Origin of the sequence: Arthrobacter ulcerisalmonis (genome assembly GCF_900609065.1) — a bacterium.
Classification (GTDB): Bacteria; Actinomycetota; Actinomycetes; order Actinomycetales; family Micrococcaceae; genus Arthrobacter; species Arthrobacter ulcerisalmonis.
The window spans coordinates 1-86,072 of record NZ_UXAU01000018.1; the positions used below are offsets into that span (position 1 = coordinate 1).

The window sequence follows — 86,072 nt, forward strand, 5'->3', positions numbered from 1 at the left end:
CGCCCCGCCTCCCCCGCCAGCCAAGATTCCGAGCCCGCTGAGCGTCAGCAGGCCCGCAGCAACAGCCAGATAGATTCGCCCCAGCCGACGCTGGCTGGATACGTACCGCAGCCCGGCCAGCACACCAGCCAGCAGCACGTACCACTGCAGCACCCAGAACGGATCCGGCAGGTTCTCCATCCGGAGCCCGGTGGCTTCATCCACGCGAAAGATAGTAGCCCGCTGCAGCGCTGCCACGACCACGACCGCGCCGATTTCCAGTGCAATCCGGCGCGACGGTGCCGGCACCTCAAGGACGGCAACCACGACGGCGGCGGCCACCACAATCGCTGCCGTCCACGACGTGGCATCCCGCCACAGCCCCGCGCCAGCCACCATCGTCAGGCCTACCAGCGCACCGCCCGCTAGCGACCAGCGACGGATGGGATCGTCGCGATACGCTGACTCGCGCAGCCACCTGGCCGCGAGCAGTCCGGCCGCAGCCAGGCCAGGTCCGGCCAGCCACGGCGCGTAGCGATTCCAGTTACTCCCCATGACGGGACCGACGGCAGTGCTGCCGAACAGCACATTGGTCACCAGTAGCGCCCCAACGAGGGTGGCCAGGACAGCAACTGGGTAGAGGACAGGAATCCGTTCCACGTGCGAGACGGTAAACGACACCGTTGCCACAACCAGGACAGCGGTTCCCACCAACCAGTCGGCACCCCAGGGTGCGAGCACGAGCCCCACCAGGGAATAGGTTCCAGCGGCAGCCAGCCAGAGCCAACGTTCCGCACCCGCTACCTGCAGGTCCCCTGCGAAGTGCTGCCGGCCGGCAACCCGCGCGGCGCACGCCGCGAGCCCCAACAGCAGAAGCAGCACCACAGTGCCGGCGTGATCCAGGAATGGAGCTGGAGCCAGCCTGACCAGCGGGCTCAACGCCAGGACGGCTCCCAGGATGGCGCCGACCCCAAAGAACAACGCACCTCGCGCGGCGAAGAGCCGGCGAGCCACCACTGCGGACAGCAACAGCAGGAGCCACTCGACGAGCAGCACCCAGCGGCCAGCATCGGCCGCGTCGCCAGCGCCACCGTAGCGCCAGGCAAAGGCGACCGGCAGGACCGCCTGCCCCGCCAAGGTAATCCACACCGCTGCCTGTTGGAACGGCACCTCAACGAGGCGGCGACGCATCAACCAGCGGAGCACGTGCTGCGCAGCCAGGACGGAAGCGAAGGTGAGCGAAACGATCGCCGGCGAGGCCCCGGCGTCGTACGTGAAAACAAGGGCAAGGGCAGCGGCGGATATGCGCGCCACCACGAAATACCACCCTTTACGCAGGGCGTGCGGCGCTGCAACCACCATCACGGCCGCGAAGGCGCCAAACCCGCCCAACAGGATCTCGATCAGCGGCATACTACCCAGCGAAGCGGCACCCAAAGCAAGGAAAGCCACTGGTGCAAACCATTCGGTACCGCGCCGCTCCCGCAGCAGGTAGCCAGCAGCCATCGCCGAGGCTGCGGCCGCCAGCAGGACGGCGAGTGGCTCCCATGTGCCCACGCGCAGCGGGGCCAGCAGTGCACAGCCCACCAGCTGCAGGGCAATCAGGATGCCACCATCGACCACAACTGCCTGCGGCGCAGTCCCCCGGATGGCAGCGATGAGCGGGAACGGAAGCTGTAGGGCCAGCACCAACACCAGCGCGGTTTCCGGCGCCAGCAGGTCCGGGACGTACTCGGCGTGGGCCAACAACAGGAACAAGGTTCCACCAAGTCGGCCCAACCACCAGTAGCTCCAACGGTGCATGAGCCTGGGCATCCTGACCGCAGTCAGCAGGAGGTAGCAGGTGAGCAGCAGCAGTCCGAACAGACCGGCCTCGGGCGTGAGCGCCACCAACGCCACGGCAATCAGCAACCCCGCCACGACCAGCGGCAGCACTTCGGCAATGCTCGCCTGCCACTCTAGCGAGCCGGTGGGACGGACCACCAGGAGTAGGCCACAAGCCAAGACCACCACCAGTTGAACCAACATGCCCGCGGTGGCAACCCAGGCAGGACCTTCAGCGATCAACACCACGCAGGTCGCCACGCCAAGGCCGGTCAACCCAGCCAAGCTGGCGTTCGGTGCCAGCGCGGGGAGGCTTCGACGCAGCATCATGACCGTTAGCACCTGCTGAGCCACTGCGGCTGCCAACAAGCTCGACCACACGACTGCAGGCTGCGGGCTGCCTGTGATCATGGCTGCCGCAATGACGGGGACCGCAGCCGTCACCGCCAGCCGCGCACTGAGATCCATCATCAGTGCCATGCTTGGCGCTGTTCGTCGCCGCACCAGCCAGTAACCGGCTGCGGCTGCCAGCATTCCGGCGAGGGCCCACTCCCCCGCGGGTGCTACCAGCAGCCCTGCCAGCACCAACGCCACGTGCGGCGCGAACTCGGCTTCGTTCAGCAGCTTCGCTGCGAGGACCATCCCTGTCAGCAGGACGAGCACCAGGGCCACCCACAAGGGAACGCCGCCGAGGGCCAGCCCGTCGATGTGGCGAATGCCCGTCACGGCGCCGAGTGCCGCTACCGCCAGGAACTGGGCTGCATACGTGCCCAAGGCGTCGAAGCGCCAACGCGTGGATTCCCACTCCTTCGAGGCCGGTGTTGGGCTGGGCGCCTTCCCTTGCTCCGTGCGGGGAGCCGGAAGCGGAAACCACACGCTCAACCGTCCTGCGGTGAAGGCAACAGCCAGCGCCTGCAGGCCAAGAAGCACGGAAACGGCGAACAACCCGTCGGTAGCGCGCCCAGTGACCTCAGTGACGCCAACAGCGGCAGCAATGCTCAGCGCTGCCCTCGCCGCGAGGTAGTTGAGAACTCTGGCACGGCTCGCAGGGACCATCGCAGCCACACCGAAGTACACGCCACAAAGGCCCATCACCAGCGCATACTCCGCACCTGAGATGAAGAGTGGAAAGGCGTTGACGGCTACTGCGACTGCGGGCACCACAAACGGGTGCAGGTCCGCCAAGGGCTTGACGTAAAGCGGTGGCAGCCAGCTCGGACGCAGTAAGGACAGTGCCGTCAACAGCACAGAAACGCCAATCAGCGCCACGAAATACCACACCAGTGCGGCCCCCAAGACGGCCGCCCCAGACCAGGCGCTGGACACCACGAACGTCAATGACAGGTAGGCCAGCACCTTGCTGTCCAGCCTCAGTGCGGCCACTGCATAGGCGACCGTGCCCACCACTGACGTAAGCAGCCACACCGCGGGCCCGTCACTCCACGCGAAGTTGAAGAGAGCCAGCCCGGAGACCGGGATCAACGCCAAGCCCGTTCCGGCGAAAGCCACCGCAGCAGGTTTGAGGCGCGGCACCCGGGCGTGCAGGATGAGCCCCGTCGCGTAGAACAGGGCTGTCACGGCGCCAACCCCGGCGAAACGCAGGGTCGACGAAAGGCCAGTGCCAATAAAAAGGGCGGCCGCTGCCACCAGAAGAAGGCTGGCCACATACAGGGTGATGTTGATGTTCTGCCGGTCCCTGCGGGCGCGTCGTTCGCGCTGCTGTGCCGGTGTTTCCCGCGGGATTCCTTGACGCACGACGGCGGGGGGCGGCACGGACGGCCGGCCCGCCGACGGTGCCGGCTGCGCGAACTGCTGACCCGCCGTCGTCGAGGGCTGAACAAACTGCTGACCCGCCGACGTCGCCGGCTGCGCGAACTGCTGACCCGCCGTCGTCGCGGGCTGAACAAAATGCCCTTGTACCAGAAACGCGGGCTGGGACGGTTGGCTCGGGACTACCTGGTCTTGGGCAACCTTGGCCAGCGCATCACGCCAGCCTTGCAAATGCCCGGCCCGATAGCCTGCCTCGTACGATTCGTCCCTCATGTCCGTAGCCTTTCAGGCAGCGCGCGGCAAAGCAATAAATCAAATGAATGGATTAACTGTAGCAAAGGAATACCCCGCTGCAAGGCAACGGGGTATTCCTTCGCGATCAACCGGCCAAGCCGGCGGATCAAATAGTCAGAAGACTACTTGACGATCTTGGTGACACGTCCTGAACCAACGGTGCGGCCGCCTTCGCGGATAGCGAAGCCGAGGCCATCTTCCATAGCGATGGGCTGGATGAGCGCAACGGTCATCTCAGTGTTATCGCCAGGCATAACCATTTCCGTGCCCTCGGGCAAGGTGATAACGCCGGTTACGTCCGTGGTGCGGAAGTAGAACTGCGGGCGGTAGTTGGAGTAGAACGGGTTGTGACGCCCGCCTTCGTCCTTGGAGAGGATGTAGACGTTAGCCTCGAAGTCGGTGTGCGGGGTAATGGAACCCGGCTTCACGACAACCTGGCCACGCTCAACATCGTCACGCTTCAGACCGCGGAGCAGGAGGCCACAGTTCTCGCCAGCCCATGCTTCGTCGAGCTGCTTGTGGAACATCTCGATACCGGTAACCGTGGTCTTCTGGACCGGGCGGATGCCGACGATCTCGACCTCGGAGTTGATGGCGAGGGTGCCACGCTCGGCGCGGCCCGTTACAACGGTGCCACGGCCGGTGATGGTGAAGACGTCCTCGATAGGCATGAGGAACGGCTTGTCACGGTCACGGATGGGATCCGGAACGGACTCGTCCACAGCAGCCATCAGGTCCTCAACGGACTTGACCCACTCGGGATCGCCTTCCAGAGCCTTCAGGCCGGAAACGCGAACAACAGGAGCCTCATCGCCATCGAAGCCCTGCGAGCTGAGCAGCTCACGAACTTCCATTTCGACGAGGTCGAGGAGCTCTTCGTCATCAACCATGTCGGACTTGTTCAGCGCGACCAGCAGGTAGGGAACGCCAACCTGGCGGGCAAGCAGAACGTGCTCGCGGGTCTGAGCCATCGGGCCGTCGGTAGCAGCAACCACGAGGATTGCGCCGTCCATCTGTGCAGCACCGGTGATCATGTTCTTGATGTAGTCAGCGTGGCCGGGGGCGTCTACGTGTGCGTAGTGGCGCTTCTCGGTCTGGTACTCCACGTGGGAGATGTTGATGGTAATACCACGCTGGCGCTCTTCGGGAGCTGAGTCGATCGACGCGAAGTCGCGCTTCTCGTTGAGAGTCGGGTACTTGTCGTACAGCACCTTGGAAATGGCGGCCGTCAGCGTCGTCTTACCGTGGTCAACGTGACCAATGGTGCCGATGTTGACGTGCGGCTTAGTCCGCTCGAACTTTGCCTTTGCCACAGGTTCCTCCTAGAACGTTTTCAAATGACATACCCTTCAACCGCGCTGATCGCGGCAGAAACTCAGGTAAGTCTACTTGGGGGGCTTTGGATTGGTGAAATTGCAGATTCAGGAACTAATACTAGTCCCCAAAGCTTGTTCGCGCAGGTGGCCGATTGGGCCGAAACCGTTTCGGCCACCTGCACCGGCTGCATCTTCCTGACGGAAGCGCACCCGAGTTTTTGTTTGCTGCGAGCGTTGGTACTACTCGCCGCGGTTCTTCTGGATGATCTCGTCGGCAAACGCCTTGGGGACCTCCGCGTAGCTGTGGAACGTCATGGAGTACACAGCGCGACCCTGGGTCTTCGAGCGCAGGTCACCGATGTAGCCGAACATGCCGGACAACGGGACGTGTGCACGAATGACCTTGACGCCCTGAGCATCTTCCATGGACTGCATCTGGCCACGACGGGAGTTGAGGTCACCGATAACTTCACCCATGTATTCCTCAGGGGTGCGGACCTCGACATCCATCAGCGGTTCAAGCAGGACAGGGTTCGCCTTGCGGGCAGCTTCCTTGAAAGCCATCCGGCCAGCGATCTTGAACGCCATTTCCGAGGAGTCAACATCGTGGTATGCGCCGTCGATCAACGTTGCCTTGATGCCCACCACCGGGTAGCCAGCCAAGACGCCGTCGTTCAACGCATCCTGGATGCCGGCATCCACGGACGGGATGTACTCGCGGGGAATACGGCCACCAGTGACCTTATTCTCGAACTCGTACAGCTCGCCTTCGGACGTGTCCAGAGGGCCGATGGCGATCTGGATCTTTGCGAACTGACCTGAACCACCGGTCTGCTTCTTGTGCGTGTAGTCGTGCCGCGCAACAACGTTCTTGATGGTTTCGCGGTACGCAACCTGCGGCTTGCCAACGTTGGCCTCGACCTTGAATTCGCGGCGCATGCGGTCCACCAGAATGTCCAGGTGAAGCTCGCCCATGCCGGCGATGATGGTCTGGCCAGTGTCCTCGTTGAGGGACACCTGGAAGGTGGGGTCCTCAGCCGAGAGCTTCTGGATGGCCGTGGAGAGCTTCTCCTGGTCACCCTTGGTGTTGGGCTCGATAGCAACCGAGATCACGGGCTCCGGGAAGCTCATGGACTCAAGCACGATCTGGTTCTGTGAATCACACAGAGTGTCACCCGTGGTGGTGTCCTTGAGGCCGATCGCTGCGTAGATGTGGCCGGCGGTAGCGCCCTCAACGGGCATTTCCTTGTTGGCGTGCATCTGGAACAGCTTGCCGATGCGTTCCTTCTTGCCCTTGGTGGAGTTGACCACCTGTGCGCCTGCTTCCACGTGACCGGAGTACACGCGAACGAAGGTGAGCTGGCCGAAGAAGGGGTGTGCCGCAATCTTGAAGGCGAGGGCCGAGAACGGCTCGTCGGAAGAAGGCTTGCGGGTCAGTTCCTTCTCTTCGTCCCGAGGATCGTGACCGATCATCGGCGGGACGTCGAGCGGGTTCGGCAGGTAATCGATGACAGCATCGAGCATCGGCTGAACGCCACGGTTCTTGAACGCGGAACCACAGAACACCGGGTAAAGCTCGGAGTTGATGGTCATCTTGCGGATGCCGGCCTTGAGCTCGTCAATCGAGATCTCTTCGCCTTCGAGGTACTTCTCCATGAGTTCTTCGGAGGACTCTGCAACGGCTTCGATAAGCGCTGCGCGGTACTCTTCAGCCTTTGCCTGCAGGTCAGCCGGGATCTCCTGGACCTCGTACTTGGCACCCATGGTGACGTCACCCTTGGAGTCGCCAGGCCAGACCAGGGCACGCATGTGCAACAGGTCTACGACGCCGATGAAGTCGTTCTCGGCACCGATAGGCAGCTGCATCACGAGCGGCTTGGCGCCGAGTCGGTTGACGATGGTGTCTACGGTGAAGTAGAAGTCAGCGCCGAGCTTGTCCATCTTGTTGACGAAGCAGATGCGGGGGACGTTGTACTTGTCAGCCTGGCGCCAAACGGTCTCAGACTGGGGCTCAACGCCTTCCTTGCCATCGAAAACGGCGACAGCGCCGTCGAGGACGCGCAAGGAGCGCTCAACCTCAACGGTGAAGTCAACGTGGCCAGGGGTGTCGATGATGTTGATCTGGTTGTTATCCCAGAAGCAGGTCACGGCGGCAGACGTGATGGTGATGCCGCGTTCCTTTTCCTGTTCCATCCAGTCAGTGGTCGAAGCGCCGTCGTGCGTTTCGCCGATCTTGTGGTTCACACCCGTGTAGAAAAGGATGCGCTCGGTGGTGGTGGTCTTGCCGGCATCGATGTGGGCCATGATGCCGATGTTGCGGACCTTACTAAGGTCGGTAAGCACGTCCTGTGCCACGGTGTCTCCCTTTCGGATGGACTAAACGTTCGCCGCCGGCCCGGTAGAGCCGGCGGCGTCCGTCAAGGTATTACCAGCGGTAGTGTGCGAAGGCCTTGTTGGACTCGGCCATCTTGTGAGTGTCTTCGCGACGCTTCACAGCGGCACCGAGACCGTTGGAGGCATCCAGGATCTCGTTGCGCAGGCGCTCGGTCATGGTCTTCTCACGACGGGCCTTCGAGTAGCCAACGAGCCAGCGCAGGGCCAGCGCAGTTGCGCGGCCCGGCTTGACCTCAACCGGAACCTGGTAGGTGGCGCCACCAACACGGCGGGACTTCACCTCAAGGCTCGGCTTGATGTTGTCCATGGCCTTCTTCAGGGCAGCAACCGGGTCTCCACCCGACTTTTCCTGAGCACCGGCTAGGGCACCGTAAACGATGCGCTCTGCGGTGGACTTCTTGCCGTCAACGAGAACCTTGTTGATCAACTGGGTGACCAATGGGGAGCCGTAAACGGGATCAATAACTAGCGGCCGCTTCGGGGCCGGACCCTTGCGAGGCATATTACTTCTTCTCCATCTTTGCGCCGTAACGGCTGCGTGCCTGCTTACGGTTCTTCACACCCTGGGTATCGAGGGCGCCACGGACGATCTTGTAACGGACACCCGGAAGGTCCTTCACGCGACCACCGCGAACGAGCACAATGGAGTGCTCCTGCAGGTTGTGACCTACACCGGGGATGTAGGCGGTGACTTCAATGCCACCATTGAGGCGCACACGTGCCACCTTACGCAGAGCCGAGTTCGGCTTCTTCGGGGTGGTGGTGTAGACGCGGGTGCAAACGCCGCGGCGCATGGGGCTGCCGTTCAGCGCGGGGGCCTTGGTCTTCTTGACCTTAGGCGTGCGGCCCTTACGGACCAGCTGGTTAATCGTAGGCACTCTCGTGTTCTCCGTTGGTTTGATCTCTACCGTCACGCTCGGGCGCCAGCCCAAGCACAAAAGTTTTGGCGTTGCTCTTTGCACCTGCAGCGTCTAAAACGTGCGTAGGCGTGCAAAAGCGTGGCATTCGTTGCGCACTTTACCCGCAACCCGGAAACAAGCTCCACCCAGCATCATGAGAACAAAACCAAAATGATGCTGCGGCGGCTATCATCCACTGCCACACAGAACAATTACACACAGTCTAACACGGTTGATTCGTGGCCCTTAAACGGGGTTGGTCCCGCACCATACGGTGCGGGACCAACCCCGTACTCTGGTGGCTAGCGGAAGTCGCTGCCCAGATCGTAGTCATCCAAAGGGATGGCGTGGAACTCAGGAGCTCCGTCGCCACCCAAGGTGTCGTACGAGAAGTCACTGAATGCGCTGGGGCCGGTGAACAGGTTGGCCTTTGCTTCTTCAGTGGGCTCCACGTTGATCTCCGTGTAGCGCGGGAGGCCCGTGCCGGCGGGGATCAGCTTACCGATGATGACGTTCTCCTTGAGGCCGAGCAGCGGATCGCTCTTGCCTTCCATGGCCGCCTGCGTCAGGACGCGGGTGGTTTCCTGGAAGGAAGCTGCGGACAGCCAAGACTCGGTGGCCAAGGAGGCCTTGGTGATACCCATGAGCTCGGGACGCCCGGATGCCGGTGTCTTGCCCTCGGATACCACGCGACGGTTCGCATCCTCGAACCGGCTGCGCTCGGCGAGCTCACCGGGCAGCAGATCCGATTCACCGGACTCGATGACCGTCACACGACGGAGCATCTGGCGGACGATAACTTCGACGTGCTTGTCGTGGATGCCAATGCCCTGGCTGAGGTACACGCCCTGCACTTCGTCCACGAGGAACTTCTGTGCTGCACGCGGACCCATGATGCGCAGGACCTGCTTGGGGTCGACAGGCCCGTTGATCAGCTTCTGGCCGACGGTGACGTGATCGCCATCTTCGATCAGGAGCCGTGAACGGCGAAGTACCGGGTAAGCGATGTCTTCGGTGCCGTCGTCGGGCGTAATGACCAGGCGCATCTGGCGCTCGGACTCTTCGATGGTAATGCGGCCGGCTGCTTCAGCAATCGGGGCGACACCCTTGGGAGTACGGGCTTCGAAAAGCTCCTGGATACGTGGCAGACCCTGGGTGATGTCGTCGCCACCACCGGCGGAGACAGCACCACCGGTGTGGAACGTACGCATGGTCAGCTGGGTGCCGGGCTCACCGATGGACTGTGCGGCGATGATGCCGACAGCCTCGCCGATGTCCACCGTCTTGCCGGTGGCCAGCGAGCGGCCGTAGCACAAGGCGCAGGTGCCGACGCTGGACTCACAGGTGAGCACAGAGCGGACCTTGACTTCGGTGATGCCGGCAGCGAACAGCTCGGCAATGACCACGTCGCCGCAGTCCGTGCCAGCAGCAGCCAGCACAGTGCCCTTGGAATCGACGACGTCGACAGCCAGGGTACGTGCGTAGGCACTGTTCTCGACGTTCTCATCCAAGACCAGCTCGCCGTTGGCGTCAGCGACGGCGATGGCCGTCACCAGACCACGCTCGGTACCGCAGTCCTCTTCACGAACGATGACGTCCTGCGAAACGTCCACCAGACGACGGGTCAGGTAACCCGAGTTGGCGGTACGCAGCGCGGTATCGGCCAGACCCTTACGGGCACCGTGCGTAGCGATGAAGTATTCCAGCACCGACAGGCCCTCGCGGTACGAGGACTTGATGGGACGCGGGATGATCTCACCCTTAGGGTTGGCCACCAGGCCACGAATACCCGCGATCTGGCGAACCTGCATCCAGTTACCACGAGCACCAGATGAAACCATGCGGTTGATCGTATTCATCGGGGAAAGGTTGTCACGCATCACCTGGGCGATTTCGTTCGTGGCCTTGTTCCAGATTTCGATCAGTTCCTGGCGACGCTCATCATCGTCGATCAAGCCCTTGTCGTACTGGCCCTGGATCTTGGCAGCGCGCTCTTCGTAACCGGCCAGGATGACCGGCTTCTCCTTGGGCACCTCGATGTCCGAGATGGCCACGGTGACGCCAGAGCGGGTTGCCCAGTAGAAGCCAGCATCCTTCAAGTTATCCAGCGTTGCCGCTGTCACAACCTTCGGGTAACGCTCGGCAAGATCGTTGACGATCGTGGACAGTTCGCCCTTGTCAGCAACGTTCTCTACCCAGGGGTAGTCAGCAGGCAGGGTCTGGTTGAAGATGACCTGTCCGAGGGAGGTTTCCACCAGCGCAACCTGGCCCGGCTCCCAATCCTCGGGAGCTTCCCAGCCTGCGTAGGGCACGAAGCCCTCGAGGCGGATCCTGACCTTGGAGTTCAGGTGCAGTTCGCGCAGATCGTAGGCCATGATGGCTTCCGCTACGGAACCGAAGACCCTGCCTTCGCCAGCCGAACCAACACGCTTGGTGGTCAGGTGGTAAAGGCCAATGATCATATCCTGCGAAGGCAGGGTGACCGGACGGCCATCAGAAGGCTTCAGGATGTTGTTCGAGGACAACATCAGAATGCGGGCTTCAGCCTGGGCTTCGGGGCTCAGCGGCAGGTGGACTGCCATCTGGTCACCATCGAAGTCGGCGTTGAAGGCGCCACAAACCAGCGGGTGAAGCTGGATTGCCTTGCCTTCAACAAGCTGCGGCTCGAACGCCTGGATGCCGAGACGGTGCAGGGTGGGTGCACGGTTGAGCAGCACCGGGTGTTCGGTGATGATCTCTTCGAGCACGTCCCAAACCTGCGGGCGGTAACGCTCAACCATCCGCTTCGCGCTCTTGATGTTCTGGGCGTGGTTGAGGTCAACCAGGCGCTTCATCACAAACGGCTTGAAGAGCTCCAGCGCCATCTGCTTGGGCAGACCACACTGGTGCAGCTTCAGCTGCGGACCGACAACAATGACCGAACGGCCGGAGTAGTCGACGCGCTTGCCGAGGAGGTTCTGGCGGAAACGACCCTGCTTGCCCTTGAGCATGTCGGAGAGCGACTTCAGCGGGCGGTTACCCGGACCAGTGACGGGGCGGCCGCGGCGGCCGTTGTCGAAGAGGCTGTCAACAGCTTCCTGAAGCATGCGCTTCTCGTTGTTGACGATGATCTCCGGAGCACCCAGGTCAAGCAGTCGCTTGAGACGGTTGTTGCGGTTGATCACACGACGGTAGAGGTCGTTGAGGTCGGAGGTCGCAAAGCGGCCACCATCCAACTGCACCATGGGGCGCAGTTCCGGCGGAATCACCGGGACGGCGTCCAGAACCATGCCAAGCGGGCTGTTGTTGGTGGTCAGGAACGCGTTGACCACTTTCAGGCGCTTGAGGGCACGGGTCTTGCGCTGGCCCTTGCCGTTGGCAATGATGTCGCGGAGCAGGTCAGACTCGGCCTGCATGTCGAAGTTCTCAAGACGCTTCTTGATGGCCTCGGCACCCATGGAACCTTCGAAGTACATGCCGTAACGGTCACGCAGTTCGCGGTACAGGCCTTCGTCGCCCTCAAGGTCAGCGACCTTGAGGTTCTTGAAGCGGTCCCAGACCTGCTCGAGGCGCTCGATGTCGGCGTCGGCACGCTTACGAACGTTCGCCATCTGGCGGTCGGCAGAGTCGCGGGCCTTCTTCTTGTCGGCTGCCTTGGCGCCTTCGCCCTCAAGGCGAGCAATTTCGCCTTCAAGGTCACGGGCAATCGCGGCGATGTCCGAGTCTCGGTTGTCGATGAGCTGCTTCTTCTCGATGTCGTGCTCAACCTGCAGGTTGGGCAGTTCCTCGTGACGCGAGTCTTCGTCGACGCTGGTGATCATGTAGGCAGCGAAGTAGATAACCTTTTCAAGGTCCTTCGGTGCCAGGTCCAAAAGGTAGCCAAGGCGTGAGGGGACACCCTTGAAGTACCAGATGTGGGTGACCGGTGCAGCCAGTTCGATGTGGCCCATGCGCTCACGGCGGACCTTGGCGCGGGTCACCTCGACGCCGCAACGCTCACAGATGATGCCCTTGAAGCGGACGCGCTTGTACTTACCGCAGTAGCACTCCCAGTCCCGGGACGGGCCGAAGATCTTCTCGCAGAAGAGTCCGTCCTTCTCAGGCTTGAGCGTGCGGTAGTTGATGGTTTCCGGCTTCTTTACCTCGCCGTATGACCAACCACGGATGTCTTCCGCGGTGGCAAGGCCGATTTGCATGAGGCCGAAGGAGGATTCGCTGGACATATGGTCCCTGTTCTCTCTTGTTCTCTAAATTCTGAAGTCTTGGGTTACGTCGAAGCGGGAGGTGGGGCACCGGGAAAAGCAGCTCGCTTTCCCCGGCACCTCGCCTGCTAGACCTCTTCTACGGAACTGGGCTCTGCACGAGACAGATCGATGCCCAATTCTTCCGCAGCCGTGAAGACTGCGTCATCAGAGTCACGCATTTCAATTGTGGTTCCGTCGGTGGAAAGGACTTCCACGTTCAGGCACAGTGACTGCATTTCCTTGATCAAGACCTTGAACGACTCAGGAACGCCCGGCTCGGGGATGTTCTCGCCCTTGACGATGGCTTCGTAGACCTTCACGCGGCCATGGATGTCATCGGACTTGATGGTGAGGAGCTCCTGGAGCGTGTAGGCAGCGCCGTATGCTTCGAGCGCCCACACTTCCATCTCACCAAAGCGCTGGCCACCGAACTGTGCCTTACCACCCAGCGGCTGCTGCGTGATCATGGAGTACGGGCCGGTGGAGCGCGCGTGGATCTTGTCGTCCACCAAGTGGTGGAGCTTCAAGATGTACATGTAGCCCACGGAGATCGGATCCGGGAACGGCTCGCCGGAGCGGCCGTCGAACAACCGGGTCTTACCGGAGGAATCGATCAGGCGATCGCCGTCGCGGGTGACGTTGGTGGAATCGAGCAGGCCCGTGATTTCTTCTTCCCGGGCGCCGTCGAACACCGGCGTTGCAACAGTGGTCTGGCCACTCTCGCGCGGCAGGTTCGGCAACTGCTTGACCCACTCGGGCTCGCCCTCGATCTTCCAGCCGGTCTTGGCGACCCAACCGAGGTGCGTTTCGAGGACCTGGCCCACGTTCATACGGCCTGGAACGCCCAAGGGGTTCAGGACAATGTCAACGGGGGTACCGTCGGCAAGGAAGGGCATGTCTTCGATCGGCAGGATCTTGGAGATGACGCCCTTGTTACCGTGACGGCCGGCGAGCTTGTCGCCGTCGGTGATCTTACGCTTGGCAGCCACGTAGACGCGGACCAACTGGTTCACGCCCGGAGGCAGCTCGTCGTCGTTGTCACGATCGAAGACGCGGACACCGATGACGGTGCCGGACTCGCCGTGCGGAACCTTCAGGGACGTGTCACGCACTTCGCGGGACTTCTCGCCGAAGATGGCGCGCAGCAGGCGCTCTTCCGGGGTCAGTTCGGTTTCGCCCTTGGGCGTGACCTTACCTACCAGGATGTCGCCGGCTTCGACCTCTGCACCGATGTGGATGATGCCGCGCTCGTCCAGGCCGCCGAGGACTTCCTCGGAGACGTTGGGGATGTCACGGGTGATTTCCTCGGCACCAAGCTTGGTGTCGCGGGCATCAATCTCGTGCTCTTCGATGTGGATGGAAGAGAGGACATCCTCGGCAACAATGCGCTGCGAGAGGATGATGGCGTCCTCGAAGTTGTGGCCTTCCCATGACATGAATGCCACGAGCAGGTTCTTGCCGAGGGCAAGCTCACCCTGGTCAGTTGCGGGGCCGTCGGCAATGATGCCGCCAACCTCGAGGCGCTGACCTTCGTTGACCAGGACGCGGTTGTTGTAGCAGTTGCCCTGGTTGGAGCGCGCGAACTTGTTGATGCGGTAGTTGGTTTCCGTGCCGTCGTCGTTGAGCACAATGACGAGTTCGGCGGAAACCTCGGAGACCACACCGGCCTTCTTGGCGATGGTGACGTCGCCGGCGTCGACAGCTGCTGCACGCTCCATGCCGGTGCCCACGAAAGGAGCCTCGGAACGGACCAGCGGCACGGCCTGACGCTGCATGTTGGCACCCATGAGTGCACGGTTTGCATCGTCATGCTCCAGGAACGGAATCAGGGCCGTAGCCACTGACACCATCTGGCGCGGGGAAACGTCCATGAACTCGACCTCGTCGGCGGGAACGAGCACGGGCTCGCCTCCACCACCACGGGCGCGGACCAGGACGGTCTCTTCGGCGAACTTCTTGTTCTCGTCCAGCGGCGCGTTTGCCTGGGCGATCAGCACCTCAGCCTCGTCGTCTGCGGTCAGGTACTGGACGCTGTCAGAAACAACGCCGTCCTTCACCAGGCGGTACGGGGTTTCGATGAAACCGAACGGGTTGATCCGACCGTAGGAAGCCAACGAACCGATCAGACCAATGTTGGGGCCTTCAGGAGTTTCGATGGGGCACATACGTCCGTAGTGGGACGGGTGCACGTCACGAACTTCCATGCCGGCGCGGTCACGGGACAGACCACCCGGGCCAAGCGCGGACAGGCGGCGCTTGTGGGTCAAACCCGACAGCGGGTTGTTCTGGTCCATGAACTGCGAAAGCTGGGACGTTCCGAAGAACTCCTTGATCGCAGCAACCACGGGGCGGATGTTGATCAGGGTCTGTGGCGTGATCGCTTCGACGTCCTGGGTGGTCATCCGCTCGCGGACAACGCGCTCCATGCGGGACAGGCCGGTGCGGACCTGGTTCTCGATGAGCTCGCCCACGGCGCGGATGCGGCGGTTGCCGAAGTGGTCGATGTCATCGATCTCGACGCGGAGGTCGTGATCCTGGCCATCGCGCTTGCCGGTGAGGGTCTTCTCGCCAGCGTGCAGCGCCACGAGGAACTTGATCATGGCAACGATGTCTTCAACGTGCAGGACCGAAGCTTCCTTGTCGCCAAGGGAGCGGTCAATGCCAAGCTTGCGGTTGATCTTGTAGCGGCCAACCTTGGCCAGATCGTAGCGCTTGGAGTTGAAGTACAGGTTGTCCAGCAGGGACTGGGCAGCCTCGACTGTGGGCGGCTCGCCCGGTCGCAGCTTCCGGTAGATGTCCAGCAACGCGTCTTCGCGGGTTTCGGTGGCGTCCTTCTCCAGGGTTGCCCGCATGGAGTCGTACTGGCCGAATTCTTCGAGGATCTGGCCTTCGGTCCAGCCGAGTGCCTTCAGCAGCACCGTGACGGACTGCTTGCGCTTGCGGTCGAGGCGAACGCCGACCTGGTCGCGCTTGTCGATCTCCAGCTCAAACCATGCACCGCGGGACGGGATGATCTTGGCGGTGAAGATGTCCTTGTCACTGGTCTTGTCCGCGGCGCGCTCAAAGTAAGCGCCCGGGGAACGGACCAGCTGCGAGACAACGACACGCTCGGTGCCGTTGACGACGAAGGTGCCCTTCTCGGTCATCAGCGGGAAGTCACCCATGAACACGGTCTGCTGCTTGATTTCGCCCGTGTTGTTGTTCATGAATTCGGCCTTGACGTACAGCGGAGCCGAGTACGTAGCGTCCCGGTCCTTGCACTCAGCCATGGTGTACTTCGGGTCAGCGAACTCCGGATCGGAGAAGCTCAGGGACATGGTGCCCTGGAAATCCTCGATCGGGGAGATTTCTTCGAAGATGTCCGACAGGCCGGACGTCGTGGCGACGCTGAGGTCGTTTTCTTCGACAGCCTTTGCCACGCGTGCCTGCCAGCGCTCGTTGCCGACCAGCCAATCAAAGCTGTCCGTCTGCAAGGCAAGGAGATTCGGAACGTCAAGAGGTTCGTGAATCTTTGCGAATGAGAGCCGGCGAGTGGCACCATCAGTGCTGTCGGCGGTGTTAGCGGTTTCGTTATTAGAGGTGCTCGAGGCGACCAAGAGGGATCCTTCCACAGACCTTCAGGCGTTTTCAGATCTCCCCCGCTGGACGCTGCGGAATGAATCCGCAGTGCTACCAAGTCCGGTTCCGCTATATGACCCGGGGCCGGCACTGGACATCCTGTGACGTTGTCGACGGCACGTTGGAAGCCAGCTGCCAGGCAAAAGCCCACCGCTATATGAAGGCTGAAGGTAAACAGGGAAGACGCAAATATCTACATTACGGCAAAGCAGCCTACCTGTCTACCCCACTTCTGGCTGGATTGCAAGCACCGGTCCTGCCGACCAATTTCCCGCTGCCGCTCCCCTGCCGTACCCCCGTGCACGCCGAGACAAGGCTTCACTGTGCAGGGACAGTCCCTGCACAGTGAACTCTGCCGTCAGGGTGCAGAGCGGCCCGCGCTTGGGCGGCTGGGGACGGTCAGTGGATCAGAGCTGGAGCGTGACCCCTGCTTCGGTGCAGGTGCCAGCGTTCGCAAACACGGCGTCGCGCACGGCGTCTTTGGAGGCCTGCTCCGGCTGCCCACCCGAGCCCGCTGCGCTGGAGCGGTCGATGGCCAGCAGTCCCAGGGCAGCAAACAAGCCCTCCAGATCGCCAGCCTCGCTACTGCCAGCAACGGCCTCACGGGCGGTGCCGGCCGCGCGGTAGATTTCCTCGAACCCCTCTGCGTCTGTACCCTCCAACGCAGCGTATTCGGCATAAAGGGCGTTGAACTGCTCGCAGACCTCTTTGGCGTTCGACGACGGCGCTCCAGTCGTCAGCGCTCCCTGCGGGGCCGAAGGGGTAGGGTTCGGCGATTGAGCGGCAGCGCTGGAGCCCAAACCCTCCTCCGACGGTGCCGGGGTAGCCACCGAACACGCAGAAACTCCCAACACCCCTGCCAATGCGGCCAGAACCAGGATCTTCCTCAACGTACGCTCCCTTCGTGCGGCCAGCGGGCGGACGGTGCCCCCGCGAAACTTCCGCCCTCAACCCTACGCAGGGCGCCGCCGTCGTGCACGCCGTGACCATGGGCAGCTCTCCCCTACCGTGGACCGCAGGACTGCCCGGCCACGTCATTGGGGGCTGTGAATGGCTGCGTGACGGTGATCACGATAGCCTTAGGCACGTGAATCGGACCGGATCGGAAGGCATCACCATGGGTCAATCCCCAGACAACAGTGACGTTGTCATTTTGGCAGCAAAGCGCACTCCACAGGGCCGAATCAACGGCCAGTTGGCCAGCTTCACCGCCGTGGACCTTGGTGCCCGGGCCATCAAGGCAGCACTTGATGCCAGCGGGGTGAAAATCGGCGATGTAGGCGCCGTCATCATGGGTCAGGTCTTGCAGGCCGGCGCGGGCCAGAACCCCGCACGGCAAAGCAGCATCGCCGCTGATCTCGGCTGGAACGTGCCAGCCGTGACCGTCAACAAGGTCTGCCTCTCCGGGCTCAGCGCCATTATCGACGGTGCCCGGCTGATCCGCTCAGGCGAGGCGGAGGTTGTGGTGGCGGGCGGCCAAGAGTCCATGACCCGCGCGCCGCACCTGCTGCCCGGATCCCGGCAGGGTTGGACCTATGGCTCCATCCAGGCCCTCGACTCGGCGGCCCACGACGGCCTGACGGACGCCTTTGACGATGAGTCGATGGGCTTGTCCACCGAGACCCGAAACCTCACCCTTGGTATTGACCGGACCTCGCAAGACACGGTGGCTGCACTCTCGCACCAACGTGCCGCACTGGCCGCCAAGAACGGCGTGTTCGACGACGAACTCGTGCCGCTGAGCGTGAAGCAGCGCAAGGGCGATCCCCTGCCCGTGACCGCCGACGAAGGAATCCGGCCCAACACCAGCGTCGAATCGCTGGCTGGCCTGCGGGCCGCCTTTGCCACCGACGGCACCATCACGGCAGGGAATTCCTCCCCACTGTCCGACGGCGCTGCCGCCGTGGTCCTTGCCAGCAGGGGCTATGCCGAGGCGCATGGACTTGAGTACCTGGCGGTGGTGGGAAAGCCCGGCCAGGTAGCAGGACCGGACAATTCACTGCATTCGCAGCCCTCACATGCCATCGCGGCGGCTTTGGCACGTGCCGGCTGGACCACCGGCGACCTGGACTTCATCGAAATCAACGAAGCGTTCGGGTCGGTGGCCGTGCAGTCACTGAAGGATTTGGACTACCCCATGGAACAGTGCAACATCCACGGCGGCGCGATCGCGTTGGGGCATCCGATCGGCGCCTCGGGAGCCCGGCTGGCTGTCACGGCTGCGCACGAACTGAGCCGGCGCGGCAAGGGCAAGGCCGCCGTCGCGCTCTGCGGTGGTGGCGGTCAGGGCGAAGCGCTGCTGCTGTTCCGCGACTGATGGCGGGAGTACCGCTGGACGGACGCGGGCGGTTCCTGGCTGGTGCTGACCAGCTGGGGCTGCAGGTTGAGGTGGTGGCGCGTCCCGGCGCCCGCAGCCTCGAGGAAGCCGCCGCACTCCTGGGAATCCGGCCAGCCGACGTCGTCAAATCCCTGGTGGTCAAGCGCAAGGATGGGACGTTCCTATTTGCCCTGATCCCCGGTGACCGTCAAATTTCCTGGCCCAAGCTGCGGGTACTGGTAGGCGTCAACAAGCTGTCCCTGCCTGCCGCGGAGGTGGCGTTCGAGGCGACCGGCTACGAGCGGGGAACCATCACCCCGCTGGGCAGCAGCCATCCGTGGCCTGTCTATGCCGACGCGTCAGTGGCCGGCAAGCGGATCTCCATCGGCGCGGGGGCGCATGGGTTCAGCGCGTTCGTGGGCGCAGATGCGCTGGTGGCTGCATTGGGTGCGGTGGTAGCGGACATCTCTGACACCAGACGCAGAAAACCCCGCCCACAACCGTGGACGGGGTTTTCCGAGGAAAAGACGAACGTTACTTGACGGTAACGGTTGCGCCGGCAGCCTCGAGCTGCTCCTTTGCCTTCTCGGCAGCTTCCTTGGTGACGCCCTCGAGGACGGCCTTCGGAGCGCTGTCGACAACGTCCTTGGCTTCCTTCAGACCCAGGGAAGTGATGGCACGAACTTCCTTGATCACTGCGATCTTCTTTTCGCCAGCAGATTCGAGAACGACGTCGAATTCGGTCTTCTCTTCTGCTTCTTCAGCAGCTCCGCCACCGGCGGGGCCCGCAACTGCAACAGCAGCGGCGGTTACTTCGAAGGTCTCCTCGAAGAGCTTGACGAACTCGGAGAGCTCGATGATGGTCAGTTCCTTGAAAGCTTCAATGAGCTCTTCGTTGCTGAGCTTCGCCATGGTAGGCGTCCTTCCTGTTGTGGTGATCGCGGCACAAGGGCCTGATCACCGGAGTCTTATGGGGAGAAGAGTTAGTTCTCTTCGGCTGCGGGGGCTTCGGCGGGCGCTTCAGCTTCTGCGGCGGGGGCTTCTTCAGCGGCGGGAGCCTCGGCTTCTGCCGGTGCACCGTTCTCTTCTTCAAGCTTGAGGCGCAGTGCATCGATGATGCGTGCAGCAGCAGCAGCGGGTGCCTTGAGAATGCCAGCGACCTTGGCGAGCTGGAGCTCGCGGGACTCGAGGGCAGCCAGTGCGGCGACCTCGGTGGCGTTCAGTGCCTTGCCCTCGAAGTAGCCAGTCTTGATGACAAGCTGCTTGTTGGTCTTGGCAAAATCCGTCAGGCTCTTGGCAGCGGCAACTGCGTCACCCTTGATGAACGCGATTGCAGTGGGGCCGGCAAGCTGGCCGTCAAATGCTGCGACGCCTGCTTCCTTGGCTGCAATGGCGGTCAGGGTGTTCTTGACGACCGAGAACTTGGTGTCCTGGCCGAGAGAAACACGCAGCTGCTTGAGCTGTGCAACGGTGAGCCCACGGTATTCGGTCAGGACAGCGGCGTTCGATTCGTTGAAATCGTTAGTGATCTCAGCTACTGCTGAAACCTTGCTAGGCGTTGCCATAACACTCCTTCCGGGGATAGTGCCGGTATTTCGACGGTCCCCTCAGGATCGCTAAACAAAAAAACGCCCCGCGCAGATGCACGGGGCTTGGCTCAACGCGGATAAACCGCGGAACTTTGCTTCGTTCACCTGCGCCGGCCGCCCTGCGTGAGGGGCCTTCGTCCGGAAACCAACTTGATCCCCCGCACACAACTGCAGAAGTGAGCGATGCTCAGGAGAGTGGATTTCCAACAACCGACGGTCTTTGGTCATCCCAGCTTACGGGAGGTACGCCGCCTGCACCAAATCGGCGGTTCAGGTGGAACTGGTCATGGTACTGGCCCGCAGTAGTGGAAGTTCCTTCTGCCAGATCCCCGTCACGCCGGCCGTGCTGAAACCAAGTTGCTGGTTCACTGTCAGCAGGTAGCGATTCTCCGGCGCGTTCCAGGTGTAGATCACCCGCGCGTCGGGGAACTGCTCGGTCAGCCGTTGCATGTTGGCCACCTTGATCAGCAGGCCCAGCTTGTTGCCGCGGTGCTCCTGGAGTACCAGGGTGTCGTCCTGGAAAACCACGTCAGTTCGGTGCGCCAGCACGCTGATGGTGGTCAGGCCAACCAGCGAATCGGAGGCGAGATCCTCCACGGCGGTGACCACCGTGCGCCGGCCCTGGGCAATGGTGACCTCCTCCGCCTCGCGGAGGATGCCGCCGTCGAACACCATATCCTGCTCCACCGGCACGCTCAGGGAAGGGTCGACGTCGGCCCCCGCCTGGTTCTCCAGGGTCGCCACAGCCTCCAACCACTGGTCCGGGCAGCGGTCGGTCCAGTGGTGCAGCTGATACCTGCCGTGGTTCGCATCGTCCGCCTCCGCCTGCAGGTCTGCCACGAGTTTGGTGTCCAGGGGCAGCGCGCAGGAGCTGAACTGCTCGATGTGCTGCAGCGTGTAACCGGTCTTCTGCGCGAATTCGACTTCACGGCTCTCCAGCGGCACGAATCCACGGCCCGAGCCGGGCACCAGCTGGGCCTCCTCAAACTCGTGCAGCGATGCACCGGGATGGTTGGTGTCCACGAGGATCATGCTGCGCCCCTCGCCGCGGACCAAGTGCTCGGCAGCGAGCAGCAATTGCCGCCCCACACCTTGGCGCTGGTACTCGGGCAGGATATCCAGGGTGAACTCGGCCACGTCAAGGTTGTCCGTCAGGGGCAGCGCAATATCCACCGCACCGACGATCTCGCCTGCCACCTTGGCAACCAAAATCAGTTGCCGTTCGTAGGGGTCCTGCAGCTCCAGCAGTTTTTCCAGTGGACCATAGGCGAGGTCATCGCTCCCCCACGTCTGCATCCGGACTTTGCGGCCCACCTCGACGGCGGCCAGGAAGTCAGTAGCATCCGCCCCGTCCAGGTTGTCCGGGATCCACAGCTGCTCGATCGTCACCTCACCTGCCATTGGCGCATCACCCCAGCCGTTTCTGCCACTCACCTTCATAACCTGCTGGCATGAATCCAAGGGCGCCATTTATCGCCAGCATATGCTGGTTTTCGCTGGCGTTCCATGTCAACGCGACCTTAGCCGCCGGCCAGCGCTCCTGGGCTCGCCGAAGGTTGGCGATCTTAACCAGCATGCCCAGCGCGTGGCCACGGTGAGCGGCCACCACCAAGGTGTCATCCTGCAGGACGGCCGCGGGAATGGCGGGGCGCCAGATCAGCACGGTGTAGGCGACCAGATCGCCACTTTCGCGGTGCTTGGCGGCAGCCACGACGGACTGGGTACCGGCAGCGGCCAGCGCTTGCTCGCCGTGCCGGACCCGCGCCACGTCTCAGTCTTCCCGCCCCCAATCCATGCCGGCAGTGGGCACGTCAACGCTCATCTGCGACTTGAGGGCGGAAAATTTGATGGCGAGCTCGTCCGGGCAGACGTCGTCCCAGCAGATGACCTCATAGTCGGTGCTCCTGGCGCGGGCATCGGCCTCCCTGCTACTCAGCAGCTCCGGCGGCACGGGCAACACGAGTTCGCTACTGCGCTCCACCTGCTCAAGGTCATACCCTGAGGCCAGCGCAAACGCCACCGCCGGGTCAGCCAGAGGCAACCCACCACTGCCGGACTTGGCCGCCACAGTGTCACCCTCCGGGCTTAGGTCCTCAAGCGGCCCTTCAAAATGGCCGCCCAGGGAAGTGCGCCCCCGATCGCGGGCGATGGCTTCAACGTGTTTGAGCAACTGCGCCCCGAATCCGCGCCGACGAAAGGCCGGCGCCACCAGCACGTCCAGTCCGGCAGTGGTGGTGTTGTCCCGCAGTGGCAGCTCCACAGCGCACATGCCCAGCACGTTATGACCCAGGCGTGCTATAAAAAGTTGGCGTTCCTCGTACTCTGTTCCCCGCCAGAACTCGGCTGATTCAGCCCAGGCCAGGCACCGGCTCAGATTTCCCCATAGCTCCAGGTGCTGTGCCTCCACCAGTTCCCGGCACAACGCGAAGTCGCGTCCGACGGCGGCAGTTCCGGTTTCGCGGCCCGGCTCCGGGATGCGCACGGCAGTAATCTGCACGCCAGCGGCAGCGCTGCTGGCCGGGGTGTGCGGGGCGTCCTGGTGGACCATGAACCCAGCTTAGGCCCACAGTCTCGGCGGGTTAACGAAAAACCGCCCGGCACACGTGCCAGGCGGTTTTCGTTGTCCGGATGATGCCACCCGTATCCAGAGGACTTATGCCTCGGTGAGTACCTTGGTGACGTTGGGGTCCACGGAGATGCCGGGGCCGAACGTGGTGGCAACAGTTGCCTTCTGGATGTAGCGACCCTTGGAAGCGGAAGGCTTCAAACGAAGCACCTCTTCCAGGGCAGCGGCGTAGTTCTCGGCGAGCTTCAAGGCATCGAAGGAGACCTTGCCGATGATGAAGTGCAGGTTGGAGTGCTTGTCGACGCGGAAGTCGATCTTGCCACCCTTGATGTCGTTGACAGCCTTGGTGACGTCGGGGGTCACGGTGCCGGTCTTCGGGTTCGGCATCAGGTTACGGGGACCCAGTACCTTACCGAGGCGGCCAACCTTGCCCATGAGGTCGGGGGTGGCCACGGCTGCGTCGAAGTCGGTCCAGCCGGCGGCGATCTTTTCGATCAGGTCGTCGGAGCCAACGAAGTCGGCGCCGGCAGCGATAGCTGCCTCTGCCTTGTCGCCCGTGGCGAAGACCAGAACGCGGGCAGTCTTACCGGTGCCGTGGGGCAGGTTGACCGTGCCGCGGACCATCTGGTCAGCCTTGCGGGGGTCCACGCCGAGGCGGAATGCGACCTCAACGGTGGCGTCAAACTTGGACGGGTTGGTGTCCTTGGCGAGGGTTACGGCCTCGAACGGTGCGTAGAACTTCTCCGCATCGATCTTGGCGGCTGCTGCCTCATATGCTTTGCTGCGCTTTGCCATGCTGCTATTTCTCCTTGTGCAGTTGTGGTCTGCGGACCGCGCTGGGTCCTGCCACAGTCGGCGCCGTCCCGATTCCTCGGTGACGGATTGACCGACATTTCAATGTTTCAGTGGTGCCGGTTTCCCGGCGGCGCCGCCCGTCGTCGTCAATTGCCCAACGGTGGGCAGCAGATGCGAACTAGCCTTCGACGGTGATGCCCATGGAGCGGGCGGTGCCGGCGATGATCTTCGCTGCGCCTTCGAGGCTGGTGGCGTTGAGATCTTCCATCTTGGTGGTGGCGATCTCGTTGACCTGAGCCTGAGTCAGCTTGGCAACCTTGACGGTGTGCGGGGTGGGTGAACCCTTGGCGACGCCTGCAGCCTTTTTGATGAGCTCAGCGGCCGGCGGGGTCTTGGTGATGAACGTAAAGGAACGGTCCTCGTAGACAGTGATTTCTACCGGGATGACGTTGCCGCGCTGGGCTTCCGTTGCAGCGTTGTACGCCTTGCAGAATTCCATGATGTTGACACCGTGCTGGCCAAGCGCAGGACCGATAGGCGGTGCCGGGTTGGCGGCGCCTGCCTGGATCTGCAGCTTGATGAGGCCGGTGACCTTCTTCTTGGGAGCCAATGTAGGGTCCTTCTCTCAATATCTTCCTATGGCACAGGAGCGTGCCTTAGGTTTGTGGCCGCCATGGCGAGGCGGCCGGCCGTTCCCGCCCTGCTAAGCCGGCAGGTCAGGAACGAATTCTTTGGAAAATCAGATCTTGGTGACCTGGTTGAACGCCAGGGTGACAGGCGTTTCGCGCTCGAAGATGGAGACCAGAACCACCAGGGTCTGGGATTCGACCTTGATCTCGGAGATCGTGGCGGGAAGGGTCTCGAAGGGGCCCTCCTTGACGATGACGGACTCGCCAACTTCGAAGTCGATGTCCACCGGAGTCTGGTGCTGCTTGTTGACCGGCTTTCCCTTTTCGGCCTGCTCTTCTTCGAAGACGGGGGCCAACATGGAGAAGACCTCGTCGAGACGCAGCGGAACCGGGTTGTGCGCGTTGCCAACGAAGCCCGTCACGCCGGGAGTGTGGCGAACGGCGCCCCAGGAGGCGTCGGTCAGGTCCATCCGGACCAGTACGTAGCCGGGGATGCGGACCCGGTTGATGACCTTGCGCTGAGCGTTCTTGATCTCAACGACTTCCTCCATGGGCACCTGGATCTCGAAGATGTAATCTTCCATGTCCAGGGTCTGGATACGGGTCTCAAGGTTTGCCTTGACGCGGTTTTCGTAGCCGGCGTAGGAGTGGATGACGTACCAGTCACCTTCCTGGCGGCGCAGCTTGGCCTTGAATTCGTCGGCCGGGTCGACCTCTACGACGGGCGCCGCAGCAGCCTCGTCGTCGGCACCTGCCTCGGAGTCGTCGTCGGCCGCGTCAAAGTCAGCGTCCGCAGCGGCGTCGTCCGAGTCATCCTCGGAAACGGCGTCGTCAGAGCTGGCGTCAGCGGATTCGGGCGCGGAGAACTCAACCTCAGACTCGTCCCCGGCTACTGCCGTGACGTCCGTGGACTCTGCGTTCTCAGTCTCGGTTACCTCGAGCTCCTGCTCAGACACTTGGTCTCCTGCTTCCTCATTGCCTAACATGCCTATTTAAACGGCTCAATTCCGCACGCCGATGTTTTCTCCCGATTTCCCGGAAGAACAGTCAGCCTGCGGAGCGTTCAGCCTTAGCTGTCCGTGGAGCCGGTACCGCCGAAGACCCAGCCGACAGCGGTTCCAAAACCGATGTCCAGCAGGCTGACGATGACCATCATGATGGCCACGAACACCAACACCACGAGCGTGTAGTTGATCAGTTCCTTGCGGGTGGGTGCCACAACCTTCTTCAGCTCGCCGATGATCTGGCGGACGAAGAGTGCAATACGGGCGAAGATGCTTGCCTTGGCAGCTTTTTTCTTAGCCGGGCGTCCCTTGGAGCTGCTGGCAGCTGTTTCGGTCACCTGGTCCTCGCTCATCTTTGCAATGGTGGATTACCCGGCCCTGATCAGAACCATGGTTGCTGCGCTTGCCCCAGGCTTTCACCCGGGACAGCTTGCGCAGGGCAGACAGGACTCGAACCTGCAACCTGCGGTTTTGGAGACCGCTGCGCTACCAATTGCGCCACTACCCTATGGAGCAGAACCCGGCGATACGTTGCCAACTTTCGCTGGGCGCACGTCATCATCCGTGTTTCAACACCGGTGAACCAGTCTACGCAACAACTTTGCGTACGTCGAACCAGCCCATTTTCCAGCCCCGTGTTGACTGTGCTGACTTTCACTGCCGTGAGGCGGTCATAAATCAATTCAGGCAACCCGTTGGGTCCGGTGAACAGCATAAGGTAGAAACGACGAATCCCCCATTCCAGCCTGTTGGCTGCCTGCGAAGAACGGACCTGCCATGTCTTCCGCCCGCGTTTCCAAGCGCATATCCGCGATTGCCGAATCCGCCACCCTCGCCGTTGACGCCAAAGCCAAGGCGCTCAAAGCTGCTGGCCGGCCGGTTATTGGGTTTGGTGCGGGCGAACCGGACTTCCCCACCCCGGATTACATTGTGCAGGCAGCCATCGAGGCCGCCAGCCAGCCCAAGTACCACCGCTACTCCCCCGCAGGCGGGCTGCCCGAACTCAAGCAGGCCATCGCCGCCAAGACGTTGCGGGACTCCGGTTACGCCGTCGAGCCTTCCCAGGTACTGGTGACCAACGGCGGCAAGCAGGCCGTCTACAACACCTTCGCCACCCTGGTGGATCCGGGCGACGAGGTCATCATCCCCACCCCGTTCTGGACCACCTACCCGGAAGCGATCCGCCTGGCGGGTGGCGTTCCGGTAGAGGTTTTCGCCGGTCCGGAACAGGACTACCTGGTTACCGTGGAGCAGCTTGAGGCAGCCGTCACCGACCGCACCAAGGTCCTCCTGTTCGTATCGCCTTCGAACCCCACCGGCTCGGTCTACCCGGCTGACAAGGTCGCGGAGATCGGCAAGTGGGCCGCCGCGAAGGGGCTGTGGGTGGTCACCGACGAAATCTACGAGCACCTGACGTACGACGGCGTTCCCTTCACCTCGATCGCGACGGCCGCACCGGAACTCGGCGACAAGGTGGTCATCCTCAACGGCGTGGCCAAAACGTACGCCATGACCGGCTGGCGTGTGGGCTGGATGATCGGCCCGGCCGACGTAATCAAGGCAGCAACCAACCTGCAGTCGCACGCCACGTCCAACGTCTCCAACATCATGCAGATTGCTGCCCTCGCCGCCGTTTCCGGGCCCCTGACCGCCGTCGACGAGATGAAGGTGGCGTTCGACCGCCGCCGGCAGGCCATCGTCGCCGGCCTCAACGCTATCGACGGGGTGGAATGCCCGACGCCGAAGGGCGCCTTCTACGTCTACGCGGACGTCCGCGGGTTGCTGGGTAAGTCGTTCCCCACGGCCGCGGGCACCGCCACGCCGCAGACATCCGCCGAGTTGGCTGCGCTGATCCTGGACGAGGTGGAAGTTGCTGTGGTTCCCGGCGAAGCCTTTGGCCCGTCCGGCTACCTGCGGCTCTCCTACGCCTTGGGCGACGAGGACCTGGCCACCGGCGTTGGCCGGCTGCAGGACTTCCTCGGCAAGGCGCAGTAGCCGGAACCCTCCCGGAGAACCTACGGCGAACCGACTAACCCTCCCGGAGAACCGGCGTCGAAATCTCACCAAACGCTCCGCCGCTTCAACTGAAGCGGCGGAGCGTTTGCGTTATCGGCGTAACAACCCCGGGAGGGTTACCGGTTCGGGCGTTAGAGCTCCGGGAGGGTTACCGGTTCGGGCGTTAGAGCTCCGGGAGGGTTGCTAGAGGAGGCGCCGTTCCGCCGCCCACCGCGTCAGTTCGTGCCGGCTGGAGAGCTGGAGCTTCCGCAGCACCGCGGAGACGTGGGTTTCGACGGTTTTGATGCTGATGAAGAGTTCCTTGGCCACTTCCTTGTAGCTGTAGCCGCGGGCGATGAGGCGCATGACTTCGAGCTCGCGGGCAGAGAGTTTGTCCAGTTCGTCGTCGGCAATGTCGGCAGGGGCGGTGCCGAAGGCGTCGAGGACGAACCCGGCAAGTCGAGGCGAAAAGACGGCGTCACCGCCGGCCACGCGGTACACGGCATCGGTGATCTCGGCCCCAGAAATGGTCTTGGTGATGTAGCCGCGTGCGCCGGCCCGGATGACTGCCACGACGTCTTCGGCGGCGTCGGAAACACTGAGCGCCAAGAATTTGGTGGTGGCAAGGATCGGCGCTGAACCGGCGATGACTTCGCGTCCACCACCGCCCAGCCCGCCCGGCAGGTGCACGTCCAGCAGCACCACGTCGGGTTGGGCTTGGGCGATCACCGCGATGGCCTGTTCCACGGTGGCGGCCTCTCCCACCACGGTGATGCTGGGGTCCAGGTCAGCCTTCAGGCCGGACCGGAAGATGGTGTGGTCGTCCACAATGACCACGCGGACGGATCTGGCTGGTGCGCCAGCATCCTGGGGTGCGTTCATGGGGTTCCTTCCGGGGATTCCTGATCGGGCAGCGGCAGCGTGAGCCGCACTTCGGTGCCGTCCGCGGAGCTGGCGATGGACGCTGTGCCGCCATGCCGCCGCATCCGGCCAATGATTGATTCGCGGACTCCCAGCCGGTCTTCGGGAACGTCCGCGAGCGCGAAGCCGGGTCCCCTGTCCTTGACGAAGATCTCCACCTGGCGGCCCGCGACTTCGAGGTAGACGGAGACTGCTCCGCCGCCGTGCCGGGACGCGTTCAGCATGGCTTCCCTGGCCGCCTGGACCAGGGCCTCGCAGGCTTCGGTCATGGCCGTATCACCGACGCTGACGACCTCGACGGCGTTGCCCAGCACATCCTCGACCTCGCCGGCTGCCGCTTTGATCCGTTCGGAGAGCTGACCGGATCCGCGGCTGGGGTCTTGGAAGAGCCAGGCCCGGAGTTCGCGCTCCTGCGCCCTGGCCAGGCGGAGGACATCGTGCTCATTGCCGGCCCGCCGTTGGATCAGCGCAAGGGTCTGCAGCACCGAATCGTGCAGGTGGGCGGCTATTTCGGCCCGCTCCGTCTCGCGGATCCGGCCCGCCCGTTCGGTTTCGAGATCGCGCCAGAATTTGAGCGCCCAGGGCAGGAGGACCAGCACCACCCCGCCCAGGACGGCAACCGAAGCCAGCAATGCGAGCCAGGTCTGCTCCCACGATCCGGATCCTGAGACCATCACCAGCACGCCCGCCACGACCAGGGCCAGGCCAGCGGCGAGGCGGACCCAGCCGCCAGCTTGGTCGGCTTTCGTTTTGTCCAAAAGGCCAGCGCGCCGGGTCTCATCCAGTTGCATCCAGGCGATGGCGGCACCACCCAAAACAGCGGCCGCGGGAATGAGCGTGCCCAGGGGTACGTCGACGCCTGCGAGCTGGGCAATCAAGATGCCTGCAACGAGCAGCAAGCCGGCGCCCAGCAGGATTTCCTTGCCGTAGCGGAACGTCCCAAACTGGAACCAAGGCTGCTGCCCCGGAGCGACGCCACCCGCCGACGCCGGACCGCCGCCTGCCGCGGAGGGTTCACCACCCGCCGTCGGACGCGGCCCACCCGGTGCGGACGGCGCGCCGCCCCTTGCCGGGACCGTGCCGACAGACGGAGGGAACGCAGCACCCGGGGGTGGCTGGCTGACGGCGGGCGCAATGCTCGACGCCGGCCGCCTGGCATTGCGGCGCGCTGCCTCGTCCGCGGTGGGGACCGTGATCCACAGCCAGGCGTAGAAGGCGAAGCCTGCACCGCCCGCGAGGGTGGACAGTGCCATACCGATCCGGATCAGCTTCACTGGCCACCCCAGGTGGATGGCAAGCCCTGCGCAGACGCCGGCGATCATTCGCTCGCTGCTGCGGGCCAAGGGCGGCCTCACCGGAACGGTTGTCATGCCTCAATCCAAACACGGATCAGGGTTCCCCGGACCGGGTTCAGCTCCCAACCGGGGGTATCTCAGGGGCCGTTCAGGGTATCCCCCGGTAGAGGGTGGCCCCTGGCCACGGCAGGATCGAAGTATGAACTCGCAGAACCCCACCCCAGACGACCCACAACGCCCCGACAGCAGCCCCTCTGACGGCTCAGAGGCTGCAGGTGGTTCCCAGCCCACGGAACCGCTCCCTTCCTCCACAGCTCCAACCATGGACCAACCGTTCACTCCTGCGCCAGGCAGCGTTCCTGCAGCGGGTTCATCGGACTTCTTCGGCTGGGTCCGCGGCCATGGCATCTACCGTGGCGACGATCGGTGGATAGGCGGCGTCTGCGCCGGTATCGCCCACCGGCTGGGCGTCGATCCCCTGATCATCCGAGGCGTGTTCATCGTCCTCACACTGCTGGCCGGCATCGGCGTCCTGGCCTACGGCCTCGCCTGGGCCCTGCTCCCTGAGCCCGACGGCAGGATCCACGCACAGGAAGCAGGCGCCGGCCGGTGGAGCACTGGCATGACCGGCGCGTTGATCGCCAGCATCCTGGGCCTGACCGGTTTGGGCGGTGGTTTCTGGGGGTGGGGCGGCCATGGCTTGGGCGGCTTCCTGTGGACGATCTTCTGGATGGGTGGCGCCATTTACCTGGTGTACTACCTGGCCCAACGCAATCGGAATCAGCGGGCAACCGCAGGGCTGGGCACGCCGTCGAACCAGACCACTGCGCAGTCCCCTGGCTACCCCACCAGCACGTTGTCAGGCACCGCACCCGGCTACCCGTCGCAGGGAGCCTTCCCCGCCTACGGCCCACCAGCATCCGGGCCCACCTATGCAGCCTCCGCCTATGACACCAAGGCTTACAACGCGGGCACCGCGTCCTACACGGCTCCCGGCTACGCACCGCAGTATGGCGGAGGGTCGGGCGGCGCAGGAACACCCGGCGGTGGAATCGGCGGCCACGGGCGCACTCCGCAACCACCGCGGCCGCATAAGCCCCGGCCGGCTGGACCGGGCGCTCCGGCAGTAGCCATCGCGTCGGGGGCGGCCCTGCTCGTGGGCGGCAGCCTGAAAGCCCTGGACGCCACCCACGTGATCAATCTGGGTGATTCGGTCAACGCCATTGCCTGGGCCAGTGCCGCAGCAGTCCTGGGGCTGGGCATCCTGATCGCTGGCCTCCGTGGCCGGACCGCGGGGATCCTGAGCTTCTTCGCCGTGGTGGCCCTGGTCATCGGCGGCTTCTTCAACCTCGTGGGCCACGGCGATCGCGTCCGGTTCCAAGACGTCGCCTGGAGTCCGGCGACCCTCCAAGACGCCCGCAACGGATTCGACGTGACCGCTGGCCGGGGAACGATCGACCTGACAAGCCTGGCCGCCAACGCCCCGCTGCGCACCGACGTCGTGATTCCACTGGACATCACCGCAGCGAACGTGACGGTGGTGATTCCGGACAACGTCCCGGTCCAGATCAACGCGGACATGACCATGGGCAATATCAACGAAAACCGCGACGGCAACCAAATTTACAACGCCGACCAGCCCGGCAGCCGGATTGTGGTCACCATTGACGGGACCTTCAGCAACATCACCATCAAGGAGAGGAACTAGCCATGAGCGGCAAGATTCCAGCAGCAGGAAGTACGACGCCGGCCGCCCAGGTCAGTCCCGGATCCGCACCAGCACGGGTGGTCACCGTTGTCTGGGGCCTGATTGTCCTGGCCCTCGCCGCCCTGACGGTGGTGGCGCAACTCGGCGTGATCCAGCTGAATGGCACGTACGTTTTGCTTGGCCTGCTAATTGGTGCGGGGGCTGCCCTGGTGATCGGCGGAATTCTGTCGGCACGGAAACGTGACAATACCCCCACAACACGAAAGTCTTGAACCATGGAAAAATTCTTCAGCATTGTCAGGGGCACCGGACTTCGACGCGGCCCACAGCGGTGGTTGGGCGGCGTGCTGGGTGGTATCGCGGCACGATTGAACGTTGATGTGGCATATGTCCGGATCGGTTACCTGGTCTTCTGTCTCCTCCCGGGACCGGCGTTTGTCCTCTACCTGGTTCTGTGGGCCGTCATCCCGGACCAGCGCAACACGATCGCCCTGCAGGGGTTCCTGGATCGCCGGTCCACCAACCGCTAGGTCCACCGCACCTCCCTCGATGGACCTTCGCCACCGGGCGGGGGTCCATCGACCGGTTGACGGGAAGTTCAACCGGTTCATGGTGGTGGCGGGCGGGCTTCGGTGACAGGCTGGGACCATGCGAACCACAGCCTCACCAGGCACGGCAGCCGACGCCATCACCATTCGGGATGTGCACAAAACCTACAAACTCCCCTCCGGGGCCACCCTCGCGGCGGTGGCAGGGCTCAACCTGAGCATCGCCGCCGGTGAAACGTATGCCCTTCTGGGCCCCAACGGCGCCGGCAAATCCACCACCATCGAGATCCTTGAGGGCCACCGGCACCCCGACCGCGGCGAAGTCAGGGTCCTGGGCTCCTCGCCATGGAAGGCGGCGCCGGCCTTCCGGGCAAGGATCGGGATCGTCCTGCAGGAAGCCACCGATGCGGGCGAACTCCGGGTCTCCGAGGCGCTAGGCTCGCTGGCCAAGTGCTTCCCTTCCCCACGGCCAGTCGCTGAGGTGGTCGCCGCCGTGGGACTGGAGGGCAAGGAAAGTGTCCGGATCGCTACGCTCTCCGGCGGCCAGCGTCGACGCCTTGACGTGGCCCTGGGAATCATCGGCAATCCCGAGGTCCTTTTCCTCGACGAACCCACCACCGGATTCGACCCGGCGGCGCGGCGGCAATTCTGGGAACTCATCCGCTCACTGGGGGCTGCAGGTACCACGATCGTCCTGACAACCCATTACCTGGACGAGGCGGAGCAATTGGCCGATCGGATCGGTGTCATCAACCACGGCCGCCTGATCGGCGAGGGCAAGCCCGATGAGATCGGTGGCCCCGAACTCCGCGTCCCCAAGGTCACCTGGCGGGATCATGCCGGCCAGCACGAGGTGGTCACCACCAGCCCGGCCGCTGTGGTTCATGAAATTTCCGACGGCGGCCGGCAGGAACCGCTGGAACTGGCGGTGGTCCGCCCCAGCCTGGAGGACGTCTACCTGCAACTCATCGAAGCTGCCCGGCCCGAGCCGGCGGCAGTAGGAGCGCAGTCATGAACACCGAAGTCCTCGCCCCGACATGGAAGCCGTCTGCCCTCCGGTTGGGCCTGCACCGGGCGGCGCTGGAGATCAAATTATTTAACCGGGATGTGCTTTCTCTGCTCCTGGTCCTCTTCTTCCCTATCCTGATGCTCTCGCTGTTTGGCACCGTCTTTGGCTCGGAGCCCACGTTTGGCGCCGACCCCGCCGGCAATGGCGGCATCACCCCGGCGCACTACTACCTACCAGGCATGCTGGCGCTCAGCACAGTCTTGAGCGGCTTCCAGAACCTCAGCAGCTACGTGGCTACCGAGCGATTCAATGGCACCGTGAAGCGCCTGGCAGGGACCCCGCTGCCCGCGATGTCCTATTTCCTGGGGAAGACCGGCCAGACGCTGTATCTGATCATCACCCAGACCGTCCTGCTCCTGCTGGCTGCCCGCTTCCTCTTCGACGTGCCGCTACCCACAGACCTTGACCAATGGGCCTTGCTGGCCGGGGTCATGGTGTTATCCACGGCGGCCTGGGCCACGGTGGCCATTGCCTTCACGGCGGTGCCGAAATCCCCGCAGAGCGCAGCAACACTGGCCGTCTTCCCGGTCCTGCTGCTCTCCTTCACCTCAGGGGTGTACTTCCCGTTCTCCCAGCTCCCCATCTGGCTGCAGTCCATCACCAACTTCTTCCCCCTGCGCTGGACGGCGAGCGCGTTCCGTTCGGTGCTGCTGCCTGAGCAGTTCGCCGCAGCAGAGCCGGGCGGCAGCTACAACCTGGGACTCGCCGTCGTGGTTCTGCTGGCCTGGCTGGTGATCGGGGCCGTGCTGGCCCGGTTCGCGTTCAAGTGGCCACCGCAGCGGTGACGGTGGCGAACGACGGCGGCCGCTCCGCAAGGTTGCTGCCGGCCCGCTCGGTGTGGACCACGTCGATGGTGTGGTGGCACCTTGGCTTCTATGCCGCCTTGGTGAGCGTGGCCTACCTGACGCTGTTTGGGCAGCCGGTCACAGCAGAAACCGCCATCGTGTTGGTGTCCATGGGAGTGCTTGCTGCTGTCTACCCGTTCCTGACCAGGGTCTCCGACCTGCGGACCGGCCGCTCCAGCCTGTACGTGGTGGTGCTGGTCCTGGTGGTGGTGTTCCTGGCGTTCGTGAACAACTCCTCTGGAGCCCTCCTATTCATCGCCTTCCCGCAGGTCTGGATGTTCACGGCGTCCCAGAAGCAGGGCATTGTGGCAACGGCTGTGCTTTGCGCGGGGGTCGCCGCCGGTCAGGTGAGCCGCTGGGGCTTCGCGACACCCGACGTCTACGGGATCACCGCCCAACTGGTGACGTCCTTCGTAGCCAGCTGCATGATCGGGCTGTGGATTTCGCGGGTGATCGAACAAAGCGAACAGCGGGCACAGCTCCTGGCCGAACTGGAGGCCACCCGGGCAGACCTGAACGCGGCAGAGCAGGCCCGCGGCGCACTGGCCGAACGTGAACGGATGGCCCGCGAAATCCACGACACCCTGGCCCAAGGCTTCACCTCCATTGCCATGCTGTCCGAGGCTGGGCAGGCACAGTTGCGCCGCGACGGTCCGCCCGAACTGCGCCGAACCCTCGAAACCATCTCCAGCACGGCCAGGGAGAGCCTGGCCGAAGCACGGTCCCTGGTGGCATCCGGCGTCCCCACGGACGTGCGCGGCGGCGATCTTCTCGCGGCCCTCCAACGTCTCCCCACCAGCATGCACCTCGCGGGAATCCGCGTAGCAGTCCAAATCCCGGAAACCCTCCCGCAGCTCAGTTCCATCCACCAAGTGGCCCTACTGCGGACCGCGCAAGAGGCGCTCAACAACGTCCGCCGGCATGCGTCTGCGACCTCGGCAACCGTGAAGCTTCGGCTGGCAGCCAGCGGCGAACTGCGGCTCAGCATCGAGGACAACGGCACGGGGTTCGATCCAGCTGCAGCATCCCCCGGGTTCGGCCTCCGGTCGATGGCCGCCCGGCTGGCCGAGATCGGCGGTTGGCTGGACGTGGCGTCCACCGGCGCAGGAACGCGGCTGACCGCCGTCGTACCGGTCCCCGCCGGGGACGCACCTGGCGCGCCCGGCACCCCGAAACCAGCCACGAAGGAGCACCCCGCATGACTGACCAAGCAATGGTTCGGGTGGTCCTGGCCGATGACCACCCCGTGGTGCGCGGCGGCCTGGCGGCCCTGCTGGGAACGGTGGCCGGCATCGAGGTGCTGGCCGAGGCAGCCGACGGTCAGCAGGCGTTAACAGCCGTAGCCGAGCACGCCCCAGACGTGGTGCTGATGGACCTACGGATGCCCGTCCTGGATGGCGCTGGCGCCACCGAACAGATCCGCGCCAACCATCCGCTGACCAAGGTACTGATCCTGACCACGTACGACGGCGACGCCGACATTGTGCGTGCCGTGGAGTCCGGGGCGGTGGGGTATCTCCTGAAGGACTCGCTGGGGCAGGTCATCATCGACGCGGTGTTTGCGGCGGCCAGGGGCGAAACGGTGCTCGCCCCTCCGGTGGCTGCCCGGTTGGTATCGCGCCTCCGTGCCCCCGAACTGCCACAGTTGACGGCCCGGGAAGTCCAGGTCCTCCGCTGCGTCTCCCAGGGCCTCAGCAACCCGGAGATAGCTGCGGCCCTGCACATCGCCGAGGCCACCGTCAAAACTCACCTTCTGCGGGTGTTCACCAAGCTGGACGTCGATGATCGCACCCGGGCCGTGGTCATCGCCCTGGAACGCGGCGTTCTGTAACGGGTTTGTGTCCCGCCCCACACCGCCCAGTACAATCTAGGTGAGCTCAGCGTGGCGCTCTGCCTGTACACCATCTCTCCAGGATTTGAGCGAAACATGAAAATTGGAATCCTCACCAGCGGCGGCGACTGCCCCGGCCTCAACGCGGTCATCCGCGGCGCCGTCCTCAAAGGAATCGCCATCCACGGCCACGAGTTCGTCGGGTTCCTCGACGGCTGGCGCGGCGTCGTTGAAGGCGACATCATCGACATCCCCCGCACCATGGTCCGCGGCATCGCCAAGCAGGGCGGCACCATCCTGGGCACCTCCCGGACCAACCCGTTCGAAAACGGCGGCGGACCCGAGGTCATCAAGGCCCACATGGACCGGCTGGGAATCGATGCGATCATCGCGATCGGCGGCGAAGGCACCCTCGCTGCAGCCAAGCGGCTGACCGACGCCGGCCTGAAGATCGTCGGCGTCCCCAAGACAGTGGACAACGACCTCGACGCCACTGACTACACCTTCGGCTTCGATACCGCCGTGCAGATCGCCACCGAAGCCATCGACCGGCTGCGCACCACCGGCGAATCCCACCACCGCTGCATGATCGCCGAGGTCATGGGCCGGCACGTCGGCTGGATCGCCCTGCACGCCGGGATGGCCGCCGGCGCCCACGCCATCCTCATCCCCGAACAGAAAACCAGCATCGAGCAGATCGCCGAATGGGTCAAGGACGCCCACGAACGTGGCCGCGCGCCGCTCGTTGTGGTCGCAGAGGGCTTCGTGCCGGACCACATGGAATCCCCGCACTCCGAACGCGGCCTGGATACCTTCGGCAGGCCCCGCCTCGGCGGCATCGCAGACCAGCTCGCGCCCGAGCTTGAAGCCCGGACAGGTGTGGAAACCCGCGCCACGATCCTGGGACACATCCAGCGCGGCGGCGTCCCCACCGCCTTCGACCGCGTGCTGGCCACCCGCCTGGGCATGGCCGCCATCGACTCCGTGGTGGACGGCCATTGGGGCACCATGGTGGCGCTCAAGGGCACCGACATTGAGCATGTCCGCTTCGAAGAAGCCCTGGGCCAGCTCAAGACCGTTCCGCAGCACCGCTACGAGGAAGCCGCCGTCCTCTTCGGCTAGAACGACAGCAGGGCCCTAGGCTGGAGGCATGACTCTCGACGCCGGTTCCGCCGCCATCATCCAGCTTGCCTGGGCTCGCCGGCTGGGACTTGCCGACGACGCTTTCGAGCCTGCCCTGACCGTGGGCGAACGAGTGGTCCGGGCCGACGATTCGGCCCGGACCGTGCAGTTTGTCCGGCTATTCGGCAGTTCCGCCCTGGTAGGTCCGCAATGGCTTATCGATGCCGCAGCAGACGTGCCGGATACGGACCTGGCCCAGCACTTGACGCTCTTGACCTTGACTCGGGAGCACGGCGGTCACGGGCTGGGAGCCGCTGCACTGTTCTTCGCCGACGACCTTCCGCTGCAGCAGCCAGCCGAAGAAATGACTGTTTCGCACGGTAACCCGGAAGCCATTGAGCTGGAAAGCAGATGCCCTCCGGATGACGTGAATGAGGTAAGCCTCGCCGACTTGGAACATCGTTTCACGATTGTCCATGAGGAAGAGGACCAGCGGTTGCCCCTTGCCTGCGGCGCCTACTCAGAGTGGCAGGGCCTCCTGGCCCACCTCGGTGTCCTGGTGGATCCAGAGTGGCGGCGCCGCGGGCTGGGCTCACTCGTTGCGTCCATTGCAGCGCATGAGGCCTTGGCATCCGGACTGACGCTGCAATGGCGCACCGACGTGAGTAACACTGGCGCGCTGGCGCTGGCCCGCCAGCTGGGATTATCAGCTGGCGGAATCCAGACCAGCGTCCACCTTGGCTGACGCTGGTTCAGCCGTCGCGGCACCCCAAGCCGGAATCGGCTGCGGCTTGGCAAAGAACAGCGCCACCGCTGCGCCCACCAGGATGACGGCGGCGGGCAGCAGGATGGACTGGGCCATCGCCGTCGAGAATCCTGCCTGCAGGGCTTCCGGTAGCGTGCCGGACATGGCCATGCCACCGCCTGCCGCTTCGCCAGAACCGTTGCTGGGCAACTCGGCCGCGAGCCGAGACTGGATCAGCACTGCAATGGCCGCGCTGCCCAAGACGGCGCCGATCTGCCGGGTGGTGTTGTAGACGCCCGAGCCTGCGCCTGCCTGCCGTAGGGGCAGGTTCCTGGTGGCGGTGGTGCTGAGCGGGGCCCAGATTCCCGCGTTCGCCAACCCCAGGACGGCGCTGGGCAGCAGGAACAGCAGGATGGGGGTGTCCGGCTGCATGAGTGCTGAGTTCCAGACCAGGGAGACGGCCATCAGGGTGAGCCCGGTGAAGGTGATGTATTTGGGGTTCACGCGATCAACGAGTTTGCCGACCACCGGTGCCAGCCCGCCGGAAATGAGCGCCATGGGCACCATCATCAGTGCTGACTGGGTGGGCGTGAGGCCACGGACCAGCTGGAAGTAGAAGATGAGCGGCAGGCCAAAGGCGGTCACGGTGAAGCCAACCGTAGTGATGCCGATGTTCGCCAGGGAGAAGTTGCGGTCCCGGAACAGGCCGAGGGGAAGGAGCGGCTCGCCCTTGTTCAGGCGCTGCCACACAACAAACGCCACTAGCACCACAATGCCGGTGATGATCAGGCCCCAGACACTGATGGGTCCGGTGATGGTGCCCCAGTTGTAGGTCTCACCTTCCTGGATGCCGAAGACGAGCAGGAAGAGGCCCACGGCGCTGAGCAGGACTCCGGGGATGTCGAACCGGTGCGGGTGGGTGCTTAGTGTGGGCACATTGCGGACGGCGAGGATGAAGCCAATGATGCCGACCGGGACATTGATGAAGAAGATCCACTCCCAGCCGAGGCTGTCCACCAGGACGCCGCCCAGGATGGGGCCAACCAGGGTGGCGACGCCAGCGGTGGCACCCCACACGGCCATCGCGGAACCGCGGCGGTCCGGCGGGAAGATCCGGGTGATGACAGCCATGGTCTGCGGTGTCATCAGTGCGGCGCCGAGTCCTTGCAGGATCCGGGCAGCGATGAGCATCTCAACGTTGCCGGACAGTCCACACCATAGCGAGGCCAGCGTGAAGACGACCAGCCCGGACAGGTAGAGGCGTTTGGGACCAAACCTGTCCCCCAGCCGGCCCGTGATCAGCAGCGGAACTGCGTAGGCCAACAGGTAGGCGCTGGTCACCCAAATCACCGCGTTGATATCGGCGTTCAGGCCTTCCATGATCCGCGGGTTCGCCACGGAAACGATCGTGGTGTCGATCAGGATCATGAAGAACCCGATCACCAGCGACCACAAGGCCGCCCACGGTTTGGCTACGATTTCCACTCAGTCATCCTTCGGGGTTGGTGGCCCGCCCGGAGGTTCCGGGCCAGCCTAGGCCAGGAGGTCCAAGATCTCCTGGCGGGCGAACATCTGTGCGGCGTCCCTGGCGGAGGGCTGTCCGGCGTCAGGGTCTGCGCCTGCATCAAGCAGTGCGCGGGCCACGTCGATGTAGCCCTTGAATGCAGCTCCGGCGAGAGGTGTCTGGCCACGGTCGTTCGCTGCATCGGCGGATGCGCCGTGCTCAAGGATGAGCCGGACGGTGTCCACATGCCCATGGTACGCCGCCAGCATCAGTAACGAGTCCCCAGCTGCGTTGGTCATCGTGGCGGGCGCTCCGGCAGCCAGATAGGCGCGCAGCAGTTCGGTGTTTCCTTCGCGTGCTGCCTCAAAGAGCGTGTGCGCCAGGTCTACTGCATCCTGGTCCGGGGCTCCGGTTGGTGCTGGCTGCTGGCCGGCTGTCTCACTCATGGACGTGGTCCCTTCAGAAATCCGCTCTGGCGCCCCACTACCTGGCCGGCGTCGGGGGCAACGATGGCTTCCTGGACGGCCGGGTATGGTTCGTCGCCATCCAGGACAGTCAGTATTTCATCCGGTGCCACCGAACGTTTTATGACTGCCAGGGCCACCGGCCCCATCTCGAAATGTTGTGCCACGGAGGTCACAGCACCCACTTGCCGTTCGCCCAGCATGACGGGACTGCCTGCTGCGGGGAGGGTGTGCTGGGAGCCATCGAGCTGGAGGAAGACGAGCCGCCGGGGCGGGTGACCCAGGTTGTGCACCCGGGCAACGGTTTCCTGGCCCTTGTAGCACCCTTTGGACAGGTGGACGGCTGTACGCAGCAGGTCCAGTTCGTGCGGGATGGTCTTGTGGTCTGTTTCGGCGCCGATTCGGGGCCGCCAGGCAGCCACCCGCAGCGCTTCGGCCGCGAGAACGCCTGCCAGGCGGCGCTCGCCCACTGTGGCGTCGAGTTCCGCGGCGGGGATGAGGTATTCGAACCAGGGCCGCTCCAGGCCGGGGTGGTCTTCGGCCGGAACCGCTGTATAGGAGTAGCCGCCCGCGCTGACATTGGGCCACGGGTCCTGCCACACCACTGAGTCTTTCCATTCGGGGACGGCTGCGACGCTGCCCAGCACCGCCCAGTCGGCGGATACGTCCGCCACCTCAACCCGGAGCATGAAGCGCATCCTGGCGAGGAACTCAGCCAACGGTGCAGCCTCCGCAGCCTCGACGATCAGCCAGGTGGTGGCGCCGTCGTCAATGACACGGGCGTCGAATTCGATCCTGCCCTGCACGCTGAGGAGGAGCAGTTCCGTGGACTCCCCCGGGGCCAAGGAGGTGAGTTGCTGGGAGGAGAGGGTGTTCAGCCAGCTCAGCCGGTCCGGACCGGAAACGGTCACCACACCTCGGTGGGAAAGGTCGACGACGGCGGTCCCGGCCGCGAGCGCCCGCTGCTCCCGCAGCGGCTCGCCGTAGTGGGCGGCAACGCCAGCGTCGAGGCCGGCCGATTCGACGGCGCCGGGGCGCGACAGCAGGGGGCTCGGTTCAGTCATATGAAGTAGAAGTCCTTGAGGCTCGACGGTATTCCAGATGTGTGACATCTAACCGTCCCATGGATGCTGGTGGACCGGTGGCAGGGCTCAGGCGGCGACCATGAAGATGTCCACCGGATCCTGCGTCTCCAGCACAAAGCCATGGCGCTCGTAGAGGGTTCGTGCCGCGCTGCCTTGGAGCACGTTCAGCCGGAAGGGGCGGTGGTCCCGCGTGTCATTCATGACCTGCTGCAGGACGCTGGCGCCGAGCCCTTGGCGTTGGAAAGCAGGAGCCAGATAGAAGTGCTCAATCCACAGCGCATCCGCATCCGGGCGGACAGCGATCACGCCCGCCTCTTGTCCACCCACCACGATCACGAACGTGTGCTCCGGTTGGAACGCGTTCAGGAACCGTTCCCTGACCCGGAGCGGATCCCATCGACCAAGCCGTTCCAAATCCGGCCGCATGACGACGGCGCGCAGTTCAGCGATCCAGGCGGCGTCAGTGGGCACCGCGGGGCGGAGCGAAAATTCAGCTGGCATCTGCTGCTCCCGCTGATCGGATGTAGGCTGCGTTACCTCTGAGGGCTGGCTTGTACCTGTCAATGTCTGGAGTGCCGACGAAGTCCGCCACCGTCTCGAGCAGCAATGCCACAGCCGCATCTGATTTGCCTGCTGCATGCAAGGTGATCGCTTCGAAAGCGCAGAGTGCGGGGGACGCTGGAAATGCTCTGCGCCCTTTCGCGAAGACCTCCTGGGACTTCTCATATTCGCCCAGGTTCCGCAGCGTTGAGCCGTATTGAACTTAGCAGCGACGGAGTAGGTCACCCTCCAACCCAGCGGTGAGTGCTTCCTCATAGAGCCCTCGGGCCTCAGTTTCTCGGCCAGCGGTGTCGTAGGCACCACCCAACTCGTAGAGGACTCGAGCGTTCTCGGAGTGGGAAGCCCGCAAGTGAAGAAGAGCATTTACGGTGGGTTCCATGTTGTCTCGGTCTCTGGCGGCGAAGATCAGGTCCAGCTCATCGTCAAGAGTCATGGCCCTCAGTCTTCCACGGCGAGAACCATGTGGGCGTGCTTGCAAACGCCGCACCCTCCCCTGCCGCTCGGCCCGCTCCAGCACTCGAAGTAAAGTGTGCGGATGCCTACTCCTGAACCAACAGAACGGCTAAAGTTTCGCGAGATGCGCCCTGCCGACGTCGACCAGATGGCGGAACTGCTTGGCGACGCCGAGGTGATGCGTTTCTACCCAACCCCCAAATCACGGGAGGAGACCGCACGCTGGATTCAGTGGAACCTGAAAAATTACTCCAACCACGGCTACGGCCTTTGGATCGTTGAGACACAGGCAGGCACCTTCGTCGGCGACTGCGGCCTCACCTGGCAACAGGTCAACGGCGAGCTGAAGCTTGAGGTTGGCTACCACGTGCGCTCCAGCCTGCAAGGCCAAGGCTTCGCGACAGAAGCAGCAATGGCGTGTCGCGACTTTGCCAGAGAGACGCTGGAGGCACGTGACCTGGTGGCCATCATCCATCCGGACAACAGGGCTTCCGAGCGAGTGGCCGAGAAACTCGGAATGCATCGGGTCGCCGACGATCAAGGGCCCAACGGCTCGGTCCGCACAGTCCTCAGCATGAGTCTGTAATACGTCCAGCCCCGAACAGGTCCGGCCTCAGCGGTGAGCAGTCAACCCGGAGGTTTAGGAGACCTTCTTCAGGAATGCTGAAGCGTGCGGCTCGAGGCCCTTACCGGCCTCGCCGCCGGTGGAGACATCCCAACGCCAGAGGAGGTTGCCGTCCACCAAGCCGAAGATCCGAGTGGCGGCGCTGTAGTCCTTGGAGTGGCTGCCGCGCATCACCATGTCAGTGGTGAGCTGGATCTGCGGGCCCTTGATCTGGCCGTAGTACAACTCGGCAATTCCGCCAGGATGCGCGATCGACACCGAGATGTCGAAACCGCCGTCGGCATTGCGGAGCGCTTCGACCTCGTCGGCGCTCTTGAGCGCCGGCACAATGTCCGCAGGGATCAGGCCAGGGCCACCGTCGGCGTCGAGCTGTTTGCGCTCCAGCGCCCAGAAACCGGTCTCGACGGTGAGCGGCCGAAGGTGCGTGCCGTCGTCGGCCGTCAACCAGCTTTCCGCGCGGTACTGAAGGTACGGGAGTCCGTTGTGCACGAACGAGACCCGCTGGAAGAAATGCTCAGAATCCTCATCGCCGCTGCCGAGCCGGCCGCTGCCTTCCCACTCACCAATGAGCCAAGAAAGGGGAACGAGTTCGGGAGTCAGGTCAGTGGGAATTTCAATGGGCACAGCTGCAACCTCGCGAGACGGCTAAAGACGGACTACTTCTGGCCTTTGAAAAGGCGGTAGACCACGAAACCGGCGAACCAGGCCATGGCGATGCTGGCAACGCCGAGCAGGACAAGGAAGAAAATTTCAAAGGCAAGAATGGACATGGCATTATCCTAACGCGTCAGAAGATGAGCAGTTTGTCTATGAAGTAGGCCAAGGATCCCACAGCCGAAACTGGCGCAAGACCCATTGCCAGGGCCGCGGCCACGTTCAACGGCGCGCCACGCAACGTGGTCAGACGCCGGAAACTGGCCAGCACCGCGCCCACCACCACGCCGAAAAGCGCTGCCGGTAGAACGGCGATGTCCGAAAGGACCAGACCAGCCAGCGGCCCAGCCAACCCAGCCAGCACCACCCCGAGCGGCGCCACGATCCGGTCCGGCCAACGGATTAGTCCTGCCAGGAGCGCCACGGCGGCACTGATGGCAGCTACCACCAGCATCTCCTTGACCCCATTGAACCGCGCCCCGGCAATCCAGCCGGCGCCCAGGCAGGACAGCAGCACGCCAACGCAGCACCCCAGCGTGGACTCCAAGCGCTGAGCCTGGCCGGTGCCGCGGATCAGTTGCACCAGGAAGATCGCCATGATGCCTACCGCGATGAAGGCTGGCGTCCAGTCCAAGTACCCTGGCGCAGGGGTAAAGGCTGCGGCAATCGCGGCACCCGCTCCGGATAAGCCGATGACGGCGGCGAGCGTCTTTTTCGCGGGAATCTGGAGGAAGTGCGGCCAGCCAATTCCGACGGCAACTGCAACCAAAACAGCCACGCCAACCAGGACCTCCCGGGAGACGTAGAGGCCACCAATGATGGCGGCAAGTCCCAGAAGCCCGGCAACGCCGATACTCCACGACCCCAGGGAACGCGATGGCGCCTGCACGTTCGCACTCATGCGAAAGCCGGCCTGTCCCTGCTTGGTGCACTCACTGCGCTGCGATCCCATCTAGCGTCGGGGGCCACGGGGAACATGGCACTCCCCCTCGTGGCAGGGCGATGACCGCCCCTGCGTTCAATCCTGCCTTATATGAACGTCTTATGTCGCAAATCCAGCATCTACCGGGGGCATTTCCGGCACGTGGAAGACGCTGGCGGGTATACTCGGTGATCAGCAAAGCTCCCTGCAGAGCTGGCCAGCGGGACTCTCTGATTCCATGCCTGGCCGTAACGCTGGAAGCCAGCACGGGCCGGTGTACATCCGGTTCAGGCGCCCAAAGATGCGCGGACTGCCCTTGGAGGAACTATGTCGCACATCCTGTTACTGACTAACAGCACTGGGTCTTCGGTGGACATTCTGCCTGCCTTGGAGCTCCTGAACCACCGGGTCCACATCCTCCCGGCCGAGCCGACCGCATTGCTGGAAACGGACCCCTGCGATGTGGTCCTCCTTGATGCCCGCAAGGATCTGGTGGGTGCCCGCTCCCTGACCCAACTCCTCAAAGCCACCGGCCTGAGCGCGCCGCTGGTCCTCATCCTGACCGAGGGCGGCATGGCAGCTGTCTCCGCCGCGTGGGCAGTTGATGACATCGTCCTCGATTCGGCCGGACCCGCCGAAGTCGAGGCTCGGATCCGACTGTCCGTGGCCAGGGCGATTCCGGAAAAAGATGACGCTCCCGGCGAAATCCGCGCGGCCGGCGTCGTAATTGACGAGGCCAGCTACACAGCCCGGGTGAACGGTGCGCCGCTGAACCTGACGTTCAAGGAATTCGAACTCTTGAAATACCTTGCCCAGCACCCCGGCCGGGTCTTCACCCGCCAGCAACTGCTGACAGAGGTCTGGGGCTACGACTACTACGGCGGCACCCGGACCGTTGACGTGCACGTCCGGCGGCTGCGCGCGAAGCTCGGCGCCGATCATGAGAACCTCATCAGCACGGTACGCAACGTGGGTTACCGGCTCACGTTGGTGCGGCAGCAGGAAGACGAGCTCACCGAAGCTTGAGCCCCGGGCGACCAACCCGTATAGCCTTGCCTCATGACTCCAGCACATCCCGAGAAATGGCCAGTCCACGTTGTCCAAGGCGGGGTTGAACCGCAACTCCTTGATGACTGCCACGCGCTGCTGGCCGCCGCCGAAGAGTCGGACGGCAACCCTTCTGTGTCCGAGCAGACGCTGGTCACCATGCGCGCTGGCGCCGCTGCCCCGGACTCCTTGCTGACTCTGGCACTGTACGCGCCGGACGAGGACTCGGACCCGGCGTCGGGCCAAGACCTTGCCGGGTTCGCCGTGGTGGTAGCCGAGGACGATTCCAACGCGGTACTGGAGATTGCCGTCCATCCGACGTACCGCAACCAGGGTGTGGCGGACCGGTTAGTGGGCGCACTGAAAGAACACCGCGGCCTGGCCGGGCTGAAGGCCTGGTCGCATGGCAACCACGAAGCTGCTGCCGAGTTGGCCGCCCGCTACGGATTCGGCCCCGTCCGGGAACTATGGAAGATGCGGCTGACCACTGCAGATGCCCAACTGCCCGACGTCGGCCTGGCGCCTGGGCTCTCGCTCCGCGCTTTCGTGCCGGGCCAAGATGAGGATGCCTGGCTTGCGGCGAATAGCGCCGCCTTTGCCCATCATCCGGAACAGGGCAGCCTGACCCGCGCCGACCTGGATGCCCGGATGGCCGAAGACTGGTTTGACCCGGCAGGTTTCCTCCTGGCCGAAGACGCCGCCGGCCATCTATTGGGGTACCACTGGACGAAGGTCCACCCGCGGCACGGGCAGCACCCTGCCATTGGCGAGGTCTATGTGGTGGGAGTGACGCCAGCGGCGCAGGGCATGGGATTGGGCAAGGCACTCACGGTTGCTGGCATCAGGCATCTGCAGGATCAAGGCCTACAAGCCGTCATGCTCTACACCGACGCCGGGAACGCTCCGGCGGTGGGCCTGTACCGCGCCCTGGGCTTCACCCGTTGGGACATGGATGTGATGTACGGGCCGTTAGCCCAAAGTTAACCGCAAGGATGATGACCAGGCTCGGCAAGGGGTCATTCCACGGCGGTTACCAAGCCGAATCCTAGTAAGGTTGTTGAAGAACCGCGCAGGGCCTCAGGGCCCAGTTCAACGCGCCAGGTAAAGGAGAATGTCATGACCCCGGATCCCGCCGGCACACCAGCGTCCGCCAAGGCTGCACCACCCGCGCGAGCACGCTTCGGCTCCTCTGAGATGCCAGCTGCGCGTGCAACCCAGGACCGGATCGACATTCCCGAGTTTGCACCCAATCCACAGCCTGAAGGCGACATCCGCCCGGACCGGTTCCTGGACCGGGAATTGAGCTGGTTGAGCTTCAACTCGCGGGTCCTTGAGCTTGCCGAAGATCCAACTCTGCACCTGCTGGAGCGTGTCAACTTCCTCTCCATCTTCGCGTCCAACCTGGACGAGTTTTTCATGGTGCGTGTTGCGGGCCTCAAGCGCCGCATCGCCACCGGGCTCGCCGTCCCGTCGCCCGCAGGCCTGAGTCCCATGGACGTCCTGGAACAGATCACCGACGAGGCCTACAAGTTGCAAGTGCGGCATGCGTCGGTGTTTGCCGAACAGATCCGCCCCGCCCTGACCTACGAACACATCCACCTGATGCGCTGGGACGAGTTGGATGACGCAGCGCAGCAGCAGTTGAGCACCATGTTCGCCGAAAAGGTGTTCCCCATCCTGACGCCGCTGGCCGTGGACCCAGCACACCCGTTCCCGTACATCTCGGGCCTGTCCCTGAACCTGGCGGTCATTGTCCGTAACCCCGTCAGCGACAAGGAACTTTTTGCCCGCTTGAAGGTGCCGGACCAGTTGCCACGCCTGATCTCCATCGACGGCCCGCGCGCCGGGTCCGTTGCGGGCCGAGTTGCTCGGTTCATTGCTTTGGAAGAAGTCATTGCCGTCCACCTGGACCGGCTCTTCCCGGGCATGGAAGTCCTTGAGCACCACCCATTCCGCGTCACCCGCAACGAAGACGTGGAAGTGGAAGAAGACGACGCCGAAAATCTCCTCCAGGCCTTGGAGAAGGAATTGCTGCGGCGTCGCTTCGGCCCGCCCGTCCGCCTTGAAATCACCAACGACATCAACCCCAACGTCCGGGCGCTCCTGATCCGTGAGCTCGGTGTTGAGGAGTCCGAGGTCTACTCGGTGCCTGCGCCCCTGGATCTGCGCGGGTTGTCAGTGATTGCCGGGATTGATCGTGCAGACCTGCATTATCCCAAGCAGATCCCGCACACGTCGCGCTACCTGAACGAGTCAGAGACTTCCAAGGCTGCCAACGTGTTTGCTGCCATGCGCCGCAGGGACATCCTGTTGCACCACCCCTATGACTCCTTCTCCACCTCCGTGCAGGCGTTCCTTGAGCAGGCTGCCGCGGACCCGAAGGTGCAGGCCATCAAGCAGACCCTGTACCGTACGTCCGGCGATTCCCCCATTGTGGATGCCCTGATTGACGCTGCCGAGGCCGGCAAACAGGTCCTGGCCCTCGTGGAGATCAAAGCCAGGTTCGATGAGCAGGCCAATATCTCCTGGGCGCGCAAGCTGGAGCAAGCCGGTGTGCACGTGGTTTACGGCATCGTGGGCCTCAAGACCCACTGCAAGCTCTCCCTGGTGGTTCGCCAAGAGGCAGACGGCCTGCGGCGCTACTGCCACATCGGCACCGGAAACTACCACCCTCGGACAGCACGCTACTACGAGGATCTTGGCCTGCTGACGGCAAACAACAAGGTGGGCGAGGACCTGTCCAAGTTGTTCAACCAGCTCTCCGGCTACGCTCCCAAGTCCACGTTCAAGCGGCTCCTCGTGGCGCCACGCTCGGTTCGTTCGGGGCTCATTGAGCGGATTGAAACGGAGATCCGCAATGCCCGCGCCGGCATACCAGCCCGGGTCCAGATCAAAGTCAACTCCATGGTGGACGAAGCCATCATCGATTCCCTGTATCGGGCCTCGCAGGCTGGCGTCAAAGTGGACATCATTGTCCGCGGCATCTGCGCGTTGCGGCCCGGCGTGGAAGGCTTGAGCGAGAACATCACCGTCCGCTCCATCCTGGGCCGGTTCCTGGAGCACTCCCGTGTCTTCGCTTTCGCCAATGGCGGGGACCCCGTGGTCTACATCGGCTCCGCCGACATGATGCACCGCAACCTGGACCGGCGGGTGGAGGCGCTGGTGCAGCTGACCAGCGCCGACGACATTGCCTACGTCCTGGACCTACTCTTGCGCTACGTGGCCCCGGAAACCGCCAGCTGGCACCTTGACAACCAGGGCGCGTGGACCCGTTTCCACCTTGCAGAAGACGGTTCACCACTGGAGGATGTGCAGTCCTGGCTGCTCGCATCACGGCCGCGGCAACGCAGCCTGGTTCGGCGCTAGGACAGAGGCTTTGGCAGGCGATGAACCTCTTGCAGACCAGTCGGAGCACCCCGGGGAGCGCGTAGCAGTCATCGCTGCAGGCGCTCTGCCGTGGCGTGTGAACCGGGGCCGTCTTGAAGTCCTCCTGATTCACCGACCCCGTTATGACGATTGGTCCTGGCCCAAAGGCAAGCTTGACCACGGCGAAACCATTCCTGAGTGCGCAGTCCGCGAGGTCCGCGAAGAGATCGGCTTGGCGGTGGAACTTGGTATCCCGCTGCCGCCCATCCACTACCGCGTCTCGTCAGGGCTGAAGGTGGTGCACTACTGGGCCGCGAAGTTCAGCGGCGCCAAGGTGGTCCCGGACGGCAAGGAAGTGGACAGCGTGTTGTGGTGCAGCCCTGAACGGGCCGCATTCTTGCTCTCCAACACCTCCGATGTGGCGCCCCTCCAAGCCCTGGCCGAAGCGCACCTGCGCTCCACCCTGGATACGTGGCCGCTGATTGTGGTCCGGCATGCCAAGGCAAAACCCCGCAGCTCTTGGTCCAGGGCGGAAGGCGAACGCCCGTTGGCCGCCACGGGAGCCCGGCAGGCACAGGCTGTTGGCCGGCTGCTTCAGGCATGGAAACCGCCGAGGGTCGTGAGCAGTTCCTGGGTACGGTGCGTGGCAACGGTGGCACCTTATGTTCGGGTCTCCGGCGCCAAGGTAAAACTCACCGACGCATTGACTGAGCACAAGCATCAGCGCAGTCCCAAGAAGACCGCTGCCGTCATTGAGTCGCTTTTCGACAAGGAACGCGCCGTGGCTGTGTGCACGCATCGACCCGCCTTGCCCACCGTTTTCGCCCAGCTTGCCCGGCACATGCCAGCCTCATTGGCTCGCCTGCTCCCTGACGCCGATCCGTACCTGGCGCCAGGCGAAATAGTGGTGTGCCACGTGGCAAGCGGGTCCCGGAACCGCGTTGTGGCCGTGGAGCAGTTCAAACCTTTCGACGACTGACCCCATCGTCTTTGTATCAAATGGTTGATACAGTGAGACATCGATCATGGGGGATGAGATGCCGCAAAACTTGAGTTGGGACTTTATCCCCGTGGGCCTTCTGCTTGGTCCGTTCTTCTTGGTGACCGTCATCTACCTGGTCCTGCGCTGGGTGGTTCGGATTCCCGGCGGCGGCGTCTCGCCCGTTTCGGTGACGCAACATGCCTTGTGGGTGGGTGTCATTGGCTGGTTGGCCAGTTCACTACAGTCCGCGGGTATGATCGGCATCCTGCCCAACAACGGCGACGGCCCGCTGACCAACGCACTGACGATCATTCCTGTGTTGGCCTGGCCCATCCTGGGCGTGCTCGCAGTCCACGGCATCGGCCAGGTGAGCTACCCCGGCCATCGGCTGGAGCGGCGCCAAGCCACCCTGGAGGTCCGCAGGATCCGGGATTTCCTGCCGGTCACGCTCGGCTGGGTGACGCTGGCGATTTTCGTGCTGGCAGCTCTCCAGATTGCCGTGGTGGCCACCCTGCCCGGATTTTCGCCGCGGCCTTTCAGCGGCGGCGAGGTGGCTACTCTCGGCGCAGACGGACGCATCGCCGGCCTAACAGTGGCTGCCTACCTGGGTTTGGCGCTCTTGGTCTTGGCCATGGGGACCTGGGCTGTACTGTTACTGATCACGCGCCGTCGTCAGCTGGAAGCACTCGACCCAGACGACAACGCAACCCTACGGACCATCGCCATGAACCGGTTGCTGCGGACAGTGGCCACTGTAGCCTCTGGCCTGACTGCGATCGCGGGGAACTTCGCGGTCCGGCCCGAGCCAGAGAATGGCTCGGGTTCCTGGACCAACGTGATGGGAATCGTCAACCTCGTGGTCCTCCTGGCCATGTGGCGGTGGGCACCACCCACGTTGGCCTTCGGAAGTCCAGCAAACACCCGGGTCCAGGCCGCCGCCATCCCCGAAAGTCAGCCATCCACCAAGCTCGTCGTGTCCCTCGGGCCGGCGATGTGGCTCGGCGCCATCGTACCGATGCTGCTGTTGCTGGCGGTCATGGGTCCGCTAACCCAGCCCGCTGTCATCGTCGCCGTGGGTGCGGCGGGGGTTCTGGGCGTGCTGGCATTCGGAGAAATTTTGCTGCACGTCAATTACGGCGCGACGAGCGCCTCTGCCGAACGTCCACCACTCATTCGCGCTGCAGCGGTAGTCACCGGTCTGGCCTTGGCGGTCCTGGCCGTCGCCATCGTGACGGTGGCACTGCGCCAGGCCGCACTCGGCGCTCCCCCCGACTGGGTTGCCACGGCCATAGCCGGCGCAGCCGTCCTGCTCATGGCCGTGGGGCCGATTGCCCTTCTCCTTCGTCGACGACCGCTAAGCGACTCAACACCTGGGCTCGACGCTGCCCTGCGAGGAATCACCTTGCACCGCGTTCTCAGGACGGTAACGGCCTGCTCGGTGGTCCAGGCTGGCGTCCTCTTCTCCGTTTCTGCTCCGTCTCTGCAGGCCCGCTGGCCCCTGAATCCCGGCCCCTCCGCAATCATCTGGCAGGGAGCACCGCTGGCCGGGGCCTTCCTGATCGTCCTAGGGATTGCCGTTGCCCTCGTTCCGCTGCGCCGGCTCATCACCAACCAGGCACCCAGTGTCCGTTCCGCGGCGGACGCCGTACCTTGAGCGCAGGCATCACGGTGGACCTCGGTTCCGCCACAGCCCCCTACGAACAAATCCGCTCCCAGATCGCTTCCCTGGTGGCGCTGGGCGAGCTCACCCCAGCCACCAAACTTCCCTCGGTGCGAAGCCTGGCCGCCGACCTTGGCATCGCCGCCGGAACGGTGGCCCGGGCGTACAAGGAACTTGAGGCTGCTGGTGTGGTGCAATCACGACGGCGGGGCGGCACCATCGTGGCGACCCGTCCACCCGGACCTGCTGGGCACGCCGCTGCTGGTTCCCATGGCGAAGGCGAGGCGGCGCCCGCCGCAGCGGACCTCGCCGAGGTTCGCGTCGCCGTCGACCGTTACATCAAACTGGGCCGCCGCGCGGGGCTGGCCGATGAGGTTTTGGTGGACCTGGTCCGCGGCAGGCTACGCCAGGACGGGCCCGCCGCCGGTAGACTTGGGACGTGAGTATTGCTACCCCCTACGAAGACCTGCTTCGCGACGTCCTGGCTGAGGGCACGCATAAATCGGATCGAACGGGAACGGGAACCACCAGCGTTTTCGGCCGACAGATGCGGTTCGATCTGGCCACGAGCTTCCCGCTGATCACCACCAAACGGGTCCACTTCAAGTCCGTGGCCGTGGAGCTGCTGTGGTTCCTGCGCGGCGAATCGAACGTCCGTTGGATGCAGGAGCAAGGCGTTACCATCTGGAACGAATGGGCGGACGCTGACGGTGAACTAGGACCGGTCTACGGCGTCCAGTGGCGCAGCTGGCCCACCCCAGCCGGCGGCCACATCGACCAGATTGCCGAGCTGGTGGAGAACCTCAAGGCCAACCCTGACTCCCGCCGTCACATCGTCTCCGCCTGGAACGTCTCCGAACTCAGCGACATGGCTTTGCCGCCTTGCCACGCTTTCTTCCAGTTCTACGTGGCGGACGGCAAACTCTCCTGCCAGCTGTACCAGCGCTCCGCGGACATGTTCCTGGGTGTGCCCTTCAACATCGCCTCTTACGCCCTGCTGACCTGCATGGTTGCTCAGCAGGTGGGGCTTGAGCCCGGCGAATTCGTCTGGACCGGCGGCGATGTCCACATCTATGAGAACCACATGGACCAGGTCCTCAAGCAGCTGGCGCGTGAACCTTACGAGTACCCCCAGCTGAAGATCACCCGCACCCCGGACTCGATCTTCGAGTACACCCTTGACGACTTCGAGGTGGTCGATTACCAGCACCACCCCACCATCAAGGCACCGATCGCCGTATGACTGCCGTGAACCCGCAAGCTTTCACGGAGCAGCTAGCTACTACTCTGACCGGCGTTGGCCTGGTGTGGGCGCAGACCCCTGCCGGTGTGATCGGCATGGCGGGGGACATGCCGTGGCACCTGCCGGAGGACCTCAAGCACTTCAACCGCCTCACCTCCGGGCACCCGGTCATCATGGGCCGCAAAACGTGGTTGTCCTTCCCTGACAAGTACCGCCCCCTCCCCCGCCGCACCAATATCGTCATCACCCGGCAGAAAAGCTGGGCTGACACGCCTGAGGCCGCGGGCGCCGTCGTGGTTTCCTCCCTGGACGACGCCCTCCTCGAGTCGCAATTCGCCCCCGGCAGCGAGATGGTGTGGATCCTGGGCGGCGGCGAGATCTTTCGGCAATCGGCCGAACTCGCCAACACCGCCGTGGTCACCACCATCGACGTGACGGCCGACGGCGACACCTACGCTCCCGAGCTCAGCGCCGTATGGGCGGCCACCACCGCAAGCCCCGCCGACGGCTGGCTGACCGCCGCCAACGGCACCCGATACCGCTTCACCTCATGGACAAGAACCGAAAGCTAGGCATGCTCAAAAAACCCGAAACCCTGTTCGTCCTGGGCTACATGCTGCTGCCCCTGTTGGGCCTGCTGTCCGCCATCGTGGGACTGACCATGATTCTCGGCGGCAACAAGATCGCTGGGGCGATTGTCCTGGTGGTGGTAACTCAGCTATTCACGTTCGGCGCCTACTTTGCGATCCGCGCCCGCAAGAACGCCCTCCTGGCAGAAGCGGACCGCGCGTAGCCCTACTGTCGTGACGTAACCGACTGCACCTGGCACGCCGGGAAGTCTAAACTGGTCCAATGACTACAGCAGCTACCCCTTCTGTCGGCCTGGTCGGATGGCGCGGCATGGTGGGCTCCGTCCTCATGCAGCGCATGCAGGACGAGGGCGACTTCGCCAACATCAACCCGGTCTTCTTCTCCACGTCCAACGCGGGCGGTGCCGCCCCGTCCTTCGCCGACGGCGCAGGCAAGCTCGAAGACGCGTTCGACCTTGAGACGCTGGCCAAGCTGCCCATTATTGTCACCGCCCAGGGCGGCGACTACACCAAGCAAGTCCACAGCGACCTGCGCGGTCGCGGCTGGGACGGCCTCTGGATCGATGCCGCCTCCACCCTGCGGATGAACGACGATTCGATCATTGTGCTCGATCCGATCAACCGCGACGTCATCGACAAGGGCCTGGTCAACGGCACCCGCGACTACATCGGCGGCAACTGCACCGTGTCCTGCATGCTCATGGGCCTGGGCGGACTCTTCAAAAATGACCTGGTCGAATGGGGCACCTCCATGACCTACCAGGCTGCCTCCGGTGGCGGGGCCCGGCACATGCGCGAGCTGCTCAGCCAGTTCGGCACGCTCAACGCCGAGGTCAGCACGGAACTGGACGACCCGGCGTCGGCCATCCTCGAGATTGACCGCAAGGTCCTGGCCCACCAGCGCACGGACATCGACGCCACCCAGTTCGGCGTTCCGCTCGCCGGCTCCCTGATCCCCTGGATCGACGCGGACCTGGGCAACGGGCAGTCCAAAGAAGAGTGGAAAGCAGGTGTGGAGACCAACAAGATCCTGGGCACGTCCGAGGAAAACCGCATCATCATGGACGGGCTCTGCATCCGTATCGGCGCCATGCGCTCACACTCCCAGGCGCTGACCCTGAAGCTCCGTGAAGACCTGCCGGTGGCGGAGATCGAGTCGCTCCTGGCCGCCGACAACGAATGGGCCAAGGTGGTTCCCAACACGAAGGAAGCATCCATGGCGGATCTGACCCCCGTGGCTGCGTCCGGAACCCTGGACATCCCCGTGGGCCGAATCCGCAAGATGGAGATGGGCCCGAACTACATCAGCGCCTTCACTGTGGGCGACCAGCTCCTCTGGGGTGCAGCCGAACCGCTCCGGAGGATGCTGAACATCGCCACGGGCAGCCTGTAGCGTTCGCCTATTAGGTGGGGAGCGGACCCGGCTAAGACGGCCCTGCCCCGCTTCACTTCGCGTATCGGCGGCCCTGGCCCGCATAAGCGGTGTGCTGGGCAGCACCGCTTATGCGGGCCAGGGCCGCTTTCGTGTTCTAGTGCCGCTCCTGCGGTCCAGAGTGCCGGGCCAGAAAGGCCAGCAGGCGCCCTTTCAGCTCCGGGGACCGGCCCAGCAGGTCCCAGTTGATACGGAACACCGCCCAGCCGTCCTGAACCAGCGTGTTCTCCCGGTTGCGCTCTGCCAAGAGTGCCTCGGCCGTTGGCCTGTAGTCGAAGTACTTTGCCTCGCCGTCGAACTCGATCAGGATCCGAGTGGCGGGATCGGCAAAATCCGCACGGAACACACCGTTGGCTGTGGGGATCTGCACCTGCGGCACGAACTGGTGCATGCCAAAGGAGTGCAGCAAGAGCCTGGTCCGGGTCTCCCCTGCAGATTCGGACCGGCTGTCCAAGACATTCAGCAGGTTCTCGGCCCGCCGGCTCCCCCGCTTCTGCCCGAGTTGCAGCTGGTGGCGCAGGCCGGCCATCCGCGCGCCTTTGCGCAATGCATGGTCCCCAATGACAGCTGCTTGCTCCAGAGGCAGAATCCGGGCGCAATCCAAGACAGTCCGTTCGAGGCTGGTGGCCAAGATTTCCCTCCCGTCCCGGGTCCGGAGGGTTGCTCTGTCTGCTGGTTGCAGGATGGCCCGGTGGGTCCGGACATCTTTTCCGGCACTTGTCCGGGAATTCGCGTAGTCCGTGGTGACGTGGATCAGGGGCGATGCACCCCATACGTCGCATTCGTGCAGCCGGGCCGCACTCACATGGCTGTAGCGTGAGTTACCTCCGGTGGACTCATAATGGGCCTGGATCTTCAGGGCGTCCCTGATCCACGGCTTGGCCGCCCGCCAGCTTGCCTGCTGGACGTAGGCGCCCCGGCGGGGCCGAAGAATGAGCCCGGCGCGGACCGCCGCCGTCAGGACTCTGTCGTCCAGTCCGGCGGCAGTCAACTGACGCGTTGAAGCGACGGTGCTGGTTGGCCAAGCTGTGTCCAGGAGGGCTTGGATCTTACTTTCGTTCATGGACCAAGGCTGGCGCGTGGCTGGTTATCAAGGGAGAGGGCAGAGACGTCATGTGGATAATTCGAGGCGCCGCCATCATCAGCGGCCCTGGCCCGCAGGAACGGCGCTGCCCAGCACCGCTTATGCGGGGCAGGGCCGCTTTCGCCACCAGAGGGGGTTAGTTCGCCAGGAACGCCCGGTATCCGCGGGCAGCTTTCTCCAGTGCGGCCTGCGCCGTGGGGCCCAACGGCCGGGTTTCATCAAATAGTTCAGGTACGACGGCGGCCCCCGGCCCAGTGCCTGCCAGCGACCAGGTGCCCACCACTTCGCCGGCCGCCACCACTGTTTTCTTGAAAACCCCGTTGTTGCCGGGAACAATCTTGTCCGCGTGCTCCGGCGGCAGGACCAGACTGCGGTCCTGGTAGCCCAGCACGAACTCGTCGAAGCCTGGCAGGAGCAGCACCGACCGTGCACCGGGCAGTCCCGAATCCAGGAGTTCCGCAGTTTCCGGCGAGAGCCAGTATTCAGTCCCTTTCACGTCGAGGGCCACCAACTGATCCCGAATATCGGCCAATGCTGCCCGAACTTCCGTCAGCGGCAACTGCGTCCACCACGCGAAGTCGCGAACCGTTGCTGGCCCATGGCTCCGTAAGTACCTGAGCAGGAACTCGGCCACAGCTTCTTCTCTGGGAAGCCGGCGCGAGGTACGAATCCAGTCCTCGAATGCCACCAACAGCTGCTGATTGCCTGACATGGGTCCCTGCACCAGCCAGCCATGCCTGCAAAGAGTGCCAAGGATGTGAATCCCGCGCTGGCCGGTGGTGGGTTGGCCTGCAGCCTCAAACTCTTTGAAAAGGTCCGGCCTGCTGACCGGTCCACCAGCGGCGATGCGGGTCAACGCCACGTCCCGCGCCTTCTCAATGTCCGCCCACGAGATGTCCAAGTCACGGAACCGCGCTGCGATGCTCCGGGTGAGCTTCTCGGCCGTTAGATCCAGCATCCAGCCGAGATCCTCTGGTGCCACTAGGTGAAGTGTCCCGCGCATGGGCCAGGACCGCACAATGCGCCCAGTATCCAAGGCGGTCCGGACAGCACTGATCCCAGCACCAGGAGCACGGGAGCCAACGGCCCACAAGGCTGCCGGCAGGTCCTGCGCCTGAATGGCCGTAAGCCAGCGGACAACCCCTGCCACTCGGGCGACCCCAGCGGAGTAGGCGGAAGATTTTGCAGCGGCTGGTCCGGCAACGGCGGCAGACTTCGCTGCGGCGGGTCCGGCCACACCAGTGGGTCCTGCACCGCCTGGAACCAAGCCTTGCGCAGCCAGCCGCAGCCTACCGACGGTCCGGCCGTCCAGTCCTCGCGCTGCTCCCGCCATGGCCCCATCCTAGGGCTGGATTGCCTCGACCGGCAGGGCAACTAGGCTGGAAGCATGACTTTGGGGAGTTTTTGGGGACTGCTTGCGCGCAGCACGAGGTGGTGGCTGGCGCTGGGCACAGTCTCGGTCGTCGTTGGAACTGGCCTGAGCGCCTTGGCGCTGACCGAGCTTACGCCACGTCCCGCAGCCCTGCTTCCCGCCCTAGGGTTCAGCCTCGGCGGTGGATATGCGGTGCTCTTCCCGGGCTTGCGCACCTGCACCGGTGGAGTCCGGATCCACCGCGGCTGGACACAGCATCCACTGGCAGGAAGGGTGCTGTACATCAGTTCGCTGATCCTCGCCGTGGCCGGACTCGCCGCCTGCATCGCGACCGGAATCAGGATGCCTGACGCATCGAAAATCTTGGTCTGGCTGGTGATGGGCCTTTACCTGGCGCTCGTGGGCTGGTCCGCAGCCGTGATCGGCGCCGCAGCCCGCTTCACGGCAGTCCGCAACGCAGCGACCAGCGAAGCCCACGCAGCCCGTCCAGCTGTTGGCGTTACAGCTCCAACCCGATGAGCAACGGTTCTGGGTGCAGCACAATACCGAAGTGACGTTCGACGCCGTCCCGCACCTCCCGCGCCACGGCCACCAAATCAGCGGCGCTGGCTGAGCCGCGGTTCGTAATTGCCAGCGTGTGCTTGGTGGACAGGGCAGCCCGGCCGGCAGCAACCGAGTCCGCGTCGAGGCCAAAGCCTTTCCCGAAACCCGCGCGATCAATGAGCCACGCGGCTGACAGCTTCACCAGTTCCCCCTCAGGGAAGCGCGGCGCATCGGCCGGCAATGTTGCGGCGAGCTCCGGGCTGACGATCGGATTGGTGAAGAAGGACCCGGTAGAATAGGTGTCGCGATCGGCGGCGTCCAGCACCATGCCTTTGCTGGCGCGGAGTCGGAGCACCTCTCGGCGAACATCGTTGGCGTAGGCGCGTTTACCCACCTCGACGCCCAGCGAGCGGGCGAGTTCGGCGTAGCGGATAGGCGCGCTCATCCGTCCCAGCGGCAGTTGGAATTCCACCGTCAGCACCACATAGCGCGGCGACCCGTCAACGGTGGACTGTTTGAGGATCGAGTCCCGGTAGCCGAATTTAAGCTCCGAGGAGGTGAACGTCTGGACAGCGTTGCGCTGCCGGTCCCAGGTGCGTACGGCGGCGATGGTCTGGGAGACGTCGGCGCCGTAGGCACCCACGTTTTGGACCGGCGTCGCGCCCGTTGAGCCGGGGATTCCGGACAGCGCCTCGATGCCGGACCACGCGTGCAGCACGGCGTGGGAAACGAGGGCGTCCCAGTTGTGGCCGGCCTGCACCACCACCGCCACGCCGCCGCAGGAGTCCTCCGCGTTGACCGTGAACCCCTCAGAGGCGATCCGCAGGACCGTCCCAGGGAACCCGGCGTCGGACACCACAAGATTGGATCCGCCGCCCACGATCAGCAACTGTTCCCCGGCGGCGTCGGCCGTCCGGACGGCGTCGATGATCTCGGCCTCAGTGGTGGCCTCGATGAACGTTCCGGCGGGGCCGCCAACGGCCGCGGTGGTCAGCTGCGAAAGCAAAGTGGGAGTCACCCCACCACCTTACAAGGGAAAGTCAGGCCACTTTCTTGGCCACGGGGGCAAGGAAGAAGCTGACAACGAGCATCACCATGACGCCCAGCAGGGAATGCAGGATCCCCACGTGCTCGGCCAACAGACCCAGCAACGGCGGACCGCACAGGAAGGCGCCGTACCCAATGGTGGACACCACTGAAACCCGGGCTGCAGCCTTGACCGGATCGTCAGCTGCCGCCGACATTCCCACCGGGAATCCCAGCGAAGCACCCAGGCCCCAGATCGCCAGCGCCACATAGGCCAGCCACGGCTCGGGGGCGAAGACGAACAATCCGAGCCCCAATACCGCCATGGCGGCACACCAGCGCATCACGGGAACCCTGCCATACCGGTCCAGCACCACCGTTCCGGCGAAGCGGCCGATGGTCATGAAGGAAACGAACAAGCCATATCCGACGGCGCCAGCAGCGTCCGACTGCCCGTGGCCGTCCGCAAGGGCAAGCGCCACCCAGTCTCCGGCGGCACCTTCGGCCAGCGCAAGGCCCAGCACCATCACGCCGAGGAGTAAGGTTCGCCGGTCACGCCAGGCCTGGGCGATCAGCCGTTTGTTATCCAGCGGAGCAGCAGCGGGCTCGCCGGGATTTCCACCGGCCGGGGTTCCGGAGCCGATCAGTGGGATGGGCCCCGTTGCGGGGTCGCCAAAACTGTCGTAGGACCGTTCGGGTTTGCGGGTGCCCTCAGGAGCAGCACCATTTTGTCCCGCCGGCGAACCAGCATCCACGGGCGTGACATCCGCCCGGAACCAACCCGCAGCCACGGTGACCGACACTGCCACGAGGATCCCGGCGGCAGCCAAGTGCCAGAAGACCGGCATGGCTGCTGCCGCTGCCCACGCCCCGAGGCCCGCTCCCGCGACAGTGCCTAGGCTGAAGGAACCGTGCAGCCGCGGCATGATGTGCCGGCCCAGGGCCCGCTCCACAGCTGCGCCCTCCACGTTGGAAGCGGTGTTCCAACTGGCTGTGCCCAGCCCGATCACCGTCAAGCCAGCGGCCGTAGCCACGGGGTTGACCAGCACCGATGTGCCAAACCCAGCAATGGCAAGACCCAGGCCCACCATGATGGCGCCGATCTGGATGGTGCGTTTGGAACCGAGGCGCAGCACGATCAGCCCGGAGGCCGAAACGGAGACGAACGAGCCAAGCGTCAGGCACAACAGGAGCAGCCCCACGTTGCCGGGCGTGAGGTTCAGGCCATCCCGGATGGCTGGCAATCGGGATACCCAGGACGCAAAGGCAATGCCGCTGGCCCCGTAGGCCACCACCACAGCATTGCGCCAGTGCCGCACCGCAGCCGAAGGTGCCGCCTCAGATACCGTGCTGGTCAACGGATAGTGCTCACGGAAGCCGGACCACTGCCTGGGCCTTCATCAGGACTTTCTGTCCGCCAGCCACCACGGTGAGGTCGACACGAGCGGTGCTTGCCTCGGCGTCGAGCTTTCCAATGGTGCCGGTGACCTCGATGGTGGCACCGGCGTCGGGCGTTCCCGTGGTGTCGGTGACCAGGACCGGTTTGGTGAAGCGCGTCTGGAAGTCGACGACGGCGGCGGGGTCGCCGGCCCAATCAGTCACCAGCTGCACCACGGCGCCCATGGTGAACATGCCGTGCGCGATCACCCCGGGCAGTTCAACGCCGGTGGCGAAGGCCTCGTTCCAGTGGATGGGGTTGAAGTCGCCGGACGCGCCAGCGTATTTGACCAGGTCAGTGCGGGTGACCTCGATGGTGCGGGTGCCGATTTCCTGGCCTGCGGTGACATCGCTGAAGGTGGGGCTCATGGTTACTGTCCCTCTCCGCGGACCAGGATGGATGACGTGGTGGTGGTGACGGCTTCGCGGGATCCGTCTGCTGCTACCGCGAAGATCTCCGAGCGGGTGGTGATCATGGCGCCGCCACCCATGCCGCGGACGCCGTCCACGTGCAGTTCGGCCACGAGCTGATCGCCGGCGAAGATGGGCCGGTGATGCGTGAATCGCTGGTCGGCGTGGACAACGCGGGTGAAATCGATCCCGGCGTCCGGGTCCTCGATCAGCTGGGCGTCGGCGCGCTGGGCGATGATGATGGCGAAGGTGGGCGGGGCGACAAGGTCCGGGTGTCCCAGGGCCGTCGCGGCGTCAAGGTCGAAGTGTGCGGGGTGGGTGGCTTTGACCGCGCGGGCGAACTCGCGGATCTTTTCGCGGCCAACGGGGTACACCTCGGCGGCAGGGTAGCTGCGGCCCTGCAGGTCGGGATTGATAGTCATGCTCCCAGCCTATCGCCAGCCCGCAGGGTGGCCGGGAAGGCTAGCGGCGCAGGTTCTTCCGGATCGACTGGCCACGAACCACCATGGCCACCATGTGCAGGACCAGGCCCAGACCGATGACCGGCAGGGACGCCATCGCGAGGCCTTGGATGCCGTTGAGGTTGCCCACCAGGTTCAGGATGATCCCGACGGCGATCAGTCCCATTCCGCTGAAGACGATGACTTTGTAGCGGGTCGGCGCAGTGGCCCAGAATTCGTTCAGCACCCCACCAGTTTACCGGCCCGGGCTAGAACAGGGATTCCTGGATGGCAGGGACAGCCGACGCGTAGTCGCCCAACACCACCTTGCGGCCCGTGAGCTGGCCAAGGTTCACCACGAACGCAGCGTCCGTGCCGGCCAGGCTGGCGAGCGCGTTGGCGCCGCTGAGCCCAGTCACCGTAAACCCGTGGCTGCCCGCATCGAGGGCGTGCGGGTAGCGATGCCGCGCAGTGGTCCCGTAAAGCGGTTCCGCCTGGGCTGGCCGGATCCACTGCTCCTCTACCGGCAGGTAGGGTTCGACGGCGGTCCTGGCCAGCAACGCACGGACCTCACCCGCCGCTCGGGCATTGATGGCCTCGATTTCCGGCGCGGGAAGTGGCCGAAGCAGTGCCTCCGACTTGGCTGCCGAGCGGATCTGCTGGGTCAGGCCAAGTTCCTGGGAGACCAGGTCCTCGAGGACCCGCACCGCCCGGCCGTCCGCGGTCTGGGCCACATAGGTAGCCGCAACGGCGCCTTGTTCGGCCAGCCTGTTCCACTTCCGAGGGCCGCTCGCTGTGCCAACTTTGGTGGCCCCGCCAGCAAACGTGGCCACATACAGCCAATGCTCCTGCATCAGGTAGCTGCGGAGCCCGGCCGGGACACGGCCGCCCCGGTGGAAATCATGCATCAGCCGTGAATCGTCCAGGACGAAACACCGCTCACACTGCTTCCCCTTGCTGGCGAGGCTGCCTTTCACGCATGGGACGTGGTCACGGGCCGAGGCCGAGTGCACCACCTGATGGCCCAGGCAATAGCGGCCCGGACCAGCCACCCGCAAACCCAGCGTTGCCCCCGGCGCCAACCCCACACTCCTTGCCTCCCCCGCAGGCGACTGCAGGCGCAGGACTGGCGTGCCGCCGTCGTGCGCGGGAAGCGAAGGCGCCGGACCATCCCAAAAGACCCCGTGGACCAGGAAGGCGGCCACGGGGTCTGCTGCGGGAAGAGTGTGCTGCGTCAGAGCGCTGGCTGGACCCCGAAGGCTACGGCAAGCTTCATGATCTTCTCGGCGCGGCCCAGTCGGGGCAGGTCGGAACCGTCGCGGATGACCCTGCCGTTGGCTTCGAAGTCGTTCATGAAGTCGGTGGCCCAGGCGACGTCGGACGGAGTGGGGCTGATGACCTCGTTGATGATGGGGGTCTGGTCGATGGCGAGGCAGAGCTTGCCGGTCATGCCCATCATCACGGTGATGCCGGTCTGCTCGCGCAGGATGGGGTGGTTGGTGCCCACGGTGGGGCCGTCGATGGGGCCCGGCAGGTTGCCGACTCGGCTGGCAACAACCAGCTTGGCGCGCGGGTAGGCCATGGCTTCGGCGGTGGCGGCCATGCCCGTGTCGCGGCGGAAGTCACCGGAACCGAATGCCAGGCGGAAGGCACCTTGCGCTTTGGCGATGTTGTTGGCTTCTTCGATGCCCACAGCAGACTCCACCAGCGCGATGACCGGGGTCTTGCCGTCCATCCGGTGGTAGCTCTCGGTGACCTGGTCAGCGGATTCGGTCTTGGCGAGCATGACGCCCAGGAGTCCTGGCGTGCCGCGGAGACCGGCCAGGTCATCGGCCCAGAACGGGCTGGTGGCGTCGTTGATGCGAACCCAGGCCTGGCCACCCTTGGACAGCCAGTCCACCACGTGGCCCCGGGCCTGGTCCTTCTGCGACGGGTCCACTGCGTCTTCGATGTCCAAAATGATGGAGTCGGCGCGTGAGACTGCTGACTGGTCGAAGAGCTCAGTCTTCATGGCATTGACCAGGAGCCAGGAGCGGGCGATTTCGGCGGGGATATTGCGTTCGGGCCTTGCGGTCTCGGCGGCTACGGTAGACGTCATGCTTCTACCGTATCTGGCCGCGGGCGTGCTTCGCGAAGCATTATCGGTTGGGGGGCCGACCAATACGAACAAAACCGTTTGTGACTGGCTGCCTGCGCCGCGTTCCACGTTCGTGGAGACACTCGGCCCAAGTAGCTCGCAGTTGTTGTCGTTTTGGGCCCTCAAAACGACAACAACTGCGAGTCAGTTGGGGAAGGGTTACGGGAGGTTGCTGCCCCGCGCAGTGATCCACAAGCCATACCACTGGGCCCGAGTCATGGACTCGGCAACCCGGGCAGCGTCAGCACAGGCGGCGATGCGGGCCGGGTTAACGGTGCCGATCACGGGAGAGATCCCTGCCGGGTGCTTCATCAGCCAGCCCAGCAGGACCGACTCCCCCGTGGTGCCGTACTCGGCAGCCAACTCGGCCACCAGGGCAGCGGTGGACTCCACCTCATGGCCAGCATCTGCCGCTGCAGCTCCGGTATACAGGCCACGCGCCAAGGACCCGTATGCCTGCAGGGTCACGCCGCGCTTGGCACAGTACTCGAGGGTGCCGGTGGGAAAGCTGTACTGGGTGCCAGCCGTGTTGTTGACCAGCACCTGGCTCTCCACCCACGCCCGCTTCAACAGGGACATCTCGAGCTGGTTGGCCACCACCGGCGTGTCCAGTCGATCCTGCAGCGCCTCAATCTGCGCGCCGGACATGTTGGACACACCCAGTTGCCGCACCTTGCCTTCTGCCATCAACTGCCCGACGGCGGACACCACCTCAGCGAGGTCGGTCAGCGGATCCGGCCGGTGCAGCAGGAGGACATCCACATACTCGGTCTGCAACCTGGACAGGCTGCCGTTGACCCGCTCCAGGATGGCGTCCCGGCTGAGGTCGTAGTGCGTCTGCAGTCCACGCTCGTTCAAGCGGATGCCGCACTTGGTCTGCAACCGGATGCGGTCCCGCAACCCGGGCGTTGCCGCCATGACGTCGCCAAAGACCTGCTCCGACTTGCCACTGCGGTAGATGTCAGCGTGGTCAAACAAGGTGATGCCAGCGGCCAGCGCCGCGTTGATGGCGGCGTCGGCCTCGGCTACCTGCTCAGCGCCATACGATTCTTCGGACCAGCCGCCACCGAGGCCCATGCAGCCATAAATCAGTTCCTGCATGGTCTCAGCCCAGCCAGACGGTGGTGTCGGCGGGCAACGTGCCGTCCAGCAGTGGGCCGCTGCTCAGCAGGACCTCCCCGGCAGGAATCGCAACGGCGGTGTCGCCGAAGTTGGTGACCGATTCCCAGCCACCGGGGCGGCGGAAATGCAGCAGATCGGGGTTGCCGGTCTCCACCCATTCCAGTTCCTCTGCGGCCTGCAACTCGCGACGCAGTTTCAGGGCGGCACGGTAAAGCTCCAACGTTGAACCAGCCACGCCATCCTGTGCCTGCACGGCGAAGGAGCTGAACCACTCCGGCTGCGGCAAGTGGGCGGTGCCATCGCCAAAGCCGTACGAGCTGCCAGCGTCCTCCCATGGCAGCGGAACACGGCAGCCGTCACGGCCAATATCTACGCCCGGGTTCCGGAAGAACGTGGGGTCCTGCCGTTCCGCTGCGGGGATGTCCGCCACTTCATGGAGGCCAAGTTCCTCGCCTTGGTAGAGGTAGGCGGAGCCGGGAACGGCCAGCATCAGGAGGGTCGCGGCGCGTGCGCGGCGCTCCCCCAGTTCCATATCCAGATCAGCGGCTGCTCCGCCGGCCAAGAGCCAATCCTTGCCGTCTTGGCCCTTCGGATGTGCTTCGTCCTTGGCCAGCCGCGGCAGGCCGTAGCGCGTGGCGTGGCGCACCACATCATGGTTGGAGAAGACCCAGGTGGAGGAGGCGCCAGTGGCGGCGGCTTCGGCCAGGTTATGGGTGATGATGTCCCGGAATTCCTGGCCGTTGAAATCGGCCTGGAGCAGGTCAAAGTTGAACGCCTGGCCGAGTCCCTCCGGGCTGGCGTAGCGCGCCCGGCGGGTGGAATGCACCCAGGCCTCTGCCACGGCGGTGCGCGGTGGGGTGTATTCGTTGAACACGGCCCGCCATTCGGCGTAGATCTCGTGCACCTCATCGCGGTCCCAGAACGGGTGTGAGCCGTCCGGGAAGCCATCGGTGCCGGTGTTCGCCGCCGACAGGACAGCCTTTGACATCAACGGCTCGGTCAGGTCCTTGGTCAAGGCGTGGGCTACGTCCACGCGGAAGCCGTCTACGCCGCGATCGGACCAGAAGCGTAGGGTCTTCAGGAAATCGTCGCGTACTTCCCGGTTGGACCAGTTGAGGTCCGGTTGTTCCTTGGCGAAGATGTGCATGTACCACTGACCTACGGTGCCGTCGGGTTCCGTGATGCGTTCCCAGGCCGGGCCGCCAAAGACGGAATCCCAGTCCGACGGCGGGGTGTCACCATTGGGTCCCAGGCCGTCGCGGAAAATGTAGCGTTCGCGTGCTGCCGAGCCGCGCGGCGACGCAAGGGCTTCGCGGAACCATTCGTGCCGATCGGACGAGTGGTTGGGGACAATGTCTGCGATGAGCTTGATTCCCGCGGCGTGCAACGCGGCGGACATCTCATCGAAGTCGGCCAGGGTGCCGAGTTTGGGGTCAACGTTGCGGTAATCGTCAACGTCGTAGCCGCCATCTGCTAGCGCGGACGGGTAGAACGGGCTCAGCCAGACAGCGTCGATCCCCAGCTGCTGCAGGTACGGCACCTTCGCCGTGATGCCTTTAATATCGCCCAGCCCGTCCCCATTGGAATCCGAGAAACTGCGCGGATAGATCTGATAGACGGCGGCCTGACGCCACCAATTGGCGTCGACTGCGAGACGCGAAGTGGACGGGGGTGCCGAGGTGGCGGTGGTGGGCAAGGCGGGATCCTTTTCTTGCGAGGAGGGATGTCAGTTGGGGGGGGAATTTATTTTGTATCTAAATTTACTCCTATGACCATTATCTGCTGCCCGATTCGGAAAGGTCAAGAGCCAGGTGGCTGCAGGCCCTTCTCTGCTAGGACAACACCTGTCCGCTGCTATTCCGGCATAATCATGGTCCGCAGGTCGAGCTGCCGCAGCACGCGGTCCGCCACCTCGGGATCGGTGTCCGGTTCGCTTCTCGCAGCTACAACTTCTTGGCGCGCAGCGTCCAAGGCGATGGTCTGGACGGCGATGGACAGCTCCCGGCCACGTTGTCGCTTCGCCGCCAAGGGCTCGTCCGGCAGCCCACCGTCCACCAGTTCAGCATGCAGTCGCTTCATCTTCTCCTTGACCAGCGCCACCTTCTCCGGCGGCAGGTCCCGCATCAAATCGTGCTGTTTGAGCGCAGCCACCGCCGCTCCCTGGGCACGCAAGGCCAACAATCGAGCCGCGTCGCGTTCCTCCGAGCCATCATGGGAAGCATCCAAGACTCGCATCAGCCACGGCAGGGTCAGACCTGGTAAGACGAGAGTGGCCAGCAAGACCGCGCAGGCAATGACCAGCAGATAGTCCCGTCCCGGGAACGGCGTGCCGTCGGCCAGGGTGACTGGCAGGGCGAGGGCCAAGGCCAGTGTGGCCAGCCCACGCATTCCGCACCAGGTCAGGATCAATACTTCCTTGGCAGTGGTGGGTTGCAACAGGTTTTGCCGCTTCCGGGCGCCCAACGCCAAGACTCCCAGCCACGCGAAGCGGGCCGCGAAAACCAGCACGCACACCACTGCTGCCACGCCCAGCATGCCGAAAATGTCGGTACCTTCGTCCTGGATCACATGCCGAATCTCCAGGCCCACCAGCCCGAACGCCAACCCCGTGACCAGCAGTTCCACCACGTCCCAGAAGGCAGTCCTGGTGACGCGCTCGGCGGCGTCCTGCGGCCTAGAATGCCGCTGCATCTCCAGGGCGGTGACCACCACGGCAATGACGCCAGAGGCGTGCACCTCCTCGGCCAGGATGTAGGCAGCAAACGGCACCACCAGGGTGACGGCGCTCCTGGCCACCATGGACGTGACCAGCCGAGTGACCAGCGCAATCAACCAGCCCATGACAATGCCCACCACTACGGCAAGGGCGGCGCCGATCACGAACTGGAGAACGACGTCGGACGCTATCCGGGTGCCTCCGACGGCGGCGGCCACGGCGGCCTGGAAGATGACGATCGCTGCCGCATCGTTGAAAAGGCCCTCGCTCTGGAGGACCGTGATCAGCCGCCGAGGCATGTGGACACGGCCGGCGACCGACTCCACGGCCACCGGATCGGGCGGGGCGACCATGGCGCCGAGGGCGATCGCCGCCGGGATGCCGATGCCGGGAATCATCAGCCAGGCGGCACCGGCCACCACGGCGGTGGTGATCACCACGAGTGCCACGGCGAGCATGAGGAGCGTCCGCCACCGGACCCGGAACACCGCCCACGAACTGCGTTGCGCCGTGGCGAAGAGCAGCGGCGGCAGGAAGATGGGCAGGATCAGTTCCGGCGCGATGTCCAGGTCCGGGAATCCCGGGATGAACGTTAGCGCCACGGCCAACAGCAGCATCAGGACCGGATACGGCAACCGCAGCCGGTCCCCCAGCCCCACGGCCATGACGGTGGCCAACAACAATCCAACGATGAGGGCCAACTGATCCATGCGCCTGCTTTCTGCTGTGGTGGCCGTGCTGAACTGTGGGCGGCACTCAGCCTAGCTGCGCGAGTGCTGCTTCCACGGGGGTGGCACCATCGCGGAATCCGATGAACCGGCCGATAGTCCCGGGCTGAGCCAGCACGGCAGCCGCCACGATGGCGGTGTTGGCGCGGGAGGTGGCGCGTTCGCCGTCTGCTGCGGGGTCCACGTCGATCTGCCCAGTGGCGTCGTCCAAGGTCAGGTTGCCCGGTGCCAGGATGGTCCAGTCCAGGTCCGTACCGCGGAGGTACTCGTCCGCTGCGGCCTTCGCCTCAGCGTAGGCGAAGAAGCTGTTCTCGGCCGGCACGCCGTGATCGGTACGGGCGCCGAGGTAGGAGACCATGACATAGCGTTTGGTGCCCACCTGGGCTGCGGCATCCATGGAGCGGATGGCTGCATCCCGGTCCACCGCGTAGGTCCGTTCGGGGCTGCCGCCGCCGGCCCCGGCTGACCACACCACTGCCTCCTGGCCGGTCAGGGCCTGGGCGATGTCCGCCGTCGTGGCGTTTTCAATATCGAGGACCGCGGCGGTGGCTCCGGTGGCTTCAACATCTGCAGCATGGTCCGGGTTACGGATAAATGAGGTAACCGTGTGGCCGTTGCTGGCGAGAAGGGTGGACAGGTGGAGGGCCACTTTGCCGTGGCCGCCGACTATAGCGATTCGTGTCATTCCCCCATTCTGCCCCTCAGCGGTGGAGCGCGTAGCGCAAGTAGACTACGCCGCTGGCGAAGCGCTGTTCAGCCAGCAAGGTGAGGTCTAAAGTCACGCCTTGCGGGAGGAACGGCAGGCCTCCGCCGACGCTGACCGGGAAGATCATCTGCCAGAGCTCGTCCACCAGGCCCGCAGCGAGGGCAGCGCCGGCGATCGTGGCGCCGCCAATCCCTATCCGGCCGTCCGTCTCCGCCTTCAGCGTGCTGATGTCAGCCGGGCGGAACTCGCGCTCCAAGGTGGTGTTTGAGGTACTCGCGGACGCCAACGACGACGAGTAGACAGTTTTGTCCGCAGCCCGCCACGTCCGGGCGTAGTCCTGCTCCACCGGATCCTCGTCCGGGCCGCCCATGGTCTCCCACGCAGACATCACCTCATACATGCGCCGGCCGTACAGGTGATGGCGCGAGTCACGCTCCAGATCGTTGATGAAGGCGTGAACCTCGGGGTCCGGCATAGCGAAGGCGAAGTTGCCCTTGCTGTCCGCGACGTAGCCGTCCAGGGAGGTGAGACCGGAGTAGATTCAACTGGGCCACGTTAGGCCGGCTCTGGCCGCTTCGCCCCGCGGGATTTAACGATTCGGTCCGCAATCGATTCAGAAGCTTCCCAGTCGTCTTCGAGGCCCGGCAAATCGACGAGCAGCGACCGGCCTGCTGGCAGGATGGTGTAGTTTGCTTGGGGCTCGCGTCCCCGTGACCGTAGCGAGGGCTTCAGGCTGGGCTTGCGCTTCGGGTCGGCCCAGGCTCGCACAGACGAACCTTCTTCGGTTGGTCGCACCATGGCTCTGCTCCTCTCGAGTAGTTCAAGCTTACTCCGCGCGGCGTCTCAGGGGTTGGCTTTGAGGCGCCACTTAATCCGCTTGATCCACCGGCCAAAATCGGAGGCGTAGTAGGCCAGGAGCAGGAGGGCCGAGCACTGGACAGCCGTCAACACCAGCCATGCTCCAGCCCAGACCACCGGCGTCACCGGGACGGCCGCCAGCACGGCAAACCCGAGCAGCACAGTGGCACTCGCCAACAACCCCAAGCGGAGCGGTCCCTGGATCTTGGCGATCAGGGAGTGCTCAGTGGCACGGCTGAACCAGGACAGCAGGAGCGCAGGCCCGATCAACAGGATCGACGCTGATGGCGAGGGGATATCGACCCTCCGGATGAAGGCCGTCACGTCCAGGCGCACGAACCAGGCGGCCAAGACCACCAGCGATACGGCGAGGATGCTGATCTTGGCGAACCGGTAGAGGCCCTGTTTCGCCGGAATCGCTGTCACGAACAGCTCACCGGACGCGAAACGGGCACTGGGGCGTAAAGCCACGTGCCCCACCAGCCGTTGCGTCCTCCGATCCGGAACGTCGGTTGCGAGACTTCGTTGCACTGCGTCGCCTAAAAGTCTTTCCTCCAGTGTTATCCGCTCCAGGATCACGCCTTGTGGCAGTTCCACCTCCACATGCTGACTGGCCGCGAAACCAAAATCTGGAATCACCAGACTGAAGATGGCCCTCTTGGTAGGGTCCGTGTCGGTTCTGGGCGCGTCCTGATCCAACGAATACTTCAGCAGGACACGCGTGCCCGCCAGTGCCGCATCAATCTCCATCAGGAAGAGGAATTGTTCGCCCATCTGGCGGGCGATGCCGAGGAAGAACGACTGCTCGAATTCGTCTTCCTGGGTGAGCGGGCCACCCCTGTCCGCTGAACGTGACAGGAGCGTCTGCAAAACCCGCCAGGGGGCAGCCGCGGCCGCTCCGCCGTCGGACGCCACGATGTCCCGCAGGGCTTCTCGCACCGCCGGCCACGCGACGGTGTCGCTCTGGACCCGGCCGGGAGCAAGCGCCAACAGGAACTGATGGGCGTAGGCCTTGTTAACCGGAGTGTCCAGGATGCTGGCCGGCTTCCCCGACGGATCTGAGGTGTCGAGTTTGCGCAAGGGTTTCTTGGCCATGAAGGCCAAGGGCACTGCCATTTTATGGCCCGGGCGCGCCAGGCGGAGATCAGCCGGGACAGTTACTTCGAAGGAGACCTGGAGCCGAGTTGCACCATCACCGCCAAGCCTTAGGGCATCCACCCGGCGGTGAACCCAGGATTGCGAGCCGACCAGGAGCGATACGAGCTTCTCGCCGTCGGTTGCTTCTTCCTCCGGAACCAGGTCCTCGGCAGGAGCAAGCTCGGAATTGCTGCAACATCTGCAATAGCCGCCACATTGGGTCACGTGGCCACTATCTCAGGTGCAGCTAGCGTTGTGGAAGCCCTTCGTACCGCTGATGCCTAGTGGTGGCGGTAGCGAACCCAGCGAGCCCACGCCGCTGCTGCCACGCAGGCGATGCAGATGTCAGCGATGATCAACCACCCGAAGCCTGGATCCTGCTCCAGCAGGAAGACCGCTGTGAGCAGAACGACCGCCAACGTTTGTATAACGGCTCGCACGAGAAGATCCCTGGTGGTCGAATTCGCCATGATCCTGGCCCGTGTTTGTGGACTGTCAGTGAACCCCAGGACGTTGGTCACCTTGCGCCATACCGGAACTTTCGTATCCCCAACCATTTCCTCAGCCTAGCGGACGGGCCGGATGGCGCATCTGGAGGCTACTTATGGCACGAACTGCGTTGCTCCGGAGGGGAGCGACAAACCCAGAGCAGATGGAGCAACAAGAAAGCCCCCGGAATCACAAGGATTCCGGGGGCTTAGCCTGTAGCGGTGGGGAGGCTCGATCTCCCGACCTCACGATTATGAGTCGTGCGCTCTAACCAACTGAGCTACACCGCCACGAATGAGAAAAACCTGCGCCAAGCCGGTCAAAAACCGCCTTGACACAGGCCCTCATTCAGAGCCCCCCACCGGAATCGATCCGGTGACCTCGTTCTTACCAAGAACGCGCTCTACCACTGAGCTAGGGGGGCAACGAAGAAATACTCTACCGGATGTTGTAGCCACCAACAAATCGGCTCCTGGCAGTCCGGAACGCCACCGCAACAGTTGCACTTCTGCCCCGCGATCATCGGTTTTCGGCGGAAATCAGGCATTTCCGAGCAACAAAACGGTCCAGAGAGCCGACTCAGTCAGCAGGAAAAGCGACCGGACAGATCCAGATGTGTCGAGTCCCACACCGAGCATTTTCGGGTGACAGCAGCACCCAAGGCGAGTTCCGCCGTCGTTCGCGTACAACGTCCGCCGCTGCAGCCGTTAAACAAGGATGGGCCGGCTCGAAAGCCGGCCCATCCTGGCAGCGTCAAGCTACCGAGTGTTTACCACTTGCCCTTGCGGTTGAAATCGCGCTGGCCGCCCTCGCCGCGCGGCTTGCGTGAGCCGTCGCCATGGCCGCCGAAGCGGGAATCGCTGGCCTGGCCGCGGCTTGCGCCGGAGTCGCCACCAAAGGAGCGCTCGGAACGGTCGCTGTAGGAGCGTCCGCCACGGTCAGCGGAGGAACGCTCGCCATCGTTCTTGCGGAAGTCCTTCTTGAACCCGCCGTTGCCCTTGAAGTTGCCCCCGCCGCCACCGGAGTAGCCGCCGCGATCGCCACCGCCGGAGTAACCGCCACGGTTGCCCTGGTAGGAGCCACGCTCGCCGGACGGCTTGCGGCCGTTGTCCAGCTCGAGGTGGATCAGCTCGCCGCCGATCCGGGTGCGGGACAGTGCCTTCAACTGGTCGGCGCTGAGGTCAGCCGGGAGCTCCACCAGGGAGTGGTCCGAGCGGATATCGATGCCACCGATTTGCGCGGACGAGATGCCGCCCTCGTTGGCAATGGCGCCTACGATCGAACCGGGCATGACGCGCTGGCGGCGTCCCACGGCGATCCGATAGGTGGCGTTGCCCTCGGTGAGCGTCCGGGTGGGGCCGCGGGAGCCGAAGCCATCCTTGGACCGCTCGCGCTTCTGGTACTCGGGAGCTGCAGGCAGTTCTTTCACCAGGAGCGGCTGGCCACCCTGGGCCATGACGGCCAGGGCAGCAGCGATCTCAGCTGCGGGGACCTTGTGCTCTTCTTCGTAGGAGGCGATCAAGTCACGGAACGCTGCAACGTCCTGGGTCTGCAGGGTTTCGGTGATCTTCTCGGCGAACTTGCCCAGGCGCAGGGTGTTGACCGTCTCGGCGGTGGGCAGGTGCATCTGCTCCACCGGCTGGCGGGTAGCCTTCTCGATCGAGCGCAGCAGGTACTTCTCCCGCGGCGTCATGAACAGGATGGCGTCGCCGGAACGGCCTGCACGGCCCGTGCGGCCAATGCGGTGCACGTAGGACTCGGTGTCGTGAGGGATGTCGTAGTTGATGACGTGGCTGATGCGCTCCACGTCCAGACCACGGGCGGCGACGTCGGTAGCAACGAGGATGTCGATGCGACCTTCCTTCAGCGCGTCAACGGTCCGCTCACGCTGCTGCTGCGGGATGTCGCCGTTGATGGCGGCAGCCTGGAAGCCGCGTGACTTCAGCTTGTCAGCCAGGTCCTCGGTGGCCATCTTGGTGCGCACGAAGGCGATGACGCCGTCGAACTCTTCAACCTCGAGGATGCGGGTCAACGCGTCCAGCTTGTGCGGGCCCATGACCTGCAGGTAACGCTGGCGGGTGTTGGCGCCGGTGGTGGTCTTGGACTTGACCGAGATCTCAGCCGGGTTGTTCAGGTACTGCTTGGACATCCGGCGGATCTGGCTCGGCATGGTGGCGGAGAACAATGCCACCTGGCGGTCAGACGGGGTCTGCTGGAAGATCTGCTCTACGTCTTCGGCGAAGCCCATGCGGAGCATTTCGTCAGCTTCGTCGAGGACCAGGTACTGCAGCTCGGACAGGTCCAGTGAACCCTTGGAGATGTGGTCGATGACGCGGCCGGGGGTACCCACAACAACCTGTGCGCCGCGGCGAAGGCCGGCAAGCTGCGGGCCGTATGCGGAACCACCGTAAACGGGGAGCACGGTGAAGTCATCAATGTGCTTGGCGTAGGAGGTGAACGCCTCGGCTACCTGCAGTGCGAGTTCGCGGGTAGGGGCCAGGACTAGGGCCTGCGTCTTGCGGGACGGGCCGTTGAGGTCGTGCAGCTCAGCCAGGCGGGACAGCGCCGGCACTGCGAATGCTGCAGTCTTACCGGTACCGGTCTGCGCCAGGCCAACAACGTCGCGGCCTTCGAGGAGCAGCGGGATGGTGGCTGCCTGGATGGGTGAAGGCTTCTCGTAGCCAACATCCTGCAGTGCAGCCAGGATGCGGCCGTCGATGCCGAGGTCGGTGAACTTCACGCCTTCCTCGTCGTCGTCTTCGGCGGGGCGGGCTGCCGGGGTTTCATCGGCAGGCTCGGCGGCGCGAGCTTCGGCAACGGCCTCAGCGGGAGTCTCGGCGGGGGCTTCGGCGCGGGTTTCAGCGGCGGCTTCAACCGGAGCTTCTACCGGGGCGGCCTCGGGAGTTGCCTCGGCGGTGGTGTCCAGTGCGGGGGCGTCGCCAGCTTCGATGAAGGTGGCAGCGGCGTCGACGGATTCATTGTGATTTTCGGGCATAGGGAAGTGTTCCTCATCCATAGGGGGCCAGGCGGCACAACCCGAGGTGAGCGGGGCCGCAGTACGTGTGCCGTGGGTGCCGGGCAAACATTGACCGGCCGGTCACAGAAGTCCGGCGCTTTCGCAATCCCGTGGCAGGACTTCGCGCTGCATCTCTTGGCTGCTATCACAGCAGTCTGTACAGCGTTTTCTTTAGCCGGCTCTCCCTATGAAAATGCCCGCATCGCTTGCGCGGGCCCCAACACTTACCAGTCCTGCCTCAAAAATTGGGCAGGAATAAGGGATTTCCGGAGTGGGGGATGTTTCCAGTGTACGGCACCTGCCGCCGTGACGGTACTCAGAACGTCCGACGACGGCGGTGAGGTTGCGCACACGGCCTGCTCTTGACTGCCTGCTCGCCGCAGCCGCGCTGCGCACTGTGGTGACCTCAGCGCTGCTGCTGCCGCTGCAGGCTTGCGAACTTCTTGCTGAACTCGGGCTGCTGAAGCCGAATCTCGCCGTCGGCCTCGGCAGTCAGCAAGGCGTTCATTGCTTCGAGGTCCGGATTGCTGAACCAGCGGCCGATCGTGATGCCGTGCGCGGGAACAAACGTGCGCTGAATCGGGTCACCCGCCTGGATGCTCCCGGCGTGCAGCACCCGGAGATAGGCGCCCACCCGGCCGGCCTCGGTGAATCGTTTGACGAGTTGCGGCACCGCCAGCCGGCGCTGGAAGGTGGCACACGGTGTGCGGGGCGAGGTAACTTCCAGCTCCACGTCCACGCCAATTTTCCAGCGTTCGCCGATCACTGCGCCAGTGGCGTCCAGTCCAGCGACCCTCAGGTTCTCGCCGAACATCCCCGGCGGGATGTCGCGCCCCAAGGCGTCTGCCCAGAAGTCAGCATCCACCTGCGAGTAGGCGTATAAGGCCTGATCAGGGCCGCCATGGTGCACCCTGTTGGCCTGGATGTCAGCGTGGAGCCCCAGGCGGTGGACCTTCACCCGCCCTTCGACTGCACGCTTGTCGATCGCCGTCACGCCTACCGTGGACGTGTCTGGCAACAGCTGATGGACTCGACAGACAGCCAGGAGGGACGCGGTTTCCATGCGCCCAGTCTAGGGTCTGACGAGGTGACCAGATCACTCTGTGGGCCTCGGCTCGCAGCCACCTGGGACAGGTACTACGCTGAGTTGAGGATTACCGTCTGCGGCGCAGTGTTGTGCCCAAAAACCACGTGTAGTACGGAGGGAACCCATGGACCCGACAAAAGATCCGGGTGCCGATCAGCCTGAGAAGGCCGCGTCCGGTGCCAGTGGACCCGAAGGTTCTTCCACCGACGCGCGTGACTCGGCCGGCAACGGCGCCGCCAAGTCCAACCCTTCCAAACCGCCGCCCTGGCAGGTACCCAAGCCAGAGCTGCGGCCCGACCTCCTCAATGAGCCCCTGGCCTCGGTGGACCCGTTCGCCAAGGACCGAGAGAAGCAGTCTGAACAAGCGGCGGTCCGGAAGAAGCGCTCTCAACGGCGGACCGTCGTCGTCGGCCTTGGCGTGACAGCCCTTCTAGCCGGCACCATCACGGCGGTGGTTGCCAGTAACCAGGACGACCCCGAATATGCGCAGGTCTGCTTCAATGACGACACTGGCGAGCGTGTTGAGGACACCAACTGCGACAGTTCCGCCGGTCGCAGCGGTGGCATCTACGCCTGGTACTTCTACTCGCGGGGAGCCATGGTCCCGTCGGTGGGGCAAAACCGTTCCACCGCACCGAACTACACCCGCACCGTACCGAGCGGAGCCAAGGCGGCCACCGGCTACAGCAGCAAGGGCGGCACCGTGGACCGCGGCGGCTTCGGGACCACCGCGAAAAGCGGCGGCAGCAAAGTTTCGGGAGGATAGGGCGTGCAGCGATTGACCTCCGCACCCCGGCCCGATTGGAAGCAGAAGATCCACGAACAGGGCCTGGTCTTCTCCACCACCACCATGGACGACGGCCGGAAAATCGAGTACTGGAACGAGTCTGCCTACTACGAGTTCACTGCAGACGAAGTGGAAACCCTCGAAAATACGGCCGAGGAAATGCACCGGATGTCCCTGGAAGCCGCCAAATTCCTGGCCACGGGAGCAATGGGCGGGATCGGCATCGGCGAACAGGCCCTTGAGCTGGCGAGCCAGTCGCTGCTGGCTGCGGATGTGGATATATATGGCCGATTCGACTTCATCTACGACGGCCAGGGCGGGCCCGCCAAGATGCTCGAATACAACGCCGATACCCCCACCGGCCTGATCGAAGCGTCAGTGGCCCAGTGGTTTTGGCTGCAGGATGTCTTCCCTGCCAAGGACCAGTGGAACGGTATCCACGAAGCCCTGATCCGGCAGTGGAAGAAGACGCAGTACCGGACGGGCATGAGCACCCTCCACGTGGCCCACTCCGAGGTGGAAGAATCCGGGGAGGACTGGATGACCGCGGCCTACATGCGGGACGTGGCCAGCCAAGCCGGATGGACCACCATTGGCATCAACATGTCCGATATTGGCTGGGATCCAAACCTGAACCGGTTCGTGGACATGGACAACTTCATGATCAGCACCATCTTCAAGCTTTACCCGTGGGAACTGATGATGAAGGAACCGTTTGGGCACCGCCTGCTGGAACGCGCCTACAACCCGCGCTGGGTGGAACCCGCCTGGAAGATGCTGCTATCCAACAAAGCGCTCCTGGCCGCCCTGTGGCACCTTTATCCAGACCATCCGAACCTCCTGCCCGCCTACCTCAACGAACCAGGCCCGCTCAAGGAATGGGTGGCGAAGCCCCTCCACGGCCGGGAGGGTGACAACATCCGCATTCACGCGGACGGCATCACCCTGGACCAGCCCGGCGACTACGGCCGCGAGGGATGGTGCTATCAGCAGTATCACCAACTGCCGGACTTCGACGGCAACCACCCCGTCCTGGGCCTGTGGGTGGTGGACGGCGAATCGGTGGGCTGCGGCATCCGCGAATCCGACGGCCCCATCACCGACTATTTCTGCAGGTTTGTCCCCAATACCATCGACGCGCCGGCGCCCCTGTCGGCCGCCGCCCACTCCAGCAAAGCAGGGATCGCACTGTGAGCAGTGAAACCACGACGGCGGGAGGCCAGGGCGGCGAGCCCGGCACCGACGTCCCCACCAAGGGCCTCCGCGCCGGGATTCTGGACCTCGGCGACTCTGTGATGCTCGGGCTGGCCTCCACCGCCCCGGTGTATTCGCTGGCGGCCACACTGGGCCTCATTGTTGCCATCAACGGGAACTACACGCCGCTGATCCTTATCCTCGGATTCATCCCCGTCCTCTTCATCGCGTTCGCCTTCCGCGAGCTGAACAGCGCCATGCCGGACTGTGGCACCACCTTCACGTGGTCTCGCCGGGCGTTCGGGCCGTGGGCGGGCTGGCTGGGCGGCTGGGGTGTGGCCCTGGCTGGGATTGTGGTGCTGGCCAACCTGGCGCAGGTAGCGGGCCAGTACCTGTGGCTGCTGATCGGCGACGGATCGTTGGCCGCCAACAAACTGGTGGTCACCGGCACCGGCCTGCTGTTCATTGTGCTGATGACCTTGGTGAACTATCGCGGGATCCGGCTCGGCGAGCACGTCCAGCGGGTCCTGACCTACGTCCAATACATTTCCCTAGGCATCTTTGCGCTGGCGATTGTGATTCGGATTGTCGCCGGACCACCCGAAGGCTTGGCGTTCGATTTTGAATGGTTCAACCCGGCTGGCGCGTTTGCGGACCCCGGTGCTGTGGTGCACGGCGCGCTCCTGGCCCTGTTTATCTACTGGGGCTGGGATACCTGCCTGGCCGTCAACGAGGAAACCGAGAACCCCGCGAGCACGCCGGGCCGCGGCGCGGTGATTTCCGCCGTCGTGCTGGTGGCCATTTACGTGTCCGTGGCGCTGCTGGTGATGATGTACGCGACCGTTGGCAGTGACGGCATCGGCCTGGGGAACCAGGAGAACCAGGCCGATGTGTTCCTGGCGATGAAGGACGTGGTGCTGGGGCCGTGGGGTTGGCTGATGGTGGTGGCCGTGCTTGCGTCGGTGCTGTCATCGACCCAGACCACCATTCTGCCCACGGCGCGCGGCACGCTGTCCATGGGCGTGCACGGGGCGCTGCCGGCGAAATTTGCTGAGGTCCATGCTAAGAACCAGACCCCGGGATTTTCCACCAAGGTGATGGGGATCGCCGCGGCGGTGTACTACGTGGTGATGAGTTTCCTGAGTGAAAACCTGCTGGCGGATTCGATCAGCGCCATCAGCCTGTTCATCGCGTTTTACTATGCACTGACCGGGTTCGCCTGCTTCTGGTACTTCCGTTCATCCCTGCGCGACTCGGCGCGGAACCTGTGGCTGCGCGGCATTTTCCCGTTGATCGGGGCGGTGACCTTGACGGCCGCGTTCGTGATCTCGGCCGTTCAGATGTGGGATCCGGCGTACGGAAACACGCGGATTTTCGGGGTGGGCGGCGCTTTTGTCAGTGGCGTGGTGCTGCTGGCGCTGGGTGTCGTGTTGGCCGCAGTGTGCCGCTTCATGCCGTCCACGCGGGGGTACTTCACGGGGTCCCGCCTCCCCAAGTAACTCGCAGTTGTTGTCGTTTTGAGGGCTGAAAACGACAATAACTGCGAGCCAGTTGGGTGGCTACGCCGAGAAGCCGCCGTCCGCCTTGATGAGTTGACCGGACACCCAACGACCCGCTGGCGAAAGCAGGAACCCCACCGTCGCGGCCACGTCGGCTGGAGTGCCCAGTTGCCCCGTCGGTTGCTGGCGGACGACGGCGGCCCGCACCTCGTCGTCCATCCAACCGGTATCCACGGGGCCGGGGTTGAGGGCGTTGGCGGAGATTCCTTGCGGGCCCAGTTCACGGGCGGCTGCAATGACGATCCGGTCCAGGGCGCCTTTCGAGGCGCCGTAGGGCAGGTTGAACGCGGTGTGGTCGCTGGTCAGGGCCACGATCGCGCCGCCATCGTCGGTGGCTTGCCGGGCAAACTCAGCGATGAGCTGCCAGCTGGCACGCGTGTTCACCGCGAAGTGCCGGTCGAACGATTCCAGGCTGGTATCGAGGATCCCCGAGTCCACGGACTCTGCGTGGCTCAGCACCATCCCCTGCAGCGGGCCAGCGGCTTCGTTGGCGTCAGCGACCAACTCCCCTGCTGCGGCAGGGTCCTCCAGGTTCGCGGGAATGAGGTGCACCTGCGCACCGATGGCTTCCAGTTCTGCGGTGAGCCGCACCAGGTCTTCGGGTTCGCTCCCCCACGGCATCCGCGCGTCGTACTCCTGCCAGTAGCAGATGACCAGGTCCCAGCCGTCGGTGGCCAGGTGCCGGGCGATGCCTGCGCCGATGCCAATGAGGCGGCTCGCGCCGGTGATCAGGGCAGTCTTGCGGAGGGCGCCGTCTGCGGGAGAGTCCATCGCTTCAGCCTACTGGGGGCGCTCGGTCCGGCTCCGCCCTGGCCCAACTGGGTAGCGCTAAGTGCAGTTTTGCGGGCCCAAAACTGCAGTTGACGCTACCTACTTGGGGCCCAGCGCTCAGGGGGCGCCGACCGGATCAGGTTCCCGCTGCGCAGGCGTTTTGCGGATGGTGGCGCTGATGACTGCCGCAATGGTGCACATTGCCGCCGCCCCGAGCCAGGCGTACGTGTATTGGCCGGTGGACTCGCGGATCACGCCCGCCCCCAAGGCTGCGGCCGCTGCCCCCAGTTGGTGAGCTGCGAAGACCCAACCAAACACCACGCTGCCGTCCGCGCCGAACGTCTCGCGACAGATCGCAACGGTAGGCGGCACCGTGGCCACCCAATCCAGGCCGTAAATCACCACGAACACGATCATGCTGGGCTGGACCTCGGCGTTCAGCAGCAACGGCAGGACCAGCAGGCCGATCCCCCGGAACTGGTAGTAGATGGCCAACAGGATCCGCGGGTTGAAGCGGTCCGTCAGCCAGCCGGAAGCGATGGTCCCGGCAATGTCGAAAATGCCGACGACGGCGAGCAGCCCGGCCGCGGTGGTTTCGGGCATGCCGTGGTCATGTGCGGTGGGGATGAAGTGGGTGCCGATCAGGCCGTTCGTCGTGGCACCGCAGATGGCAAACCCCGCCACCAGCGCCCAAAAGGTCCGCACCTTGCTGGCCCGTCGGAGCGCCTGCATAGCCCGAACTGCCGCATTTCCCTGCGGCGCAGCGGGCAGCGTCTGTGCCACGTCGCTGGGATCCTGGCCGTAAGGATGGACGCCGACGTCGGCCGGCGAGTTCTTCAGGAACTTCAGGACCAGCGGCACCACCGCCAAGGCGCCGGCCGCAATCAGCAGGGACGCCTGCCGCCAGCCAGGATCCTGCGCCAGCATGGCGATGAAGGGCAGGAAGACGAGTTGCCCGGCCGCGCTACCGGCGGTCAAGATGCCGATAACCAGGCCCCGGCTCTTCACGAACCAGGTGTTGGCGATGGTGGCCGCAAACACCAAGGCCATGGACCCGGTCCCCAGACCAATCAGCACTCCCCAAGTGAGCAGGATCTGCCACGATTGGTTGACGAAAACGGTCAAGGCGCTGCCCAGACCAATGAGCACCAGGGCTGTCGCCGTGACGCTACGGATGCCGAACCGCTCCATCAAGGCGGCCGCGAAAGGTGCGGTCAAGCCAAACAGGATCAAGTTGATACTGACCGCTGCGGACAGGACCGTGAGCGACCAGCCGAATTCCTGCTGCAAGGGAACCATCAGCACCCCCGGTGCCGCGCGGAAGCCTGCTGCTCCCACCAAGGCAAGAAACGCGACGGCGGCCACTACCCAGGCCGGGTGGAGTTGCCGCCGACGCGTGGGCGCGCCCGCCGTCATGCCACTGCCTTGCGCGTGGCTGCGGTGGCGAGCTCGATGGGGTCCGCTGACCGGGACAAACTGTGCCAGCTGGTGTTCGCAGCACTGAGCGAATCGCCGCAACTGGAGCAGGTATCCGCTGAAGAGGTCCGCTGGCCGCACCCTGAATGGATGACGTACATGTGGTCCTGAGCCGACGGTGCCGGGAGGTGCTTCTCGGACCAGATGGTCACCGCGTTCAGCACCGGGAGGGTGTCCTCGCCCATGGTGGTGAGGACGTAGCGCGCGCGGGTCCTGCCGCCGTCGGAATATTCCTCCTTGGCGAGTAGGCCTGAGTCAACCAGGCCTGCCAAGCGACGGGTCAGGACCGAGTCCGCGACCTTGAGCCGGGACTGCATGGCAGCAAACCTGCCGTCGCCAAAGAACACCTCCCGGAGAACCAGCACACTCCAGGGGTCAGCGAGGATATCGAGCCCGCGGGCCATGCTGCAGCCTCTGCGGGACAGATCGGATCGAAGTACCATGGCGGCACACTAGCTGACTATCTTCAAGAAAGCTAGAGGCGCCTCACCCAGCTGCCCGCTGGGTCTCCCCACCTTTAAGCCGGCCCGACGGCGTGTCCTGGCGAATCGCCGTCGTCACCGCCGCTGACGCGGCCAAAGGTGGGGAGTTTCAGCGGCCGGACTTAACCGAGGGTGCTGAACGCCCGTTCCAGGTCGGCGATCAGGTCCTCAACGTCTTCGATGCCGCAGGAGAGCCGCAGCAGGTTCACCGGGACAGCGAGCTCGGTACCTTTCACGGAGGCGTGCGTCATTTCGGACGGGTAGTTCATCAGCGATTCGATGCCGCCCAGGGATTCGGCCAGGGTGAAAACGGTGGTGGACTCGGCGACCTTGCGGGCAGCAGCTTCGCCGCCTTTGAACTGGACCGACACCATGCCACCGAATGAGCGCATCTGCTTCTTGGCCAGCTCGTGGCCCGGGTGGGTGGGCAGGCCTGGATACAGCACTGCTTCGACCTCGGGGCGTTCCAGCAGCCATTCGGCAACCGCCTGGCCGTTTTGGCTGTGCCGGTCCATGCGCACACCAAGGGTCTTGAGGCCACGGGTGGTGAGGAATGCATCCATCGGACCGGACACGGCTCCCACCGCGAACTGCACGAAGCCGATCTTCTCGGCCAGTTCGGCGTCCTTGACCACCAAGGCCCCGCCCACAACGTCCGAATGCCCACCGATGTACTTGGTGGTGGAGTGAACCACGACGTCGGCACCCAGGTTGAGGGGGTTCTGCAGGTAGGGGGACGCGAAGGTGTTGTCGACCACCAGGAGGGCTCCGGCGTCGTGCGCGATCTCCGCGAGGGCTGCGATGTCGGTGATCTTCATCAGCGGGTTGGACGGCGTTTCGACCCAGAGGAAGCGGGTCTTGGCGCCGGCAACGGCTTCCTTGACGGCGCCGAGGTCGGCCATGTCCACGGGGGTGTTGCCAATGCCCCAGTCACCCAGGACGCGGTTGATGAGCCGGTACGTTCCGCCGTATGCATCATTGCCGAGCACAATGTGGTCGCCTGGCCGGGTCAGTGCACGGATGAGGGAGTCCTCGGCGGCCAGGCCGGAGCTGAAGCTGTAGGCGTGGGTGCCATTTTCGAGCGCCGCCAACTGTTCCTGCAGCGCATCGCGGGTGGGGTTGCCGCCGCGGCCGTATTCGTAGCCGTCGCGCAGCCCGCCAATGCCGTCCTGGGCGTAGGTGGAGCTGAAGTGCAGTGGCGGTACGACGGCGCCGGTGCGTGGCTCGAAAGCCTGGCCGGCGTGCACGGCGCGGGTGTTGAAGCCTTGGTTTTCCGGGAGGGACATGGTGCTCCTTTTCGGGTGCAGGTCAGCTGCTGAGGTAGGCCAGCAGGTCGTGGCGGGTGAGGATTCCCACGGGCGCGCCAACAAACGTGACCATCAGGGTGTCGGTTTCCGAGAGCAGTTCCCGGGCGGCGGAGATCGATTCGAGCGAGCCAATCACCGGAAGCCGCGGGCCCATGTGCTGGGAAATTTTATCGCTGAGGCTCGCTTCGCCTCGGAAGAGTTTGGCGGTCAGGCTGCGTTCGTCCACAGCACCGAGCACCTCGCCCATCACCACCGGCGGCTCCTGCGACAGGACCGGGATGTGGCTGACGCCGAACTCGTTCATGATGTTGATGACATCGCGGACGGACTCATTGGGGTGGATGTGCACCAGGTCTGGCAGTTCGCCGTTCTTGGTCTTGATCACTTCACCCACGGATGCTTCGTCGCCGCCGGAGAGGAAGCCGTAGGAACGCATCCACTGGTCGTTGAAGATTTTCGCGAGGTAGCCGCGGCCGGAATCGGGCAGGATGACGACGACGACCGCGGACTCGGGCAGGTCCCGCGCCGCTTGCAGGGCTGCCACCACGGCCATGCCGGAGGAACCGCCCACAAGCAGGCCCTCTTCGCGGGCCAAGCGACGAGTCATCTCGAACGAGTCGGCGTCGCTGACGGCGATGACCTCGTCCGGTACTGACTTGTCATAGTTGTCTGGCCACATGTCCTCCCCCACGCCCTCGACGAAGTACGGGCGTCCGGTGCCGCCGGAATAGACCGAACCTGCGGGATCGGCGCCGATGATCCGGACCCGGCCGCCATCGGCCTCGGCCCGATCAGCCGAGACCTCCTTGAGGTACCGGCCAGTACCCGTGATAGTGCCGCCCGTGCCAGCGCCGATGATGCAGTGGGTGATTTTTCCGTCCGTGTCCGCCCAAATTTCGGGGCCTGTGGTGCGGTAGTGGCTTTCGGGCGCTGCCGGGTTGGAGAACTGATCCGGCTTGTAGGCGTTGGGGATCTCCCGGACCAGGCGATCCGAGACACCGTAGTAGCTTTGCGGGCTGTCCGGCGGCACGGAGGTGGGGGTCACCACCACTTCGGCGCCGTAGGCACGCAGCACCGCGCGCTTGTCCTCGCCCACCTTGTCCGGAACCACGAAAATGCACTTGTAGCCTTTTTGCTGCGCGACCAGGGCAAGGCCTACACCGGTGTTGCCCGAGGTTGGCTCCACGATGGTGGCGCCCGGCTTCAGCTTGCCGTCCCGCTCGGCGTCCTCGATCATTTGCGCCGCGATCCGGTCCTTGATGGACCCTCCGGGGTTCAGGTATTCGAGCTTGACCAAGACCGTTGCCTTGACGTCACCGATGACGTGGTTGAGTTTGATGAGCGGAGTGTTGCCGATGAGATCCAGGATGGACGGAGCGTACTTCATACCTTTAAAACTACCGTGGATCGGGAGGGCTACTCATTCCCTTCCGTGCTGGTTTCCGCTGGCAGGTTCTCCCACAGGCCCATCACGTTGCTCTCGGTGTCTTTGAAGTAGGCGAACGATCCCATGCCGGGAATGGTCTCCTTCGGCTTCACGGTTGACCCGCCGAGGGATTCGACGGTCTGCAAGGTGGCGTCGATGTCTGCCACATCCAAGGTGATCACGGGATGCGTCAGGTCGGTTGCACGGCTGGTCAGCCCGCCGTTGATCACCCCGGGAACCTCGCTGGGGCCATCGGTGTCAGCTGGGGCGCCGGTGGGAGCGGTGATGAGGGAGCTGTAGTCCATTCCTGGGATCGCTGTAATGGCCCAGCCAAAGGCCTGTTCGTAGAATCCTTTCGCACGATCCTTGTCATCTGCCGGAATTTCGAAATGAACTACTGCACCCATGGGTGGCCCAGCCTTTCGCTATGGTTGGCGCGGCGGTTCCGCGCCACTTCCTCAGGCAGCATCTTAGTCCGGTGGAGTGGCTGAAATAAGGGGTGTGGAGGAGCAGTGCGCCCCGGCGTCCAGTCCGCCTTCGGCTCCCTTAGGCTTGGCCCATGTCAATCATTTACGATGCCACCATCGAACCTTCCAAGCTGGACATACTGGCCGCATGGCTGCCGTCGCAGGAATGGTTCATCCCCGTCCCGGACGCTGAACTCGAACGGGTTGCTTCCTTCAGGTTTGACGATCCTGCTGGTCAGGTGGGCATGGAGACCTTGCTGATTCGCCACGGCGCCTGGACGTACCAAGTGCCGCTGGTCTATCGCAACGCCCCTGTCCCCGAATTGGCAGCGTTTCTCTTGACCAGCACGGAGCACTCGGTGTTGGGTACCCGGTGGGTCTACGACGCCACTGGTGATCCGCTGTACGTCGCTGCTATTGCCGGCGCTGTGCTGGCCGCTGAACCGCAGGCGAACCAGGTGGAGCACCGCGGTGAGGAACGGATCCCGCTTCCGGCCACCATTACGCTCACCAGCACCGGAACTCCGGGGACACCGGTCCCGGCCGTTGAGTCCGTCACCGCGCACACCGTTGGCGGGGTGACCACCATCCGCTCGGGTGGCCTCAGCATCGCCGTGGTCCGGTCCCTGGCGGACGACGACGACACACACCTCGGCGCCGCCCTCACCGGCGCCTGGGCAGGCGGCCCCGCGGCTGCGTTGCTGGCCACCGCGTCACTCACCGACCCCAGCTGACGTTTTGCACGGGCCGGCCCGGCCCGGCATAAAAGCCCCCTGCGGGCGGACCGTCCTGGTCCGCCCGCAGGGGGCTTTTGGGTGCTCAGCGCCCGTTGAGCAGGGTTTCGCTGCAGTCCTTGTTGTCCTGGCCCCTTTCGGTGTAGCCCGTGGGGGTACTGATGGTGACATCGTTGATGTACCAGATGTAGTGGCCGGCGAGCTGGGATGAGTAGTTGACCCGGATCCGGCCCTTCTTCTCGTGGATCTCCGCGCCCGCGGTCAGCGTGGCCTTGCGGCCCGGTTCGATGTGGATCGTGGAGGCGTTGCTTTCGGTGACGGTGTGGCTCCAGTTGTATTCGCCGGACAGTCCGCCGGTGAAGAAGCTCTTGACGGCGCTGGCGGTGCCGCCGATCGAGCCGCCTGAGGACCACGATTCCGTGCCGGTGAGCGCCTGATCGATCACGCCGCGGTCCGAGGTGCAGTTGGTGACGGTCTCGCCCACCGCTTTCCAGTCAAGAAAGGTGTTGCTGCTTTCCTCTTCGAAGGTGCAGGCGTCCAGGGCCATGGTGTTGCCCGTGGTGTGGCCGTCCGGGAGGTAGGCAGTTCCGTCGCAGTCGCCCTGGAGCTCCTCGATGGTAGGCGGCCGGTCTTCGGCCTGGGCCGGCGACACTGGTCCAAGGAAACCAACGCCCAGCAGCGCCGCTGCGGTGATGATGCCGGTTCGTGAGCCGATCTTCTTCATACGATTGGACATGCTCTTCAACTCCCCATTAGTCATTCCTACGTACCCTCTGGCACTGCCACCACTCTTCCCCGCCGGGGTTGGTCCGGCAACGGATGCGGGGAAGGGTTAGCCGGGTGGCTAACATCCCCGCCCCGCCCTAGACTCATGCCGGGGGACGGACTAACAGAAGGCAGGCAACGCGGCGATGGGCTTTCTGGTCGAACACTGCAGCGAACTGGAATCCTCGCTCCTGCACCCGCAGAATTTTGAGCGCTCCCCCAGCGGGCAGTGGCTGGCGGAACGGTACCGAGAGATCGTCCCCGTGATTCTGCCCGACGTTCTCCACTGCCTGGACACCGGGGAACCGCTCGCCCCACGCAGCGTGGCGGCCGTGCGGACCTCAGCGGAGGGCATCCTGGCCGGTCGGGTGCCCCTGCACACTGTCCTCCATGGCGGAATTCCTGCCCTGCGCGTCTTTGCCGCCTTCCTGCAGCCCCATCATTCGCGGCTGACCAGCGCCGAGCTGGCGTCGATTTTGGGGCGGGCCTCAGTGGTGGCCACCGAGCTGGGCGCCTGCTGGGCCCACGCCTGGTCCAGCGCGCCGTCCCGCGCCGCGTCCGACACCGGGGCCGCTGCCGTGTCGGCCGCCGGCTCATCGGAGCCGGCGGCCGGCGTGCCCGCAGGTGCGGACACCGAGGTGCATGTCCCGGAACTCATCGCCGTGCCGGGACATCTGGACGACGCCGACCTCGACATGGTGCTGCTGGCGGCGCAGGGCCGCTCGAACGAGGAAATCGCCCAGGCCACCGCGTATAGCCCGCACGCCGTCAAGTGGCACCTGGGCCGCGCGATGCGCACCTGGAACGTCCGCAACAGGGCCAGCCTCATCACCACAGCCCTCCTGCGGGGTGCCTTGCGGCCCCGCACGCGGCTGATGCCCCCGGCCGCCATCCAACCCCCGGTGCCGGAG

General features: G+C 64.3%; 80 protein-coding genes, 3 tRNA genes and 1 pseudogene. 29 read left to right on the forward strand and 55 right to left on the reverse strand.

Annotated features, from left to right (window positions below):
- The 8 genes from PSET11_RS05205 to PSET11_RS05240 all read right to left on the reverse strand — a co-directional run.
- A partial coding sequence (locus tag PSET11_RS05205) for a hypothetical protein (RefSeq protein WP_124091056.1) occupies positions 1-3,846 on the reverse strand: 3,846 nt, incomplete at its 3' end.
- Positions 3,847-3,989: 143 nt separating this feature from the next.
- Entirely contained in the window at positions 3,990-5,180 is a 1,191-nt protein-coding gene (gene tuf / locus PSET11_RS05210) for an elongation factor Tu (protein ID WP_124091057.1), read from the reverse strand.
- A gap of 243 nt (positions 5,181-5,423) precedes the next feature.
- A complete protein-coding gene (gene fusA, locus PSET11_RS05215) occupies positions 5,424-7,538 on the reverse strand; it encodes an elongation factor G (protein WP_124091058.1) in 2,115 nt (704 codons plus the stop codon).
- Between the two features lie 70 nt (positions 7,539-7,608).
- Positions 7,609-8,079, reverse strand: a complete 471-nt coding sequence (rpsG, locus tag PSET11_RS05220; RefSeq protein WP_124091059.1) for a 30S ribosomal protein S7 — start codon at positions 8,077-8,079, stop codon at positions 7,609-7,611.
- A 1-nt stretch (position 8,080) separates the two neighbouring features.
- A complete protein-coding gene (gene rpsL, locus PSET11_RS05225) occupies positions 8,081-8,455 on the reverse strand; it encodes a 30S ribosomal protein S12 (RefSeq protein ID WP_018773658.1) in 375 nt (124 codons plus the stop codon).
- 323 nt (positions 8,456-8,778) lie between these two features.
- Positions 8,779-12,678, reverse strand: a complete 3,900-nt coding sequence (locus PSET11_RS05230; RefSeq protein ID WP_124091060.1) for a DNA-directed RNA polymerase subunit beta' — start codon at positions 12,676-12,678, stop codon at positions 8,779-8,781.
- 107 nt (positions 12,679-12,785) lie between these two features.
- Positions 12,786-16,295, reverse strand: a complete 3,510-nt coding sequence (gene rpoB, locus PSET11_RS05235) for a DNA-directed RNA polymerase subunit beta (protein ID WP_124091061.1) — start codon at positions 16,293-16,295, stop codon at positions 12,786-12,788.
- Positions 16,296-16,724: 429 nt separating this feature from the next.
- A complete protein-coding gene (locus tag PSET11_RS05240) occupies positions 16,725-17,207 on the reverse strand; it encodes a hypothetical protein (protein WP_124091062.1) in 483 nt (160 codons plus the stop codon).
- Positions 17,208-17,434: 227 nt separating this feature from the next.
- Here PSET11_RS05240 and PSET11_RS05245 point away from each other — a divergent pair, with 227 nt between their 5' ends.
- Both PSET11_RS05245 and PSET11_RS05250 read left to right on the forward strand, forming a co-directional pair.
- On the forward strand, positions 17,435-18,634 hold the full coding sequence (locus tag PSET11_RS05245; RefSeq protein ID WP_124091122.1) for an acetyl-CoA C-acetyltransferase: 1,200 nt from the start codon (positions 17,435-17,437) through the stop codon (positions 18,632-18,634).
- Entirely contained in the window at positions 18,634-19,176 is a 543-nt protein-coding gene (locus PSET11_RS05250; protein ID WP_124091063.1) for an aminoacyl-tRNA deacylase, read from the forward strand. The genes PSET11_RS05245 and PSET11_RS05250 overlap by 1 nt, the downstream gene beginning before the upstream one ends.
- On the opposite strand, the gene rplL is transcribed toward PSET11_RS05250, so the two are convergent.
- The 10 genes from rplL to PSET11_RS05295 all read right to left on the reverse strand — a co-directional run bounded on the left by rplL (position 19,169) and on the right by PSET11_RS05295 (position 25,725).
- A complete protein-coding gene (rplL, locus tag PSET11_RS05255) occupies positions 19,169-19,546 on the reverse strand; it encodes a 50S ribosomal protein L7/L12 (protein WP_124091064.1) in 378 nt (125 codons plus the stop codon). The two genes, PSET11_RS05250 and rplL, sit on opposite strands and share 8 nt — an antisense overlap.
- 71 nt (positions 19,547-19,617) lie before the next feature.
- The gene (gene rplJ / locus PSET11_RS05260; protein ID WP_124091065.1) at positions 19,618-20,199 is read right to left on the reverse strand and encodes a 50S ribosomal protein L10; all 582 of its coding nucleotides are present in this window, start codon (positions 20,197-20,199) and stop codon (positions 19,618-19,620) included.
- A 294-nt stretch (positions 20,200-20,493) separates the two neighbouring features.
- On the reverse strand, positions 20,494-21,624 hold the full coding sequence (locus tag PSET11_RS05265) for a GNAT family N-acetyltransferase (RefSeq protein WP_124091123.1): 1,131 nt from the start codon (positions 21,622-21,624) through the stop codon (positions 20,494-20,496).
- Between the two features lie 7 nt (positions 21,625-21,631).
- Positions 21,632-21,991, reverse strand: a complete 360-nt coding sequence (locus PSET11_RS16855; RefSeq protein WP_238989040.1) for a hypothetical protein — start codon at positions 21,989-21,991, stop codon at positions 21,632-21,634.
- A gap of 3 nt (positions 21,992-21,994) precedes the next feature.
- Positions 21,995-22,771, reverse strand: a complete 777-nt coding sequence (locus tag PSET11_RS05270) for a GNAT family N-acetyltransferase (protein ID WP_238989041.1) — start codon at positions 22,769-22,771, stop codon at positions 21,995-21,997.
- 105 nt (positions 22,772-22,876) lie between these two features.
- Positions 22,877-23,584 carry a 50S ribosomal protein L1 gene (gene rplA / locus PSET11_RS05275; protein ID WP_102975123.1) on the reverse strand — a complete coding sequence of 236 codons (708 nt, stop codon included), beginning with the start codon at positions 23,582-23,584 and terminating at the stop codon, positions 22,877-22,879.
- 178 nt (positions 23,585-23,762) lie between these two features.
- A complete protein-coding gene (gene rplK / locus PSET11_RS05280; protein WP_024365990.1) occupies positions 23,763-24,194 on the reverse strand; it encodes a 50S ribosomal protein L11 in 432 nt (143 codons plus the stop codon).
- Positions 24,195-24,323: 129 nt separating this feature from the next.
- The gene (gene nusG / locus PSET11_RS05285; RefSeq protein ID WP_124091066.1) at positions 24,324-25,169 is read right to left on the reverse strand and encodes a transcription termination/antitermination protein NusG; all 846 of its coding nucleotides are present in this window, start codon (positions 25,167-25,169) and stop codon (positions 24,324-24,326) included.
- Between the two features lie 113 nt (positions 25,170-25,282).
- Positions 25,283-25,570 (reverse strand): preprotein translocase subunit SecE, encoded by a 288-nt coding sequence (gene secE, locus PSET11_RS05290; RefSeq protein ID WP_124091067.1) that lies wholly within the window; start codon positions 25,568-25,570, stop codon positions 25,283-25,285.
- An 82-nt stretch (positions 25,571-25,652) separates the two neighbouring features.
- Positions 25,653-25,725, reverse strand: a tRNA-Trp gene (locus tag PSET11_RS05295).
- Between the two features lie 269 nt (positions 25,726-25,994).
- Between PSET11_RS05295 and PSET11_RS05300 the strand changes: the two genes are divergently transcribed.
- Positions 25,995-27,212: a pyridoxal phosphate-dependent aminotransferase gene (locus PSET11_RS05300; protein WP_124091068.1), complete on the forward strand. Its 1,218-nt coding sequence runs from the start codon at positions 25,995-25,997 to the stop codon at positions 27,210-27,212.
- Between the two features lie 204 nt (positions 27,213-27,416).
- On the opposite strand, the gene PSET11_RS05305 is transcribed toward PSET11_RS05300, so the two are convergent.
- Positions 27,417-28,094, reverse strand: a complete 678-nt coding sequence (locus PSET11_RS05305) for a LuxR C-terminal-related transcriptional regulator (RefSeq protein WP_124091069.1) — start codon at positions 28,092-28,094, stop codon at positions 27,417-27,419.
- The gene (locus PSET11_RS05310; RefSeq protein ID WP_124091070.1) at positions 28,091-29,503 is read right to left on the reverse strand and encodes an ATP-binding protein; all 1,413 of its coding nucleotides are present in this window, start codon (positions 29,501-29,503) and stop codon (positions 28,091-28,093) included. The genes PSET11_RS05305 and PSET11_RS05310 overlap by 4 nt, the downstream gene beginning before the upstream one ends.
- Positions 29,504-29,627: 124 nt before the next feature.
- Here PSET11_RS05310 and PSET11_RS05315 point away from each other — a divergent pair, with 124 nt between their 5' ends.
- From PSET11_RS05315 to PSET11_RS05355, 9 genes are all read left to right on the forward strand, one after another.
- Positions 29,628-31,136: a PspC domain-containing protein gene (locus PSET11_RS05315; protein ID WP_124091071.1), complete on the forward strand. Its 1,509-nt coding sequence runs from the start codon at positions 29,628-29,630 to the stop codon at positions 31,134-31,136.
- 2 nt (positions 31,137-31,138) lie between these two features.
- Entirely contained in the window at positions 31,139-31,408 is a 270-nt protein-coding gene (locus PSET11_RS05320) for a hypothetical protein (protein ID WP_238989042.1), read from the forward strand.
- 3 nt (positions 31,409-31,411) lie between these two features.
- Positions 31,412-31,666, forward strand: coding sequence for a PspC domain-containing protein (locus PSET11_RS05325; protein ID WP_124091072.1), 255 nt, complete (start codon positions 31,412-31,414; stop codon positions 31,664-31,666).
- A gap of 118 nt (positions 31,667-31,784) precedes the next feature.
- Complete coding sequence (locus PSET11_RS05330; RefSeq protein ID WP_124091073.1) at positions 31,785-32,699, forward strand: ABC transporter ATP-binding protein; 915 nt, start codon at positions 31,785-31,787, stop codon at positions 32,697-32,699.
- Positions 32,696-33,538, forward strand: a complete 843-nt coding sequence (locus PSET11_RS05335) for an ABC transporter permease (RefSeq protein WP_124091074.1) — start codon at positions 32,696-32,698, stop codon at positions 33,536-33,538. Before PSET11_RS05330 ends, PSET11_RS05335 begins: the two co-directional genes overlap by 4 nt.
- Positions 33,520-34,800, forward strand: a complete 1,281-nt coding sequence (locus tag PSET11_RS05340; RefSeq protein WP_124091075.1) for a sensor histidine kinase — start codon at positions 33,520-33,522, stop codon at positions 34,798-34,800. Before PSET11_RS05335 ends, PSET11_RS05340 begins: the two co-directional genes overlap by 19 nt.
- Positions 34,797-35,429, forward strand: a complete 633-nt coding sequence (locus PSET11_RS05345; RefSeq protein WP_124091076.1) for a response regulator — start codon at positions 34,797-34,799, stop codon at positions 35,427-35,429. The genes PSET11_RS05340 and PSET11_RS05345 overlap by 4 nt, the downstream gene beginning before the upstream one ends.
- A gap of 96 nt (positions 35,430-35,525) precedes the next feature.
- Positions 35,526-36,551, forward strand: coding sequence for an ATP-dependent 6-phosphofructokinase (locus PSET11_RS05350; RefSeq protein WP_124091077.1), 1,026 nt, complete (start codon positions 35,526-35,528; stop codon positions 36,549-36,551).
- A gap of 28 nt (positions 36,552-36,579) precedes the next feature.
- Positions 36,580-37,296 (forward strand): GNAT family N-acetyltransferase, encoded by a 717-nt coding sequence (locus PSET11_RS05355; RefSeq protein WP_124091078.1) that lies wholly within the window; start codon positions 36,580-36,582, stop codon positions 37,294-37,296.
- Here PSET11_RS05355 and PSET11_RS05360 read toward each other — a convergent pair.
- The 6 genes and pseudogenes from PSET11_RS05360 to PSET11_RS17080 form a co-directional block, all read right to left on the reverse strand.
- The gene (locus PSET11_RS05360; protein WP_124091079.1) at positions 37,258-38,781 is read right to left on the reverse strand and encodes a DHA2 family efflux MFS transporter permease subunit; all 1,524 of its coding nucleotides are present in this window, start codon (positions 38,779-38,781) and stop codon (positions 37,258-37,260) included. The two genes, PSET11_RS05355 and PSET11_RS05360, sit on opposite strands and share 39 nt — an antisense overlap.
- A gap of 48 nt (positions 38,782-38,829) precedes the next feature.
- A complete protein-coding gene (locus tag PSET11_RS05365; RefSeq protein ID WP_124091080.1) occupies positions 38,830-39,246 on the reverse strand; it encodes an ankyrin repeat domain-containing protein in 417 nt (138 codons plus the stop codon).
- Positions 39,243-40,328 carry a CAF17-like 4Fe-4S cluster assembly/insertion protein YgfZ gene (gene ygfZ, locus PSET11_RS05370; RefSeq protein ID WP_203415910.1) on the reverse strand — a complete coding sequence of 362 codons (1,086 nt, stop codon included), beginning with the start codon at positions 40,326-40,328 and terminating at the stop codon, positions 39,243-39,245. The genes PSET11_RS05365 and ygfZ overlap by 4 nt, the downstream gene beginning before the upstream one ends.
- Positions 40,329-40,415: 87 nt before the next feature.
- The gene (locus PSET11_RS05375; protein WP_124091081.1) at positions 40,416-40,850 is read right to left on the reverse strand and encodes a GNAT family N-acetyltransferase; all 435 of its coding nucleotides are present in this window, start codon (positions 40,848-40,850) and stop codon (positions 40,416-40,418) included.
- Positions 40,840-41,100, reverse strand: a pseudogene (locus PSET11_RS17075) (tetratricopeptide repeat protein); the annotation flags it as partial. The gene PSET11_RS05375 and the pseudogene PSET11_RS17075, both read right to left, overlap by 11 nt.
- 12 nt (positions 41,101-41,112) lie before the next feature.
- The gene (locus tag PSET11_RS17080) at positions 41,113-41,343 is read right to left on the reverse strand and encodes a tetratricopeptide repeat protein (RefSeq protein ID WP_345788816.1); all 231 of its coding nucleotides are present in this window, start codon (positions 41,341-41,343) and stop codon (positions 41,113-41,115) included.
- A 102-nt stretch (positions 41,344-41,445) separates the two neighbouring features.
- On the opposite strand from PSET11_RS17080, the gene PSET11_RS05385 reads away from it, so the two are divergent.
- The gene (locus PSET11_RS05385; protein WP_124091082.1) at positions 41,446-41,949 is read left to right on the forward strand and encodes a GNAT family N-acetyltransferase; all 504 of its coding nucleotides are present in this window, start codon (positions 41,446-41,448) and stop codon (positions 41,947-41,949) included.
- Positions 41,950-42,003: 54 nt separating this feature from the next.
- Here the strand turns inward: PSET11_RS05385 and PSET11_RS05390 are convergent, their stop codons facing one another.
- On the reverse strand, positions 42,004-42,612 hold the full coding sequence (locus PSET11_RS05390; protein ID WP_124091083.1) for a nitrobindin family protein: 609 nt from the start codon (positions 42,610-42,612) through the stop codon (positions 42,004-42,006).
- A 163-nt stretch (positions 42,613-42,775) separates the two neighbouring features.
- Positions 42,776-43,543 carry a permease gene (locus tag PSET11_RS05395; protein ID WP_124091084.1) on the reverse strand — a complete coding sequence of 256 codons (768 nt, stop codon included), beginning with the start codon at positions 43,541-43,543 and terminating at the stop codon, positions 42,776-42,778.
- A gap of 348 nt (positions 43,544-43,891) precedes the next feature.
- Between PSET11_RS05395 and PSET11_RS05400 the strand changes: the two genes are divergently transcribed.
- The 10 genes from PSET11_RS05400 to asd all read left to right on the forward strand — a co-directional run bounded on the left by PSET11_RS05400 (position 43,892) and on the right by asd (position 53,845).
- A complete protein-coding gene (locus PSET11_RS05400; protein ID WP_124091085.1) occupies positions 43,892-44,590 on the forward strand; it encodes a winged helix-turn-helix transcriptional regulator in 699 nt (232 codons plus the stop codon).
- A 33-nt stretch (positions 44,591-44,623) separates the two neighbouring features.
- A complete protein-coding gene (gene mshD / locus PSET11_RS05405; RefSeq protein WP_124091086.1) occupies positions 44,624-45,595 on the forward strand; it encodes a mycothiol synthase in 972 nt (323 codons plus the stop codon).
- Between the two features lie 132 nt (positions 45,596-45,727).
- Entirely contained in the window at positions 45,728-47,977 is a 2,250-nt protein-coding gene (locus PSET11_RS05410) for an RNA degradosome polyphosphate kinase (protein WP_124091087.1), read from the forward strand.
- A 10-nt stretch (positions 47,978-47,987) separates the two neighbouring features.
- Complete coding sequence (locus PSET11_RS05415) at positions 47,988-48,956, forward strand: NUDIX hydrolase (RefSeq protein ID WP_124091088.1); 969 nt, start codon at positions 47,988-47,990, stop codon at positions 48,954-48,956.
- 46 nt (positions 48,957-49,002) lie between these two features.
- On the forward strand, positions 49,003-50,613 hold the full coding sequence (locus PSET11_RS05420) for a hypothetical protein (protein ID WP_238989043.1): 1,611 nt from the start codon (positions 49,003-49,005) through the stop codon (positions 50,611-50,613).
- Positions 50,610-51,062, forward strand: a complete 453-nt coding sequence (locus PSET11_RS05425) for a GntR family transcriptional regulator (RefSeq protein ID WP_124091089.1) — start codon at positions 50,610-50,612, stop codon at positions 51,060-51,062. The genes PSET11_RS05420 and PSET11_RS05425 overlap by 4 nt, the downstream gene beginning before the upstream one ends.
- Positions 51,059-51,862 (forward strand): thymidylate synthase, encoded by an 804-nt coding sequence (locus PSET11_RS05430; protein ID WP_124091090.1) that lies wholly within the window; start codon positions 51,059-51,061, stop codon positions 51,860-51,862. The genes PSET11_RS05425 and PSET11_RS05430 overlap by 4 nt, the downstream gene beginning before the upstream one ends.
- The gene (locus tag PSET11_RS05435) at positions 51,859-52,434 is read left to right on the forward strand and encodes a dihydrofolate reductase (RefSeq protein WP_124091091.1); all 576 of its coding nucleotides are present in this window, start codon (positions 51,859-51,861) and stop codon (positions 52,432-52,434) included. The genes PSET11_RS05430 and PSET11_RS05435 overlap by 4 nt, the downstream gene beginning before the upstream one ends.
- A gap of 2 nt (positions 52,435-52,436) precedes the next feature.
- Complete coding sequence (locus PSET11_RS05440) at positions 52,437-52,655, forward strand: NF038396 family protein (protein WP_124091092.1); 219 nt, start codon at positions 52,437-52,439, stop codon at positions 52,653-52,655.
- Positions 52,656-52,714: 59 nt separating this feature from the next.
- Positions 52,715-53,845 carry an aspartate-semialdehyde dehydrogenase gene (asd, locus tag PSET11_RS05445; protein ID WP_124091093.1) on the forward strand — a complete coding sequence of 377 codons (1,131 nt, stop codon included), beginning with the start codon at positions 52,715-52,717 and terminating at the stop codon, positions 53,843-53,845.
- A gap of 136 nt (positions 53,846-53,981) precedes the next feature.
- On the opposite strand, the gene PSET11_RS05450 is transcribed toward asd, so the two are convergent.
- Complete coding sequence (locus PSET11_RS05450; protein WP_124091094.1) at positions 53,982-54,947, reverse strand: type IV toxin-antitoxin system AbiEi family antitoxin domain-containing protein; 966 nt, start codon at positions 54,945-54,947, stop codon at positions 53,982-53,984.
- A gap of 157 nt (positions 54,948-55,104) precedes the next feature.
- Positions 55,105-56,301 (reverse strand): winged helix DNA-binding domain-containing protein, encoded by a 1,197-nt coding sequence (locus PSET11_RS05455; RefSeq protein ID WP_124091095.1) that lies wholly within the window; start codon positions 56,299-56,301, stop codon positions 55,105-55,107.
- 54 nt (positions 56,302-56,355) lie between these two features.
- On the opposite strand from PSET11_RS05455, the gene PSET11_RS05460 reads away from it, so the two are divergent.
- Positions 56,356-56,859, forward strand: coding sequence for a hypothetical protein (locus PSET11_RS05460; RefSeq protein ID WP_124091096.1), 504 nt, complete (start codon positions 56,356-56,358; stop codon positions 56,857-56,859).
- On the opposite strand, the gene PSET11_RS05465 is transcribed toward PSET11_RS05460, so the two are convergent.
- From PSET11_RS05465 to PSET11_RS05545, 18 genes are all read right to left on the reverse strand, one after another.
- Positions 56,840-57,901 carry a UDP-N-acetylmuramate dehydrogenase gene (locus PSET11_RS05465; RefSeq protein WP_124091097.1) on the reverse strand — a complete coding sequence of 354 codons (1,062 nt, stop codon included), beginning with the start codon at positions 57,899-57,901 and terminating at the stop codon, positions 56,840-56,842. The genes PSET11_RS05460 and PSET11_RS05465 overlap by 20 nt on opposite strands.
- A 22-nt stretch (positions 57,902-57,923) precedes the next feature.
- A complete protein-coding gene (locus tag PSET11_RS05470) occupies positions 57,924-59,267 on the reverse strand; it encodes an MFS transporter (RefSeq protein WP_124091098.1) in 1,344 nt (447 codons plus the stop codon).
- 10 nt (positions 59,268-59,277) lie between these two features.
- Positions 59,278-59,715 (reverse strand): MaoC family dehydratase, encoded by a 438-nt coding sequence (locus tag PSET11_RS05475; RefSeq protein WP_124091099.1) that lies wholly within the window; start codon positions 59,713-59,715, stop codon positions 59,278-59,280.
- A gap of 2 nt (positions 59,716-59,717) precedes the next feature.
- Positions 59,718-60,179: an FAS1-like dehydratase domain-containing protein gene (locus PSET11_RS05480; RefSeq protein WP_124091100.1), complete on the reverse strand. Its 462-nt coding sequence runs from the start codon at positions 60,177-60,179 to the stop codon at positions 59,718-59,720.
- A 40-nt stretch (positions 60,180-60,219) separates the two neighbouring features.
- Positions 60,220-60,444 (reverse strand): DUF3188 domain-containing protein, encoded by a 225-nt coding sequence (locus PSET11_RS05485; protein WP_124091101.1) that lies wholly within the window; start codon positions 60,442-60,444, stop codon positions 60,220-60,222.
- 22 nt (positions 60,445-60,466) lie between these two features.
- Complete coding sequence (locus tag PSET11_RS05490; RefSeq protein WP_238989044.1) at positions 60,467-61,402, reverse strand: DUF2797 domain-containing protein; 936 nt, start codon at positions 61,400-61,402, stop codon at positions 60,467-60,469.
- A 29-nt stretch (positions 61,403-61,431) separates the two neighbouring features.
- Positions 61,432-62,295 carry an HpcH/HpaI aldolase/citrate lyase family protein gene (locus PSET11_RS05495; RefSeq protein WP_124091102.1) on the reverse strand — a complete coding sequence of 288 codons (864 nt, stop codon included), beginning with the start codon at positions 62,293-62,295 and terminating at the stop codon, positions 61,432-61,434.
- A gap of 198 nt (positions 62,296-62,493) precedes the next feature.
- The gene (locus PSET11_RS05500; protein ID WP_124091103.1) at positions 62,494-63,435 is read right to left on the reverse strand and encodes an aldo/keto reductase; all 942 of its coding nucleotides are present in this window, start codon (positions 63,433-63,435) and stop codon (positions 62,494-62,496) included.
- Positions 63,436-63,439: 4 nt separating this feature from the next.
- The gene (locus PSET11_RS05505) at positions 63,440-65,152 is read right to left on the reverse strand and encodes a glycoside hydrolase family 13 protein (protein ID WP_124091104.1); all 1,713 of its coding nucleotides are present in this window, start codon (positions 65,150-65,152) and stop codon (positions 63,440-63,442) included.
- 158 nt (positions 65,153-65,310) lie between these two features.
- Positions 65,311-66,882 carry a Na+/H+ antiporter gene (locus PSET11_RS05510; RefSeq protein WP_124091105.1) on the reverse strand — a complete coding sequence of 524 codons (1,572 nt, stop codon included), beginning with the start codon at positions 66,880-66,882 and terminating at the stop codon, positions 65,311-65,313.
- Between the two features lie 46 nt (positions 66,883-66,928).
- Positions 66,929-67,585, reverse strand: a complete 657-nt coding sequence (locus PSET11_RS05515; RefSeq protein ID WP_124091106.1) for an NAD(P)H-binding protein — start codon at positions 67,583-67,585, stop codon at positions 66,929-66,931.
- Positions 67,586-67,601: 16 nt separating this feature from the next.
- The gene (locus PSET11_RS05520) at positions 67,602-68,147 is read right to left on the reverse strand and encodes a dihydrofolate reductase family protein (RefSeq protein ID WP_124091107.1); all 546 of its coding nucleotides are present in this window, start codon (positions 68,145-68,147) and stop codon (positions 67,602-67,604) included.
- Between the two features lie 302 nt (positions 68,148-68,449).
- Positions 68,450-69,826, reverse strand: coding sequence for a hypothetical protein (locus PSET11_RS05525; RefSeq protein ID WP_124091108.1), 1,377 nt, complete (start codon positions 69,824-69,826; stop codon positions 68,450-68,452).
- A gap of 56 nt (positions 69,827-69,882) precedes the next feature.
- Positions 69,883-70,041 (reverse strand): hypothetical protein, encoded by a 159-nt coding sequence (locus PSET11_RS16560; RefSeq protein WP_160118962.1) that lies wholly within the window; start codon positions 70,039-70,041, stop codon positions 69,883-69,885.
- A gap of 265 nt (positions 70,042-70,306) precedes the next feature.
- Positions 70,307-70,380: transfer RNA gene (locus PSET11_RS05530), tRNA-Met, on the reverse strand.
- A 62-nt stretch (positions 70,381-70,442) separates the two neighbouring features.
- Positions 70,443-70,514: transfer RNA gene (locus PSET11_RS05535), tRNA-Thr, on the reverse strand.
- A gap of 345 nt (positions 70,515-70,859) precedes the next feature.
- Entirely contained in the window at positions 70,860-73,085 is a 2,226-nt protein-coding gene (locus PSET11_RS05540) for a DEAD/DEAH box helicase (RefSeq protein WP_124091109.1), read from the reverse strand.
- A 427-nt stretch (positions 73,086-73,512) separates the two neighbouring features.
- Positions 73,513-74,169: an MOSC domain-containing protein gene (locus tag PSET11_RS05545; RefSeq protein WP_124091110.1), complete on the reverse strand. Its 657-nt coding sequence runs from the start codon at positions 74,167-74,169 to the stop codon at positions 73,513-73,515.
- A gap of 148 nt (positions 74,170-74,317) precedes the next feature.
- Here PSET11_RS05545 and PSET11_RS05550 point away from each other — a divergent pair, with 148 nt between their 5' ends.
- The 3 genes from PSET11_RS05550 to PSET11_RS05560 are packed head-to-tail and all read left to right on the forward strand — an operon-like array spanning position 74,318 to position 77,673.
- Positions 74,318-74,959 carry a dihydrolipoyllysine-residue succinyltransferase component of 2-oxoglutarate dehydrogenase complex gene (locus PSET11_RS05550; protein ID WP_124091111.1) on the forward strand — a complete coding sequence of 214 codons (642 nt, stop codon included), beginning with the start codon at positions 74,318-74,320 and terminating at the stop codon, positions 74,957-74,959.
- Positions 74,960-74,962: 3 nt separating this feature from the next.
- Positions 74,963-76,174, forward strand: a complete 1,212-nt coding sequence (locus tag PSET11_RS05555; protein ID WP_124091112.1) for a glutathionylspermidine synthase family protein — start codon at positions 74,963-74,965, stop codon at positions 76,172-76,174.
- The gene (locus PSET11_RS05560) at positions 76,171-77,673 is read left to right on the forward strand and encodes an APC family permease (protein WP_124091113.1); all 1,503 of its coding nucleotides are present in this window, start codon (positions 76,171-76,173) and stop codon (positions 77,671-77,673) included. The genes PSET11_RS05555 and PSET11_RS05560 overlap by 4 nt, the downstream gene beginning before the upstream one ends.
- Positions 77,674-77,733: 60 nt before the next feature.
- Here PSET11_RS05560 and PSET11_RS05565 read toward each other — a convergent pair whose 3' ends face one another.
- The 6 genes from PSET11_RS05565 to PSET11_RS05590 all read right to left on the reverse strand — a co-directional run bounded on the left by PSET11_RS05565 (position 77,734) and on the right by PSET11_RS05590 (position 83,602).
- Positions 77,734-78,504, reverse strand: coding sequence for an SDR family oxidoreductase (locus PSET11_RS05565; RefSeq protein ID WP_124091114.1), 771 nt, complete (start codon positions 78,502-78,504; stop codon positions 77,734-77,736).
- Positions 78,505-78,621: 117 nt separating this feature from the next.
- Positions 78,622-79,920, reverse strand: coding sequence for an MFS transporter (locus PSET11_RS05570; RefSeq protein WP_124091115.1), 1,299 nt, complete (start codon positions 79,918-79,920; stop codon positions 78,622-78,624).
- Positions 79,917-80,423: a winged helix-turn-helix transcriptional regulator gene (locus PSET11_RS05575; protein ID WP_124091116.1), complete on the reverse strand. Its 507-nt coding sequence runs from the start codon at positions 80,421-80,423 to the stop codon at positions 79,917-79,919. Before PSET11_RS05575 ends, PSET11_RS05570 begins: the two co-directional genes overlap by 4 nt.
- 161 nt (positions 80,424-80,584) lie before the next feature.
- Positions 80,585-81,748, reverse strand: coding sequence for a cystathionine gamma-synthase (locus PSET11_RS05580; protein WP_124091117.1), 1,164 nt, complete (start codon positions 81,746-81,748; stop codon positions 80,585-80,587).
- Positions 81,749-81,770: 22 nt separating this feature from the next.
- A complete protein-coding gene (locus PSET11_RS05585) occupies positions 81,771-83,156 on the reverse strand; it encodes a cystathionine beta-synthase (RefSeq protein WP_124091118.1) in 1,386 nt (461 codons plus the stop codon).
- A 29-nt stretch (positions 83,157-83,185) separates the two neighbouring features.
- Positions 83,186-83,602, reverse strand: coding sequence for a VOC family protein (locus PSET11_RS05590; protein ID WP_124091119.1), 417 nt, complete (start codon positions 83,600-83,602; stop codon positions 83,186-83,188).
- A gap of 152 nt (positions 83,603-83,754) precedes the next feature.
- On the opposite strand from PSET11_RS05590, the gene PSET11_RS05595 reads away from it, so the two are divergent.
- Positions 83,755-84,396: a maltokinase N-terminal cap-like domain-containing protein gene (locus PSET11_RS05595; protein ID WP_124091120.1), complete on the forward strand. Its 642-nt coding sequence runs from the start codon at positions 83,755-83,757 to the stop codon at positions 84,394-84,396.
- 85 nt (positions 84,397-84,481) lie between these two features.
- Here the strand turns inward: PSET11_RS05595 and PSET11_RS05600 are convergent, their stop codons facing one another.
- Entirely contained in the window at positions 84,482-85,132 is a 651-nt protein-coding gene (locus tag PSET11_RS05600) for a hypothetical protein (protein ID WP_124091121.1), read from the reverse strand.
- Between the two features lie 175 nt (positions 85,133-85,307).
- Here PSET11_RS05600 and PSET11_RS05605 point away from each other — a divergent pair.
- Positions 85,308-86,072, forward strand: a 765-nt coding sequence (locus PSET11_RS05605; protein WP_148088036.1) for a helix-turn-helix transcriptional regulator, incomplete at its 3' end; no start/stop codon positions are given.

What these genes read in the sequence shown, in the direction of transcription:
- rpsG (WP_124091059.1), bottom strand. Translation starts at nt 8,079, where the DNA reads ATGCCTCGCAAGGGTCCGGCCCCGAAGCGGCCGCTAGTTATTGATCCC.
- PSET11_RS05230 (WP_124091060.1), bottom strand. Translation starts at nt 12,678, where the DNA reads ATGTCCAGCGAATCCTCCTTCGGCCTCATGCAAATCGGCCTTGCCACC.
- PSET11_RS05245 (WP_124091122.1), top strand. Translation starts at nt 17,435, where the DNA reads ATGGGTCAATCCCCAGACAACAGTGACGTTGTCATTTTGGCAGCAAAG.
- PSET11_RS05250 (WP_124091063.1), top strand. Translation starts at nt 18,634, where the DNA reads ATGGCGGGAGTACCGCTGGACGGACGCGGGCGGTTCCTGGCTGGTGCT.
- rplL (WP_124091064.1), bottom strand. Translation starts at nt 19,546, where the DNA reads ATGGCGAAGCTCAGCAACGAAGAGCTCATTGAAGCTTTCAAGGAACTG.
- rplJ (WP_124091065.1), bottom strand. Translation starts at nt 20,199, where the DNA reads ATGGCAACGCCTAGCAAGGTTTCAGCAGTAGCTGAGATCACTAACGAT.
- PSET11_RS05265 (WP_124091123.1), bottom strand. Translation starts at nt 21,624, where the DNA reads ATGGCAGGTGAGGTGACGATCGAGCAGCTGTGGATCCCGGACAACCTG.
- PSET11_RS05270 (WP_238989041.1), bottom strand. Translation starts at nt 22,771, where the DNA reads ATGGTCCACCAGGACGCCCCGCACACCCCGGCCAGCAGCGCTGCCGCT.
- rplA (WP_102975123.1), bottom strand. Translation starts at nt 23,584, where the DNA reads ATGGCAAAGCGCAGCAAAGCATATGAGGCAGCAGCCGCCAAGATCGAT.
- secE (WP_124091067.1), bottom strand. Translation starts at nt 25,570, where the DNA reads ATGAGCGAGGACCAGGTGACCGAAACAGCTGCCAGCAGCTCCAAGGGA.
- PSET11_RS05300 (WP_124091068.1), top strand. Translation starts at nt 25,995, where the DNA reads ATGTCTTCCGCCCGCGTTTCCAAGCGCATATCCGCGATTGCCGAATCC.
- PSET11_RS05305 (WP_124091069.1), bottom strand. Translation starts at nt 28,094, where the DNA reads ATGAACGCACCCCAGGATGCTGGCGCACCAGCCAGATCCGTCCGCGTG.
- PSET11_RS05310 (WP_124091070.1), bottom strand. Translation starts at nt 29,503, where the DNA reads ATGACAACCGTTCCGGTGAGGCCGCCCTTGGCCCGCAGCAGCGAGCGA.
- PSET11_RS05315 (WP_124091071.1), top strand. Translation starts at nt 29,628, where the DNA reads ATGAACTCGCAGAACCCCACCCCAGACGACCCACAACGCCCCGACAGC.
- PSET11_RS05320 (WP_238989042.1), top strand. Translation starts at nt 31,139, where the DNA reads ATGAGCGGCAAGATTCCAGCAGCAGGAAGTACGACGCCGGCCGCCCAG.
- PSET11_RS05325 (WP_124091072.1), top strand. Translation starts at nt 31,412, where the DNA reads ATGGAAAAATTCTTCAGCATTGTCAGGGGCACCGGACTTCGACGCGGC.
- PSET11_RS05330 (WP_124091073.1), top strand. Translation starts at nt 31,785, where the DNA reads ATGCGAACCACAGCCTCACCAGGCACGGCAGCCGACGCCATCACCATT.
- PSET11_RS05335 (WP_124091074.1), top strand. Translation starts at nt 32,696, where the DNA reads ATGAACACCGAAGTCCTCGCCCCGACATGGAAGCCGTCTGCCCTCCGG.
- PSET11_RS05345 (WP_124091076.1), top strand. Translation starts at nt 34,797, where the DNA reads ATGACTGACCAAGCAATGGTTCGGGTGGTCCTGGCCGATGACCACCCC.
- PSET11_RS05350 (WP_124091077.1), top strand. Translation starts at nt 35,526, where the DNA reads ATGAAAATTGGAATCCTCACCAGCGGCGGCGACTGCCCCGGCCTCAAC.
- PSET11_RS05355 (WP_124091078.1), top strand. Translation starts at nt 36,580, where the DNA reads ATGACTCTCGACGCCGGTTCCGCCGCCATCATCCAGCTTGCCTGGGCT.
- PSET11_RS05365 (WP_124091080.1), bottom strand. Translation starts at nt 39,246, where the DNA reads ATGAGTGAGACAGCCGGCCAGCAGCCAGCACCAACCGGAGCCCCGGAC.
- ygfZ (WP_203415910.1), bottom strand. Translation starts at nt 40,328, where the DNA reads ATGACTGAACCGAGCCCCCTGCTGTCGCGCCCCGGCGCCGTCGAATCG.
- PSET11_RS05375 (WP_124091081.1), bottom strand. Translation starts at nt 40,850, where the DNA reads ATGCCAGCTGAATTTTCGCTCCGCCCCGCGGTGCCCACTGACGCCGCC.
- PSET11_RS17080 (WP_345788816.1), bottom strand. Translation starts at nt 41,343, where the DNA reads ATGACTCTTGACGATGAGCTGGACCTGATCTTCGCCGCCAGAGACCGA.
- PSET11_RS05385 (WP_124091082.1), top strand. Translation starts at nt 41,446, where the DNA reads ATGCCTACTCCTGAACCAACAGAACGGCTAAAGTTTCGCGAGATGCGC.
- PSET11_RS05395 (WP_124091084.1), bottom strand. Translation starts at nt 43,543, where the DNA reads ATGAGTGCGAACGTGCAGGCGCCATCGCGTTCCCTGGGGTCGTGGAGT.
- PSET11_RS05400 (WP_124091085.1), top strand. Translation starts at nt 43,892, where the DNA reads ATGTCGCACATCCTGTTACTGACTAACAGCACTGGGTCTTCGGTGGAC.
- mshD (WP_124091086.1), top strand. Translation starts at nt 44,624, where the DNA reads ATGACTCCAGCACATCCCGAGAAATGGCCAGTCCACGTTGTCCAAGGC.
- PSET11_RS05410 (WP_124091087.1), top strand. Translation starts at nt 45,728, where the DNA reads ATGACCCCGGATCCCGCCGGCACACCAGCGTCCGCCAAGGCTGCACCA.
- PSET11_RS05420 (WP_238989043.1), top strand. Translation starts at nt 49,003, where the DNA reads ATGGGGGATGAGATGCCGCAAAACTTGAGTTGGGACTTTATCCCCGTG.
- PSET11_RS05435 (WP_124091091.1), top strand. Translation starts at nt 51,859, where the DNA reads ATGACTGCCGTGAACCCGCAAGCTTTCACGGAGCAGCTAGCTACTACT.
- PSET11_RS05440 (WP_124091092.1), top strand. Translation starts at nt 52,437, where the DNA reads ATGCTCAAAAAACCCGAAACCCTGTTCGTCCTGGGCTACATGCTGCTG.
- asd (WP_124091093.1), top strand. Translation starts at nt 52,715, where the DNA reads ATGACTACAGCAGCTACCCCTTCTGTCGGCCTGGTCGGATGGCGCGGC.
- PSET11_RS05450 (WP_124091094.1), bottom strand. Translation starts at nt 54,947, where the DNA reads ATGAACGAAAGTAAGATCCAAGCCCTCCTGGACACAGCTTGGCCAACC.
- PSET11_RS05455 (WP_124091095.1), bottom strand. Translation starts at nt 56,301, where the DNA reads ATGGCGGGAGCAGCGCGAGGACTGGACGGCCGGACCGTCGGTAGGCTG.
- PSET11_RS05460 (WP_124091096.1), top strand. Translation starts at nt 56,356, where the DNA reads ATGACTTTGGGGAGTTTTTGGGGACTGCTTGCGCGCAGCACGAGGTGG.
- PSET11_RS05475 (WP_124091099.1), bottom strand. Translation starts at nt 59,715, where the DNA reads ATGAGCCCCACCTTCAGCGATGTCACCGCAGGCCAGGAAATCGGCACC.
- PSET11_RS05480 (WP_124091100.1), bottom strand. Translation starts at nt 60,179, where the DNA reads ATGACTATCAATCCCGACCTGCAGGGCCGCAGCTACCCTGCCGCCGAG.
- PSET11_RS05495 (WP_124091102.1), bottom strand. Translation starts at nt 62,295, where the DNA reads ATGACGTCTACCGTAGCCGCCGAGACCGCAAGGCCCGAACGCAATATC.
- PSET11_RS05500 (WP_124091103.1), bottom strand. Translation starts at nt 63,435, where the DNA reads ATGCAGGAACTGATTTATGGCTGCATGGGCCTCGGTGGCGGCTGGTCC.
- PSET11_RS05510 (WP_124091105.1), bottom strand. Translation starts at nt 66,882, where the DNA reads ATGGATCAGTTGGCCCTCATCGTTGGATTGTTGTTGGCCACCGTCATG.
- PSET11_RS05515 (WP_124091106.1), bottom strand. Translation starts at nt 67,585, where the DNA reads ATGACACGAATCGCTATAGTCGGCGGCCACGGCAAAGTGGCCCTCCAC.
- PSET11_RS05540 (WP_124091109.1), bottom strand. Translation starts at nt 73,085, where the DNA reads ATGCCCGAAAATCACAATGAATCCGTCGACGCCGCTGCCACCTTCATC.
- PSET11_RS05545 (WP_124091110.1), bottom strand. Translation starts at nt 74,169, where the DNA reads ATGGAAACCGCGTCCCTCCTGGCTGTCTGTCGAGTCCATCAGCTGTTG.
- PSET11_RS05550 (WP_124091111.1), top strand. Translation starts at nt 74,318, where the DNA reads ATGGACCCGACAAAAGATCCGGGTGCCGATCAGCCTGAGAAGGCCGCG.
- PSET11_RS05565 (WP_124091114.1), bottom strand. Translation starts at nt 78,504, where the DNA reads ATGGACTCTCCCGCAGACGGCGCCCTCCGCAAGACTGCCCTGATCACC.
- PSET11_RS05570 (WP_124091115.1), bottom strand. Translation starts at nt 79,920, where the DNA reads ATGACGGCGGGCGCGCCCACGCGTCGGCGGCAACTCCACCCGGCCTGG.
- PSET11_RS05575 (WP_124091116.1), bottom strand. Translation starts at nt 80,423, where the DNA reads ATGGTACTTCGATCCGATCTGTCCCGCAGAGGCTGCAGCATGGCCCGC.
- PSET11_RS05580 (WP_124091117.1), bottom strand. Translation starts at nt 81,748, where the DNA reads ATGTCCCTCCCGGAAAACCAAGGCTTCAACACCCGCGCCGTGCACGCC.
- PSET11_RS05585 (WP_124091118.1), bottom strand. Translation starts at nt 83,156, where the DNA reads ATGAAGTACGCTCCGTCCATCCTGGATCTCATCGGCAACACTCCGCTC.
- PSET11_RS05590 (WP_124091119.1), bottom strand. Translation starts at nt 83,602, where the DNA reads ATGGGTGCAGTAGTTCATTTCGAAATTCCGGCAGATGACAAGGATCGT.
- PSET11_RS05595 (WP_124091120.1), top strand. Translation starts at nt 83,755, where the DNA reads ATGTCAATCATTTACGATGCCACCATCGAACCTTCCAAGCTGGACATA.
- PSET11_RS05600 (WP_124091121.1), bottom strand. Translation starts at nt 85,132, where the DNA reads ATGTCCAATCGTATGAAGAAGATCGGCTCACGAACCGGCATCATCACC.